Below are 115,343 nucleotides of genomic sequence, written 5' to 3'. Positions count from 1 at the left end.
TACCGCTGGTACACACTGAAGCTGAAATACACCAACGATAAGGATAAGGCTTCCAAATATCTGACGCAGGCTTTCTACTACTTCATCTCCCTGCAACCGGACAAGGCCGGAGAACTGATGGACGAATTAGAATAATAACACTATCTTCCTTGTCAACTGAAACCTTGTCAACTAATAACTAAAAAAAGAATAGGTATGAATAAATATAGCATAAAAAGATTACTCGGCGTATGCCTGTCCCTCGCATTGCTGGCAGCCTGCACCAACGGAGAACGGACAGAAACGTTACAGTCGCCCGACGGACAACTCAGCCTGACTACCGGGGTGAAGAACGGAAAGGCTTACTACTCGCTGGCGCGGGGCACCGAAGCACTTATCCATCCCTCAAACCTGGGATTCACTCTGAAAGACGGCCCCCTGAACGGAGACTTTCGTGTGAAGGATGTGAAACGGACGTCCTCCGATGAAACCTGGATGCAGCCCTGGGGTGAAGAGATTGAAGTACGCAACCACTACAACGAACTGACACTGAATCTGGAAGAACGCAGCGGACTCCGGCGCAACCTTTCCGTTGTCTTCCGCCTCTTCGATGACGGACTGGGTTTCCGTTATTTCTTCCCCGAACAGGAAAACCTGAAAGAGTTTGTCATCATGGACGAGGAGACGGAATACGCATTGCCCTGGGATGCCCGTACATGGAGTATTCCGACAAACGGCTCCAAGTATTACGAGGGTGTTTACACCGCCGCTCCCATCAGCCGGAAAGATACCGTCTCCACTCCCATCACCCTGGAAGTGAACGACAGTCTTTACATGACGCTGCATGAGGCGAATCTGACGGACTATGCCAGCCTGAATCTGACGCCGAAGGGAGAAGGGAAGCCTGCTGTAACCATTCGCACAGCCCTCACGCCGTGGAGTACCGGTGAAAAGGTATTCGCCACCGCCCCTTTCGTCACCCCCTGGCGCACGATTATCGTCGCGCGTAAACCCGGTGACCTGATCCTCTCCCGCCTGATGCTGAACCTGAATGAGCCGTGCCGGATAGAAGATACCTCCTGGATAGAACCGGGACGCTACATCGGCATCTGGTGGGGTATGCACATGGAGAAATATACCTGGGCACAAGGCCCCAAACACGGTGCCACCACTGCCAACACCATGCGCTACATCGACTTCGCCGCCCGTCATGGTTTCAGCGGAGTACTGGTAGAAGGCTGGAACTACGGCTGGGACGGTGACTGGACACGTGATGGCGACAAATTCAGTTTCACCCGTGCCTATCCCGACTACGACCTGAAAAAGCTGGCCGACTACGCCCGTCAGAAAGGCCTCCGCCTCATCGCTCACAACGAAACAGGCGGTGCCGCCACCAACTACGAACAACAGTTGGACAGTGCCTATACCCTCTACCGCTCACTCGGTATCAATGCCGTAAAGACGGGATACGTCAACTCCATGCTCGACCATAAAGAGTTGCAACACAGCCAGTACGGTATACGCCATTACCGCAAGGTCATTGAGACGGCCGCCCGCTACGGCATCATGGTCGATAACCACGAGCCCGCCATGCCCAGCGGCCTGCAACGCACCTACCCCAACCTGATGACCCAGGAAGGAGTACGCGGACAGGAATATGATGCCTGGTCCGCCGATGGCGGCAACCAACCCGAACATACCTGCATCATCCCCTTCACCCGCGGACTTGCCGGACCGATGGACTTCACACCGGGAACGTTCAACTTCACCAACCCTGTCTATCCGGGCACACGGGTACAGACCACGATTGCCAAACAACTGGCTCTAAGCGTAGTTCTGTTCAGCCCGTTGCAAATGGCATCGGATATGATAGAGAATTATGAAGGAAGACCGGAGTTCTCATTCATCACCTCCTGTCCCACCACCTGGGCAAAGACGGTGGTGCCCGACGCAAAGATAGGCGAATATGTAGTCATTGCCCGCAAAGACCGCAACAGCGAAAACTGGTTCGTGGGTTGTATCACCAATCGGGAATCACGGGAAATAAAGTTACCCTTGGATTTCCTTGATGCCGATGCGTCCTACAAGGCTACGCTCTACCGCGACAGCAAGGATGCGGACTACGAAAACAATCCTTATCCGGTAGTCATCAGTGAGCAGGAAGTAAATGCCGGCACAGTGCTGAATCTCCCTCTTGCACGGGGCGGAGGAGCCGCCATACGGATAGAGAAGATATAATCAATCTTACCATAAAAGATGGCATAAGGAGTTTTACCCTAAAATGGGTATAATAATCAGTAATCTGTATACAGCGTGCTAACGTCAGATGCCGTAACTTTGTAACCGGAAGAAGGAAACCACATCCCTTCCTCCGGTTAAGTCTTTTTTAATACCTCAAAGCAATACGGATATGAAGAAGTTAATACTCATTTTTATGACTGTGGCAATGACATTGCCCAACTATTACAACCCATTAAATGCACGGAAAAGAAATCTCCTGAACAAACAAGTGCATTTCCCACAGGTGACAAACTGCCGGAAATGTTTTCACTGTATTTCATAGGGCTCCGGAGTAAATATTTTGGCAAGGTCTTGCCACTACGATGGCAGAACATTGGCAATATATCAGCAAAAACAAGCTGATACTTCCGCTACAGGAACATTACTTCTTAGCCAATCTCTTCTCCCGCACTTCGAACGAATACTTTCCGGATTGCAGTTTCAGCAATATCTTTCCATTCTCCTCACCCATATATTCTATACCTCTGCGCATTTTACCGACAAACTTCCTGTTCTCCCTGATGTACTTCGCCGCCGTGGCAGGCAGATAAAGTAGAGCCGTCGTATTGCCGGGAATGGTAAAGTCATAATGAATCACCCCGTTCTCCACCTTCCAGCTACTTTCGATGCGCCCGTACATAGAGTCATAATAGCCTTTTGCAAACGTCATCCGCCCCGTCGGGTCTATCTCCGGTTTAAGCAGGAAATGCTTGAAGGCAGGAGTGTTTTCATCCCGCTGTATGCCCAGAGAATGGCCGTACATCCAGGCTCCCACCGCACCGAAGGAATAATGGTTGAAAGAGTTCATGCGATTGTTTCCCCCGAAGCCATCCGTATGGGTATAGGAGTTCAGACGCTCCCAAATGGTCGTGGCTCCCTGGTCTACGGAGTAGAGCCATGAGGGATAGCTGGTCTGTTGCAACAGCTTATAGGCCAAATCGGTGTATCCGTTATCGGACAACGCCTTGCTAATCCATGCCGTACCGATGAAGCCCGTCATTAAGGAATAGGCAGGGCATTGCCTGCCACTGTCGGTAGTATTCTCGCGGACAACTGTCTTTGCCAGATTCGTCACTACCTTACTCTTCTTTTCCCGGTCGATAATATCAAAGGCCAACGGCAGCACGTAGGAAGTCTGTATATCTACAAATGTCCCTTTCTTTTCGGGGATGAAGGCTGAGAAGACGGTTTTCCCTGTTTCAGGCTCTATATAAGTCTTGTTGAAGAAGTCCTTCCGCGCCGCATGCAGCTCTTTGAACCACTCGGCATCCACCGTATTTCCCAGCGCAGCCGCCATCTTGCTCATCAACTCCAAGTTATAGATGAAATAGGCTTCCCATACGAGCGACTTATCATTCTTTTCGTCTTCCAGGCCCAACCAGTCGCACAGGTCTCCCCATGCTCTGTTTTGCACAATCAGATTCGTTTCCGTCTCAATTGTGTTTTCGAGAATATAGAAGATATAGCGCTTCATGGCGTCGTAGTGCTCCGCCAGCAAAGCCTTGTCGCCGTATTGCTGATAACACTCCCAGGGCACCGTTATCCCCGCACTTCCCCACAACAGGCCGCCAAAGCCGATACCGAGAGGGGCAATGTTCGGGAAACGCCCGTCGGCATGCTGCGAGTCGCGTGCCGAGCGCAGATACCTCCTCAGGAATTGCGGCACATCCGCCAGATAGGTTGCCGTGCGGGAGAATACCGAAATATCCCCCATCCATCCCAGACGCTCATTGCGTTGCGGACAGTCGGTGGGGATGGAGACGAAGTTGCCATAGGAAGACCAGGTGATGTTCTCCCAGAGTTTGTTCACTTTCGCATTGGAGGTTTCGTAATGGGAAGCCAGGTGATGGATGGAGCTGAGCACCACACCTTTCACGGATTCCAGCGGCAAAGGCCGGTCAATGCCCGTTATCTCCAGGAAGCGATAACCGTGGTAAGTGAAGCGGGGGTGGATGGTTTCCTGTCCGCCCCGGGCTATATAAATGTCCTGTGCCATGGCCGCACGGATATTCTCAAGCATAATCATGCCGGTGTTTCCCGCATATTCGGGCAAATCAGGGTATTTCACTTCGGCAAAGCGAAGGTTAATCCTTGTTCCCGGCTTCACGCCCAAAAGACTAATCTTAGGCACACCCACCATGTTTTGTCCCATATCGTACACAAATACGCCGGGGCGGACTTCTTCAACCGAGATAGCTGTCAGTTCATCAATTTCTTTCACCGTCTGTCCGAACTGTCCGAGGAGTGCAAAGCCGGAGCAATCATTCACGCCGGGATATCCTTCCCGGCAGATATTGCTTTCCAGAGCAATCTCCTTAGCCGGTTTCCAGCCCGATGCACGATAACCGACGGTGCTCCAGCCTTCCACGTTGGTTTCTTTCAGGGCATCGTACACTTCGCCTTGGAAGAAACTGCCATAGGCCACAGGCCCGTTATTGAAGTATTGCCAAGTGGAGGGCTCGGTGACTATCACCTTTTCCTGTCCATCGGCATACGTGATGACCAGCTTTGCCAATAGTGACTGGCGGTCTCCGAAGAAATTCCAGTAGCCGCCCATAAAGGTGGAACCACCACTCCACCAGCCCTCCGCCAGTAAAGCACCAAGGGCATTCTTGCCGGAATGCAGATATTCCGTCACATCGAACGTCTGATATAAATGAGTTTTATTGTACTGGGTGATTCCGGGGTTGAAGTAATCGTCTCCCACCCGCTTGCCATTCAGATAGATTTCATAAATGCCGCGTGCGGTGACGTACAGACGCGCTTTGGCAACTTCCTCACCGGAAGAGGTAAAGACAGTACGAAGCATCGGAGTGGAGTTTCCTTTCGGGGTGAACGTTTCAAAAGCACCGGAAGCATCACCCACTACCCGATAGTCCCTGTCCTTCACCGTTGCTATCACATGCGCGGGGCTTCTGAGGTTGGCAATTTCCACTTTTGAGAAGGAAGCTGCTTGTCCGGCGGACACGGCAAAGCCGAGGTCTCCCACTACCGGGAAGGCGATGAAGTCGCCACCTTGCCCCAGAGGATTCAGATTTACGGAGCCGATTTCAGACTTTGCACTATCAGCCTCCGCCTTTGCCGGATTGCTCCCTGCCTCTGCATGGTTAGTCTCTCCTTTTGCACGATGGATATAGAATTTCGTAAATCCCAGGTCGGATGTAAGGCTTATCGCATGCCGGGCATATTGATTGCTTTTATTAATCAAGTGTTGCGGGACAGGGAAACTCTTGAAAGGAGTATCCCGTTTGTCGTCCGGATGATAGCCCACCCTGTAAATGTTCAGTAGGGCTTCCCTTCCCTCAGTCAGCGGAGCGATGTCCAGTTCTATCTTGATATAAGATTCATCCGGTTGGTTTTCCAGATGATACAGGTTCTTGTTCTTATCCATCAGGCGTTCGTCATTGGCACCGTAGATAAGAGCTGCACGGGTAGTTGCGGATGCCTCATCCAGTTGGAGGGAAAAGTTCAACTTAAACACCGGAAGATAATGCGAATACAGCACCATGTCCTCATCTCCCCCACCAATCCACTTGGCGCCGCTCCATCCCTGATAAGCGGAGTCGTTGCTCATCAGTCCGGTTTCAAACCAGGAGCTTGCCGAGGATTGTTCGCCTCTCTGGTTCCAGACGTTCACCCGCCAGGCATAGCGGGTGGCGGGTTGCAAAGGCTCACCGCCGTATTCAATGTTCAATGAAAGGTCACTCTTTATCTTTCCGCTATCCCACACCAGTTGCCCTCTCTCAGTGGCAACCAAAACCTGATAGTTCGTCTGGAAGTATCCCCTTTCATGGTCTGCCACTTCCATCTGCCAACTGAAGCGGGGTTTCTCCACATCTATTCCCAGAGGAGTTTCGGCATATTCCACTTTCAGCTTGCCGATGGAAACGGGGTTGCCTGCGGCATGCAACAAAGTGACACACGAAATACATACGAATAAGGCTGACAACAGGCGACTTTTATGGCTTTTCATATACAGTGTTTTTTATAAATTACGTTCCGGTCACTAATAACACTTAGTGTTCAGTCACAAAGATAAGCCATCCTGTTAATAATTAAGCCTAAAAAGAATGCAAAAGAAGGATAGTTTTGAATCAAAAGCCAAATAAAAGCACCCTAAACAACTATTACTTACGTTTTGAAGAATATATGGCCATACACCGACAATATAGTAAAAGCTGCCTTACACAGACAGCTTTTACATTTATTATCTAAACGAGGCTATTTACTCGCTCAGTTGATCCACTTATACTAATACCCCGGGTTCTGCTTTAAATTTGAGTTTGTAAGCATAGCCGTATTTGGAATCGGATATAGATTTTTTGAATCTACACTTGCATCATGTGAAAACCATGATTTTTGGGTAAATACCCCAAAACGAACCATATCCTGTCTGCGCCGGCCTTCTTGTGTAAACTCCCATCCCAACTCATCCAACATTCGTCCATACATGATATCAGCTCCCCCCTCATTAGTTGTTTGGTAAGTATCACGCCTTCCATAATCATACACACTACCCATTTTTAATTCATCATCCGTAACAATTGCTTTTTCCGGATTATTTTTAAAAGCCCTTTCACGTACCTTTGTGACCAAAGCACCTGCACCTGGCTGTCCGCTCCTTAATAACGCTTCTGCTTTCATCAATAAAACATCAGCATACCTAAACAAAGGCCAGTCATTACTCAAACGGTTGGTTATACCCAATGCGTATTCGAATTTTCCCCATCTGTAACCGTCCACCACATCAGACTGGTCGATACTAGGTACATCCTTTACATAAGCAAAAGGTTTGCCATTGTCACTTCTAGTTAGGATTTCCCCCGACGATTTATACTGTTGTCCGTAGATGAAATTCTCTTTTAAACGAATATCGTCCGGATCATAACTTTCTATAAATTGAGGTATTACACAAACTCCCCCCCAAGGCGTATTAGTAAAATTATAGGTAGCTTGGCTCTCCGAAGCCAAAGTATACATATGGAAGTCAAAAGCATTCCAGTCAGTTACATAAATTTCATCCATAGGCAGAGCAAAAATAATTTCTTTGGAGTTTTCGTTCTTTGTAACAAATATATCCTTCTGGTTTGTTTCCAAAGCATATTCACCTGTCCTTTCAGCAAATGCGATCACTTTGTCGCAAATATCTATACACTTTTGCCATTCTACAGAACCTGACCATACACCGGCATTAAGATACATTTTGGCAAGTAAAGTATAAGCCCCCCATTTGGTCAAACGACCATAATAGTATCCCCTTGGTGTTTCTGATAAAAGTGCAACATTATCAGAGATTTCTTTCACAATAAAGTCAAAAACTTCTTTTCGGGATGACTGTACTGGAAGAGACGTATCTTTAAAATCTGTAACGATAGGAACATTACCGAAAAAGTCAACTAAGATATAATAATAGGAAGCCCTCAATACTTTTAGTTCCGCTACAAGTTTATCTTTAGTCTCACCCACTACATTTATTACTCCATCTTCTATTTGAGAAAGCAACCGGTTACAGGTATTTATGCCCGTATAAGTTCGAGACCAAGGTTGTAAAACTGAGTCGTCATCAGTAGTCCATGCATGTTGATGCCATCTTTTATACACGCCGCCATCTACCCAGCCATTGCCGCGAGCAGGAATAACATCTTGGTCCGCACACAATTCTTGACCGCGCACCACACCATTCCAAAGTAACATCGTTTCGCGCCACGACACATACGCCGCATTTACCAGATAGCTTATATCAGCTTCTGTTTCAGGTTTATATTGTGAGGAAACAACATTACCATAACTGTCATCTTTCAGTTCTGTACAAGAGCATACCGTGCAAGATAAAAATAATATAATCAGCCCTTTATATATAATTGTTTTCATATCTTCGATTTTTTAATTAGAATTTAAATCCAACACCAAAAGTAAACGATCTGATACTGGGGTACTGATCTCGGCTATCATATCCCGGATTGAGTCCTGAGGTACTTACTTCCGGATCGACACCCTTATATCTCGTTATGGTCAAAGCATTTAATACGGAGCAATACAATCGTATGGATTTCACGTACCTTCCTACATTTTTCAGTGTATACCCAAGGGTTATATTATCTATTTTCCAATAATCCCCTTTTTCTACATAATAGCTGTTGAATTCCGGATCAACCTCCTTACTAAGCATAGTCTTCCCGAATATTTTATCATTTACTGACTTCAGACGGTTTTCAAGACGGCTATTCTTTGGATTCTCAAAATACATACGTGCTTCATTAATAATATCAAAATCGAACGCACCACGCATAGAAATACTCAAATCAAAATTCTTGTATCGTATATAATTATTCCAGCCAGCATATATCTGCGGCAAACCGTTACCAATCACTTTTTTCTCTTCAGGAGCACGGGAAAATTCATCATACGGTACAAAATTACCATCTTTGTCTTCATAAATCCACTTGCCTTTCTCATCTATGTCTACAATTTTAAATCCCCAGAAATTACCAATCTTCTCACCTACCTGTACGCGATGTGAAGAAGTCTTTACCGGTTCGGCCAACCATCCGGTATCAAAGTAATCATAATCTGTTTTAAAGACACTGCCATCCAAACTCTTTAATTCATTAGAGTTTTTGGAGAAAGTAAAGGTGGTATTCCACTCAAAATTCTTGGTTATGAATGGAATAACATTCACAAGAACTTCAACGCCTCTATTCTGCATCTTGCCTCCATTGGCTGTAGTGGTAGGATAAAAATTGGGAGGAGTAGGCACAGTATAGTTATAAATCAATCCTTCAACATCACGGCTATAGAAATCAATTGTACCAGAAAGGCGTCCTTTAAGCATGGTAAAATCAAGACCAATATTGGTTTCTCTTTTTTCTTCCCACTTCAAGTCCGGATTCGCGTTAGATGCGGGGGCGATGGTCTGCACCCAATTACCGTCTACATAAGCATACTTGTCATATTTCAACATAGCGATGCCCAGAAAAGGGTTGGCCGGTTGCGAACCGGTGACACCATAGCCTACGCGTAATTTCAAGTCATCAAACAAATTCTGTCCTTCCATAAAAGCCTCCTGAGTGATTCTCCATCCCACAGAAACCGATGGGAAAAGTCCCCATTCATTATCCGTACCCCATAACTGACTGGCGCCTTCATATCTCAAACTGGCCATCAATAAATATCGGTCTAAAAAGGAATAGGTGGCACGCCCAAAAAAACCAATCAAGTTAGTAGTTGATTTGGAAGAACTGGCATCAGCCTTACCCAACTTCAAAGCAGAGCCGATACCGATGTTATGCCAGCCACCAAAATAATTATCCTGAAAACCATAATTCGCAAAATACATATCTTCATAATCCGTCTCATTGTAACTATATCCTCCCAAGACAGAAAACTTATGATTCTTAACCGACTTGCTATACAGTGCTGTCAGTTCAAGAAGCTTCTCCATGCGTGTGTTGGCCCCAACCGACGACCATCCGTCATAACCATCCCTTAATGCAGAAATATGTTCAAGACTTTCAGAATATCCATGGTTTCTGTTTGAACGGACATATGACATCATGGCAGTCAGTTTCAAATCTTGAAATGGATTATAAATAATGTTACCCAGATACCGCATCTCTGTATTCTTCACATTACCCTCCGATTCTTCTAAACGGGCAACCGGATTTTCATATTCAAACTTATTCAGATTTTCATACCACGATCCATCTTCATTTTTCACAGGATCGGTGGGATTTCTCAAAATAGCCTGACGATAGGCATAACCATTAAAACTGCCTGAGCTACTGGTTGATGAGAATTGGTTTTTTCTGCCAATCATCCCGAACTTCAGTTGAAGTTTGCCATCAAACATCCTGTGCAAAACTTCTATACGCCCCTGGAAGCTCTCGATACCAGACTTTAGCATGATTCCCTGGCCGGACTTATAATTCAGATTAGCAATATAACTGGTTGTAGAATTTCCACCTTGCAAAGAAAGGTTGTGGACATGGGTAACCGGCGTACGGGTTATTTCTTCGAGCCAGTCCGTGTTAAATCCATGATCCTCGTCAGGATACATTGCTCTAAACTCGTCTGCGCTAAGCATATTCAGCTTTTTCACTATTTTCGAAGTACTGATGTAGCCATTATATTCTACGGAGTTTATCTGGGTACCTTTTGCTTGTTTGGTTGTAATCAGAATTACCCCATTAGTACCTCGGGTACCATAAATGGCCGCTGCAGAACCATCTTTCAAAACATCGACACTTTCAACGTCTTCGGGCGCAACCGTATTCAAAGCGCCGGGTACCCCATCAATCAATACAAGAGGATCTGTATTTGCCCCTCCAATAGTATTTGTTCCACGTAATTTTATCTGTGTGCCCGCAGTCGGGTCGCCACTCGGGTTTGTAATTGCTAATCCCGCCACTTTACCTTGAATCAACTGCCCGACGTCTTTTACCGCCCCTTTACTGAAATTTTCTGATTTAACGCTTGCAACAGAGCTTGTTATATCCCCTTTGCGTTGAGTTCCGTAGCCGATAACGACCACCTCGTCAAGAGTTTTAGTATCTTCTTGTAACACAATATCCAAAGGTTTTCCTTCAACAGCCTTTACCTCCAAAGGAATATATCCTATATAGGATATTTTTATCACCGCATCTTTTGAAACTATTAATGTGAAATTACCGGAAATATCGGTTATGGTACCGTTTGCCGTATTTTGTTCCACAATGCTTGCTCCGATTATCCCCTCCCCGAACACATCTTTCACAGTTCCAGTCACTTTTATTTTATCAGGAAGCAACTGATTTTCTTCCACCTTCTTCCGTGAAAGTATAATATGATTACCTTCCATTTGATACGTTATATCGAGGTTGGCAAGCAAACTATTCAGAAGTTGATATACAGGTTGGCTTTTTACCTTTACAGTCATTGTTTTTTCTACATCAACGCCATTAGTGTATAGAAACAGATAGTCCGTTTGATTTTCAATCTCAGTAAGAATGTCTTCGAGAGGCACCTGGACCTTATGAATTGATACTATAGCATTCTGAGAGCGGCTATTTTCTGCCATCAGGCTGAAAACAGAAAAGAATAGAAGGAATATTGATATTCGCATAATTCTAAATAATTGTTTTGATTGTGGATATTCAAGGCAATGAATATCCGACAAAGGAATGTTTTTCATATCTTTGCAGAATAAGTTATTAATACGATTTATAAAATAAGTTGTGTTAATCAAAGCCGGTGGATGGGGCAAACATCTATCGGCTCCTTTGTTTTTCATCAGTATTCCATCATAGGCTAATATTTTGTTTTAAGAGGTTAATACTCGCTTTTTTACTTTATATAAATGACGTCATTGTTTTTATCCCTTCTATAGGTGAAAGCTACATCCTTCCGCAACACACGTAAAGCATAGTCCAATCCGTCGGATATACGGAACTTTCCGGTTAATATCACGTTCGCTATGCTCTTCTTGTCTAACTGTATTTTCAAATCATAGTATTTCTCCAGGTCCTCCATAATCCGGGCAAAAGGCTTGTTCTTGAAACAATACAAACCTTCTTTCCAACGATATACATTGTAGTCGTCAATCTTACTCACTACCAGGCGTCTATCTATCAATGTTGTTTTATAATGAGGTAGAAGCACTACAGCCATCTTTTCATTATTGGGCGATTTCACTTTCACTCTTCCCTGCATTAGTGACGCCTCGAATATATTCCTCTTCGAGTAGGCCTCTACATTGAATTTGGTTCCCAGCACTTCCACATCCATGGCATGAGTGCGCACTATAAACGGGGACTTCGCGTTGTGTACCACTTCAAAGTAAGCCTCTCCGTCCAGTATCACTTCGCGTTTATCCTTCATGAAAGATATGGGATACTGCATTTTGGTTCCGGCATTCAGCCAAACGTTTGTACCATCAGGTAAATCGAGGTTCACCCGTTGGCCTGCCGGAACAGTAATGGTTTGCATAGCTACATTCACATCATCTTTATCTCTTCCTATCGAAAACAATGTAGCCGTTATGCCTACCGTTATCAAGACAGCAGAAGCTATTTTCAAGAATTCCCTGATGAAATAGTTCTTTTTCTTATACGAGATAGTTGACCTGTCCGCAGGTTCTACATGTCCGGCCAGAATCATGGCATTGAAGAGTTTCCGTTCCCGACGAAGCAGTTTGCCGTTCTCTTCGGAAGCTTCAGCCCATTCTTTCACCAATTTCATCTCCTCCACGGAAACGTCACCCTCGAAAAAGCGATATAATAAGTCTCTGTCCATAAATACTTTATTGGTGTATCTATAGCAATAGCGAACCATAGGAAAGAATCCCTAGCGAAAAAACAAACTTTTTTCAATTAAGATAGAAAAAGAGGAGGGCAACAGGCAGATAATCCCGTAGAGCCGTGCGTAATGCCTTGGTTGATTTGGAAATATGGAATTCTACTCCTTTAGGCGTTATGTTCAACAAGGAAGCGATTTCTTTATGAGACTTGTTCTCATAACGGCTCATAATAAAGATACGCCTAGTCTGTTCGGGCAGGCTTTCGAGAGTTTTCTCCACAATTTCCTGTATCTCCGCGGTGAAAATTTCATAGGGTTCGAATTCTTTTAGGGTAACGATCCTGTTGGATAACTCCCAAGCATGCACCCGAGCTATCTCATCCGAAACGTCTTGCCGGATTTGTTGATGGCGCAGGTGGTCTATACATTTATGCTTGATAGCAGTCAGCACGTAGGCGGGGATGTTTGTATCGACAGGCAGGCGGTCTTTATTTTCCCAATAATACATCATGGACTCAATGACAAAGTCTTCGGCAACGGCTTCATCGTGCACATAGGTACAAGCAAAGTGAACGAAGCGCTGCTGATAGTCAATAAAGAACTTATTAAAAAAATTCAGATCTATTGTCATTGACCGTCAAGTGTATTAAATTAAAAAAGGTACGGTAATGCAAATATAAGCCTTTTCTATTTATAAAAGAAATTAATTTTCCTGTTTGGAAATATCAATCCAGAAATGCCTCAGACTAATGTCATCGCCATAGATTCGATGCGAAACAGAAGAGTATATGGATAAAAGCGTCTTCTGATTGATAAATGCGAGCAAATCCGTTTCTCTCCAAATTAACTTATTGTTATTGCTTCTGCGTATCTGTTCTTCCACCCAACTATTCACCTTTTGAATCCAATATGTGGGCGAATCCGTTTGAATATAAGCTATAATTCCCGCATTAACTACATCCTTACCATGACGTCCATTCTTAAATCGTTCAATACCTCCTGAATTTTTCAAGCATTTACCATCCATATATTCACCACAAACATACTCTTTCTCTCGATGCTTTGGCAAGCTGGAATCCAACCTTTTTGCTTCAAACTTTATCAATGAAGGAGAATCGTCATCTTCAATATCATTATCCTGCGCAAATGCAAAAGTACCTAAGGCTGCAAAATCCGTTGATGTATTCTCTTTATCATCTTCTAAATTCTGATGATGAAAAAAGAAAGGATATTCTGAAGGCCTTTTGGAATTCAATGTCTTACAGAGCTTATTCGTTAGCGCGTTTTCATTTTCGTTTCTCTTGCCTTTAAAACCGGATAATATCAATGTCACGTAATCGTAAATATTATCAATAATGGTATTATCAGGAGCACTACTGAGTGCACCATAGGTGTTGTTCATTATTTCCTCCATTATTTTCCCTGCTTAAATAAATCGACAAAGGTTTCATCCGCATCCCGCACAGCGATGGAAGGAAGCCAATATCTTCTTTGATTGGGCTTGTACAAGAAGATAACATTCTTATGGTACACTTTTACAATTCGTTTAATCCACAAGTTATATCCTTGTCTATTATCTATAAGATTCTTCAATTTAGATTCAATATCTTCAATGGAAGAAGGAATATTGATTTGTGGAACATCTCCCAGCATGAATGGGTATGCGACAAACTCTTTTCCTACAATCGGAGACAAAGGTTTGAAATTCTTATATATTGAATTGAGGATACGACAATAATACTTCCCGAAAATCTCCAGGTCAGTATCATTCAAAGATTCCAGAACAATACTTTTCTCACCCGATTTTCTGAAATCTGAATAATAGTTGACTATATCATCCAGAAGTATCTCTTCTATTTCATCAAAGTGAACTCCCGGATATGGTAGATTCATGATATCGCCTTTCAAAGGCACTCCTTCCCTTGACGTCAAAACTTTACCACTTAACAACCACATGAGGGGGACACAATGTTTACTACCTATATAATCACCCAACTCCTGCAAGTCGGCACGCTGCTCCATAGGAGAATGTACGCCAAAAACCTGATCCTTGAAGGTCAGGTATCTCTCACTATAGACTACAGGTATTGACTTGCCTGTCACATTCTCCTTTATCAGAAGATGGGGAGGAACAAAAATTTCTTTGTTCTTCGCCCTAGGTCTAAGAAAATATTTATCAGTACAAATTCTCACTTTCGATATGCCTTCGTCTGTAAAGTCAGATGTCTCAACATACTCAAAACCAGTAATCCAATCCGCCTTATACTTTTCCTCTAACTTTATAAATTCCTGAACCTCATATTCATCCTTGTTTTCCTTCAAAGAGAGAAGTTTAACTCTTCTGACATCCTTTGAATCTGCCGATTCAATCCAACCTTCAGCAATCTTCCAGCCACAATTCTTCACTTTCTCATCCAAATATTCTCCTAAAGTCTGGCAATCTGATATTTTACTTACTAATTGGTGAAGTCTTCCTCCACCCATAAAATTAGCTTGCCATACTCTTGCATTCATTATAGCTGACTTATAGGAAACCTTGTGAATGTCATAATGATCTATTTCAAAATCAATTTTCTCTCCTGAAGCTTTCGTTCTCCTGAAAATATAATGGTAACAAGGTCTTTTCTCCGGAAAGTTCTTCTCTACAAGAACAGATACAACCGCAGGTTTGGCATTAGAACTACTTCCAATAAACAATTTGGTCCTCAATGGAGTAAAATCACAAATTTCTCTAAAATAATTCCGTTCAAACAGATATTTTCTGAAGTCATGAGTTTTAATATTATACAAGACAGGACCGGACGGCAATATTAAACAACAGCGACCTCCACTTTTCAGAAGTTTAAAAGACTGTTCCAGAAATAATAGCGCAATCTGATTATCAGGTATATCAGGGCGTTCCGGACAAACTCTCTTTTCTTCCTTATTTATGATATCAGCCCATTCTGTAAATTCTGAATTGAAAGGAGGATTGCCGATAATAAGGTCAAAATCAATATCCAGTTTTTCTTCATGCAAGGTCTTAAAGAAATCTCCTTGAAAAAGATTGTTTCCAATCAAATTGTTGAAATGCACATTCCGCCAAATTTCTTTCGGAGATAAAGAGTCCAACAGAGCAAGCCCAAGGCTGAAATAGGACAAGGTCACAGCTTCATCCTCCAAATCACAACCGAATATATTCTTTTGCAACAATCTCTTCAGCTCTTCAATATTTTCTTTTTTAGGCTTCTCCCAGTTGTTTCGGATTCTCCACCATTGAATCATTCTTTTAAATGCACCCACAAGGAAAATCCCTGAACCACAAGCCGGGTCCAGAATCTTGAAATCTTCTTTTGGCGCACTCAAGGGCATACATTGATCAATGAGAAATTGAACCAAAGAAGGTGGCGTATAAACCACACCTTTCTTTCTTTGTCCATTTTCATCCGCCAGAAAATCTTCATATATATGGCTGATCAATTCTATTGGAAGATAACTGAATTGATATAGTTTCCAAAAACTTATTTGTCCGATTCCTTGACTCTCTTTTGAAAAGAACGAAACATTTCCTTCTACAAAGTATCGAAACAGGGAGAGATCTATCCTTTCTCGAAGCGTTGATAATTCTTCCTCACTCAAATAAAAAACCTGTCCATTAAAATGCTTCTTGCCCGAAAGCTCTTTCAAAACGGCAATAAATAGTTCCACATGCTCCAAGACACCCTCCAGTGTAGGGTTTTGAGGATTATATGCTCCATAGAATTCGCCCGGATCCAATGCTCCCTTTCCTTCTTCATCCTTTCGTTCTTCAAGATACTTGAGAAGTATAAGCATCATAAGAATTCGTTTTACCAAAGCTGCATTTTCAGTACCGGCACGGGAAATAATGTTCGACTTAACATTTTTCAGCTGAGATAATAGCTGTTCGTAAGCACTCTCTTCATATTTAAAATGCTGACCTGCACTCGATTCCCAAAATAGCCCCGAATCAAACTGACGAACATTATAAAATTCCAATTTACTCTGAACGTCATTTAACAGTTCTATTAAATCATGCGGTGATATGATGAAGTTTTCTCCAGTTGTATCCCATTGAGGTTTCTTGCCACAATTATATACAAGTATTCGATCTGCTTCAAACAAAAAGCAGAAAGGAACAATACCCGCATTCCAAAGTTTATGATGAATATTGGCACCTTGTTTTTTTTCAGGAGTAATATCTGAATTATCATAGATATAAATTTGAGGTTTAGGAGGGCGTTTATCATTATAAAAACGGAAATAAACCGCAGTCGCTCAAAATCCATTCGCTTGCTCCAGTGCCCAATATATATCCACATCATTCTCTTCAAATCTCCGGGATACAAAGCGTAAACCTGAAGAAGCATCCTTGGACATTCCCAATTTGGCTAATGCCGCCGCAAATGTTATGCTGTCATAACTTTCCATCATCTAATTGATTCTATTGTTTCTACAAGCATGCTTTCAAACGCTTTTCACTATAACAATACAAATTAATGAAATAAAATCAGAATAACCAAAATCATTGGCAAAATTCAGAGCAACCATACCCAAAACATACTTGCTCCGTACCAAGCCACCTTCTCTTATCCTGTTCCTTCAGCGTCGATCAGTAAGGTGACGTTGAATGTATAGATACAACATATTGGATATATAGATGCTGCACGCCTGATAGCTAACCGTAATATTTATCCACAAGAAAGGACACTAAATAGATTTGATATACCACTGAGAATCAAAACAGTGCAAGAAGTTAATAATATAGGGCTTCATATGTCCAAAGGACACACGAAGCCCTATATTATTAACTTCTTGTAAACGAGAAATAGCGGTTCTTTCCGATTTATTTACAGGATATCAAGACATCATTTCGCTTTCACTCTCAATATAGTATATGAGAATGGCGGGAAGGTATAATCGAAGCTCTTTCCAAAGCCTTTGTATTCACTTTCCTTCGGAGAGATTTTCATTGGTTCTTCAAACGAGTTCTCGTCCATGTCACTGGCTGCGGTCAGAGAAATCACTTTACCGGTCTTCTCCACGTCGTCCACTCCATCCAGTTTAATCCGTAACGGATAGGACTGAGCCTCTGAGTTCACTACTTTCACGATCACCTCACCGGTTGCTTCATCATAACCGGAAGAGAAGAACTGAAGCGGAGTCGTCTCCGGGGCATGGGCCAATATCAATTTGCCATCCATAAAGAGTTCGCTCTTCTGGGGAGTAACCACCAGTTTCACATCGTACCATTTATCGGTTTCGAGGCTCTGAGATACCCGGTCGCCTGCCACACCGGAAGTGCGTCCACCCGTGACTTCTTCCACAGCCGTCGTTCCATTGTTCCATCCGGCAACGTTATACACAAAGCCTTTGTTACTGTCTTCCGACAAGCCGAAATAGAGGAAGAAACCTTCGTTACCGCCTTCTTTGCGAACCTTGAACTCCAGTGTAAACTGATTACTATTAAAGCCATCGACAATGTATTTCGCCGGTTCTCTCAGAGATGTTTGCTTCAACAAGCCGTTATCCAAACTCCATTCGCCTTCTTTCTTCACCGCATTATTAAGATCAAGACCAATGGGCGCTCCATCTGCTCCGGTCAGTTTCACGTCCTTGAATTCAACTTGTGTATGCCAGGAACCGAAGCCGAGACGTCCTTCATTGTATTCAAGAACCCGTGGAGCACTCATAATCATATTACTCTTCACATTGTACGTCGGACGGTTTTCAGCCGCCATCTGTTGTACATAGTAAGAACTGCGCCCCAATACCTGATCCGTATCCAGCCAAATGAGATTGACAACCCATGAACGGTCGTTCCGGTTCTCCAGAAGCGGGGCATACGAAGTCATCTTCACCAGATCGCCGTTGCGCTCCATACCGGAGATAAAGGCGGCTTCCGAGAGGGCGGCACGCATATTTCCACCGCCTACATTGGCGTTACAAGCATATTCACCTACATAGACATCGTATTTTCCACGCGGATGGTTATCAAAGACAGTCGTGTTCTGGAAGAAGAATTCCGGATTCACGTACCAGTGCGGGTCGATCATATCCGTTTTGGCAATCTTACCCGTTCCACCCAAACCGTGATTGGAAATCAGGATCAACTCGGGATATTTCGCTTTGATAGCTGTATAGAAGATATCGAAACGTTTGTCATACTCATCGCCCCAGTTCTCATTACCAATCTCTACGTATTGCAACGGGAAAGGTTCGGGATGGCCCTGTTCGGCACGCTTGGCCCCCCATTCGGTAGTCACGTCACCGATAGCATACTCTATGGCATCCATGCAATCGTCCAGATAGTAAGCTATCTTACTCTCCGGTGAAGCGTCTCCCATACGATACTGGCAACCCAGACCGACGTTGCAGACAAACATTGCCTTTGCGTCGATATCTTCGCAGAACTGCAACATTTCGTGATAGCCGAAACCGTACGAACAACGGTAGCCCCAGGTACTGTATTCTCCCGACCGTGCGGCAGGATCGCCCAAAGACTTCTTCCATTCGAAACGGTTCTCCAACGAGATACCTTCTACCACACAGCCACCGGGCCAGCGTACAAAGGCAGGGTGCAATCCTTCCAAGATTTCAGCTACATCTTTCCGCAGTCCATTCGGACGGTCGTGAAAAGTTTTTTCGGGGAAGAGGGAAACATAATCTACATAGACTGTACCCGGAGCGTCAAATTCCAAAGCAAGCTTTCCTTTGGCAGAAGTTGCCGTAGGTTGCATTGCCAGGCTCAAGTCGTTCCATTGTCCGGCAGCAGTTATATCAACAGGAGCGGAAGCCAGCACTTCACCTTGCTCAGACAGTAACAGGGCAGTCACTTTTCCCTTGTAATCGGAAGCAGGGCGGATAATGGTACGCAACTGATAAGAGTTGTCTTTCACCAGATTCATTCCCCAGTATCCTTCATTTATCAGGCGGATAGGAGTTGAAGCATTTTTAATGGTTACCTTCAGATTGTTCGGAGCCGTGGAGAACTTGAGTTGTTCCTTGGTCAGTTTCATTTCCGCAGCATCCTTTGTGCTCAGAGTCCAGCCCGGCACCGGTTCGGTAGTCCAGCGAAAACTTCCTTCCCGCACCTCACCCGACATGTGGTTACAAACTTTCTTCGGATGCAGTACATCTCCCTCGGCATAATATCCTTCGGGCATTTCCAACTCCTCAAAACTGCGGTTCTTTACCAGTTCGGCATACAAGCCGCCGTCGCCCGCATGGTTAATCTCTTCGAAGAAGATGCCATACATGGATGGCGCTACTTCAGCACCTTTCTCTTGTAGGTTGATCACAAGTTCTTCCTTCGGCGCAACGTCCTTGCAGGAACTCAACAAAAAGACAACCGTGGCGAAGGGTAAAAAAATCTTTTTCATAAGCCTGTTTATTTATCGGTATTAGATATATATAATGTTCCACATGCAAAAATAAACGATATCTTCCAAGAACAGGGTATATAAAAACATCAAATAGGTGGACATTTCAGTTCACAATCGCAATTTGTATCTCATCCTTTTCTATTTTACTGAATAAAAAAAGAGATAGTTCGTCTTTCTCTCTTTCGAGGGAAAAGAGTCCCTATCTCTCTTTCACTATTATTATAAATCAGTTATTGCAATCTGATTATTCCAAGCCATAGGCATAGACTTCTGACAAAGAGCAATATCCGTCTCTAAAGCTATCCGTCATCTTTATCTTAATGTAGCGTCCCTTTGTCGGAGTCACAGCAAAAGTCTGAGCTTCGAGTATCTGTTGCATATTGAATGCTCCTACCTTTGTCCAGTTCTCCTTATCAGAGCTAATGTAGAACTCACCGGCTTTCGTATCTCTGTTGCTATCATGCTGTCTTTGCATCAAGGCAAGCTGAGTGAAAGTATATTCCTTCTTAGTATCGATAATCAACTCATACGGGAGAGGAATTCTGTTACCGGTCTGCCAGGTAGAATGCCAGAAAGTGGAAAGATTATCATCCAGCACACATCCGGCCACACCGTTTCCGGCACCTTCACCCGTCAACTCTTCCGTGTCGGCTTCTGCCGTCCATCCGGCGCGACTCAGCTTATGACCCATGATACGGAATGCCAACGGAGTCACAGCCTTTGCTTCGGATATCTCAAACTGAGAAACTTTTACAATCTTAATGGGTAGCATATAGTCTCCCGTTGCCAACTGGTCGCCTTTAATGGTAACTTCCAGTTCCATATTCGTAGTGCCATTGAGAAGGGTTACCATCTCCGGAACAGTATAAGTTCCTTCAGGCAGAGCCTTGAAGCTTGTTCCATTATCTGCATTGTATTCTGCAATATATTCCTTATCAACTACAAATTTACACTCCAAATCCCATTTATTATCTGTATCAAGACCGAATTTTACTTTCTCCTTAAATGTAGAGACAGAACCATACTCCAATTGTTTCACTTCTACATCCGAATTGGCAAAGCCAATGGCAGGCGTAATCACTCCTGTCAGTTTCAGGAACAATTCATTCTTTTCGGCATTGATAGAGTCAGTTTCACTGGTAACCTGTAAAGGTAATACCCATACGGCTTCAGGATCAGTTTCCATGAATGCTTTTACACTCTGAGGTTTCAGGAAGATATTTACCAGTTTATACCGGTCGGCAGATGAAAAGTCCAACGTGGTTGCATCCAGCGAATAGCAGTTCTCACCTATCAGCTTATAGTTCGTTCCTTCCGGTTCGCTATATTCTTTGTCAAGTTCCGCTTGTGTCAGCACACTAACTTTGACACTGGCAGTCAGACTGGGATCACTCCCGGACTTAACTACGGAAAGAGTATACTTATTATCTTCATCCGTATCATACAACGTAAGATCCTGCTTACCGCCATTATTCACATACAGTATTTTATGGTACTCTTCCGGTACCAGTTGGTCCAAATCATATTTTGATTCGCTGCAGGCACCCAGTAGTACCAGGCCACCCATCAACAATATTGTTCTTATTTTCATAAAGCTTTGTTATTAGAGATTGATTAATATCCGGGGGCCTGTACTAACTGAGGGTTACTGTAAAGCTCATCCATGTCACTTCTTGACCAAACGGGCATCAAATACAGTTTGTCATCCCACTTGAACGGTTGGTTAACCAAGGTAGGTTTGTTGAATTCCTCAAAACTCGGATTCACACGAAGACCATCCAGACCGTAGCGCATACCGGCTTTCAACATCTGAGGAGCAATTGCCCAACGACGCAGATCATAGTAGCGATGTCCCTCCTCGAAGAGTTCAACGAACCGTTCATTGCGCACCCAGTCAGTCAGAGTCATGCTACCTGTTACATCACTTCCGGTCAGTTCGGAAATACCGGCACGGCGACGAATCTCATTCAGATTAGCAAGGGCTTCACCTTCATTATCCAACGCTGCATAGCATTCTGCCAGATTCAGGTAAAGTTCGGCCATACGAATCAACGGGCGACGGGGAGCTGTGTGCTGGCGGGTACCATCGGCACCAAAGTAGATATTGGGATCAATGAACTTCTTCGACAGATAACCGGTCCCTGCGCAGTTACGGGTATTACTTGTATTATATCCGTTTGTATTGGTATTCTTCAGGTTAATCCACAACGGATTGCCATTATTAATCTTCGAGCTATATTGAGTGCCGTCAAAGACGATCCACGCATAGAAACGGGCTTCACGCTTAGCGTGCATCTTGATGATGTCATTCTTCACATCTTCGCCGTCCAGATTATTGGTTGCCAGAGCAGGGCTTTGAGTGCCTTCATAGAAACGGGTATACCATTCTTCCTCAGGATAGAAATTGGGGTCTTGTGCCGGCAACTTACCGTTCTCAGTATAGAAGTGCTGTACAGAATACAACGTCGGTGCCATAGCTGCCCAACCTCCTACATAAACGCCGTTACTTCTCTTCACCACTTTGTTCGGTAAACGACAATCCGTACCTTCTCCACCATTCTGGGCATCCAGTTCAATACGTTGCGCCCAAATCAGTTCCTTGTTATTATCGCCTTCGTTGGCAGTAACCATATATTGGAACATGCGTACACGTTCTTTGAACTCACGGTTTTCCTCAGTGTCTTCTTCACGTCCCGGGATGAAAGGAAGAGCTATTCCGTCACGGTCAGCCTTCTTGTTTGCCGTTTCAATGTCAAAGAGTTGATAACCGGCTTCCTTAGCAGCGGTCAAGGCTTCCTGACAAGCAGTAAGAGCACGTGTCCATTTCTCACGGTCGTAACTGGAACTTACCAGTTCGTTACCATAACCGTCTGTCTCATAATTCTTATTCTTCCATTCCGGATTGGGGAACGAACCGTTCCACAACGGAGAAGCGGCATACAATAATATACGGGCTTTCAAGGCCTTAGCCATAGTAGAAGTGGCACGGCCCAATTCGTTGTTAGGACGTGTTGCAGGAAGTGCACGGGCTGCATCATCCAGTTTACCCACGATAAAATTCACACAGTAATCGAAGTGTGAACGTCCGGGAAGGTCTGAACTGGTAACATTCGGGTCTACTTTCTCAGGAATAATAGGGCAGGGACCGAAAGCTTGAAGCACACGGAAATGATAATAAGCCTCCAGGAAATAACATTCACCTTTGTACTCTTCTTTATCTTCTGCCGTAACTCCCACCGGTTGCAAGTCATCAATCAGGCTCAGGAAATGGTGTACATACCCCAACCAGTTATAACTGGGAATCCAAATATTCATATCATCACCTCCCCAACTGTTGGAATATGCCGGAGAAATAGTTCCCCACGCCACTTGTTGCTGCCAGTTGGAGTAAGCATAAGGCTGAATAATCTCATCGGCCGACTGCTCAAAAGCATGATAATGATAAGGAGTAGAACGCGGAGTACCGCCATAGCAAGTATACAAGAAAGACAATGTAGCTTCTTCATCTTTCATGGTGTCTTTAAAATCAGCCTGTGCAGGCGGAATGACATCCAGATAATTGCATGATACCAGACAGCAGGAAGCTATCAATACCTGCGCCATTCGGGATATTTTATATGTTAGTTTCATACTTCAATAATGTATTAGATTGTTTCTTAGAATGTAAATTGAACGCCCAGATTGAACGTGCGTGACAACGGATAAGCATTCCATGCCAGTTCAGGATCCCACAATTTGAAGGGGCTGAATACCGCCAGGTTATCGCCACTGAGATAGATACGGCAATAAGGCAAGCGATAGCCAATTTCCAACGTCTTGAAGCGAAGGAAGTTTCCATTGCGCAGCCAGAATGTACTGGACTGAATGTTATTGGTTACATCAGCTTTGGTCAAGCCCAAACGGGGATATGCCGCATTCGGATTCGGATTATCTACTGACCAATGGTCATCTGCAATCCACTGCATCAGATTTCGGGCCAGCGTTTCACCTTCTTCACCATCTCCACCGCCCGAAAGGAAGGGAGCGATTCCACTATTGATCATTATCTTACGTTTAGCCGAACCGTTGAAGAACACGCCTAAGTCAAAGTTCTTATAGACAATATTCAAACCGAAACCATACTGGATACGGGGATGCCAGTCATAAGACGAAATCATCACCTGATCTTCAGTAGTAATTTGTCCGTCACCGTTTATATCACGATATTTGATATCACCCGGCATGATGTTGGCACCCAGTTGTGATTGGTCCGGTGAGTTGGCAATTTCTTCTTCGCTTGCGAACAATCCCTCGGCAATATAACCTTTAACAGTGTTCAACGGTTTGCCGGTATTGGTTTGCCAAACATACGGATAACTGGGTTCATCCACATATTTATATTCATTCTGGTTGTAGGTAAAGTTACCGCGAAGGTCTAACGTCAGGTCTTTTCCAAACTGTTTCGTCCAGTTCAGGCTTAATTCGAAACCTTGGTTTTCTACTTCACCAATATTACTCCAAGGTTTTGATCCCCAATATCCCAACATAGAAGGCCAGGAAGCACGTGACATCAGGATACGCTCACGTTTGTCATGGAAATAGTCGAATGTAATATTCAGCTGGTTAAACAACATCATGTCGAAACCGATATCGAACTTCTTCACATGTTCCCAACCTGCATCCTGCACCGCTAATACATAGAATCCGGGACCTTTCTTACTGATTTCACTCGTAGGAAGTCCGGTCCAGAAGTTGTGTGCCGAACCAATGCCGATATTATTCTGATAGAGGAAGTGTGGAGCTCCACTGGCAAACGCGTCACTACCTACCAAACCGTAAGACCCTCTGATCTTAAAGTGATTGATATACTTACTTATCGGTTCCCAGAACTTTTCAGAACTTGCTACCCAACCTGCCGATACAGCCGGGAAGAACTCAAAACGATGACCGGCAGCCAAACGTTCGGAACCATTATAACCGAAGTTGAATTCAACCAGATATTTACTGGCGTAATCGTAAGTCACACGACCGGAATAACCTTGATTACGGTTCGGTAATACATCGCTACGATATTCACGCATCATATACATTGCCATTGCTGTCAAGTTGTGGTCACCGAAACTACGTTTCCAGTCCAGACGGGCATCGAAGTAGAAGGTCTGGTCTGAATTACGACCAATACCGGATTGACTCAGGAACTGGTCACCGGTTTGCAACAGTTGATAATCAAATTCGCCGGTTTCAGGATTATAGGAACCATCTTTCACTCTATATATATTAGACTTGATGCTACGGGTATATGAAGTTTCCGACCAGTTCTTAAAATTCACCAGTGCTTTCAGGCTCAATCCTTTGGTTATAACACTCAAATCCTGATTCAAAGCCAATGAAGTATTCAAAGTATTGAAGTTGACTTCCTTGAAAGAACTCATCATATATTCATACGGATTGATTCCCAAAACGCCAGGTTTAATCTCTCCACCGCCAAAACGGATGAAACCGTCATCACCCTCCTGCTGTGGGAAGTAAGCGGGAAATTCCACCGGATTTGCACGCATAACCCTCTTGTACAAGTCATTGCCTATATTATAGTTAGGACCTTGCAGATTACCGATCTGTGCCATCATGCGCAAATCAATGGTAGTGGTATTGGTCAGTTTATAGGAGATGTTGTTCTGAAAATTATATTGCCACTGGTTGATATTGGGATTATAGAAGTAATCCGGTGCATCGAGGAGACCCGTATCATGGTTAGCCTGGAGGCTCATATAGTAAGTTACACGCGAACCACCACCCGATACATTCACATTGGCACGTTGGTTATAATTACCCGAACGGAATATCTGGTCAAACCAGTCCACATCAGGATATACATAAGGATTAGTACCCAATTCCGTATTCAGGATCTGGTCTTCACTATATTTGGGAGAAGTGATCGGAGTCAGACTTCTGGCTTGTTCCGCCTCATTGTAAGTCCTCATATACGTGGCACCGTCAGCAAATTTCGGCACATTTATCGGACGGAAATAAGAGGCTTCCAATGAAACGTTGATGGTAGCTTTCGTATTCTCCTGTCCCTTCTTGGTAGTTACCAGCATTACACCATTTGCACCGCGGTTACCATAGATAGCGGTTGCCGAAGCATCCTTTAACAGAGAAAAGCTTTCAATGGACTCCGCCGGAATACGGTTCAGGTCGGCAGATGAAATTTCGATACCATCCAACAAAATCAACGGAGTAGCCACACCACCGAACGTATTGATACCACGGATATAAAATTCCGAAGTAGAACCCGGCTCACCACTGTTCACCATGGATACCACACCGGCAAGTTTACCGGCAAGTGAACTGGTCAATGAAGAGGAAGGTGCTTTTAACGTAGCTCCCTTCACTGTAGCAATGGCACCTGTCACAGATACTTTCTTCTGTGTGCCCTGACCTACAATCACTACTTCGTCCAACATTTCATTATCCGATGCAAGCTTCACGGTCATTACACCCAGGTCACCTACCATCAGTGTCTGTGTTTTGTAGCCGATATAAGAGAATATCAGCTCTGTTTTGCTGGTTACGGAAATCTGGAACTTACCATCAATGTCGGTAATGGTACCTCCATCTTCACTTTGCACTTTTACATTTACACCAATCAAAGTCTCTCCGGTAGAGGCGTCAACCACGGTTCCTACCAAAGTACGTTTCTGTGGCGTTGTACTTTGAGTCGTTATTTGCACTGAAGAATTATCCGATTCCGCAAAGGCAGAAGAGGGATAATTGCAAATAAAACCAGTGCAAACGAGCAGGCCGGCAAGGACTCTCCGATTGTTTCTTACTAATACTGATTTCATCATCTTACTAGATTAAAGTTAAAAAATTAAGTTAGCTTCTTTTATTATCTTTTTCGATATTTATCTTGTTTTATAGCGTGTGTATATAATAATATCTGCGGCAGAAAAAATCGCATAAACCCTGCAAAGATAGCATACAAAAAATGTATACCTAAGTACTTATTCAGGTTTATGCCAGTTTCTTCGCAAAACTTATCTTACTATCGCTTTTTAGTAGGTTGTTATTACTATGGAAGCATCTTCCAATCCTTTTGCAGAGACTTTCACTTGTATGTCGCCTTTTTCTCCATCAGGCTGAACAATGGCAATGGCCTTTCCCCGGAATGTATTGGGAGTAAGTGAACGGAAACTTTCCATATCGGCATAAGCAGCATTTCCACCTGCTATGATAGTTCCTTTGCCCGTACATTCGATTTTGACAGGCAGAGAAGTTTCGGGAACTACGTTTCCATCCTTGTCCACCAGTTCAATCTTGACGTAGGAAAGATCGTTCTTGCAAGCCTTTATTTTACTGCGGTCGGCAATCAAACGGATAGCCGCAGGTTCTCCGGCAGTCTTTAATACGAATTCCTCCTTACCTTTTGAATTCATCGCTTTCAAAGTTCCCGGTTCATAGGGTACATCGAAGGTAGCTGTGTAGTTCTCTTTACCCGTTTCTTTTTCTCCGATAAGCTTGTCGTTCAGATAGAGTTTCACTTTCGGAGAACGGCTGTATACGTTTACTTTCATCACTTTTCCTTCGCAACCCGTCCAATTCCAACTCACCAACTCATTGGGCCAGCCCCAACCGTTCACCACTTCTTTCTTGCCTTCGGGAACAGGCGCATGGACTGCCATAGTAATGGGACGCTCGCGCCACAACACATCACGATAATAAGATTGAGGCTTCTTGTCGCCACAAAGGTCGATATCACCGCACCAGCCATTATACCAAGGCCACCCCATAAACTGCGTATCACGCTCGCCATCGCCCAGATACAAGGCATGAGCCAATCCGGCTTCACCCAGATAGTCAATAGCGGTCCACACGAAATCACCTATTATATAAGAATGCTTTTCTACCAAATTCCAGTTCTGGGCAGCTTCTTTCGGATAAGACTCACTACCATAGATTACACGATCGGGATAGGCAGCATGATCGCTCTCATATTTCCACCAGATATAATTGTAGCCTGCCACATCCAGATTCTTGAAGATCCGGTAGGAATCTTTGTCCCAACTAAACTGGCGTCTGTCCCAGAAGTCATTGGAACCGATGGTTGTGAAACGGGATGTATCGTACTTGCGGACGGTATTCACCAGTCTTTTGGAAATCAAGTCTCCCTCAGGTTCATCAGCACGTTGCTCCACCTCGTTACCGATACTCCACATAATGATAGAGGGATGATTCCGGTCACGACGGACAGATGCAGCCAAATCCCAGTCGCTCCACTCATCGAAGAACTGATGATAGTCCTGCTCGCGTTTAGCTTTCTGCCACTGGTCGAAGGTTTCATGAATCACCAGCATACCCAATCTGTCGCAAGCGTCAAGGAAATGCTCGGACACTTGGTTGTGGGCACATCTGACAGCGTTATAGCCGTTAGCCTTCATCAATTCCACTTTCCGTTCTTCGGCACGGTCAATGGCAGCGGCTCCCAGAAGTCCGTTGTCGTGATGCACGCATCCCCCTTTCAGCTTCACCGACTTACCATTCAGCAGGAAGCCTTTCTCTGCAGAAAAAGAAAGGGTGCGGATACCAAAAGGAACAGATATCTTATCATACTCTTTTCCGTCTGAGGAAAGGGATACTTCCGCTGTATAAAGCACAGGGGTATCTACTGACCATAACTCAGGCTTTTTAAGAGAAAAAGACGTTGCCACCGGGGTTCCTTCAGAGAGTATCACGTCTTGTGAAGTAGAAAACACTTCGTTTCCGGCAGGCGAATATATTTTAATACCTATTTTACCTGATTGATTTTGCAGGCCCTCGTTATGTACAATAGTAGAGAACTGAATCACAGCTTCTTTTTTCTGAAGTTCGGAAGCATTGACGAAAGTATCCCATTTATCCAGATAGAGTTTATTTGTCTTGATCAGCCATACATGGCGGAAGATACCCGAACCGGCATACCAGCGACTGTTACGTCCGGCGTTCACCACTTTCATGGCAATCACGTTCGGAGTACCGGGAGCATTCAGATAAGGAGTGATGTCTACACGATAAGAGGTATATCCATAAACATTATAATTAGCTTTCTTGCCATTGATCCATAGCTCGGACTGATTGTATACTCCTTCAAAATAGAGAACAATACGTTTATCGGCATCGCTCCCTGAAAGAGTGAATTCTTTTCTGTACCAGCCTTCACCACCAACAGTCTGTCCCGTATCGATGTCACCTTCGCTCATGCGAGAGAAAGGACCGGTAGTAATGCCTTGTTTTTGAAAAGACAATGGTTCAACGCTCCAGTCATGGGGAAGATCAAGAACTCTCCAACGACTATCATTATATTCCGGTTGTTCGGCATTGGCTACGATGCCTAAATGAAATTTCCAGTTACTGTCAAAAAGAGTTTTCCGGTCGGATGCATGAAGCGCAGCATCCGGCAATAATGTGAATAACATCACACAAGAAAAAAATAATTTGCTTACTGTCCTCATAATATTAATATGATCTAAGTTTAATTATCCAAAGGCAAAGCAAGTGATATTTAATTAGAAGATAGGCACAAAAACAGGTTATCGAAGGGGCAAAATCCTTTCATGAAACGTTTTTATACCCTGATGAAAGGATTTTATACCCTACCACGCCATTCTTCCCAGACGATTTTTGTATTTACCATACTTCGGCTCGTCACCTGGTTGCCGCTGTTACGTTCCACTTCGGGGATAAAGCGGACACGTACCCCGTTGATTAGTGAAGCGTTTACCTCTGCGGCAGTCTTCACCCCTTTTTTAGTGGAGGAGGCCGTGTAGTAGAACGTTCCCACACCGTCAATCTTCACCGTACGTCCCTGTCCCATATAGTTGCTCAATACCCGCCCAAGATTTTCCATCACCGCGTACGTATCGCCGCGGGTCACGGTGGAAAGGACCGACAATTCGTCAGCCACTTCACGGGTTGTCACTGCCTTGCCCCATGTTACGGATTGGGGATACCACAAATTGTTAATTGCCTTTTTAGCTTTCTTAAAAAACATAGTCGTAAAATTTTAAATGATTAATAGATAATGTATACTCTTCTCAAATTTGATGTTGCAAAGTTAGGGCATGAGGCAAGGAAACGCAAGAAAACGGCATCTACCGCCGAATCCATTAAACAACTGATAATCAATGGAGAACAAAACAGACATCTCTACAATACATGATAAGGGGGGATAATCGGAAAATGAGCGATGCCGGGACCATCTCTACAGGGAGGCAGCATAAAGTACTGATAATGAACAGTGGCATCTTTCGGCATCTCTACCAAAAGATTTTGGCATTAAGCTGTGAAGCGTTTGGTTTTGTACGGATATTTCAACACCTATATTTTTCTCTCCGAATTTTCTCCAACCAGCAAAAATCCGATCCAGGACATCTTCTGAGAGGGGGGTGTCTCTGTATACGACAGTGATAGCCTCTATATACGACCAAGGGTATCTCTGTATACGACAGAGACACCCTCAGTATAGGAGGGTGACAATCCCGGTAAAAAAGCGCCTCCAAATCAGTAGCTTCTTACCTTATTTTGTCCGATAAAATTAAAAATGCATCATATTCAGAAGTTGGAAGGATTTTATCTCCCATCACCTCCATGTTTCTGAAGATATTCACTCGGCGTCACACCGAATTCATCCTTGAAGCACCGGGTGAAATATTTGGGGCTGTTAAAGCCTACAGCATAAGCCACTTCAGATATATTATACGAACCACTCAGCAACATCATGCAGGCACGCTTCATCTTTATATTCCGTATAAAGTCCAAAGGAGACATTCCCGTCATCGACTTTATCTTGCGGTAAAGGGTAGACTTGGACATACGCTTCTCCGCAGCCAACTGTTCCAGATCGAATTCAGACTCTTCAAAGTGCTGTTCGATGCTGTCGATGATAGATTGCATGAACTGCTTATCCGCCGAGGGATAGGCCAAGCTCTCCAAATTCAGGTTCTCTTCTTTGCGGAAGGCCGCCTGACGCATCTTCGAAGATCGGATAAGGTTATCCACCCGGGCAAAAAGTATCTTCAACTCAAAAGGCTTGGCTATATATCCGTCGGCGCCCGCTTCATAGCTGGCAACACGGTCCTCAATACCATTCTTAGCCGTAAGTATGATGACAGGTATATGATTGAAACGCAAATCACCCTTCATACGCGCACAAAGTTCCCAACCATTGGCATCGGGCAACATGACATCACAAATGACGACATCCACCTCATTATCCTTCAACTTATCCCAGGCTTGTTGCCCGTCTGCGGCTGTCAGTACAGTATATCGTTCCCTGAACATCTCTTTCATAACGAACAGCAATTCCGTATTGTCGTCAATCAACAAGATAGCCGGTTTATCCACCTCATCAGACGAAGCATAATCTTCCATGGGCACATCATCCGTACCGGTCTGCAACACCATCGTCTCGTCAAGCAATTCATCCGGAGAGTAGCTTTCTTTGTCAACAGGCAGCTTTACAGTGAAGCAGGAACCTTGTCCTAAAACGCTTTCCACGGTGATAAGGCCATGATGCAAGGTTATCAGATCTTTCGTTAGCGAGAGGCCGATTCCGTTCGACTCGATTCCCCGGTTCTTCTTACTGTTATAGAAACGGATGAATATCTGTTCCAGTTCTTTCTCAGAAATACCAATGCCCTCATCCTCCACTTTCAACACCAATATCCGATGTTCCGCTTCATTCACTACCCGTACATCAACAGTAATACGCCTGTTCTCAGGAGTATACTTCATGGCATTGGACAGCAAATTATGCAATATCTTATCCAGCTTATCAAAATCCACATAGCCATGTGCTTCCTCCGCTTCAAAACGAGTATCCAGCGTGATATTCTTCTTCAATGCAAGCGGTTGGAAGTTTACCTGGCAGATGTTCAGGACAAACTCACGGATATCTCCTTCCGAAACGTTCAGTTTCAGTTTCCCCACATCCATCTTGCGGAAATCAAGCACTTGCTGTATCAGTCGCTTCAACTTCTCCGCGTTAGCCTTGAGCATAACGGACTGTTGTCGCACGGCAGGAACCTTCTGATCCAGATAATCCGATATACAGGATATGACGGTAAGCGGTGTCAGCAACTCATGGGAAACATTGGTGAAGTAAGTCAACTTGGTGCGCGTCAGTTCTTCCTGCAATCTCACTTCACTCTTCAGTTTAATGCGACGCATATAAAGCCGGATTACCACATAGAAACACAATCCGATGAGAATGACATAAACAAGATATGCAAACCAGGTTTCATAGAATGCCGGCTCTTTCACAATGGTCAGCAACACTTCGCCTTCAGTCCACTTACCCCGCTCATATTCCAACTTCAAACGGAGTTTATACGTTCCCTTCGGCAGGTGGTTATAGAAGACGGAATTTCTGTTGTTATCCGAATAGATCCAATAATGATCCACCCCCTCCAACTGATACGCTATGCGACATCCCGCATTCAGCGAATACAAAAGCGAAGAAAAGAAAATCTCGATATTCCGGTCATCCGGACCAAGGAAAATCTTATGTATCGTATTCTCTCCCGAGGCTTCCGCATTACCGAAGAAGATACTTTTGTCTTCAACTTTGACATCTGTGATATGCAAGCTCGCAGGAGCCCTGTTCACCGTCGATGCATTACCGGGACGAATATGTATGAATCCGCGATGTCCGCCTACATAGAGTCCGCCCCAACCGTCCAGACTGATAGCCTTATACCTGAAAACATCTACCATAATGTTATCATCAACAGTAGAATAGTGCAGAAAAGTCTGCGAATCAATATTATATTGAAGTACTTTCTTATTGGTGATAATCCACACACTGTTCTTATCGGAAAGTAATCCTAATACAGTACAGTCATCTATCTCATTATCGAGCGATACATTTTCAAACTTATGCATCGTTTCGTCAGACCGCAGTATTCTTCCCAAAGTAGTGTTCAGCCACAGCCGTCCTTTCCGGTCAATGCAGACACTGTTCACTTCTTCCTTTTCCAGAAGAGAAGAAACACTGCCTTTCAGTTCACAGGTAATCCGCCCGTCGGCACAACTCAGCCGATAGATTTTGCTCTCGTGAGACAACCCTAAAATTTCTCCCTTTACATCATTGAACAGGGAAGTCATTACCGGAACGTCACTACCCGAAGCTACCAAGTCATCTTTATCAGGACGTTTCACGTTTATATCCGTCCACCGGGATATCCACAGATTGCCGACCTTATCCTCAAGTAGCCCTGTAACTCCGCCTATATTGATGTCTTCTTCTATCTGCACCTTCATGTTCCGTTGCGTCAGTCTCATCACATGGGGAGTCCGGCTTGAATTAACCCAGACACCGGGTTTATGAAGAGATCTGATAATGGCATTAATCTCGCCCACACCTGTACCGACAAACGCATCCCGTGAGAAATCGTACATGCACAATTCGTACCTGTCCTGCCTGAACCACATGATACTGTCACTTCCCTGACAGAGATTCATGACATTAGCATCCCATCCCATCTCTTCCTTCAATTGAGGAAGAAGGTAATTGTCTATGTTCGAATTATCAAAAAAGATGGTATACGCCATATCATACGAAGGTAGCCACAGATTACCCTCCCTGTCTTTGCATATCCGGGTGTACATCATGTGTGTATCAACCAGATGGTCTATATCCACCTTTTCCAGTGTCCCTGCATCCGTGTATTTAAACGCATGGAGCCCGGCATACGAAAGCATCCAAAGATAACCAAACGTATCATCCTGTTCTATACTGAAAAGAATGGATTCAACGTCGGTTTCTTTATTGTTTGAAGCAGCTATATTATGTTTCTTATAGTGTCCTCCTTTCTGTGCAGAGGGAAAGAATTGCCACAAACCTTCCCCCCACGTACCGATCCAGTAATTACCGGAATTATCCTGATGCATAATATATGCGGTATGTCCGTTACCCAATGGCGGATAACGGAAAAAAGAATCGGCTTCGGGCTCATATCTGAATATACCCCTTGATCCCACTGCCCAAAGTTGCTTTTGCTGGTCTGCGTAAATATTACTGATGGCATATCCCTCCTGAAGACCTCCAACCTCATACTCCTTTATAATATGCGCGGTAGAATCGCATCGGTATATCATTCCACCGGCGCTTACCCAAACATTCCCATCCTTGTCGACCGTTATGGCATCCACCACCTTGTTCAGAAGCCGTGCATCTGAGAAAGGAGTAATCCGACAGGTCTGCTTATTATACAGGTTCAGCCCTTTCCATGTACCGATCCATACATACAGATCATTATCATTGATAGCAGTAATTCCATTGTCAGTCAGCAGATTCTGATTTTTATAGTCTGTACGGAATGTATTTAACTGATAGCCGTCATAGCGTGCCAGACCATTCGTGGTACCTATCCAGAAGTACCCTTCCCTATCCTGATGAATACTGAAAATCTCATTGGAAGAGAGTTGGTTGAAGAATGGAAATTGTCTGGAGAACATGTGCTGTGCGCTTACGGACAGTTCTCCAATAAATAAAAGTATATAAAAGAACAGGTACCTCATAGCATTATGACTGGTTGTGAAAGCAAAGATATGAAAAAATATTATTCCAAGGGGTGGTTTACGTTAATAAATGATATACTCCACCCACCATTGCACGCACCACTCCCTTCATTTCCAGTTCAAAAAGCAGAGCTGTCATACGGTTCACCGGAATATTGGATTCCACTACCAATACGTTGATATGCAAGTCGCCCAAGCGTGTAAGGATGCCGACCACAAGTTCTTCTTCCTCCGTCAATTCAAGAAAGAGACTACGCTGAATGCCTTCATGTTTGGCGGGTTCCTCTTCTGTAGTCCAACCCATCGCCAGCATAAAGTCATCGGCAGACTGGATGAGAACGGCTTTATTATCACGTATCAGTTGGTTACAGCCCATAGACAAGGGATCGGTGGTACGACCGGGAACAGCGAAACAATCACGATGATAGTCTACAGCAAGGTCTGCCGTAATCAGCGAACCACCTTTGGAGGCGGATTCCACAACGATGGTTGCATCAGTCATACCAGCCACAATGCGGTTGCGACTGACAAAGTTATGCCGGTCGGGATTGGTTTCGGTGAGGAATTCGGTAAGGAGTCCACCATTCGCCAACATATCAATGGCAGTTTTACGATGAACATAAGGATAGATACGATCCAGTCCGTGAGCAAGGACAGCCACGGTGGAAAGGTTGTTGGCCAGGGCAGCGCGATGGGCATGGATATCGATGCCATAAGCCAGACCGCTGACTACCAGCACATCAGGATAATGAGAGGAAAGATCACGCAGGAAATCTACACAAAATTGCTTGCCATACTCTGTGGCATTACGAGTACCGACCATATTGATGACGCGAAGACGATTGAGATCGGTGTGGCCTTTAAAGAAGAGGACTATCGGAGCGTCTTCACACTCGCGCAAACGGGACGGATAAGCTTCATCTTTGAGAGTCAGACAAGTGAGGCGATTCTTCTCCACGAACTCCATTTCATGTTCGGCACGCAGGAAAGCGGCAGGATTATCAAGGGCAGTGACTATAGTAGGGCTCACACCAGGTAGCAATTCAGGCAGTTCTTTACGTTGAGAAAAGACTCCGGCGGCACTTCCAATACCGTCTATTAAACGTTTTGCCCCGATATGTCCTATACCGGGGCAAAGCGTGAGGGCTATACTGCAAATTCGTTCGTCGTTGTTCATGGTTATATTTTAGAGGTATGCCTCAAATATCTCATCAAAAAGCTTACTGTCACTCAGTCGTCCATTCACCAGACACACCGTTTCGACTGTCGCTTTTATGACTACTTTATCATCACTCTTCCGAAAAATATCCTGATAGAAAACATACTTGATGCCTTCTTTCTTCATGTAGAGTTTGGAAATAAACTCATCACCGCTCTTCAGAGGAGTTTTAAACGCCATGTTGATACGTGCCACTACGGGATCGACTCCCTGTTCGTGCAATTCCGCAAAACTGACACCGGTAGATAGCAGAAACTCATGACGGGTATGCTCCAAATAGTGCTGGTAATTTGCATTATTCACGATGCCTTGCAGATCACACTCGTAATCGCGCACCTTCATCTCTAACTCATAGATATACTTTTCCATATTCAATATAACTGTATCAAAAGTGTATCATCCACGTGTTTTCTCAATATCCAGTCCCTTGAACTTCTTCAGTTCTTCTGTAGAAACCAGCTTATAGAGTTTGTCACTAGGACGTATTTTATCCGCTTTCATCGAGAAATGCTGTCCTTTCTTCACGGTTTGCACCGGTTTCAGGTCTACACGGGCTTCATCAAGCGTAGTGAATACTGCTCCTGTAGTGGGACCTGTAATCAGCAACTTGTCTCCCACATTCAGTTCTGCAGCTTCTACCAGGAACTCGGCAACACCGATATTAGAAAAGTATCTGATACCCTTACCTACATATATCTTCCGTTCCGTAGCGGCCGATCCGTAGTTCTTCGTCCATTCTCCGAGGCGTTGTCCGAGGTAATACCCATCCCAGAAGCCACGGTTGAATACAGTCTTCAGACGTTCATCCCATGCGGCTATCTTTTCATCGGTGAAGGTGCCGTCCAGGTAAGAACGGATGGCTTCTTTGTAACATTCCGCTACCGTGCGTACATACTCCGGACCACGGGCACGTCCTTCTATCTTGAACACGCGCACGCCTGCATCCAGCATTTTATTCATAAAATGGATGGTTTTCAAGTCTTTCGGAGACATGATATATTGATTGTCCACATCCAGTTCCACATCCGTCTCCTTATCACGCACCGTATAAGAGCGACGGCACACCTGCATGCAGGCTCCCCGGTTGGCAGAGTGGTTCATCTCGTGCAAAGAAAGATAGCATTTTCCCGACACTGCCATGCAGAGAGCACCGTGACAGAACATTTCGATGCGGATAGGCTTTCCGCCGGGACCACAGATATTCTCCTCACAGATATGACGATAAATCTCCGCTACCTGTTCCAGATTCAATTCGCGTGCCAGCACCACAACATCGGCAAATTGCGCGTAGAAGCGCAGAGCCTCCACATTCGAGATATTCAGTTGCGTACTGAGGTGTACTTCCTGACCGATCTGCCGCGCATAGCTCATCACAGCTACGTCCGCCGCAATCACCGCAGAGATACCCGCCGACTTGGCCGCATCTACGATGGTGCGCATCAATGCCAGGTCCTGATCGTAAATAATAGTGTTAACGGTAAGATAACTCTTCATACCGTGCTCATCGCACGTCTGCGCTATTTCCCGAAGGTCTTCAATAGTGAAGGTATTAGCCGAACGGGCCCGCATATTCAGGTTTTCAATACCGAAATAGATGGAATCGGCACCTGCCTGGATGGCCGCCGCGAGTGATTCGCGCGAGCCGACAGGGGCCATGATTTCAAAATCTTTTAAATCCATAAATCAATCATATAGTTTATAACGGAAAAGAAATGAGGTAAATGATTTTAGCCTATGTATTCAATCTCTTAGACGCAGATGACACGGATTTAAAGGCTGCGCTGTCACATCAATAAATAAAAAATCTGCGTCATCCGTGTCATCCGCGTCTAAAAAATAAATCAGCACTTCATTCAAAACCGAAAAAGAATGAACTATCACCTTACTTTCCCTGTGCCTGCAATTCCTGTTGAAGTTCAGTGGCAATCTCCATTCCCAACTTTTGTCCTATTTGCATGCCCTCAGCCATCATGGCAGGAGTAGAAGCGCCCAGTTTCTTTCCGACAGGCGATTCATAGAAAGCAACAATTTTCTTCAAATCATCCAGTGTCAGATATTTCTGATAAACGGGAGCGTAAAGTTCTGCCAGCTTACTGCCAAACTTTCCTTCCCATTTCTTCTGAAAACCATCCCAGAAAGATGCCGATGCCGATGATTGTTGTTTCAACATAGAAATCATCTGTGGCACCATAGCCTTTGCCGACGCCATAGAACCGGATAGTTCCAGCATTTTTTCCAATGTAGCCTTGTACTCATCACTCGGTGCTTGTGCCGAAACCGAAGGTGCGGCAGCAAACAACATTGCTACACACATCACAACTAAAACCAAACCTTTTTTCATAATTCCATATTAGTTAAATAAATGAATGATACAAAGGTAGGCTTTTTTCCGTATTTTTGCAGCGAAATAATCATTTAGTTCAATCGATTCATGAAGATAGGCCACATAGACCTGGGCGAACGCCCCATATTTTTAGCTCCGATGGAGGATGTCACCGACCCTGCATTCCGGTTGATGTGCAAGAAGTTCGGTGCCGACATGGTGTACACGGAATTCGTATCTGCCGATGCCCTGATACGCTCCGTCAGCAAGACCGAACAGAAGCTGAATATCAGTGATGAAGAACGGCCGGTAGCCATACAGATATATGGCAAAGATACCGAAACCATGGTGGAAGCCGCCCGCATCGTAGAAGAGGCGCGTCCGGATATTCTCGATATTAACTTCGGTTGTCCCGTGAAGCGTGTAGCGGGCAAGGGAGCCGGTGCGGGTATGTTGCAGAATATTCCCAAGATGCTGGAAATTACCCGTGCCGTGGTAGATGCCGTGAAGATACCGGTGAGCGTAAAAACCCGCCTGGGCTGGGATGCGAACAGCAAGATTATCGTGGAACTGGCAGAGCAATTACAGGATTGCGGCATTGCCGCACTTACCATACACGGCCGTACCCGTGCGCAGATGTACACCGGTGAGGCGGACTGGACACTTATCGGCGAAGTAAAGAAAAATCCGCGTATGCATATCCCCATCATTGGTAACGGTGACGTCACCACTCCCCAAAGGGCAAAGGAGTGTTTCGATCTTTATGGAGTGGATGCCATCATGATAGGCCGTGCCAGCTTTGGCCGCCCATGGATATTCAAGGAGGTGAGGCATTATCTGGAAACGGGTGAGGAGTTGCCACCACTAAGTGCCGAGTGGAAACTGGATGTGTTACGCCAGGAGGTAGTGGACAGCGTCAATCTGCTGGATGAAAGAAGAGGAATCCTGCATGTACGTCGCCACCTTGCTGCAAGTCCGCTGTTCAAGGGGATACCCAATTTCCGGGAAACGCGTATTGCCATGCTGCGGGCAGAGACGAAAGAAGAATTGTTCCGTATATTCGACGATATTGCCCCCATACTTCATTCACCCGCATAACTCCTAAACGCCCTCCAATATCTATCCGGACCAGATACGGTTCGGGTACGGCCCGGATACAATTCAAAGAATACAATTACGAGTATCCCTTGACAGGCATAAAAAATAACTTACTGAAATGCTACTTTATAGAAAAAAGTTCCTACTTTTGCAAAGAATTGAAACAACATGAAAAGCAACAACATGAAAAGGAGCGCATTTATCATCGTTACATTCTTATTTATTGCCCTTGCCGCAAAAGGACAATCCATTGAAGAAATACAAACCAGCAAAGACTACATCTGGGGTACGGGAAACGCCGCTACCCTGAAAAAAGCCGATAATGAAGCACTTGCTGCGCTGATCAGCCAGATATCTACCAACGTATCTTCCAAGTTCGAACAACTGACCGAAGGCGGAATGAGCGGTGATCAAGCAACCGTGGACGAGACATTCAAGTCCGTCATTAACACCTACTCACGTGCCACGTTGAACAACACCCGCCGCATCGTGATACAAAACGAACCGGAAGCCGTTGTCATGCGCTACATTAAAGTGGCTGAAATACAACGCATCTTCGACGGACGCAAGACAAAGATACTCGACTTCGCCCAGGAAGCCATCCGCGCCGAGAAAAAAGCGCAAGTAGCCGACGCCCTGCGCTACTATTACTGGGCACTCGTCCTGCTCCAAAGCTATCCCGACGGCAACTTCCTCACCATGAAAGATGAGGAAGGCAAAGACCTTTTACTCACCACCTGGATTCCCAAACAGATGAACGACATCTTCTCCAATCTGAAAGTAAGCATGGAAAGCACCCATCTGGACGGTGATCTGAAAACAATCAACCTCAAAGTACTCTATAAAGGACAGCCCGCCCGCAACTACGATTACACTTATTTCGACGGTCGCGACTGGTCCAATATCTTCTCAGCCAAAGACGGCACAGGCATCGTGGAACTTCCCGTACTTGCCAACGCCCGCAATCTGCAACTGCGCACCGAGTATATGTTTGAAGGTGAGGCAAATATCGACAACGAGCTGTCCGAAGTGATGGGAACCGTCAACCCCATAGCCATGCGCAACTGCGCCTTGAAACTGGAAGGGGAAGAGCCGAAACCCGGCGAAGAGAAGACCGAGGAAGCCTTAATGGCAGAGTCAGACAGTGCCACCACCACAAACAGCGGTATGCATTATCTGTCCACCATGGAATCCGCAGCCTACGACGACACCATGAAGAAAGTGGAAAAAGCTATTCGCACACGAAATTTCACCGATATACAATCCTTATGTACCGAAAGCGGATACGATATGTTCAACCGTCTCATCAAATACGGACAAGGCAAAATCATCAACGAACCGGAATTCAGATTCTTAGAGTGCAATGGGGAAGTAACTTGCCGCAGTCTGCCCATGAGTTTCAAGTTCAGTAACCAGCGCACGTTTGTAGAAGATGTAGTGTTTACTCTGAACAAGGAAGGCAAGATAGATTGCCTCTCCTTCGGCCTCAACAAACCTGCCGTAGATGATATCATGAACCAGACTTCCTGGAACGATACCGTTCGCAACGTACTTATCAACTTCCTCGAAAGTTATAAGACGGCTTATGCTTTGAAGCGCTACGATTATATCAACAGCATTTTCTCTGATGATGCCTTGATTATCACCGGTTCAGTACTGAAACACACTGCCAGCAACGAAGGACAGGTCATGAGCAAGCAAGCCGTAAAGTATACCCGCCAGACAAAGTCGGAATACATGAAGAAATTACAGCACATTTTCCGTAGCTCGGAATTTATCAACCTCCGCTTTGCCGACAACCAAGTTCGCAAGTCGGGTGTAGGAGGCGAGATCTACGGCATTCAGATCAAGCAGGATTACTTCTCGTCCAGCTACGGAGATACGGGCTATCTGTTCCTGATGGTAGACCTGAACAACCCTAAAGAACCGGTGATCCACGTACGTACCTGGCAGCCGGAAAAGGATCCGAACTTCGGATTGATAGATTTAAGCCACTTCTGATTCTCTATTTCACCACAGAGTCCCACAGAGTTTTAGATTGATTTGAAATCAAAACTCTATGGGACTCTGTACTACTCTATGATGAACATACAATAAAATAGCCGAACAGCAACACTTTTGTCACGGTTTTCCGTTACAAATAAAATATTTTACTAACATCTTTTAATTATTGAGATAAAAAAAGAATAATGGGACAAAAATTATATATATATTTGTAACGAAGAATATTAAACAACATTTTACACACTTAATTTATGGGTCAACAATACGCATTTAGGCATGCGCACGTCGTTAGACATGTATGTATGCTATTGTTCTTGTTGCCGTTCATGATGGGTTGTGAAGAGGACAAAGAGCCTTCAGTCTATTCACCGACACTGACTACTAACAGTGTTACGGGTTTGAGCCGTTTTGGAGCTACTTTCCAAGGAACGGTGGTGAAGCATCCCGGCAGTACCGGAGAACTGAAAATAGGCTTCCTTTATTCCACATCAGCCAGCTTGAGCAACGCACAAGAAGCGAACGCTACCCCGGGAGACGGCAATAACTATACTGCCGCAGTCCAAGGACTGAAGCCCGGAGAAAAGTATTATTATTGCATCTTTGCCCGCAGCGGTAAATCCGTTGTCAAGGGAAAGACCAGTAGTTTCAACACCGAAGACGCCATTCCGCCTTCACTAAGCATTGCCGAAGCAACTGAGGTGACCGAAAACGGCGCCACACTCACTGCCACCATTACGGATAATGGCGGCTACGAACCTACGGTACGTGGGTTTGCCTATGCCATGTACGTGGAGAACGCCGGCGAGCCAACCCTCGACGATAACACCAAACTGGTGATTGGCGATAAGTTTGAAGTAACGTTATCGGATCTGGCAGCTAATACTACCTACATCGTCCGTCCTTATGCCACCAATGACGCAGGAACAGGCTACGGTGAGTCTGTCAGGTTCACTACCAGTCAACAGAAAATCCCAATGGTCATTGCCAACGGTTCGGGTAGCCTTGCCAATAAGCCAGTGGAAGTCGTTGCGTACGAGGCCGTCTGCATGGGTGCGGTCACTGAAGACCATGGTTTTACGGTTACAGAATATGGCTTCTGCTACAGTACCGAAAGCCGTCAGCCCACTATCGAAGGAAGCCAGTGCGTGCAAGCGCAAGACGGTGCCAAGGGATTCTCTGCTACCCTGAAGGAGTTGACAGCCAGTACCAAATACTATATGCGGGCGTATGCCAAAAGCGAGAAAGGCGTAGGCTACAGTGCAACAGTAGAGTTCACGACTGACAAAGAGCAGGTGGTATCACTTACACAAGCTACCGTCACGGCCCTGACTTCTTCTTCAGCTACTATTACCGCACAGATGGCGTACGAGTCCTTTAGCATAGTAACAGAAAAAGGTATCTGTTACGGTAAAGCGGCAAATCCTTCCACCGATGGAGACAAGGTTACGGACAGCAGTACAGAACATAAGGTGACCGCTACCGTCACCGGGCTGGCGGAAGGAGATACTTACCATGCCCGCGCGTATGCAATTACCCGCGACGGTACCTTCTATAGCGGTGATATCCAGTTCAATACTGAAACCACGTTTGCTCCTACACTTGGAAAACCTTCTGTATATGACAAGACGGAAACAGGTGCCAAAGTACGCGCAAGTATCGCTACCAATGGCGGACTGGAAGTGACGGAGAAAGGTATTTGCTACAGCAGCACGAAGCATGAACCGACAGTAGATGATCAGAAAATCACATCTACGGAAGCGGATAACAATATTCTCGTCAGCCTCAACGGTTTGCAGGGTGGTATCACTTACTACGTACGTGCGTACGCCATCAATGCCAAGGGCACAGGCTACAGTACAGTAGAGCAGTTTACGACTACAAAGCATACTGAACCTACACTGAATGGCCTGAACATATCCTCCATTAATGATGATAACGCGAAAGCCTCAGCCACCATTTCCAACCTGGGCGGTGAAGGAGAAACCATTACCGAACGCGGATTCGTGGTAGCTGCCGGACAGACTCCAAGCGTAGACGACGGATACTCGCTCAAGTTCGTATCAAAAGACACAAAGGAGGATTTCACCGCACAACTGACAGGGTTGAGCTATTCCACCTTATATAATATACGCGCATACGCGAAGAACAGCGTAGGAACAGGCTATAGCAGTATGCTTTCATTCGAGACGGGAAGCAGCACCACCGCCACCGTAAGCGAATTGAAGTGCACCAAGACGGAAGCCTACAGCCTGAGTTTCGAGTTTGAAGTCACCGCCACCGGAAATGCGGAGCTGACAGACTACGGATTCAAATGGCGGGCTGCCAATGGGGGCGAAGAAACCACCGCAAAGGGTACCCTCAACGGAAAGATGGTGACGGGAACGATTACCGGACTGACGGAAAACACGTCTTATCGAGTATACGGATATGCGACTAATAAGAATGGGACGACGGAGACTTACAGTTCACCCTTCACCACAGACAAGTTACCACCCGGAGCAGGAGACAATCCGCTTCCTGGTGACAATGACGGAATCAAACTTCCAAGTGTAAGTTATACCAATGTAAGCAATATTCACACGACCTATGTACGTATCAAGGCCCAAATAAATAATGATGGAGGAACTGCAATAACTGAGAAAGGTTTCTGTTGGTGCCTCGATACAGAAGGTATACCTACCATCGAAAGCAATGTGGTGCCGATTACTACTCAAGGTAATCAAATGAGCCATCTATTGGAAGGACTTACTGCAAAGACCTCTTATCGCGTTCGTGCATATGCCCGAAACAGTAAAGGTATCAGTTATGGAAACGAAGCTTACTTCACCACCGAAGATGACAGTAAGCCCGGACCGGGAGATGGTGATAACCCCACTCCAGATCCACTAAGCCGTAATAAAAGATAAACAACAATTATGAATAATAATAAAAACATATACGATTATGAAATTAAAGTATTTCTACACAAGCGTATGCATCATGCTAGCAGGCATATTCTGCGCCAATGCACAAACCGTAAAGAACGTTACACTGACAGAAGCAGGAACGCTCTCTACTAAAATCACAGAGTCAGAACAGGCTACACTGACCGAACTCACTGTAACTGGACCACTGAACGGAACAGACATTGCACTTATTCGTGGTGCAGCGCCCACACTGGAAAAACTCAACATGAAGAATGCAAGCATCGTAGAAGGGGGAAGTGCTTATTTTGTCTATGAAGGCAAAAGCTACACAACAACAAACAACGTAATCGGTAATTACATGTTTTTTGCCATGAGCAATCTAAAAACATTAATATTGCCAAGTAATGTGGAAGAAATAGGGGAATTCAAAAGTAAAAACTGGAGTAAATATGAATTTGCCAGTAGTTATTCAATAGCCCGCTGTTCCATGTTGGAGACTGTAGAGTTACCGTCAACTTTATATAGCATTGGTGGACACGCCTTTTCTGCCTGCGCCCGATTAGCTTCTATTACTATACCAGAGGGAGTAGAAATAATAGGTACATATGCTTTTGAGAATTGTAAGAATTTAAAAACAGTGAAGTTTCCCTCCACTTTTGGAATAAGAAACAAAACCTTTGAAGGAGCATATAATCCTGACAATGAATTTCAACAAGCATTAGCATATGGTGATTATGTTGGATATATTTTTACGAATTGTACAGCCCTAACCGATGTCAGCATTCCGGAAGGAGTGCCAAGCCTTACTTACGGAATGTTCAATGGTTGTGCAAAGCTTGCAACAGTTGCCTTGCCTTCTACTCTAAAAACTTTGAACGGCGCTTTTAACGGATGTACCGGTTTAGTAAATATTGATTTGCCTACTGGCTTAACTGGAGCAGGTAGTTTCAACGGCTGTGAGAAATTAACCAAGATTTCCATCCCTGATGGAGTTACAGAATGTCCATCTTTTGCAAATTGCACAGCCCTGACTGAAATCAAACTTCCTACTAATATAACAACGATTGGGTATAACGCATTTGCAGGATGTTCCTCACTAACAGAGATTTCAGTACCATCCGCTGTTACCTCCATCGAAACATCAGCTTTTGAAAATTGTACCTCTTTGGTAAAAGTTACGTTAAGTGCAGAACTTACCAGTATAGGAGAACATGCTTTTGGAGAATGTGACAAACTTCCTTCTATAACAATTCCTAACAAAGTTATATCTCTAGCAGACAGAGCATTCCGCTCTTGTGACGCCTTAGAAACTGTAGTTTTACCACGTGGTTTGAACTCGATGGGAAGAGAGTGTTTCTATTATTGCCAAAAACTTACAACGATTAATTTACCAGATAATCTCTTTGAAATAGGAAATAGCGCATTCGGTGAAGACATCGCTTTAGAAAGTATACAATTGCCCAATAATTTAACAGAAATACCATCAAACATGTTTGATGGATGTACCTCTCTCAAAAATGTAACATTACCCAATTCCCTTATTAAAATAGGTTATAGCGCATTCAGGAATTGTACTCCTCTATCTAAAATTACTATTCCCGGAAGTACACAATCAATCGGCAGCGAGGCTTTTGCAAATACTTCACTAACAGAAGTTGTTTTAAGTAACGGATTACTTTCTTTAGGAGATAATGCTTTTAGTGGTTGCGATAAACTAACTACTGTTACCTATCCCGAAACCATTGATATCATCAGCGGATTTAGTAATACCGGAGTATCTGTAGTTAAATTTGCCGAAGGCGCTACACCCACACAAATTGCAGATGGAGCTTTTGCCAATTGCCCGAATTTGAAAACATTTACGATACCGGAATCAGTCACCAGCATAAAAGATAACGCATTTTCACGCAGTGGTCTGGAAAGCATTAAATTTCCAGAGACAGTAACAGAATATGGTTCATCTATCCTGGCATATTGCAATAATTTAACCAAAATAGAGTTTCCACAAAACATGACTGTTGTCCCTTACAGAATTGCATTCGGATGTTCAAGTATAAAGCAAGTTATATTACCAAACAACATAACCATTATAGACGACCAAGCTTTTCAAGATTGCAAAAATTTAGAAGAAATCAATTTACCTGAAATATTAACAGAGATAAGACATTTAGCTTTTGGTTACTGTGAAAAACTTACTAAAATTACTATTCCTCAAAATGTAACCATTATCGGAAAAGAGGCATTCGACAGTAGTGGTCTAACTGATATAGAAATACCTACAAACACAAGTACAATAGAGGAGCATGCATTCGATAGATTATATAATCTCAATTCGGTTGTATGGAACCCAGCCACACCATTCCCTAATAATGTATTTGCTCATACCAAGTATTTATTCCTACCTGAAAGTGGTACTGTTACAAATAAAAATTGTGCCGACCATATATTCTATGGTGGAGTAACGGATTCACTACATATTGATGAATCCACCAGATACAGTAACCCTTCCTTTACTCTACCTCGTGCATTAAAAGCAAAAAAAGTGGCTTATGAACGCGACTTCAATGCTACCAGTGGATATGGAGAAGCTGCCGGTTGGCAGACTATTGTATTACCCTTCGATGTTACTGAAATCAGTTTTAAACGTGGATATGGCGAAGATGCGGAAATTATTCCACTTGCTCCCTTTGGAAACCAAGCTCTCGAAACTGCAGGAACATTACCTTTCTGGCTATATGAACTGGGAACGGATGGCAATTACAAAGCTGCCACGGCTATAAAAGCCAATCACCCTTACTTGATTTGCATGCCAAACAATGATAAATACCCAAGCAGCAGTAACATCTATGGAGAAGTGAAATTTGCCAACAACAATGAAGCCGGTGTATCACTTGTCGCTACGGAAGGAGCCTTGAAGCCCAGTGTAGGAACAAAATTCAACCTAGTCCCCACATACGATCGAGTAATGATGAGCGAAAACGTATACGCACTAAATGTACACAATTGGTATCAAAGCGATGAAAAGCAATATGCTCCCGGGAGCGTATTTGTAAGAAACTACAACGACGGTGGCTACACTGATGATCCCGCCGTTTATCCTTTCCGTGCCTATCTCACCACCAATGAAGGTCAGACAGCAACTTCTACCAGCGCCCCCATGCTCTACAGCATCGGCGGCGGTGACGGCACCATCACCGGCATCGAAGACGTTCCATTCGCCACTCCGGACAAAGCTACGAAAGCCTACAGCCGTGACGGCGTGCTCTACATCAACACCGATGCCGACCGTACTATCCGCATCTACGACGTCACCGGACGTACCGTACGCATCATCGAAGCCCGCGAAGGCGTGAACGAAGTGCACGGACTGGACAGTGGCATCTACCTGTTGGAAGGTCAGAAAGTGGCTGTCGGACGATAATCCAGAGAATCAGAAACGGAATAAGAAACGTGAATAAACGAACAATAGAATGAAATCAAACAAACTAAAATGCTGGTTGGCAGCGGTTGTGGTAGCAGTGATCTGCTGCCCCACCGCACTGGCGCAGCAAAGCAAAATAGCCGTCGCATCGTTCAATCGCATGGAAACGGACATCACGGCACGCGTAACCGCCCCGAAGAAAGACCAGAACGGCGAAATCTGTGCCCTGATCCGTATCGTAACCAACGTAAAGGATCTCATGTTCGAACCGGACGCGCTCGGCATCACGGCACGCGAAAACAAAACCGGAGAAATCTGGCTGTATGTCCCCCGTGGCGCACGCCGTATCTCCATTTTGCACGACCAACTGGGTATCCTGCGAAACTACTTCTATCCGGACATCATCGAAAAAGGTACCGTATACGAAATGGTGCTGAACACCGGTGACAGCGAAGACAAGCCCGTTGTGGAAAATAACATGCAGTTCTTCGTACTGCGCCCCGAGCCTGCCAACGCCAACGTATATGTAGACGATGAACAAGTGCCTATCGAAAACGGACTCTTCTCTGCAACCATGCCCAAGGGCGAACATACCTACCGCGTAGAAGCCCCCATGTATCAGCCGGATGCCGGAATCGTTACGCTGGGCAGCGAACAGGTAATAAAGAGCGTCACCCTGAAGCCCAAGTTCGGCTACATGGAAATCTTCTCCTTGCCCGAACAGGATGCCGACGTCTATATTGACAGCGTTCTGGTAGGAAAGACTCCCTATCGCAGCGACCGCATGGCCATCAAGGAATATAAGGTACGCATCGAGAAGCAGACCTACTTCCCTATCGACACCTTGCTGAACGTGACCGCCGGAGAAACCGTGCGCCCCACCTTCCACATGGAGTCCACCATCAAGCCTAAAGTACCGATGAACACCCTCGTCATGCTTCAAGCCGGATACAACCCCAACGGAACCACTTTTGGCGCCATGCTGGGCTTCGGCCGGAAAAATGGTTTCTATGTAGGTTTCCGCAGCGACTTCGGTTCGGCAAGCGGCGAACTGGAATGTAACGGAGACGGTATCGTAGAAGGTATCGATGCTACGACTCCGCCTTTCTATAAAGAAGGAGTGAAAAACAAATCGCGCATGTCCATCACAGGCGGTTATTTCCGCCAGCTGGGTAAGAAGTTCTACCTCTATGCCGGTGCCGGATACGGTACACGCACGCTGACTTACGAACTGGCTGCCCCCATGACCATAGGCGAAAAAGAATATGCCGAAGGCACACAGGTGAAAGATATGGATAATTCCGCCACAGGCGTGGCCGGTGAATTGGGCGGTATCCTGCGTTTCGGCAAGTTCTGCATTTCGGTAGGCTTCCACACCGTGAACTTCAAGTATCATGAAGTGACCGGCGGTCTGGGATTTGTATTCTAATCTACTAAACAAGCGAATCACAATGAAAATAAATCAGATAAAGAACGTGGTTCTCCCCTTGCTTCTTCTATTCTGCCTGATAGGTTGCAGCGAGGACAAAGAACCGCAAACATACCCGCCAACGCTGGTGACCAACAGTGCCGCAGACATGACCCGCTTCGAGGCTCTCCTGTCCGGTAGTGTTGTAGAGCACGCCAACAGCATTGCCAAGGTAGAAGTCTTCTTCCTTTTCGCCAAGGGAAATTCGCTGACGGACGCGGAAGAATTTGCAGCCACACCGGACAACACCACGGAGGGCAGATATACCTGCCTCATCGACGGATTAAGCCCGGGAAACGAATATTGTTATAGCATCTGCGCCCGCAGCGGAGGCAGTGTAGCCAAAGGAGAAGTCATTCAGTTTGCAACCCTCTCAAGTACCTCTCCCGTAGTGGCAACCACCGTTGCCACCAACGTCAACGAGAACGGCGCTTTGCTGAGCAGCAACATCACCGACAACGGTGGACAAAGTGTTACGCAGCGAGGATTTGCTTACAAGGTTTATCAGGAAGGCATGCCCGAACCTACTACTTACGACAAGACCCGGACAGTCAGTATAGAAGCTGAAAATTTCAGTGCTCAACTTTCCGAGTTGCAGCCTCTGACCAAATATATCGTCAGAGCCTATGCCATCAATAAAGCTGGAACCGGCTACGGCGAAGCGATAACCTTCACCACCGAAGAACTGAAAATCCCTCAACTGACCTGTACGATGGGAGACATCACGGCATTTGCCGCCACTCCTTCTGCGGTTATCAGTACAAACGGAGGGTTCAAGGTGACAGAGTATGGTTTCTGCTGGAGCACCGAAAACCAGGTGCCTACTATCGAAAACCTCAAAACCGTGACCGGAAAAGATGAAGCAACCCAATTCAGTGAAATCATCGAAGACTTGAACCCTGTGACGACTTACTACTTGCGTGCGTATGCCGTCAACGAAAAAGGGACGGGATACAGCAACATCCTCACGTTCAAGACTGAAGAAAAACAAGTCGCCACGCTCACGACTCCCGTAGCAAGCAACATCGAGGTTACTTCCGCCACATTAAGCAGTTCCATACAGATTCCTGCAGGCGTAGAAGTAACGGAGAAAGGTATCTGCTACAGCATCTTCTCCACCAAACCCGCAACGGATGGCCCGCATGTCACTGATACAAATCAAGGAAATACGATCAATGTAAACCTGGTAGATTTGAATGAAGGTGCATCATACTATGCCACTGCATACGCCGTGACACGCGACGGTACATTCTACAGCGAAGCTACTCTGTTCACGCTGGGACGTACTTACGAACCCACCGTCACCATCTCCGAAATAACCGGAATCGGCGAGACTGAAGCTACCGTGAAGGCCGGTATCACTACCGATGGCGGACGTAAGGTAACGGAGAAAGGTATCTGCTGGAGTAGCACTTCCTCCACTCCTACACTGGACGATAGTTGGATGAAAGACGAAAGTACCGGAAACAACATCAGTCTGAAACTGACTTCTCTGGAAAAGGGCCAAAAGTACTACGTACGTGCCTACGCCAAGAATGTGAACGGAACAGGCTATAGTCCTGCCTTTGAGTTCACCACGGCACTGACCAAAGCCCCCGAAGTAGTGAATATGGAGATGACTGCCATCCACGATGATCATTCTACCGCGCAAGCCGTAATTTCCGACAAAGGCGGACTTGAAATCACTGAAAGAGGATTTGTATACTCCACCACTGTCGTCAGCCCCACCATAGGTGCGGCAGGAGTCATCAAAGTTGCATCCGGCTCTAAAGATGATACGTTCACAGCAGAATTGAAAGGGTTAGCATATCGGACCCGTTATTATATCTGTGCATACGCCACCAACGCCAAAGGCACCTCTTATAGTTCGCCCACCAACTTCGTCACCTCTTACTCTTCTGTGCCAAACACTTTCGCCCAGATAGAGGAAAGTAGCATAGGCAGCACTACCGCCACCATGAGCGGCAAGATTACCAACGACGGTGGTGACGGAAGCGAGGCGCTTGAAATCGAGGAGGTAGGTTTCTGCTGGAGTGAAAACAATTCTGAACCGACCATAGAGAAGGATAGCCACATCAAGGTGACGCTGAATGCTGATAAGACATTCACCCTCAATGCTACCGGTCTGAAGGCATATACTTACTACTATGTACGTGCTTATGCCAAAAACAAGAATGGTATAGGATATAGTTATTACACGACTTTCCGTACGCTACGTACTACACCGGGAGGAGACGATAACATTCCACCGGGAAATACTACAAAAAGCGTCAAGTAAGCCTTTGTAATAGGTTACAAACTATTGCTATAAATTATTCAGCCCTTGCTTTATTCTCATAAAGCAAGGGCTGAATGTTTAAAAATAACTCATCCTTTTTCATCATAAGAGGTTAACTCTTAGTTGATAAGTCATAAATCTTTTCGAGCTTGGTGCAATGACAAATAGTCCGCAAATCGTTTGCCTCAAATCCGTACAGAAAAAAGCAAGTCAGCTATTGTCTTGATGATTGAACAAAAAACACCTATTTTTGTTCAATGAATAAAACAATATAGTATGTTAAAGAAAGAAACATTAAAAAAAATACTGCTTGAAAACAGGAAAGAGGTTAGCAAGCAGCAAGTGATTTCATGTCATTTCCAAATATAGCCGACAAACTGGTAGAACAGGAAACCAATCCAAAATATTATTTTGCCGACAATGGCATTTTAAGCTTACTACTTTTAGATGCAAATACCTCTTTGCTTGAAAATCTTGTAGCGGTCAGCCTGTTACGTAAATACAGTATAGACGATGCCGTGTTCTTTTATAACAAATTGAAGTCCTTCCTGTCTGGAAATGGTTACTCACTTGAACATCGGCTGTGCAAACCACCGCTTGAACATCCACGTCACCACCACATACAAACCGAAAGCAGAAACAAATCCTACAATCGAATCAATCAAATAGTGCGCCTGAATGTACACCGTGGCACAACAAAGCAGTACATAGAAGGGAAACAGACAGGCAAATAACCTGCGGCTACCACGCCACGCCATAATCATCAGGATAGTGGAAATTCCTACATGCGAACTGGGAAAAGCTGCTGTAGGGCGTTCACCGATTTGCTGAGAACCCTCTACCAGGTTGTAAAAGAATCCATGATCATATCCCGGTCCGGGCAGTAATTCCTGATTATGATTGAAGTAATCTCCGATGGAAGGAAACACACCCTGCGCCACATTATCATCACCGATAGCCGGGAAATAGAACTGCGGACCTGCCACCGGAACAAAGATATAAATCAGATAATAGATAAAGAAAGAGGTGACCAGCACGAACGACAACTTCTCGAAAAGTTCAAAACGATAAATAAAATACCACACTACCACAATCAAAATCATCGGATAATAGAAGAAATATCCCATATTGAACGGCTCGCTTACCCACATATGCGGGAAACGGAGGCAGAACCATACTGCCGGCTGCCCATTGAACATCCACTGCTCTACTGAAGCAAACACATGGTCCAGATTCGGAAATATCCGGTTGAACTCAAACGTATCGGGATACCAATAGGAAAGCAAGGACATCTGGATAGCAATACGCACAAAGGCGGAAAACTTACAGGGTGCCAGCCGGTAAAGATACATCAATAAAAACGTCATGCCCGCAATCATTGCGCGGTCAATCAACATCTGCACCGGATGATCCATTTCCTGAAAAAGAAACAAGATCAAAATCGAAGTCAACAAATTATATATAAGTGTTATCTTCTCAACTGCAAATAACCCTTTCCGGGTTTCTACCTTTTTAAATAAATCTAAAGCCATCCCTCGTTCTTATACCAGGCAATAGTCTCTCTTACACCTTGTTCCAGATTGTACTGGGGTGCAAATCCCAACTCTCTTACAGCCGGGCCGATGTCACATTGCCAATTGCGTTGTTTCATTATGTTATACTTATCAGAATTGAGAGTGCCGGGCTTCTTGCTACGCACCGCCCAGAATTCAGCGAGCAAAGATACAACTTTCAATATAATTAATGGGCATATCACCCGAATTACAAACGGATTACCCAATTCTTTTCGGATCAGATCGGAGAAAGCGCGGCTACGGTACACCTGTCCGTCTGCCAGGAAATAAGCACGCCGACATGCCTGTTTCTCAATGCCGAGGAATACAGCCTGCACAATATCTTTCACATAAACAAATGTCAGATCCTGCCGGCGAAAGCCAACGGCAAAGTCCATATGCTGCTTGATAGACTTCGCCATCAAGTAGTAATCCTTTTCACGCGGGCCGTACACTCCCGTGGGGCGATAGATGACATAAGGAAAACCGGGAATACTTTGCAAGTAAAGCTCCGCTTTAAGTTTACTCAACCCGTAAGCAGTATTGGGCATAGGGGAGTCTTCTTCGGTAATCGGCTGATAGGTTCTCTCATGAACAGGGCCAAACACACTCAACGTACTGATATAGATAAATTGCTTCGGTATCATATTCAGTTCACGAAGAGTATCGACAAAGTATTTCGTCTGCAAATAATTCACCCGGTCAAACTCCCGTTTGTCGGTACATTTGGTGACACCGGCACAATGGATGATATAATCGAATTTATTATATGTTCCCTTATGGCCGGAAAGCTGCGCACGCAATTCATTGGGGTGTGCAAAATCCAGTTCCAGGATGTGTATTTTACGGTTTCGCAGATATTCCCGGCTGCTGCTCGAACGGATACCCGCCCACACGCCGAACTTCCGCTTCAACGCCTCTTCCACGATGAAACTTCCGATAAATCCACTGGCTCCTGTTATTAATATACTTTCCATTACTTCTTGGGTTCTACATGAATATTAATCAGCGTACCTTCGCCAAGCATTGTTTTTAATTTATGTTCAATAGCCGTAGCCGTAGTATGAGCTTCTTCCAACGTAATCCCTCCGTCCATGCGCACATGTACCTCAATCGCACAATAACTACCGATACGCCTCGTGCGGAGATGATGCGGCTCACTAACTCCGGGAAAAGAGAGCAATGCTTGCTCAATATCTTTCTCCACTTCATCCGGCAAAGACTTTTCAAGCAACTCGTCAACACAAGGAATCAACAGTTGAATAGCTACCTTCATTATAAAGAAACTGACAATCACAGCAGCTATCGGATCGAGTACCCGCCAATGTTCGCCCAACAAGATTGCGCCTCCAATGCCTACAGCCGTTCCTATAGACGAAAAAGCGTCGCTCCGATGATGCCAGGCATTGGCCACTACCGCCTGTGAATTCAGGCTTTTCCCTTTAATAACAGTATATTGATACAGGATTTCCTTGCACACAATAGAGACAAGAGCGGCAACCAATGCTATCATTCCGGGCGCTCCCAGCTGTTCTCCTTTGATAAATGCGTAAATAGAAGAGACACCGTTCCACAAAATACCGAAACCGACAAATAACAGTAGTATTCCGATAATAGCCGTAGCCAACGTTTCATACTTCCCATGTCCATAATCATGTCCCTTGTCCTGAGGCTTATTGGATATGCGCACAAACACGATGACAATAACATCCGTCACAAAATCAGATAAAGAATGAACTGCATCAGCCAGCATAGCGGCACTATGCCCCAAGATACCTGCCACGAACTTCAGTACAACTAACACAAAATTAACGATACTACCGGCAATCGTCACTTTATATATCCCCTTCTCCCGGGAAGAAGCTGCTTCTGCACTCATTCAATACTTACTTATTAAGAAAAATCTGCCGCAAATATACTAAAATAAAAGCTATATTGCATTTCTCAATTATTATTTGTTTATTTGCACATCGATTTATTTACTATTCAATACTTTTACGTGTGAAAGATAAAACCGGCATTGATATTCTTTTCAAAGAATATTATCCTCAACTATATTATTATGCTTATCATTTGATAAACGATATAGAGGCTAGTAAAGACATTGTGAGCGATGCTTTCGAGTTTCTGTGGAATAACTATGACAAAGTGAACAAAGCAACGGTCAAGTCCTATTTATATACATACGTGCGCAACAAAAGTATTGATTATCTCCGACATCAAAATGTGCATCAGCAGTTCGTACAATTATATACTGACCTTACCCAAGACTATGTAGAAACCGATTATCAAGAATGGGACGAGAAAATGTTGGCCATTCAGAAAGCTATGCAAAAACTCACTCCACATACCAAACATATTTTAGAAGAATGCTATGTAGAAAAAAAGAAATATCAGGAAGTGGCCGAAGAATTGAATATCAGTGTAAGTGCAGTCAGGAAGCATATCGTGAAAGCACTGCAAGTGATACGTAAAGAATGTTTAATAAATCATAAAGAGGGTGTCTGATTGTAAGGCAAAAACGATATAAAATAATATACCAAAAACCAATGACACTATGAGTAAAGAAATTGATAACATAAAGTTGGAAGCCTCTATTGAGAAGGCAATTGATGCTATGGAGCCTTCTACAGATATCACAGACGAACAATTACAGGAGATGCTTCTGGACAAGGAAAGCAGACAGGCAGCCCAAGATATTCTAGATACCCAGTTTTTTCTGCATACCGAAAAAAAAGATATGCAACTGAATGTAGAAGCCGAACTTGCCCGCTTCAAAAAAAGACACCAAAAACAAAATATACATACTTTCTGGAAAACAAGTATCAGTATTGCTGCGTCCATTGCCCTTTGCATCGGGATTTATCACTACATCAGTCATCAGCGGGAGACAACAAACACAGCGCCCGTTATTGTATTCACTGCCGACAACTCACCCCAACAAGTGATTTTAGATAAAGGAGATGGAGAAAGAATTGTACTGGCAGAACATCAGGCCAATACTCCTCAAAAAGTACAATCCGCCTCTAAAGAACTTAGTTATCCTTCTAAAACGAAGGATGTAATATTGCACACGCATACCCTCACAGTGCCCAGAGGAGAAACCTTTAAAATTACTTTATGTGATGGTACTGAAGTCTGGTTAAATGCCAACACTCATTTCGTTTACCCTACCACCTTCGTAGGAAAAGAACGCACAGTAACCTTGAATGGAGAAGCATACTTTAAAGTTGCCAAAGACACAGAACGTCCATTCATCGTCAAAACGCCTCATATACAAACCCGGGTATTGGGAACAGAGTTCAATATACGAAGTTACTCGCCGGAAGACACCCATGTTGTTCTGATCAGCGGAAAGGTAGAAGTCAGCAATACAAAAAATAACGCCTATACACGTCTGATTCCCGGAGAAGATGCCCATCTGCAACCTGACGGAAATTTCATTATGACCGAGGTGGATTTAGACTCATATATCTATTGGAAAGACGGCTTTTTCTATTTCGATGATGTCACTTTGAAAGATATTATGGAAAATATCGGGCGATGGTACAACGTAAACATCGAATTCAGAAATCCGGATGCTATGAAATATAAAATGCATTTCGTTTCTGACCGGACAAAGCAATTGGAGCATACCTTAAAGTTACTTAATCAAATGAAAAAGGTAACAGCTACCATAAGAAACAATACAATAGTTATAGACTGAAAATACATATCATAAAAACATCCAATAAGACGATAATCAAACAAAATAATACTTTTTTCTAAGAAAATTCAGCAAAAGGGGTGTCCTTTTTTTATTCTCATACGAACTAATAATATAACGAAAGAGAATTTGTGTTATAAAATTAGAATATATGAGAAGAAAATGGTATTTATTTATCACTTGTATTGCATGTATTTGCCTCTTGTCACCCCAAGCAAATGCACAAACAACTACAACTAAAACGGAGATTACAATTGAGTTCAATAATGAACGTCTACCTTCTTTATTGAAACGTTTGGAAAAGGTATCGGGATATAAAATCCTGTTCACGTATGACGATGTCAAAAAGTACACTGTGTCCGGTTCTGCCAAGAACAAAGGAATTAAAGAAATACTGGAAATCATCCTGAACGATAAACCTTTGGAGTATCATATAGAAGATCAATTTATCACCATCACTTCCAAGAACTCCAAACAACCTAAAATTTTCGATGTCACAGGAACCGTTATTTCACAAGATGACGGATTGCCATTGATCGGTGCCACCATTCTGATTAAAGGAAGCAAAACGGGAGTTCTAACCGACATTGACGGACGGTTCCATATTGAAAAAGTAGCCAGCAATTCGATCCTGCAATTCTCTTATATCGGTATGGTGCCCCAAGAAGTAAAGGCCTCTCCTAAAATGGACATCACACTGGTATCTGACGTACAGACACTATCGGAAGTAGTAGTTACCGGTATGCAAAAGATGGATAAACGGTTATTTACGGGTGCCGCCACAAAACTCTCAGCAGAGAACATCAAGCTGGATGGTATACCCGAAATCAGCCGTGCACTGGAAGGGCGTGCAGCCGGCGTATCCGTCCAGAACGTATCAGGCACTTTCGGTACCGCCCCTAAAATCCGTGTACGCGGAGCAACTTCCATATACGGTAGTTCCAAGCCGTTATGGGTAGTGGATGGAGTCATTATGGAAGATGTAACCGAGGTAGATGCAGATAATTTGTCTTCGGGAGATGCCGTCACACTCATCAGCTCTGCCATTGCCGGATTAAATGCAGATGATATTGAGAGCTTCCAGATATTAAAAGACGGTTCTGCCACCTCTATTTATGGAGCCCGGGCTATGGCCGGAGTAATCGTTGTTACTACTAAGAAAGGAAAAGCCGGAAGCAGCAAAATCACCTATACCGGAGAATACACAATGAGATTAAAGCCCAACTACAGGCATTTCAATATCTTGAATTCGCAAGAACAGATGGGCGTTTATAAAGAGCTGGACAATGCGGGATATTTGAATCTTGCCGATATGTACCGGGCCTCAAACAGCGGTATATACGGAAAAATGTATCATCTGATCAACGATTACGATGCAAAGACTGATTCATACGGGTTGATGAATACGGAAGAAGCACGTAACCAGTACCTGCAGGAAGCAGAATTCAGAAATACAAACTGGTTTGACCTGCTGTTTAATAACAGCATCTCACAAAACCATGCCATCAGTTTTTCTACCGGTACTGAAAAAGCATCTTACTACACTTCATTAAGTATCATGAATGATCCGGGATGGACTAAAAAAAGCGAAGTAAAGCGTTATACTGCCAATGTAAACGCACTATACCATATCAGCAAAGCCTTATCACTCAATTTAATCAGCAATGCTTCTTACCGTAAGCAGAAAGCTCCGGGAACATTAAGTTCTTCCGTCGACCCTGTCAGTGGCGAAGTGAAGCGCGACTTTGACATCAACCCATACAGTTACGCCCTGAACACCTCACGTACACTGGACCCTGATGCCTACTATGTACGCAACTATGCGCCTTTCAACATTCTGCATGAACTGGATAACAACTACATCGACTTAAACGTAACCGATCTTAAATTTCAGGGAGAACTGAAATGGAAACCTATTAATAAAATCGAGTTATCCGCTTTGGGAGCCTACAAAACTTCCATGACTACACAGTCACACACCATCAAAGATTATTCAAATCAAGCATGGGCTTTCCGCGCTATGGACGACGCTACGATGCGCCAGGCAAATCCATGGCTTTATACCGATCCGGAAAATGCCAACACACTGCCTGTTTCTGTGCTGCCAGTGGGAGGATTTTACAGAGAGACAAAATATTCAATGGATAGCTATGATTTCCGTGGAACAGCCAGCTACAATGATGTATATAATGAAAACCATATCTTCAATTTCTTCGGAGGTATGGAAATCAATGCTGTAAACCGCCAAAGAACCTGGTTCAACGGAGTCGGTATGCAATATGAAATGGGAATGCTTCCGGCCTACGAATACCAGTACTTCAAACAAGGCAGTGAAGAAAACGCCCAATACTATACCGTAGAAAGAACCCGTCAGCGCGAAGTCTCATTCTTCGGTACAGCAACCTATTCTTACCAAGGCAAATACACCTTGAACGGTACGTTGCGATACGAAGGTTCCAATAAACTGGGTAAAAGCAGATCGGCACGCTGGCTTCCCACCTGGAACTTATCAGCCGCCTGGAATGCCCATGAAGAGAAATTCTGGCAACCTCTGCTCGACTACGTTTCAAATATGACCCTGAAAGCCTCCTACTCTCTGACTGCTGACCGTGGCCCGGCTTCGGCCAGTAACTCCCGGGCTATCATTCAAAGTTATAACACCTGGCGTCCGTTCACTTCCATCAAAGAGTCCGGTCTGAGAGTTGTAAATATAGAAAACCAGGAGCTTACTTACGAGAAAAAGCATGAGTTGAATATCGGAGCGGAAATAGGCTTTCTGAATAACCGCATTAATCTGGCTGTCGACTGGTACAAACGCGACAATTACGACCTGATAGGTATCATCAATACCAAAGGAACCGGCGGACAACTCACAAAACTGGCCAATGTAGCCAGCATGAAATCACATGGTATTGAGTTCACCTTATCTACACAGAACATCAGGAAGAAGGATTTCAGCTGGAATACGGATTTTATCTTCTCAAATACCAAGAATGAAGTAACCGATCTCCAATCCAATTCTTCGGTAATCGAGATGATCAGTGGAAGCGGATTTGCATTGGAAGGTTATCCTGTCCGCTCTCTGTTCTCCATGGATTTCCGCGGATTGAATGAGAGTGGCTATCCTACCTTCATTAACGAAGATGGAAACCTGACAGTGAGCAACATTAACTTCCAGGAACGGATTAAGAAGGGCCATCTTATTTACGAAGGTCCAACTGACCCGACTATCACCGGAAGTTTTGGAAACAGTTTCAAATATAAGAACTTCTTGCTGAACCTCTTCATCACATATTCCTTCGGCAATGTAATCAGACTGGATCCTGTATTCCACAACCAGTACAGTGACCTCGATGCTATGCCTAGAGAATTCATAAACCGCTGGACCAAAGGCGGAGACGAGAAGTATACCGATATCCCGGTAATTGCCGATAAACGCGCCAATCAGCAGGATCCCTATCTGAGCTATGCTTACAATGCCTACAACTATTCTACGGCCCGCATAGCCAAAGGAGACTTTATCCGGATGAAAGAAATTTCTCTAACCTACAATTTCCCTAAAAAACTGATAGTTAAAGCAGGAGTCAGTGATTTGTCCTTAAAACTTCAAGCTACGAATGCATTTCTCATCTATTCGGACAAGAAGCTGAACGGGCAAGATCCTGAGTTCTTCAATACCGGTGGTGTGGCATCTCCTGTTCCCCAACAGTTCACTTTGACATTAAGATTAGGTATTTAATTAAAAAACAACTCGATATGAATAATATAAGAACATATATATTACTGGCCGGTTCATTATTTGCATTGGCTTCTTGTAATGACTTTCTGGACACTATACCAGATGACAGAACAGAAATAGATTCCGAACAGAAAATCACCAATATACTGGTATCTGCTTATCCGGAAGTATCAACCATTCTCATCTCCGAACTTGCTTCCGACAATGCCAAGGACAACGGGGCACTGTATGACATATACGGACAGATACAACGGGATGCTTATTTATGGAATGATATGACTTCCGAGGATACTGACGCACCCAAATATATATGGGACGCACACTATAATGCCATCTGTTCGGCCAATCAAGCCCTACAGGCCATTGAGCTGATGGGAAACCCGGAAAACCTGAATCCACAGAAAGGTGAAGCGCTACTATGCCGTGCATACGCTCACTTCCAGCTTGCCAACCTATTTTGTATGCCCTATAACCCGCAGACTGCGGATCAGGAACTCGGGATACCTTACACCACAACACCCGAAACAGAAGTGATGCCCGACGGAATAGAACGGGGCACTCTAAGCCAGGTGTACGAAAACATCAACAAAGATATTGAAGAAGGGTTACCTTTGATTAACGATGAAGCATACTCTGTTCCTAAGTATCACTTCAACAAACGCGCTTCCTACGCTTTTGCAGCCCGTTTCAATCTTTATTATCTGAGATTTGACAAAGTAATAGAATATGCCAGCACCGTACTTGGCGACAACCCGGTAAATGATGTCCGTAACTGGAAAAGCTTCAGCGAACTTGCAACGGATTTCGAGCTCAGATGTAACAGCTACATCGCACATACCGAACCATGCAACCTGATGTTGGTCACCGCACAGTCTTCCTGGCCTTATGTACATGGCCCTTATGGGATAGGGCTACGTTATGGCAATGCCTATAACATCCTGCTTAATGAAATCTTACCCGGCCCGTGGGGCGCATACAACCAGCTTTTCATGTCAAATGGTATCTGGGGATTTGAGCAGAAATACTCTTTCCCGAAGGTGAACGGCTACTTTGAATATACCGATAAGACAGCCGGTATCGGCTTTCTCCATCTGGTAAATGTAGCTTTCTCCATTGACGAATTATTATTATGCCGCGCAGAAGCTTATTTATTGAAACAAGCACCGGAAGCTGATAAGGCCGTGGCAGACATTAATATACTGATGAACTCCATGACAGGCAAGACTTTCACAAAAGAACAACTGATTAATTATTACGCAGCAAGAAAGTATATGCCCCTGCACTTGAAGTCGGAAGACGATAGAACTATCAAGAAGAAAATCAACCCACAAGGATTTACAATCGCCGACAGTGATACGGAGAATCTGATTCAGTGCCTTCTTCACATGCGCCGTATCATCACTGTCCACGAAGGCCTTCGCTGGAATGATATAAAACGATACGGAATTGAAATTTCACACAACAGAGATGGACAAGCAGACGACGTATTACTGGTGAACGATCTGCGCCGCGCCATGCAAATCCCCCAAGAGGTTATTGCAGCAGGTCTGGAAGCCAATCCAAGAAACAACTAAAATAAGGAGGAAACATGAAAAAATATATCTATACTTTATTGTTTGCCGCTTCCATTGTTTTGGGAGCATGCAGCGAAGACAAATTAGACAGTCACAGTATTTTCGATACAGAATCTCCTGAACGGAATGCATTCGATACTTGGTTATTACTCAACTATGTCGTTCCGTACAACATTCAGTTCAACTATAAATATATCGATAAGGAGTCAGACAATACGTACAATCTGATTCCTGCCGAATACGACAAATGTGTTGCCATGGCCAAACTGACCAAGTATCTTTGGATAGATTCCTACAACGAATTACTCGGAGAGACATTCATCAAGACCTATTGTCCGCGAATGATTCAGTTAATCGGTTCAAAAGCATACAACAGCCAAGGTTCAGTGGTACTGGGAACGGCTGAAGGTGGTTTGAAAATCACTTTGTACAATGTAAACGAACTGAATGCCAATAGTCCGGATATTGATTTTCTGAACACCTGGTTCTTTAAAACCATGCACCATGAGTTTGCACATATCTTACATCAAACAAAGAATTATTCTACAGACTTCAACCTGATTTCAACCGATTACCAGGGACCAAGTTGGTTAAACCTGGAGAGTGACGAGGTTGCCAACACAATGGGATTCATAACCCGTTACGCAAGTTTCTCACCCGATGAAGATTTCGTGGAAATCATTTCCAATTATATAACCCACGATGCCGGTTATTGGGAAAACGTGCTGAATAACGGCGGAGCCCTCGGCAAAATAAAACTGCAGAAAAAGTTTGATATCGTGAGAAAATATCTGAAAGACAGTTGGAGCATTGACATTGACAAGTTGCGCGACATCGTACAACGCCGCTCCGGCTCATTGTCTGAAGTTGATTTAGAAAACCTTTAATAATGAATTAAGTATGAAACTGACACATTATATATTATCAATTCTCGCCGCCGGGTTGTTCTTTTCATGTACGCCCAAGATAGATCCGATTTTTGACGATACTTCCGCCAACCGTATTGAGGAAGAAATAGAAACAGTACAAGAAATTCTGCTCAGTTCACCCAACGGCTGGTTAATGGAGTATTATCCCTCTTCTACGCAAAGTTACGGAGGCTTCAACGTATTGCTTAACTTCCAGCCAGGTTACCGGGTAACTGTAGCCAGTGAAACCGCAGGCGCAGACAAAACAGCAGTCAGCACCTATACCCTGAAACAAAGTGCAGGATGCGTACTTTCTTTTGACACCTATAACGAAATACTCCACTTTTTCTCCGACCCCTCCAACAGCCAAGGGATGGGAGACGGTTACGGATTGGAAGGGGATTTTGAATTCACCATACTGCAAGCCGACGAACAAATCATCCGACTGAAAGGGAAAAAGAGTGGTTCGTACATGACGATGACCCCCATGTCCGCCGCCTTGAAATGGAGCGACTACCTGAAAGACATCAAGCAAAAAGATAAAGAATTCGCCGAATATTACCGGTTACTCTATCAGGATGAAGAACAGTCTATAGAAACGCGCCTGACAGGACATACGCTTTGTATCTACCGGAAGAAAGGGGAAGAAACCATCACCGAGTATCAACCGTTCATCATCACCCTGACAGGATGTAAATTCTACCAACCCGTACAATTGGGCAATAATGTCATCGAAGGCCTGATCTTAAATCCGGACTTAGGAGAAGATGGTACATTCATCCCCTCCAATGATGCTACGGGCATGTTCATCCCCACATATCCTTCTGTCAACGAAATGCTGTTCAGCCGCAACTGGTTCTTTACCTACAGCGGATTTAGTCCTTACGGTCAGGCTTTATGGGATATATCCCGCGAAGCACTCGAAGCCAACAATGATGATATAACTTATTGCTATTTAGGCAGTGAGATTAATATTCTGGGTACTTACTATGCCTTCCAATTCATCTGTGCCCAGGGACATGGTTATCTGGCTTTCGATTACGAACTGATTGGAGAAAACAAGATTTCCCTGAAATTCTCCGAAGAAGGCTCAACCGTCGGAAAGACTTACTATACAGACTTTAAATTCAACGCATTGATCACACCGTTCGGCAATGATATCCAACGCACCTTTACATTGACGTCTGATGACAAAAAATCACCTAACTGGATTAAATTCACCGATGTCGATCATCCGGAAAACTATTTCACAGCATACAGAGCTGTACAATATTACCCAATGGCCAATTAACTACGATACAAATAACTATAGTATTAATCAAAATTTCACAAAGTATGAAAGTTTATCATTTGCTCAACACATGCCTGGCATTGATTGCCGGTTGCATAATGTTCACTTCATGTAGTGATGACGACGATCCGCTAAAAGGCGGCATCGCACTCAGTACCCAAAACATTACTTCCCCCGAAGGGGCGACTGTGACTCAAAATGCACTTACCGTAGATGGCAAGGGAGGTACTTTCTCCATTCCATTAACCTGCGGTCTGGAAGATTACGACCTTGACATTACTTATACAGTTGTAGTTCCTGCCAAAGATGCCACATGGTGTAAAGCTACTATTACCGGCAATAAACTGAACATTGAAGTCAGTGTTTCCAAAGATGCGCAAAGTCGCTCCACCACTGCAACGCTGACAGCAGTAGCTACCGGTGCCGAGATCGCTCCACTGGAACTGACAATCAACCAGGGTGCCAAGATTACTCCAAAAGGAGAAGTGATTTTGAAAACAGATCAGATGACTGCACCTGCCAACGTTAAACTGGAAGGAGGACTACTCGACATTTCTTATGTCGGTGGTGATGTGACAATACCGGTAGGCACTACTTTGGAGGATCAGACCATTGATGTGGAATATGCGCTAACCGTTCCTGAAGATGCCAAATGGTTCATCGCTGACTTAACCGGAGGAACACTGAACATCCGGATATCTCCCACAGCTGCCAAATCAGATAATACTGCAGATATCACCATCGCCGCAGCAGGTAAAACGGAAGAAACAGAAATCTCCTCCCTGCGACTGAGTGTAAAGCAAGCCAAACTGAACAGTAGCATGGACATGGTAGTAGTGGAAGGAGGAACCTTTAAGTTCGGAGAAGGAAAAGACTATACCCAAAGTTACACACACGACGTCACCGTGAGCAGTTTCTATATCGCTACGACTGAAATTACGCAAAAACTGTATAATGAGATTATGGGTGAGAATCCTTCAGATAAGAAATTCAGAGGAGACAATTATCCCGTAAATAAAGTAGACTGGGCCAAAGCCTGCGAATTCTGTAACAAACTGAGTGAAAAAGAAGGACTGACTCCCGCTTACAAACAAGAAGGTACCATCAGAATAGAGGACATTTGGTTCGGAGGAGTCACAGAAATTCCAAACTACATCTATGATCCGGCCACTGTGTCCAACGGTTACAGAATTCCGACTTCAGCCGAATGGGAATTCGCCGCTAAGGGAGGTAATGAAGGTTGCAAGAATCTAACAGTCTTTTCCGGCAGTGATAACTATAGTGAAGTAGGTTGGTGGCAAGATAACTCAGCTGTCGGCGGTAGTGCTTCGCTGCACGAAGTTGGCAAGCTAAAAGCCAATCAATTAAGAATTTATGATATGAGCGGAAATGTCGGTGAGTGGTGCTACGACTATGGTGTGCCTTACGGTTATGAATATTCCCTGGAACCGGAAACGGATCCGATTGGTCCTGCCGAAAACCTCAATGATACAAAAATCTACAGGGGTGGCTATTTCTCTACATACGACACTAAAGGAAAAGTATATTACACTGACAAGATGGATCCTACAGCAACATATGACACCATCGGTTTCCGCGTAGTAAGAACCATTAAATAACAACTAAAATATACACTTTATGAACTTGAACAAATTTTATTACCTTATTGTCGCGCTATTGTGCAGCATTTCATTTACCGCCTGTTCCGATGATGACGACAAACAAGCCGTTCCTCACATTGAGTTAGTAGCTTCGATGTCTTCTTTCAACGAAGGGATCTTGTCTTTCGATGAAGAAAACGGCATTCTGTCAGTATCTAAAGAAGGTACCCTCACCAGCAGCATTACCCTGGGTGACGCCGCCGGAGCAGATATGGACGGCATCACCCTGAAAGCTACCGTCCCGGCTGCCGACAAAATGTGGTGTTTGGCTAATTGCAGCAAAAACCGCCTCTCTTTATCTGTAGCCAAAAACAATGCAGAAAATGTACGCCAGACCACAGTAGAAATATCCGCTCTTTTCGGCGACCAAGTACTGGACACATATATGCTCATCATCACCCAGAAAGGTGTGGAAAAAGATGAAGAACCCGCTGCGGCAGACATCACAGCCTTCATCATTCCAGGACAGATATCTTCTAAAATAGATTATCCTGTCATTACAGTTACTATGCCGGCCGGTACGGATGTCACCGCACTGAAACCCGTTGTAGTACCTTCGGAAGGAGCTACTGTAACTCCCGCCAGCGGTACGGTTCAAGACTTCACTGATGCTGTAGAGTATAGAGTTATTTCTTCTGACCAGAAGAATGTTAAGACATACATTGCTATTGTTACGCTGCAATCCGGTGGTGTCAATCCGCCCAGTGGAGGAGGCGATGAGGATAATCCCAACTATACCACATTTGAGATGGTAACCGTAGGAGCGGGTTCATTTATCATCGGACGTGACTTAAGCGGTACGTACGCAGATAAGGAAAATGCACATAAAGTAAATATCTCAGCTTTTGAAATAGGACGTTATGAAGTGACACAACGTGAGTTTCAGGATGTCATGGGCTATAACCCGTCAGTCAACAAGAAAAAAGACCTGTTGCCCGTACACACCGTGACACTATACGAAGCCATGCTTTACTGCAACAAGCTGAGCGAACGCAAGGGCTACAAACCGGTTTATACATTCAAGAATGAATTATGGGATCCTACCAACACTGAACTATATGAGGCTGACGTAATCCGCGATAAAACAGCCAACGGTTATCGCCTGCCTACCAGCGCCGAATGGGAATACGCAGCCAAAGGTGGTCCCGACAACGAAAACCAACCTTATTACTATGCAGGTAGCAACGACCTCGATGAAGTAGGCTGGTATAGAGAAAACTCTATAGTAGGAGAAGAGCCCGAACTCCATGTGGTAGGATTAAAGAAGCCCAACTCATTGGGAATCTATGATATGGCAGGAAACGTTGAAGAATATACCGGAGAATGGCTCCTTCAGTTAGGCTATATCAGTGATGCTGAGGAAACTGATCCATGGGGTCCTGAGAAACCCAGAGATGAGGAGCGCCTGGTTTTCTCACGCGGAGGTTGTTTCTCAACTTACGATACGAACTGTTCTAACACCAATATGCGACTTTTGGGTGCTCACATCAAAACAGATATGGGTTACCCCGGAGGTGACATATGGTTTGGTCAGATCGGTTTCCGTGTCGTACGTTCTTTAAAATGAAAAGGTTCTTTGCTCAATTATTAACTAAATTCTCTCTCTAACAAACAAAAGAGGATATGTCTTTCATGAAGTGCACTCAAAGCCCGACAAAAGCTTTGAAGTGCACTTTATTTTTAATATCTACGGCAGAACATTCTTAATCTCGTAATGAATCCATCAGAATTCGAATGATTTTCAACCAATCTAACCGATTATTTGTTTACTTTGCAAATACATTCATAAAGAAAGAGAACTTATGGCTAAGAATAAAGAAAAGAAAGCCGGCAAGCGCATGAAAAAGAAAGAGCTTGTGAGCGCACTGATGGATTTTTTCCATTCGAAACCCGACGAAGTACTGTCCCTGAAATACATATTCGAACAACTCCACCTTACCACGCATCCTCTGAAGATGCTGTGTAAGGATATCCTAAGCGATATGCTACTGGATGATTACATCACCGAAGTAGAGAAAAGCAAATATAAACTGAACAATCATGGTGTGGAAATGACAGGCACTTTCCAGCGCAAGAGTAATGGAAAGAATTCCTTCATTCCCGAAGGTGGAGGCGACCCGATATTCGTGGCCGAGCGTAATTCGGCACACGCCATGAACAATGATAAAGTCCGCATCTCCTTCTACGCCAAACGCCGTGGGTGCGAAGCCGAAGGAGAAGTGATAGAAGTGTTGGAGCGTGCCAACGACACCTTCGTAGGTACACTGGAAGTAGGCAGTTCATACGCCTTCCTGGTGACGGAAAACCGTACGCTTGCCAATGACATCTTCATTCCCAAAGAAAAGCTGAAAGGCGGAAAGACGGGAGACAAAGCTATCGTGAAAGTAGTGGAATGGCCTGACAAGGCGAAAAACCCCATCGGACAAGTCATCGACATCCTGGGCAAAGCGGGCGACAACACCACAGAGATGCACGCCATCCTTGCTGAATTCGGCCTGCCCTACGTCTACCCCTCTTCTGTAGAAAAAGCTGCGGATAAAATCCCCGCCGAAATATCCGATGAAGAAATTGCCAAACGCGAGGACTTCCGGAATGTAACCACCTTCACCATCGACCCAAAGGATGCCAAAGACTTTGATGATGCTCTCTCCATCCGCAAACTGAAAGACGGCTTGTGGGAAGTAGGCGTACACATTGCAGACGTTACCCACTACGTAACCGAAGGCAGCATCATTGACAAGGAAGCCGAAAAACGCGCTACATCCGTGTATCTTGTAGACCGTACTATCCCGATGCTTCCCGAACGTCTTTGTAACTTCATCTGCTCCCTGCGTCCCGACGAAGAAAAGCTGGCATACTCCGTTATCTTCAACATCAACGAAAAGGGAGACGTGAAAGACTCGCGCGTAGTACATACGGTAATCAAGTCCGACCGCCGCTTTACTTACGAAGAAGCACAGCAAGTAATCGAAACGAAAGAAGGAGACTTCAAAGAAGAAATCCTCATGCTGGACACCATCGCCAAGGCGCTGCGTCAGAAGCGTTTCGTAGCCGGAGCCATCAACTTTGACCGTTACGAAGTGAAGTTTGAGATAGACGAAAAAGGGAAACCTGTCAGCGTTTTCTTCAAAGTTTCCAAAGATGCCAACAAGTTGGTGGAAGAATTCATGTTGCTTGCCAACCGCACCGTAGCGGAAAAAATCGGTCGCGTACCGAAAAACAAGAAGGCCAAGGTATTCCCTTACCGTATCCACGACCTTCCGGACCCGGAGAAACTGGATAACCTGGCACAATTCATCGCCCGCTTCGGCTACAAGATACGTACCGGCGGAACCAAGACAGATGTTTCCAAATCCATCAACCACCTGTTGGACGACATTCAGGGCAAGAAGGAAGAGAATCTTATTGAGACCGTATCCATCCGTGCCATGCAGAAAGCACGTTACTCCACGCACAACATCGGGCATTACGGATTGGCATTCGAATACTATACGCATTTCACCTCACCCATCCGCCGTTTCCCCGACATGATGGTACACCGCTTGCTGACGAAATATCTGAATGGCGGACGCAGTGTTTCCGAGACTAAATATGAAGACCTCTGCGACCACTCCAGCAATATGGAACAAATTGCAGCCAACGCTGAACGTGCTTCCATCAAATACAAGCAAGTAGAATTCATGACGGAGCGTCTGGGACAAGTGTTCGATGGTGTAATTTCCGGTGTTACGGAATGGGGACTGTACGTTGAGCTGAACGAAAACAAATGCGAAGGTATGATACCTATCCGCGACCTTGACGATGACTATTACGAGTTCGACGAGAAGAACTACTGTCTGCGCGGGCGCCGTAAGCACCGTACCTACAGTCTGGGCGACGCAATCACGATTAAGGTGGCACGGGCCAATCTAGAAAAGAAACAGTTGGACTTCGCACTGGTAGAATAAAAAGCGCGGATTACGCGGAATACACGGATCAAGGGTTGTTGATTAATGAAAGAAATCCGTGTAATCCGCGTAATCCGTGCCTGAATTTTCGTTCTCCTATACACCATAATTCTCCCTGTAAGCCGTGGGCGACATTCCTGTATGATGCTTGAAGTATCTCCCCAGATAGGATTGATCAGGGAAATTAAACTGATTAGCTATCTCCTGTATGGAAAGTGCTGTAGAGTGAAGTGTCACTTTAAGCTCAAGTATCACGTAATCGTCTATCCATTCTTTCGCTGTGCATCCCACCGTTTGCTGAATCGTCTTACTCAGATGCCGCGTAGTGACACAAAGTTTATCCGCATAATAATCTACCGAACGCTGTTCCCTGAACGACTCTATCACTAACGCAATAAAGCGGTCCTTCAACCGCCAACGCAAATAATTCGGCTTCTTTTGCCGATAAAGACGCTCCGACTGATTACAGATCTCATAAAACAACATCCGACAACAGTAAATCACCAGCTCACGCTGATATATATTATCACTGTCCACAGATTTCTGTTGCAGAAGTTTAAGATAATGATTGCATATCCCATCCCACTCTTCGTCTCGGAATGAACTATAATTATGCTCACGCATGAAGGATACCTTATCCGAAGGCAACGAATAGAAAATCTCATGTCGAAACTGTGCGGAAAAAGCAAAAACGGCCAGTTCAAGATCATCTGTAGCATCTTTATAAAACGTAATCTGTTCAGGGAAAACAAGTATTACACTTCCGGCAACTAAAGCATACTTCTGCTGGTTAATGTAAAGCTGTACTCCTCCTTGCAGACAAAACAGCAATTCTCCTCTCTCCATCCGATAAGGATAAGAAAACAAGTCGAATTTCTGCCGGGTATGAAACAGGTATTCCTCACTCATAAAGTTCTATTTTTGAAGTACAAATATACTCTTAAAGTAGCTTATGAACAAAATAATCCCACTTTTTGAACAATTCGCTTCGATTTTTGAACCGTGAGACAGGCAATAGAAGCCGTAACTTTGCAGCGGTTAATAATTTCGGTTATTTGCTCATCAAAGATTGGATATATAAGTATTAGTTACGAGCTACCGGCTACAAGCTACAAGTAGCTGCGCTATATTCCGAAAGGCACTTGTAGCTCGTAGTCTGTAGCTGATTTATAACCCGTCTGTTGTGAACTTAAGAAAAAAGATTGTAATATGGCAAAAAGAGAATTAACAACCCGGTATCTGTTTTTCATCGCGGGCTTATTTGTAAATGCGTTCGGTATTAGTTTAATTATTAAAGCAAATCTGGGTTCCTCGCCTATATCGAGCCTTCCTTACACACTGAGTTTAAAATTTCCCGTCACACTGGGACAATTCACGCTTCTGCTGAATGCCGTGCTGATAGCCGGACAAATATGGCTTCTGAAAAGGAACTTCAGAAAAGAGCAGTTTCTACAAATTCCCGTAGCAATACTCTTCAGTTTCTTCATAGATTGCTCGATGGCTTTGCTGGAAGGATTCACTCCTGCGGGCTATGCCTCGCAGATTCTATCACTGATAGCTGGCTGTGCGATACTTGGCCTGGGAGTAAGTATGGAGGTAATTGCCAATGTAGTAATGCTATCCGGAGAAGCCTTTGTGAAAGCCATCACTCTGCGCACAGGGAAAGAGTTCGGAATCACAAAAATCGGCTTTGATACAACGTTGGCACTCCTGGCTTGTGCCGCATCGCTCCTATTAGCAGGCACCATAGAAGGTGTACGCGAAGGTACAATCATTGCCGCATTGATCGTAGGACTTTTCGCACGCTTCTTCAACAGACGGCTGGGGTTTGTCAATAAAATGATTACCTTTGCACCGAATAAAACACCCATTCAGCCCTATGAAGACAATTGCAATCACCGAACTGACGGAAATTGAAGCAATCATTCGCAAATGCCCCTACTGCATGGTTGGCATCACCGACCTAAAGGGGAATCCCTACGTAATTCCCATGAACTTCGCTTACCGGGATGGAGTAATCTACCTGCACTCCGGCCCCGAAGGCGGCAAAGTGGCAATGGTGAAACGGCATCCGCAAGTCTGTATCACTTTCTGCGAAGGACACGAACTGGTGTATATGCACCGGCAGGTGGCATGCAGCTACAGCATGAAGTCGCGCAGCGTGATGTGCCACGGAAACGTCCGTTTCATCGAAGATATGGACGAAAAAAGAGAAGTGCTTGATATAATCATGCGGCAATATACAAGCGATGAATTCAAATACAGCGAACCTGCCGTGCGCAACGTAAAGGTTTGGGAAGTAAAAATAGACAAAATGACTTGCAGATCCTTCGGACTACGACCCAGCGAGGCCACCTCAGAGTAGTTATAAAGCCATTTCAGGATGGCTACACCCTTTCCCCCGGATAGCTACACCCTTTACTACAAATAGCTACACCCTTTCGCTAAAAGGGTGTAGCCCTAAAAAAACAAAGAAACCACACCTCCCCTCAGTAATATATCATCAAATGCAACTCTAATTATGTCCCTCTCACTATATCTATGTAAATGAGAGGATTATCGCAAACGGTTGCGGAGAAAAACTTGCAGATTCTACTCATTTACTAATAATGCTAATCTATATTGTACTTAGATTTGGGGCGTCTAATAACAACTATACATTATGTATTATGAGAAAAACCACTTTTAAAACCTTTGTCCTTTTTAGTGCAACCCTGTGGATGACAAGTTGCGTAGATGATGTGTACAACCCTAACAGCGGGAAGAACAGTACAAAAACAGCAGAAGAGTACTTTGATTTCACTACACGTGCGGATGTAGACCTGAATGTAGACCTCGGCTCGCTGGGAGCCTATGCATTGATTGAAATCTACACTGAGTTTCCGTATGAAGTATCGGAGAACGGCTCTTATACGAAGCGTGATATTGAAGCTAAATTCAAAATTTATGCAGATAAATCCGGACGTCAAAGCTGCAAAATGACTTTACCTAAAGATGCCACAACCTTGTATCTCTGCCCCAACAACTGGGGGCTCCCCATCTGTGAAACCCTAAAAGTGGAGAATGGAAGCGTCAACTATACTTACACGGAAACCCGAGGAATCACAGCACTTGGAACCCGTTCGGTAAGTTCAGGTAAGGGTCCTGTCTACGTGGTAGATCAAGGACAAAAGATGTATTCGCTTTGCCAATGGGGTGAACATAGTTGCATTACAGCTCCAACGGATTATTTACTGAACGCCGGGCTGGATGCAAGCTGGATTAAGAAAATACAACGCACCTTCTGGAACGGACAAGATGAACGTCCCAATAACACCACAATGGATAATAGTAAATTCATTACAGATGTGACACACATAAATACTACCATTGCACAATATGCCAAGAATGAAAATGGAACGACTTCTACCATTACAGAAGCAGCTATCTATTTCACTTTCATGGAAGAAAATGCCTGGAATCAGAATACCATCGGATATTATTATTACCCACAGGGAGAAGTACCCATATCCCCGGACGCTATCAAGAAGTTCATCATTTTTCCGAACGCATCAACTGCAGGAAATGTACCTTTCGTCATGCTGAACAATGAGAATGAAAAATATGCTTCGCCAGCCGCAAACACCAGCCCACAGTGGCTCTACAGAAGACTGGACGCACCTCTGGCATTAGGAAACAAAGTAAAGTTACTGTTTGAAAAAGAAGACGGAACAATTACGGATAAGTTTCCAGCCGGTTATACAATCGGATATTTCCTGATATCCAATGGCTATGGCAACGGTTATGGCAAAGATCATACCCCGAACGATGTGAACCTGACACCGGGATACATGAGCAATCTGGGGTATATTTACTCTAATCAGGCATGGAACAGCAATGGAAAATCCAGTTTTGTCGCCATTACGGACTCCGAAACCGAGCGCGTAATATACGGTATAGAGGACGGAACAGATAAGAGTTACGAAGATATGCTATTCTACATTGAAGCAGATCCCAAAGGATCTATCTACGATCCCGAACGCCCTGTGATTCCGCCTGTTGACGATAAGCCAGTTACCGAACTTCACGCAGGAACCTTACTTTTTGAAGACATCTGGCCCAGCGGCGGAGATTATGACATGAATGATGTAATTATTGAATATTCCCGTACTGTGACCTTCGACAAAAACAACGTCGTGACAGAAATAAAAGATACATTTACTCCTGTATGGGATGGCGCCCAATTCCTGAATGCCTTTGCATATCAAATTAATGCCGCCCAGGTTGGACAATTAGCATTACCTGAGGGCGCTGTATATGAACCAGAAATACAGTCCATTGTAGTGTTCCCGAATGCCAAAGAGGTACAAAAGCAAAAATTCATAGTAACCCGCACTTTTAGCGGCAGCCTGAACAAACAGGACCTCAAAGCCTATAATCCGTATATCATAGTACACTACAAGCCGGGAGCAAACAACCGTCAGGAAGTGCATCTGCCTAAGCAAATGCCCACAGACTATGCCGACAAGAGTCTGAACTACACACATGACGACGCCTACTACATCCATCGTGACGGGAAATATCCGTTTGCTATGGATATCCCGATACACAACTTCGTTCCGGTAACAGAAACAAAAACAATCGGTTCGGAAGGAGAATATCCGGGATTCACCAAATGGGTAAAAGGAGAAACCGGATATGAAGACTGGTACAATCACAAGGAATGATATGTTTATTTCTATACGGTTTTGAATGAAGTGCTGATTTATTTTTTAGACGCGGATGACACGGATGACGCAGATTTTTTATTTATTGATGTGACAGCGCAGCCTTTAAATCCGTGTCATCTGCGTCTAAGAGATTGAATACATAGGCTAAAATCATTTACCTCATTTCTATACCGATATGCATTATATAGGAGTAAACTGAAGAACATAACTTCCTGTGTGATAGTGTACTTGGTGTCCCACTAAGATTAGCCGTAGTGGGACACCAGTTCAGTCCTAATGGGAATATAGCTCAACTGCACAGGAATGAACATATTTCTGCCTGCGAACCTTAAATTAAGTTATATTCTACAGCGGGTATTCATCAAATGCATATAGCAACGTTGAGAGATACCGTTCGCCTGTATCCGGCAATAATGCAACAATTGTTTTCCCCTCATTCTCCGGAAGAAGTGCCAGACGAGTGGCTGCACTGACTGCCGCCCCGGAAGATATACCTACCAGCAGGCCTTCTTTCTGAGCCAACTCGCGTCCTGTACGGATAGCATCGTCATTTGTTACCTGCAATATTCCATCAACCACTGCTGGATTGTAGTTCTTGGGAACAAAACCGGCACCGATACCTTGTATCTTATGTGCTCCCGGAGCACCTCCCGAAAGTACAGGAGAGTCGGTCGGCTCTACCGCTACCACCTTTACATCCGGATTATGTTTTTTCAAGGCGACACCTACTCCACTTACCGTTCCGCCAGTCCCTACACCAGCTACAAAAATATCAACATGACCTTCCGTATCCCGCCAGATCTCCTGTCCTGTAGTACGTTCGTGCATGGCAGGATTTGCGGGGTTGTCAAACTGCTGAAGAATCACCGCACCGGGTGTAGCAGCTTTCAGTTCTTCAGCACGGGCAATAGCCCCTTTCATACCATTGGCACCGGGCGTAAGTACCAATTCGGCACCCAGGGCTTTCAGTAAGTTGCGACGCTCAACGCTCATGGTATCGGGCATAGTGAGAATCAACTTATAACCTTTTGAAGCGGCTACAAATGCAAGTCCTATTCCGGTGTTTCCACTGGTAGGTTCTATGATAGTCGCTCCGGGTTTCAACAAACCGGAAGTCTCGGCATCTTCAATCATTGCCAGTGCCACACGATCTTTCACGCTTCCGGCAGGATTAAATGACTCCAGTTTCACGATCAGACGGGCTTTCAGCCCCTTTGATTTATTGTAATTACTCAGTTCCATCAGGGGAGTGTTGCCCACCAGATCCGTGAGCTGTTTTGCTATCTTTTTCATAACATATTGGGTTTTAAATTATACTCTTCTTTCTAAATGACAAAGATAGAGGGTTAACGGTTCATAGGAAATACCATATTTGTGGGATTTTCATACTATAAATGAGGGATTTTCGCTGAGAATAATTACCTTTGTACCCACCTTATTATAAAAAGGATATCCCAATGAGTCCATTGAACTTTACTCACATTTTGACACAGGCAGTCGATGAACTATCGGAAAGCTCATCTTACAAAGGACTGTTTCATCAGCACACGGACGGCACTCCATTGCCTTCGGCTAGGGCACTGCAAGATATTGTAGAGCTATCGCGTGCCATCCTCTTCCCCGGTTATTTTGGTAACTCCACAGTCAACAGCCGCACCATCAAATATCACATCGGCGTAAACATCGAACGCTTGTTCGACTTGCTGACCGGTCAGGTGCTTGCAGGTCTTTGCTTCACCGGAAACGGAGAATGTACCTGCTGCACTGAACTTCAGCGTGAAGAAGCGGCACTGATTGCCGCTAAATTCATCAGCAATTTGCCGGGAATGCGCCGTGTACTGGCCACTGATGTGGCAGCCGCCTACAATGGAGATCCGGCAGCACACAGTTTCGGAGAAGTAATCAGTTGTTATCCCGCCATACGTGCCATCAGCAATTACCGCATTGCGCATGAGTTACTGAAACTCGATGTGCCCCTTATTCCGCGTATCATCACTGAAATGGCCCACAGCGAAACAGGAATCGATATTCACCCGGGTGCCGCCATCGGTAGCCACTTCACCATAGACCACGGAACGGGTGTTGTAATTGGGGAGACGTGCGTCATCGGAAATAACGTGAAGTTGTATCAAGGCGTAACTCTGGGTGCCAAGAGCTTTCCATTGGATGCGGACGGTAAACCGATCAAGGGCATCCCACGCCACCCGATACTGGAAGACAATGTCATCGTCTATTCCAATGCCACCATTTTAGGACGTATCACTATCGGACAGGGCGCCACGGTAGGCGGTAATATCTGGGTGACGGAAGACGTTCCGGCTGGAGCAAGAATTGTACAGACTAAAGCCAAAAAGTAACCGGCAGTCAGCAAGCAAGCGCCCCGGTTGAGGGACACAAGCGTTCCGGCTGAGCAACACAAGTGTTTCGGAAGAGAGACACAAGCGTTACATCCGAGAAGTACAAGTGTTCCGTAAAAGGGATATTAAGAGAATAGTAATCATCAATAGAAACAATAGATACAGAAGAAGTTACAGCAGCTTCAACCGTAAAATTGTAAATCGTAAAATCAATAATAAACAGATGGAATCCTTTCAAATGATTGCCAAGACCTTTCAAGGTCTGGAAGAAGTATTAGCACAAGAACTGACTGCATTAGGGGCAAACGACATAGAAATAGGCCGACGCATGGTGTCTTTCAGTGGAGACAAGGAAATGATGTACAAGGCAAACTTCTGCTTGCGCACAGCAATCCGTATCCTGAAACCGATCAAGAACTTCACTGCCAAAGATGCTGATGAAGTCTATGAACAAATCAAAGCTATCAGCTGGGAAAACATCCTGAATGTGGAGAAAACATTTGCTGTAGATGCCGTTGTGTTCAGCGAAGAATTCCGTCACTCTAAGTTTGTATCTTATAAAGTAAAAGATGCCATTGTAGATTATTTCCGCGAGAAATTCAACAAACGTCCGTCCGTACGAATCAACCGCCCGGATGTACTGCTGAATATACACATTGCACAAACCACGTGTACGCTTTCGCTCGACTCATCGGGTGAGTCACTACACCGCCGCGGTTATCGCCAGGAAGCGGTAGAGGCTCCGTTGAACGAAGTTCTGGCTGCCGGAATGATCCTCATGACGGGCTGGAAAGGAGAATGTGACTTGATTGATCCGATGTGTGGTTCGGGTACCATCCCCATTGAGGCGGCACTGATTGCACGTAACATTGCTCCGGGAGTATTCCGTAAGGAATTTGCTTTTGAGAAGTGGAATGATTTCGACCAGGATTTATTCGATACGATTTACAACGACGACAGTCAGGAATGTGAGTTTACACATAAGATATACGGATACGACAATAATCCGCAGGCCAACGAAATAGCAACGCACAACATCAAGGCAGCAGGTGTATCGAAAGACATTGTCTTGAAGTTGCAGCCCTTCCAGCAGTTTGAACAGCCAGCGGAAAAGTCCATGATTATCACCAACCCGCCTTATGGGGAACGTATTTCTACCAATAATCTGCTGGGACTGTACCAGATGATAGGCGAGCGTCTGAAACACGCTTTCACCGGAAACACGGCATGGGTGCTCTCTTATCGTGAAGAGTGCTTCGACCAGATAGGACTGAAACCGACTGCCAAAATACCTCTGTTCAACGGTGCACTGGAATGTGAATTCCGTAAATACGAGATTTTCGACGGTAAATATAAGGAATTCAAGAAACAGGAAGGTGAGGACGAAGAAGGAGAAGACAGAAAAGAATCCGGCTTCAAGTCAAGAGAATCGAGAGAATTTAAACCGAGAGAAGGACGGGATTTCAAACCGAGAGAACCGCGCAAACCGGGTGAGTTCAAATCGAGAGATGACAGACCGAGGGAGTTCAGACCAAGAGACAGCAAACCCCGTGAGTTCGGTTCGAGAGAAGATAAGCCCAGAGGTGAGTTCAAGCCGAGAGAATTCCGCAAGGATGGAGACAGAGAACGGAAACCGTTTGACAGGGAACGCCGTCCGGGAGGAAGCGGTGAGTTTAAGCCGAAGAGAGAGTTCAAGCCGAGAAAAAGGGAAGAGGAATAAAAGAAGTATGGAACTTATCGCAATTTGCGACAGGTTAATAGGAAATATGGTTCTAAATATTGACTTCTACGTCAAGACACAGAAGCTAACTTATTGAAAAACAGTTTGAGGTCACAAATTGTGACCTCAAACTGACAAGACATAAAAGAGATTAGTTACAAGTATCAGCTTGATATTCCAAATCAGGGGTTCAGGTCAGGGAAGTAGAAGATAGCCTATTGAAAGACAGTATAAGGTTCCAAATTGGCACCTTAAAAACATATACTCAAATGAACGATTTAGTCATCATAGAGAATAAGATATACGAAATCAGAGGACAGAAAGTGATGCTGGACTTTGATTTGGCGGAGATGTATGAGATAGAAACGAGGCGTCGCCATGCTTTCCGGCATCCTCCGGAGCCCCAAAGCCATCGAAGTCAACATCAACATCATGCGTGCCTTCATCCACATGCGGCAATATCTTCTCTCTCATGCTCCGAAGCAAGAGCTTGAAGAACTAAGAAAACGTATTGAATACCTGGAAGAAGACATCACTTCCGACAGAGACAGTTACGAGAAACAATTCGATGATCTTTTCTCTGCTTTCGCAAAATTGAGTGCTGCGGTACAAGTGAAAAGCTCTCCTTGGGGCAGAGTAGAAGTAAAAGGATTCAGAAAAGAGAATGAATAATAAATGACTATGAACATGAAGATAATCGGTAAATGGATGGGAATAGCACTACTGGCATTACCCACTCTCTTTGCAACAAACATTATGGCACAAGATTCAAAGAAACCGACGCTGGAAGATTTGCTTCCCGGCGGAGAAACCTATCGCTTTGCTGAAAACCTCTATGGAGTGCAATGGTGGGGAGACACGTGCATCAAGCCCGGAATAGACTCCTTGCTGGCAATAAACCCCAAAAACGGAAAAGAAACTCTGCTCGTGACGCGCGAGAAAATCAACCGGGCTCTGGAACAGGAAAAGCTGGGCAAACTGAGACATCTGAGTCAAGTAAGCCTGCCTTGGGCGGACAAAACGCAGATACTCATCAGTCTGCCCGGAAGCTACGCCGTCTACGACTGGGAAACGGACAAGATTATCAGCCAACGGGATTTCCCGAAAGAGAGCGCCAACAAAGATTACCATATCGCAAGTGGTAACGTGGCCTACACCATCAAAAATAACCTTTTCGTGAACGGCACCGTCGTAACCAGCGAACCCGACGGTATCGTATGCGGACAAAGCGTACACCGCAACGAGTTCGGCATCAGCAAAGGAACTTACTGGAGCCCGAAAGGTGACCTGCTCGCCTTCTACCGGATGGACGAAAGCATGGTGACGCAATATCCGTTGGTAGACATCACCGCACGGGTAGGCGAACTGAACAACGTCCGCTACCCGATGGCAGGCATGACGAGCCACAAGGTAACCATAGGCATCTACAACCCCGAAACGCAGAAGACCATCTATCTGAATGCGGGCGACCCCACGGATCGTTACTTCACCAATATCAGTTGGGCACCGGATGCCCAAAGCCTCTACCTTATTGAGTTGAACCGCGACCAGAACCATGCCCAACTTTGGCAGTACAACGCCGAGACAGGCGAACGAATATGTTGCTGCTACGAAGAAGAACATCCCAAGTATGTGGAGCCTCAGCATCCCATTATCTTCCTGCCCTGGGACAATGGCAAGTTCATTTACCAAAGCCAGCGCGACGGATACAATCATCTGTACCTATTTGATATAGATGTCAAATCAGATGTCTACAAAAAAAACACTACGGCAGGAAGTACCTATACGGAACGTACCTGGATGAAACAACTCACTTCCGGCAACTGGCTTGTGCAAGATGTGCTCGGCTTTGATGAGAAGAAGAAAGAAATCATCTTCACCGCCACCAAAGAGTCGCCCCTGCAAAGCAACCTATACAAAGTGAACGTGAACAACGGAAAGATTACCCCGCTGGACAACAGCAAGGGCGTACATCGCGGGACACTGAGTGCCAGCGGCAGCTACCTCATCGACACCTGGTCCAGCCCCGAAGTGCCGCGTAGCATCAACCTCATGTCCACTCAAAACGGCAAAAGCATCAACCTGCTGACAGCCAAAGACCCATTCGAAGGCTTCACCATGCCCAGCATCGAAACAGGCACCATCAAGGCAGCCGACGGCGTGACCGACCTTTACTACCGCCTCGTGAAACCCGCAGACTTCGACCCGGCAAAGAAATATCCCGCCATCATCTACGTCTACGGAGGTCCGCACGCACAGATGGTCACCAACGGCTGGCAGAACAGCGCCCGCGGATGGGACATCTACATGGCAGGCAAAGGTTATATCATGTTCACCCTCGACAATCGCGGCAGCGAAAACCGCGGACTGGAATTTGAGAATGTCACCTTCCGCAACCTCGGCATCGAAGAGGGAAAAGACCAGGTGAAAGGCGCCGAATTCCTGAAAGCCCTGCCTTATGTGGACGCTGACCGCATCGGCGTACACGGCTGGAGTTTCGGCGGACATATGACCACGGCACTGATGCTCCGCTACCCGGAGATATTCAAGGTAGGCGTTGCAGGCGGCCCGGTCATCGACTGGAGCTATTATGAAATCATGTATGGAGAAAGATATATGGATACGCCGCAGAGCAATCCGGAAGGTTATAAGAATGGTAATCTGAAAAACCTTGCCGGCAACCTGAAAGGACATCTTCTGTTGATTCACGACGACCATGACGATACCTGTGTGCCGCAACACACGCTCTCGTTCATAAAGGCCTGTGTAGATGCCCGCACGTATCCCGACCTGTTCATCTATCCCGGCCATAAGCACAACGTCCTGGGACGTGACCGCGTGCATCTGCATGAGAAGATAACACGGTATTTTGAAGATAACTTAATGAGGAATGAAGAATGAAGAATGAAGAATTACCTTGCGGCATGCTTGCATAGCGCAGCCAAATTCTTCATTCCTCATTCTTCATTAAATTATTGCTTAGCAAACAAAATAGAAATAGTAATTAATAAGAAATAGTAAAGATGAAAATATTATTATTAGGAAGCGGCGGTCGCGAGCACGCCCTGGCATGGAAGATTGCCCAAAGCCCGAAAGTAGAGAAACTTTTTATCGCCCCCGGTAATGCCGGTACCAGTGCGGTAGGCGAGAACGTAGCCATCAAGGCAACCGATTTCCCCGCCTTGAAGTCCTTCGCCTTGGAACAAAACATAGACATGATTGTGGTAGGTCCCGAAGACCCGTTGGTAGAAGGTATCTACGACAGCTTCACCGAAGACGCCCCCACACAACATATCGCCATCATCGGTCCCACCGCCAAAGGTGCCCAACTGGAAGGCAGCAAAGAGTTTGCCAAAGGATTCATGGAACGTCACGGCATCCCCACCGCCCGCTACAAGAGCATCACTGCCGATAACCTCGAAGAAGGCCTCGCCTTCCTCGAAAGCCTCGAAGCCCCCTACGTGCTGAAAGCCGACGGCCTCTGTGCCGGAAAAGGCGTGCTCATCCTCCCCACCCTCGAAGAGGCCAAGAAGGAACTGAAAGAAATGCTTGGCGGCATGTTCGGCCAGGCCAGTGCCACGGTGGTTATCGAAGAATTCCTTAGCGGCATCGAGTGCTCCGTGTTCGTGCTGACAGACAGTAAGCACTACAAAGTGCTGCCCGTAGCCAAGGATTACAAGCGCATCGGCGAAGGCGACAAAGGCCTGAACACCGGCGGCATGGGAAGCGTCACCCCCGTTCCTTTTGCTGACGAAGAGTTCATGGAAAAAGTACGCACCCGCATCATCGAGCCCACCATCAACGGACTGCAAGAAGAAAGAATCCTCTACAAAGGCTTCATCTTCCTCGGACTCATCCGGGTGAAAGGCGAACCGATGGTGATAGAATACAACGTCCGCATGGGCGACCCGGAAACAGAAAGCGTCATGCTGCGCATACAAAGCGACTTCGCCGAACTGCTGGAAGGTGTACGCGACGTGAACCTCGACACCAAGACTCTGGTGATGGACCCGCGCACAGCCGCCTGCGTCATGCTCGTCAGCGGCGGTTATCCCGAAGCTTACGAAAAAGGCAAGGTAATGACCGGTTTTGAAGCTGCTGCAGCCACGGACAGCATCCTCTTCCACGCCGGAACCGCAATGAAGGACGGAAACATAGTGACCGCCGGTGGCCGTGTGATAGCCGTATGTTCTTATGGTGCGACCAAGGAAGAAGCCCTTGCCAAGAGCTACAAAGTAGCGGATATGATTGACTTCGACAAGAAGTACTTCCGCCGCGACATCGGATTTGATCTCTAAGTTTAATGAAGAATGATGAATGAAGAATCTCCCTGCGGCATACCGCGCAGCCTAATTCTTCATTCTTCATTCTCAATTCTTCATTTATATGATACGAAGTAAACGATTACAGAACCGGATTACAGCGGGGCGCTTCACCCTCCCCGCTGCTATCTTTCTATCACTGTTCTGCTGGGTACTGACTTCCATCTTATTACCCGAGATTCCAGTGATGAAAAGCAATTACCCATTGTGGGAAACCAACTACAACGATTGGATTCCGACATGGGCAAGTGCGCCCCTAAGCTTTCTGCTTTACGGTATAATCGGTTACTTCCTGATAGAGCTAAACAACACCTTCGCCATTATCCGTATGCGGGCATCCGTACAGACAGCCATTTACTTCCTGCTGATATCTGTCTGTCCTGTCATGCACCAGTTATATGCCGGAGACATTGCCTCGATAGCGTTTCTGATATCTTTGTTCTTCCTGTTCAAGGGCTATCAACATCCACGTCCGGCGGGCACTATGTTCTACTCGCTCCTGTTTATCGGGGCGGGCAGTCTGTTCTTCCCGCAACTGACATTGTTCATTCCCCTTTTCTGGATCAGCGCATACAGTTTCCAGGCACTCACTCCTAAGAGCTTTTTCGGAGGTCTGATCGGTTGGACGTTACCCTATTGGTTCTTGTTTGGACATGCCTACTTCTATGGTGAAATAGAATTATTCTATCAGCCGTTCATCGAACTGGTGACGTTCCATCCCATTACTTTATGGAACTTCCCATTATGGGAAATCGCTACATTGGGCTATTTGTTCCTGTTGTTCATAATAAGCTCCGTTCACTGCCTAGTGGCAGGTTACGAAGATAAGATACGTACCCGCAGCTATCTGCATTTCCTTATTTTCCTAACGTTCTGCATCTTCGTTTATATCCTGTTGCAACCGGCACAAACGTTTCACCTCCTACCCTTGCTGCTGATAGGCGTCAGCATCCTGACAGGACATTTCGTGGTACTGACGAACAGTCGGGCTTCTAATGTGTTTTTCATTTGTGCCCTTGTCGGGCTTATACTCTTATTCGGATTTAACGTATGGATGCTTTTGTAGACTCATTGGTTCAACTCTTGATAGACTGGGGCTATCTCGGTTTATTTATCTCCGCCTTACTGGCAGGAAGCATCGTTCCGTTCAGTTCGGAACTGGTGATGATAGCACTGGTAAAGGTAGGGCTCAGTCCGGTGATGTGTGTATTCTTCGCCACGTTGGGTAATACGATTGGCGGTATGACGTGCTACTACATGGGGCGCCTGGGTAACGTAGTCTGGATAGAGAAATATTTCAAAGTAAAAAAAGAAAAAGTAGACAAGATGCAGACTTTCCTTCAAGGTAAAGGAGCATTGATGGGCTTTTTCGCATTCCTGCCCTTTGTGGGCGAAGTAATTGCCATTGCATTGGGTTTCATGCGCAGCAATGTATGGCTGACTACTTCGTCCATGTTTGCCGGAAAGCTGATACGGTATGCCGTGATGCTGCTGGCATTGCAGGGAGTAATATCTATGTTTTAAGTTATGAAACGAATTATAGAACGTACGGAAGATGGAAGCGCAACACTGTTTGTGCCCGAACTGGATGAACATTATCATTCGGTGAAAGGGGCGCGTACAGAATCGCAGCATATCTTTATCGACATGGGTCTGAAAGCCTCTGCCGCACCGCAACCGCACGTTCTTGAGATAGGCTTCGGCACCGGACTGAATGCCTTGCTCACACTGGAAGCTGCCGAACAGGATGCGCGTCCCGTACATTATATCGGTATCGAGCTCTATCCCCTTGCGTGGGAAGAAGTCAATGCACTAGGATATAGCAATAACCCGCTATTCGAGCAGCTACACACCGCCCCGTGGGAAGAAGACGTAAAAATATCCCCGCACTTCACTCTGCGGAAGATAAAAGGAGATGCGAATACAGTGATTAATTCTTCATTTTCCCCCTCCGTCGTTTACTTCGATGCTTTCGCCCCTGAAAAGCAACCAGAAATGTGGAACGAGCAATTATTTCGCTCTCTTTACGTTTATATGAATACAGGGGGAATATTGACGACGTATTGCGCCAAAGGTGTCATCCGCCGTATGTTGCAAGCAGTGGGCTTCCGTGTGGAGCGCCTTCCGGGACCTCCGGGGGGAAAGCGGGAGATACTGAGAGCAACGAAAGAGAAACCATAAAGAGTAATCAATTATAAAAACCATAAATATAATAATGAAACGAACATTCCTGTACATCCTCGCTGCCTTGCTCGCCGCATCCTGCAAGAATAGCAACGTCCAGAATAATAAGAGTGAAGGCGATAAACCCGTCATCACCGTCACTATTGAGCCATTACGCTATTTCACCGAAGCCATTGCAGGCGATAACTTCAACGTTATCAGCATGGTTCCCAAAGGGAGTAGTCCGGAAACCTACGATCCTACCCCCCAGCAACTCGTAGATCTTGCCAAGAGCAAAGCCTACTTCCGGATCGGCTACATCGGTTTTGAACAAACCTGGATGGACAAGCTGACGGATAACGCTCCGCACCTGCAATTCTTCGATACTTCCCGCGGCATCGACCTGATTTATGATTCCTCACACGCCCATCATCATCACGATGCCGATGAACCTCATGCCCACGATTCCATCCAAGACGATGAGCATCAGCATCTTTTGGGTGTGGAACCGCACATCTGGAGTTCTGCCTATAATGCACAGATTATTGCCGGAAATATCGTAAATGCACTGTGCGCCATCGACAAAAGCAATGAAGAAGTCTATATGGAGCGTTACAAAAGTCTCTGCAACCAGATTGAACATACCGATAGCCTTATTTGTCACATGCTGTCGACTCCCAATGCGGACCGTGCTTTCATGATTTATCATCCGGCATTGTCCTACTTTGCCCGCGACTACGGCCTGCATCAGATTTCTATCGAAGAAAATGGTAAAGAGCCTTCTCCCTCCCACCTCAAAAGTCTGATAGACACTTGTAAAAAAGAGAAAGTCCGCGTTATCTTCGTCCAACCTGAATTTGACCGTCGCAATGCGGAGATTATTGCCAAACAGACGGGAACGAAGGTAATCCCTATCAATCCGCTTTCTTACGATTGGGAAGAAGAAATATTGAATATCGCCAAGGAATTGGTCGTTAAGAACTAAAGACATCGTCAAGCAGTAAACAAATGGGTACGCCTCTTATTGAAATAAAGAATCTCAGTGCCGGCTATGACAGCCGCACGGTATTACGCAACGTAAACCTCACCGTTTACGACCGAGACTTTCTGGGCATCATCGGCCCCAATGGCGGCGGAAAAACAACTCTCATCAAATGTATACTCGGTCTGTTGAAACCTACGGGAGGGGAAATATTATACAGTGACAAACGGTTAGTGATGAGTGATAACCGCTCATCACTGAAGATGGGCTACCTGCCGCAGTACAACAGCATCGACCGCAAATTCCCCATCACAGTGGAAGAAGTAATCCTTTCCGGTCTCAGTTCACAGAAGTCACTTATTTCCCGCTTCACCGCATCACATCGGGAGAAAGCCCGCCAAGTGATTACCCGCATGGGATTGGAAGGATTGGAAGAACGTGCCATCGGTGCACTAAGCGGCGGACAATTGCAACGTGCTTTACTGGGACGTGCCATCATCTCCGACCCTCAACTCGTTGTCCTCGACGAACCCAGTACATATATTGACAAGCGTTTCGAAGCCCGCCTTTACGAACTTCTGGCAGAGATTAACCACGACTGCGCCATCATTCTTGTCAGCCATGACATCGGCACAGTACTACAACAAGTGAAGTCCATCGCCTGCGTGAATGAAACACTGGATTATCATCCCGACACGGGTGTAAGTGAAGAATGGCTGGAACGGAACTTCAATTGTCCGATAGAGTTATTAGGGCACGGAGCACTGCCCCACCGCATACTGGCAAAGCATAAACATGGCGAGGGATGCGGATGCTGCAATTGCGAAGAATGAAATGAATGAATTCTATGTTAAATCAAAGGCATTATTTGCTTTAATGCCATAAAGTCATTCTCTTTACATAAGAATCATCACCCAAAGGGTGAAGGATATGGCGAGAGACTTGTTCTTCCAACCGCATTGCCTAAAGTTGCGTACCTCACCTGCGAAGTGAGTTTTTTTTATTTTGATATGCTTCATACTCACTCTTAAACCGCCCTTCCTCTGTAGCATCTACACAATATCCAGATTATACCTTCCGAAGACAATCACCGTCCATTCCCCAATGTAACCTTTTTGAATTAAGTAAAGCATCAAGTTCGCCGATACTCCTCAATCCCACATTCCTCATTTTCGCTATATCTTCCCGTTCAAACTCAACAAGTACGCCAAGAGTTTTGATATCCATACGTTTTAAAGCACCATAAGTACGCCTAGAAAGATTCAAATCCTCAATTCTGGTAGCAAGGACCATATCTATAGGTTCTGAATCATTATGATCCAAATGATATTCTTCCACCTTATATTCCAACAACCTTTTTTGTGTTGTAAGTCTCTTGTTCTCGTGCCTCAACCTTCGGTTTTCAGCAGCCATTAATTGATACTCCCGTATATACACCAATCGGCTAATACCTTTTTTAATAGCATTACATGCCTTTGCAACCGAAACCCCTTGCTTGGCTGCAATCTCTTTCAGGCTTACTCCCGACAGGAATCCGTTAACAAGATCAAAGGTCGTCTCATCATTTCCACGCCAAAGCGCACGATAGGCCTTTACAAATATCAATCTGACTGTATCTTTATACCGCAGCGCATAGTCATATAACTCCATAGTATCCCTAAAATCCTCATACGCCTGTTTGTACTCCTTCTCCAAATGTTCTAGCTCTGTCCGATATGCGCCCACTCTTTTCTCCATATCTACAACATCACTAAATTCAGATTGAAGCTTTTCAATAGATTGAACATCTACCAATGTACATGTACATGAAACCTTTCCACTTAAGACACCCCTATCCAACCAATTCTTTATAGTTTGGGGGTGTACACCAAAGATTTCCGCAGCATCCCTGCGTGACAAGTATCTCTTACTACTCATATCTGCCTGGTTAGAAAATCCATCAGATACATCAGATACATTAGAATCACTATCCATCTTCAACAATTTAATTTATACTACATAAAAAGATACAAAAGTAGGCATTATATGCAAGATATCTTATAACCTATCCTAATAAATACACTTCGCCGCCATAGTTTTAGCGGTTAAATCACTATATTTGCGCCCGTATACGCTAAAATACAGAGTTATAACTTAAAAAACATAACGAATTATTTCCGAATGAAACAGTACAGAACCGTAAACAACCTCGTGGGTTGGATTACTTTCATCATTGCAGCCACGGTCTACTGCATAACCATAGAACCGACTGCAAGTTTTTGGGACTGCCCGGAGTTCATCACTACCGGCTATAAATTGGAAGTAGGACACCCGCCCGGAGCACCTTTCTTCATGCTGGTGGCAAACCTGTTCTCACAATTCGCCTCAGACCCCAGCACAGTAGCCAAAATGGTAAACTATATGAGTGCACTGATGAGTGGCGCTTGTATCCTGTTCCTGTTCTGGAGCATCACGCACCTGGTGCGCAAACTTGTTGTTACAGATGAAAATAATATTACCCGCGGACAACTGATTACCATCATGGGTAGCGGTCTGGTGGGTGCGCTGGCATATACATTCAGTGACACCTTCTGGTTCAGTGCCGTCGAAGGTGAAGTTTACGCATTCTCTTCCCTGTTCACCGCCGTTGTATTCTGGCTGATACTGAAATGGGAAGACGTGGCGGACGAACCGCACAGCGACCGTTGGCTCATCCTCATCGCTTACCTCACGGGACTCAGTATCGGTGTCCACTTGCTGAACTTGCTTTGTCTGCCCGCCATCGTGCTGGTTTACTATTATAAAAAGGTGCCCAATGCAAATGCAAAAGGTTCATTGCTGGCATTGCTGGCTTCCGGTATTCTGGTGGCTGTCGTGCTCTACGGCATGGTTCCGGGTATCGTGAAAGTAGGCGGCTGGTTCGAACTGTTCTTCGTGAACACACTGGGAATGGCTTTCAACAGCGGTGTAATGGTATACATCATTGTATTGGCAGCCTCCATCATCTGGGGGGTATACGAAAGCTACACGGAAAAGAACAAGATGCGCATGTCCATCTCCTTCGTACTGACAATTGCTTTGCTGGGTATCCCCTTCTACGGACACGGAACGAGCGCTGTAATTATAGGTATTATTGTCATTGCTTTCCTGTTCTTCTACCTCAGCCCGAAGATGCAGACAAGCATGAAAGAGAAATACCGTGTTTCCGCACGTACGCTCAACACATCGCTGTTGTGTACCATGATGATTGTCATCGGATATTCTTCCTATGCCATTATCGTGATCCGCTCTACAGCCAATACACCCATGGATCAGAACTCACCCGAAGACATCTTCACGCTGGGTGAGTACCTAGGTCGTGAGCAATACGGAACCCGCCCGCTGTTCTACGGACAGGCATTCTCTTCCAAAGTAGCCCTTGATGTAAAAGATGGCTATTGCGAACCGCGTATCTCGTACAACGGAACCAAATTTATCCGCAAGGAGAAAGCCACTCCCGATGAAAAGGACAGCTATATCGAAATCCCCGGACGTATCGAATACGAATACGCACAGAATATGCTTTTCCCGCGTATGTACAGCAGTCAGCACGCCAGGGAATATCAAGCCTGGGTAGATATTAAGGGGGAAGACGTTCCCTATGATCAGTGCGGACAAATGGTGATGGTGAACATGCCCACACAATGGGAAAACATCAAGTTCTTCTTCACCTACCAGCTCAACTGGATGTACTGGCGCTACTTCATGTGGAACTTCGCCGGACGCCAGAACGACCTGCAAGGCAGTGGAGAAATAGAACATGGTAACTGGATCACAGGTATCCCGTTCATTGACAACTTCCTGGTGGGCGACCAGAGCCTGTTGCCGCAGGAGCTGCAAAACAACAAGGGACACAACGTCTTCTACTGTCTGCCCCTGTTGCTCGGCATCATCGGCCTCTTATGGCAGGCATACCGCGGACAGAAAGGTATTCAGCAGTTCTGGATAGTATTCTTCCTGTTCTTCATGACGGGTATCGCCATTGTACTCTACCTGAACCAGACACCGAGCCAGCCGCGTGAACGTGACTATGCTTACGCCGGATCATTCTACGCCTTTGCCATTTGGATAGGTATGGGTGTGGCAGGCATTATCCGCCTGTTGCAACACTACGCCAAGATGAAAGAACTTCCGGCCGCAACACTGGCATCCGTTGTCTGCCTGTTCGTTCCCATACAAATGGCAAGCCAGACATGGGATGACCACGACCGTAGCGACCGTTACCTGGCACGTGACTTCGGCCAGAACTATCTGATGTCTCTGCAAGAAACCGGTAATCCGATTATCTTCACCAACGGTGATAATGATACATTCCCCTTGTGGTACAACCAGGAAACAGAAGGATTCCGTACGGATGCACGTACTTGTAACCTCAGTTACTTGCAGACGGATTGGTATATCGATCAGATGAAGCGTCCTGCCTACGATTCTCCATCATTGCCCATCACTTGGGATCGTATGGATTACGTGGAAGGAACCAATGAATATATTCCTGTACAGCCCGATTACAAGAAGAGCATCGACGCCCTCTATGCCGAAGCTGAAAAACAGGCACTGAACGGCAACCCGGAAGCTCTGGTGAATGTGAAAAAAGAGTTCGGTGAAAACCCGTACGAATTGCAGAACATCCTGAAATATTGGGTACGCAGCAAAAACGAAGATCTCAAAGTAATTCCTACGGACAGCATTGTGATGAAGGTAGATAAGGAAGCTGTACGCCGTAGCGGCATGATGATACCGGGCGACAGTATACCCGATTACATGCACATCTCACTGAAAGGCAAACGCGCCCTCTATAAGAGCGAGCTGATGATGCTTGAAATGCTGGCAGAAGCCAATTGGGAACGTCCTATCTACATGGCAGTCAGCGTAGGTACGGAAAACCACCTCGGCATGGGCAATCACTTCATACAGGAAGGTCTCACCTATCGCTTCACTCCGTTCGATACCGACAAGACAGGCGTCAAACTGGATAGCGAAAAGATGTATGACAACCTGATGAACAAGTTCAAGTTCGGTGGCATCGATAAGGAAGGCATCTATATTGATGAAAACGCCATGCGTATGTGCTATTCTCACCGGCGTATCTTCTCACAACTCGTAGGTCAGTTGATACGTGAAGGCAAGAATGACAAGGCCAAGAAAGCATTGGACTATGCAGAGAAAATGATTCCTGCCTACAACGTGCCTTACGACTGGCAGAACGGCGCCGTGCAAATGGCGGAAGCTTACTATCAACTGGGCGAAACAGAGAAAGCCGACAACATCATGAAGGCACTTGCTGACAAGGCTGTGGAATACCTCACCTGGTATCTGAGCCTGGACGAGCAACGTTTTGCCATGTCCAGCCGTGAAATCGTCGACTATCATCTGCCTATCCTCAGTTCAGAAGTGAAGCTCATGCAGAAGTATAATTCCGAACTGGCTCCGGTATACGATGGCAAGCTGAACGAATTGTATCAGATGTGTGTTGACCGTATGAAATAAGAAATAGCGATTAGCGGTTAGTGATAAGTGATTAACGGCTGTGCCGTAACATCGCACACCAACCGCTAATCATTTATCACTAACCGCTAACTACTAATCACTTATCACTAATCGTTAATCACTAATAACCGTGTTTATAGAACAGCCTCCCGAGTTTGTCCGAAAGCTATATCCCGGTGCCATCTGGCGAATGGATCCGAACGAGAAATCCGTCTACCTGACTTTTGATGATGGTCCCATCCCCGAAGTAACCCCATGGGTACTTGAATTATTGGATAAACATGACATCAAAGCCACCTTCTTCATGGTGGGAGACAATATACGCAAGCATCCCGACGTATTCCAAATGGTAGTAGATGGCGGCCACCGCATCGGCAACCATACGTTCAATCATATTCGCGGGTTCGAATATCTGTCCGACAATTATCTTGCCAATACGGACAAGGCGAATGAACTGATGAAAACAGATCTCTTCCGTCCACCGCACGGTCACATGCGCTGGGGACAGTATTTCACTTTGAAACGGCATTATAAGATAGTGATGTGGGATTTGGTGACGCGTGACTACAGTAAGAAACTGCGTGGGCCGCAAGTACTTGCCAATGTGATGAGGTATGCACGGAACGGGTCTATTATCACTTTCCACGACTCGCTAAAGTCCTGGAATAACGGCAACCTACAATATGCACTGCCGCGGGCATTGGATTTTTTGGAAGAGGAGGGATACGAGTTTAAACTATTGTAATCCTAATCAAATAATTATAGAATAAAAATACCCTCCGAATATTTTTGTATTCGGAGGGTATTTTTATTCTATAACAGCATCAATTACTTAACCGTCACCGTCAACGGGTTGCGTACCTTCTGAGCATAGTTTGCCATGTATGCATTCCATGCTTCCGGAGTCTTGATGTCAGCCTTGTCCCAGGCAGCACCCCAGTAGTAAACATACTCTGAACCCGGTTCGTAATCGCTGATAGCCAATACATGACCATCGGCACCACCACGCAGTTCGTTCTTCTCCTTTTCAGGGAAGAGCAATGATTTAGCTTCCTTTACCGTAGTCGGGAAAGCAGCACCCACGAATATCTTACCATTGTTATTATTCACATTGTCCGTAGGATCCACATAAGTGATATAGCCGGCAGCAGCATCAGCTACAACAGCACCATCCGGTTCGTGCAACACGATACCTGTAGCCACGGGAGTAGTCTCTTTCAGGTTATCAAAAGAAACTGCAGTCTTATTCAAGTGAGAGCCTGCATCCAGCGTGATAACACGTGTTTCAACCACTGTTGAGTCGCCCTTGATAGTCAGCGGATTGTAAACCAGCTTCACAGTGAAACGCAACGGACCGTTGTCCAGGATATCCTGTGTAGCATAGCAATACGGATAAACGATTTCACCGTCAGGCATCAAAGCAGCAGTACCGCCACCCAACGTAGGACCTACTTTATAGCAGTCCAAACCGTTTCCATGGTCTACATGATAAGAAACTGATTTATATAATTCCTGTGCAGCTTTCGGATCTGTCTTCTTCAGTTCAGCAATCTTAGCTTTGGTCTCCGGGTTCAATTCGCTTGCATAACGAGCTTCTACAACCGGCTCAGTAGTATTGTACTTCGTCCAGACATCATAACCGAAAGCACGTTCGCCGGTCTTTTGCAAAGCCGGACCATAAGCACGGAAAGCAACCAGGTCATTTTCCCAGGCAACATCGTCCACACGTTCAGGATAATATTTACCGCAAGCCTTTACTGCAAAAGCTTCAGGCGTACCTGCCTGAATGGTATAAACAGCCGTACCGTTAGCTGCTACGCTTGCAGGGAAAATCACTTTTTCATCATAAGTAATCTGATAGGGGACTTGTTGTCCGTCAGCATTCAGAACCACAATCTGTGCTGTGTCAGCCAGTTTCAGTTGGTTGGCGATGTCGCTCATAGCCACCTCAACCATTTCATTGGAACGCTCCATTGCCAAAGGATTGCTTACCGTTACGGTAACTACATCCTTAGTGTTGGTGCAGGCAAAACATACGAATACTGTTGCCAATAAAAGGAATAACTTTTTCATATTGCTTAATCAATTGATAATTGAAAAACGGATAATGATTATGAAGATACAGAAAATGGGAAAAATGGATAACTGACAGCATCAATTATCCATTTCCCATTATCTGTTAATATACTTATTTAGGCTGTTTACCGATGTAAGCCAGAATACCACCGTCAACGTAGAGTACGTGACCGTTTACGAAGTCAGAAGCGTCGGAAGCCAGGAATACGGCAGGACCCATCAAATCTTCAGGAGTACCCCAACGTGCAGCCGGAGTCTTAGCAACAATAAATGCATCGAACGGGTGACGTGAACCGTCAGCTTGCTTTTCGCGAAGCGGTGCAGTCTGCGGAGTAGCGATGTAACCCGGGCCGATACCATTACACTGGATGTTGTATTCACCGTACTCGGAAGCGATGTTACGAGTCAGCATCTTCAATCCGCCCTTGGCAGCAGCATAAGCAGATACGGTCTCACGGCCCAACTCACTCATCATAGAGCAGATGTTGATAATCTTGCCGTGACCTTTCTTAATCATAGAAGGAATAACAGCCTTGGATACGATAAACGGAGCGTTCAAGTCTACGTCGATCACTTGACGGAATTCAGAAGCTTTCATTTCGTGCATCGGGATACGTTTGATGATACCTGCATTATTCACCAGAATATCAATCACGCCCACTTCTTTCTCAATCTGGGCAACCATGGCGTTCACCTGTTCTTCATTTGTCACGTCGCATACATAACCTTTAGCATCAATGCCTTCAGCTTTGTAAGCAGCCAAGCCTTTGTCTACTAATTCTTGTTTGATGTCGTTGAACACGATTTTTGCACCGGCTTGTGCATAGGCAGTTGCCAGAGCGAAGCCAATTCCGTAAGAAGCACCGGTTACGAGTGCCACTTTGCCTTCTAATGAAAAGTTTACCATAATTTATTTACTTAGGTTTGTTAATAACTTGTTTCTAATTACGATTCAAAGTCTCGGTTTACTCAATTTATTACTTCAGGTCGGTAATCAAAGAGAAGTCCTGATCTCCATAGTCCAGGTTTTCACCACCCATACCCCAGATAAAGGTATAATTATGAGTAGCCGCAGCAGAGTGGATAGACCATTCGGGAGACAATACAGCCTGGTCGCCCTTCATCCATACGTGGCGGGTTTCGTCAACTTCGCCCATGAAGTGGCAAACTGCATGTTCTTCGGGTACCTCAAAATAGAAGTAAGCTTCCATACGACGGCTGTGCACATGTGCCGGCATCGTATTCCATACGCTACCCGGAGCAAGTTCCGTCATCCCCATCTGCAACTGGCAGGTAGGCAATACCTGATTCACCAACATCTTATTTATATTACGGTGGTTGGAACCTTCCAGGCTACCCATTTCAGCAACTACGGCATCAGCCTTCGTCACTTTCTTATCAGGATAGTTGCGATGAGCAGTCAGTGAGTTGAAGTAGAACTTGGCGGGATTCTTTTCATCCTTGCTTTCGAAAGTTACTTCACGATCGCCCGAACCCAGATAAAGAGCTTCCTTATAATCCAATTCGAATACAGCGTTACCGGCTTTTACCACACCGGGACCGCCTACATTAAAGATACCCATTTCGCGACGAGTCAGGAAGAAAGGAGCCTTCAACGGATCAATAGCTTCCAGTTTCAACACTTCGCCCACAGGCATTGCACCACCTACAACCATACGGTCGTACATGGAATATACCATATTTACTTCGTTAGCAGAGAAGACTTTTTCGATTAGAAAATCACGACGGATACGCTTGGTATCATAACTTTTCGCGTCTTCGGGATGCGCTGCATAGCGAATTTCATAGTTCGTTTTCATAATTCTATTACGTTTTAAAGTTGATAATAATCGGTTATTGGCATACTTCGTTTACGTACACGATGCAAATGTAGCAAAAGAAAATGGAGAAACATTGTGTTTTTGTACCAATTATATAGTAATATTGTTCAAATGGAAGAAAATAGAAGTTCTTTAACAGAAAATAATACAGAAAAAAGATCTATCAGGACGATTATATTAAGAAGAAAGCCTTGAAAGATTTCTCTTCCAAGGCTTTCTTTGAGTTGGACTACCAAGATTCGAACTTGGACAAACAGAACCAAAACCTGTTGTGCTACCATTACACCATAGTCCAAACTTATGCGCTTTCTGTTAAAAAGCGGTGCAAAGATAGAAGTATGCCCCGAAATATCCAAATATTTCGGGGCATTTTTTCTTATTTACCCCTAATTAGCCTTTTATTTAGCTATAATCAGGTAGTAATTCTTCTTTCCGCGCTGCACAAGCAGATATTTTTCATCCAAAAGGTCAGCAGAAGTAATCACTTGGTCGAAGGCTTCCAGCTTCTCTTTATTGAGAGAAACGCCGCCACCTTGCACCAATTTACGCATCTCACCTTTGGAAGCAAATACGGCTGCATTGTCTGTGAACAGATCAACAGCCTTCACACCGGCAGACACAGCATCCTTGGAAACCTCAAACAGAGGAACGCCTTCGAATACGGCCAGAAGGGTATCTTCATCCAACTTCTTCAAAGCTTCGGAAGTTGCATTGCCGAACAGGATATTAGATGCATCCACCGCTGCATTATAGTCTTCTTCGGAATGAACCATAATAGTCACCTCTTTTGCCAGACGTTTCTGAAGAACACGCAAGTGCGGTGCAGCCTCATGCTCAGCCGTCAGGGCTTCGATTTCCTCTCTTGACAGGGAAGTGAATATCTTGATGTAGCGTGCTGCATCAGCATCACTCACGTTCAACCAGAACTGATAGAATTTATACGGAGAAGTATATCGGGGATCAAGCCAGATATTGCCGGATTCGGTCTTGCCAAATTTACCACCGTCAGCCTTCGTTATCAGCGGACTGGTCAGCGCAAAAACCTCGCCACCATTTGTACGACGAATCAATTCGGCACCTGTCGTGATGTTACCCCATTGGTCGGAACCACCCATTTGCAGTTTGCAACCTTTGGTTTCATACAGATGCAGGAAGTCGTAGCCTTGCAACAGCTGATAAGTGAATTCCGTGAAAGACAGACCGTCACGAGCTTCACCGTTCAGACGCTTCTTTACAGAATCTTTCGCCATCATGTAGTTCACAGTAATATGCTTACCTACTTCACGGGCAAAGTCAAGGAAAGTGAAGTTCTTCATCCAGTCATAGTTATTCACCAATTCTGCACGGTTAGGAGCATCGGATTCGAAATCCAGAAACTTGCTCAACTGCTTCTTCATACCATCCAGATTGCGTTGCAGAATTTCTTCTGTAAGCAGATTACGCTCTGCCGACTTGCCGGAAGGGTCACCAATCATACCCGTAGCACCACCGATCAGTGCCATCGGCTTGTGTCCGCAACGTTGGAAATGACGCAGTATCATTACACTGCAAAGATGTCCAATGTGCAATGAATCCGCCGTAGGGTCAAAACCTATGTATGCGGTCACTTGTTCCTTAGCCAGAAGTTCTTCCGTACCAGGCATCATATCGTGGAGCATGCCACGCCATCTCAATTCTTCTACAAAATTCATCGAATGATTAACTATTTAAATATTTGATATACTTTGTAATTGCAAAAGTACGACTCTTTATCTGAACTAACAACTCTTATCGCCTAAAAAAGATTTCGCTCACATTCTTACGAATCGTTCTTCTGAGCTCTTCAAGAGGAGTTTTACGGAGAATAGCCGCCCGTTCATAAAGCACATCGACAGATGTCGTGCTTTCATCCGTCTCGATAAACAACCGTTCAGACGGCATTATGCACAACGCTTCCTCCTGATATTTCTCCCCGAAAGAAAGATAGAAACCATGTCGGAGATATTCTTCTGCAAGAGCCGCTTTTCCACGAAAACCGTGAATAATCCACGGTTTCACCGGTCGTATCTTCTGTTTCAATTTCAGAAGTTCATCTACCGCTTTCACCAGATGAATAATTAACGGCTTATCCGCCTCTTCGGCCAGGCGCGCCTGATATTCAAACACTTCTATCTGCAAAGCTAAAGGTGCTTCAGTCAATTTATCCAATCCGGCCTCACCCACAGCCAACACCTGAGGATGGTCCAGTAATTCTTCAAAACGGGCCTTACTGTCATTTAGGGAAGCTACGAAAGAAGCGATATACCATGGATGTATTCCCACAGAATACCAGCCTTTCGTTTGCGGAACAAACGATTCAGGGAAACAGTTCACAATAGCCGTTCCGGGCACTTGTGGCCGCCTATGTGTATGTATATCAACAGGAATTATCATACGAATAGTACAGGAAATAGTTTTTATGGAACGGGATCATATCCGGAACCTCCCCAGGGGTGGCAGCGCAAAATACGCCGGATTGCCAGATACAACCCTTTGAATGGTCCATATTTCTTTATCGCTTCAACGGCATATTGTGAACAGGTAGGAGTGAAACGACATGAAGGGGAAGTCAGAGGCGAAATACACTTCTGATAGAAATAGATGGGAAGCAACAGCAAGTATGAAAGCAGCTTTTTCATGACTGCCCCGCACTACCGGTTTTCTCAGCAGACGCAGCATTTTCTCCGGCTTTCTGAACGGCAACATCCGCCAATACCTTCTCCGTGATACGTGCCAGCGCAACCTTCATCCTTTCCTCTATCTCCACCGAATCGACTAACCGGTCGGAAAGATAAATGAAAGCCACAGCAAGTTGCCGTCCTTCATCCTGAAGCGTCTGCGATAATCCATGCTTATTTTTCCGGTACGCCTCACGTATCTGGCGTTTTACACGGTTACGCTTTACCGCACGTTTAAAACGACGCTTTGATACACTGACAAGTATGGAAACAGGCGCTTCCAACTCCTCTACCGGCAGATATACCACACGCAAAGGAAAGACGGAAAACGAACGTGCGCCGCCTGAAAACATCTTGTCGATGACTTTCTTCTTATCCAGTCTTTCGGACTTGTGCAGGGTATTAAGCATTCTTAGTTATGAGTTACAAGCTACGAGCTACAAGTAGTTCGCAGTAAATAAGTTACGAGCTACAAGTTTAAGCTGTAAATGGCATACTGCTTCCGCATGACACTTGTAGCCCGTAGCTTGTAGCTCGTAACTCTAAAATTATTTTCCTTTGTTATTCTCCTTGATGAACATATCCAGCGCAGCCGTCATAGAAGGCGCCTGTACACTGGGAGCTTCCAAGTCGAGGCGGAGTCCGGCATCACGTATGGCCTGCGCGGTAGTAGAGCCAAAGGTACCAATTTTAATATCGCCTTGTTGGAAGTTCGGGAAGTTCTTCTTCAAAGAAGTCACTCCAGCAGGGCTAAAGAACACCAACATATCATAATCAAACTCTTCTTCTGAAGTAAAATCATTACTTACAGTGCGATACATGACAGCTTCCGCGTTCTGTATCTTGTTTTTATCCAAGAGATTCTTAATCTCATCCGTATGTACATCCGACATCGGAACCAGATACTTTTCGGTCTTGTGCTTAACAATAGAAGGCAACAAGTCTTCAAACTTTCCGGTATTTCCAAAGAAGATCTTACGTTTGCGGTATTGCACATACTTTTGGATGTACAATGCAACAGCTTCTGTCACACAGAAATACTTCATAGTTTCCGGTATGGTTACACGCAATTCTGTACACAGGTGGAAGAAATGGTCAATAGCATGACGCGATGTGAAGATAACTGCTGTGTAATCCAGGATAGACACTTTCTGCTGTCTGAATTCTTTAGCAGATACACTTTCCACCTTAATAAACGGGCGAAAATCAATTTTCACACCGTACTTCTGGGCGATGTCGTAGTAAGGAGATTTCTCTGATGCCGGTTTCGGCTGCGACACAAGTACTTTCTTAATTTTCAACGTCCTAAAAATTTATTATCAAATAATCATTTAGTTGTAACACACCTCGATACATGATAAAACAAGGTATGATTTCAAGGGCACAAAAGTACAAAATTAAAAGCAAAATGCCATATAAATTGCCACAAAAAAGCTTTATCCACTTATATAACATCAATATTTTAGTAAAAAAGACCAAAAATAAACCGATTATCACAGTTGCCTGAAGACTTAAATCGAAGTAAACAAGGAACAAAGCAAACGGGAAAAAGGTAAATCCAAGGTAGTAAAGTAGAGTAGAATAGGACTCCATCCAAAGACCGGTACGACTCGCGTCAAAAAAAATCCAGCCCAGAAAAGAGTAAGTCACCCACTTCCAGAAAAGATAAAGCAAAGCCAGTGCGAGATATGCCCCGAGCAAAACGTAAGGAGAGACGTGTTCGCCCAACTCTGGCCTGACATCAACAAAATAGTTGAAAGTACAGACAGAAGCCAACACACAAGTCTGTAGAATCAGCAACAACATATAGCGCATATCCGTAGCGGTGGTAGCGGCAAAGATGCTGGTTCGTTCACGATTAAGGAGGAAGTCCTTCACCAACTGCACCAGGAACTTGCGACTACGGGACAATACATAGGCTGACATGAAAAAGCAGCACAACAGGAGCACTGTGATCCCATCGTCCAACTTAGGAGAATAAGGAATGGGCATCCCCTCAAACCCCGCTATCCATGTCAACAAGAGCCCGATCATATTGCCGCAAACTTACGTATAGAACTATCCCAGGCAGGTATGGTATGAATCAGTTCGACGGCTTCCTGCGGAGTGCTTGCTACGTGCCAGATTGCACCGTGCTGCTGCCTCATAAAGTTTTCGTCCATAGCACGCTGCAACATAGCCAGGAGGGGATCGAAAAAGCCGTTAGTGTTTAAGATGACAACAGGATTCAGGTAGAGGCCCAGTTGTTTCCAAGTGATAATTTCCAGTAATTCTTCCAAAGTGCCGCATCCACCGGGCAATGCGATGACAGCATCACTCAGATCCGCCATTTTTTGCTTGCGCTGGTGCATGTTTTCCACTTCTATCATCTCCGTAAGCCTCTTGTGTTGCCAGCCTTGTTCCACCATAAAGTGAGGAATGACACCGGTCACCTCTCCGCCTGCCGCCAGCACTGCGTCGGCCGTAGCACTCATCAGTCCGATGCCTCCCGCACCATTTATCAGACGGATGTGGCGCTGTCCCAACAAAGTGCCCAATTCACGGGCTGCTTCAAAATAAGCGGAATCAATCTTGGTGCTCGAAGCACAATATACGCATACGGAAGTTATCTTATTCATGGAAATTGCTCTACCTTATATTATTAATGCGCACAAAGGTATGGATTTTCAGCGATATCTTAAAAATATCACTAATTTTGTGAGCACAAAGCATTACTTTAAGAAGAAACCGGAATTCTCAGAGTTCCGAATAACAATCAACCCAATTTACCATCACCTATAAAAACGATAAATAATTATGATTAAACAAGATTACCTGATACGAATGATTCAAGAGATCATTTCTTTGATTGTGAACGCCCTGCTCAAGAAAAAGAAGTATCGCTGGAATGAATGGACCGAATATGACGGTCTGATCCGGCAGATATTAGGTTTCCCTACCGATGAGTTATTAGGCATGGATACACAAGAACTGATAGACCAGTATAAAGGCGATCTCAATGAAATGGGGAAAATAGAACTTGCCGCCATGACTATGCTGAAGATATCTGATGATATGGAAGCAGACGACTTGCTGCGGAAATCCAAGCTTCATCAGGATGGGCTTGAATTATTGAAGTATGTACAAAAAGAGAGTAATAGTTTCTCTATCCAGCGGGTACAACTGATTAATATGCTGGAGACATCGCAAGCGTAAGGCATAAAGTTAAGGTGACTTTGTTGTACTAAATCCCTTCCATATAAGGCAAAAGACGGGTTATAATCCCCTTCCTATTCAATATCAGGAAGGGGATTTTTCTTTCTATCCGGTGGATTAATCTTATCCTCCTAAAAAAATCCTCCCCGAAAACAAAATAGTAATCCAGCACAAAGTATTAGCAGAGTAATTTTACGCTCAACATCCACTGAATAGATAAATTCACTGAATCATTAATTTTATATCTAATTTATTCTAATGCTTATGAAAAATGTATTGAAACTTATTTTTTCTTCTTTGTTAGCGCTCCCATTCACAATGAATGCCCAGCAACAAGATTTTCCGGCAGGAACCACTCCCAATGAGCATAACATCAATGGGGCTGACTATCCCCGCATAGGCGAGGACAGACGTGTACATTTTAGAATACACGCTCCCAACGCCCAGAAAGTAGAAATCAGTTTCCGAGGTGAAATGACCAAAGAGGCGGACGGATATTGGTCGCTTATATCAAAAGAACCTGAAGTAGTAGGCTTCCACTACTATCAGGTTATAATAGACGGAGTAAGTGCCGCCGATCCCAATGGAAAACCATTCTTCGGTATGGGCAAATGGGTAAGCGGTATTGAAATCCCGGAGAAAGGTGTGGACTACTATTCCATCAAGAACGTACCTCACGGACTGATCAGCCAAAGCTGGTACTACTCTGATATCCGCAAAGAATGGCGCAGATGTATCGTCTATACTCCGGCGGAATATGACAAGAACCCTACCAAGAAGTATCCGGTGCTCTACCTGCAACATGGTATGGGAGAAAACGAAACGAGTTGGGCAAACCAGGGCAAGATGAATTTCATTATGGATAACCTGATTGCTGAAGGTAAAGCCAAACCAATGATCGTAGTCATGGACAATGGTAATATCGAGGTATTCAAGACCAATCCGGGTGAAACTCCTGAGGGGGCGAGAAAAAGATTCGGTGCAGAGTTTCCTGCTATCTTAGTGAATGAAATCATTCCTCATATCGACTCCAATTTCCGGACACTGACCGATAGGGACAACCGTGCCATGGCCGGACTTTCCTGGGGCGGACTTCTTACTTTCAATACCACCTTGAACAATCTGGATAAATTTGCCTATATCGGCGGATTCAGCGGAGCGGGCAGCATAGATCTGAAGCAACTCGATACCGTGTACGGCGGTGTATTCAAAAATCGTAAAGCATTCAACGATAAAGTACACGTCTTCTTCCTGGGCATCGGTTCGGAAGAACATCCTGAAAGAACCAAAAACCTCAGTGACGGTTTACAGGCCGCAGGGATCAATACGATCTATTATGAATCCCCAGGCACTGCCCACGAGTTCCTGACCTGGCGCAGATGTCTGAAAGAGTTTGCTCCCCTATTATTTAAAACGAAATAATGTATTACTAATAAAATAAACTATAACGATGAATATCTTCCATCGAAAATCATTGTTGGCAGCTTGTATCGCGGCTATGATGGGTTTACATGGCTATGCTCAAAAAAGTGAAGCGTCCCCCCGGTTGTCAGACTACTTTTCTCCGGTAACCACGAGTACGATGTCACCGGACAGTGAGGGCTTTATCCAGCGCTGGCTATTGCTGGAACCCATCGACAAGCCCAACCGTTCCAACACGGTCTTTACCGACAGTTACATTCGCAAAGCATTTGCAACCGAATATTTCCCCAATCAATTCACCGTCCTGCCCAAAAACGGAGATAAAGTGAAAGTAGGCAAACAAAAGCTAACCTGGCATGCGCTCGACAGCAAGCTGTTTAACGTGAAGCTCTTCCGTTTTGCCTCCGGTCTGAAGAAACAAGTGTACGGCGTGCTGTTCTGGGCAGTCACAGTCATAGAATGTCCCGAAGACATGGAGAACATCCGGATGTCAGTAGGTTCCAACTCCGCATCCATGTGGTGGCTGAACGGTGAGGAAGCCGTAATTCTTTCGGGCGACCGACGTATGGTCAAGGATGACTGTCTCTCACGCCGGCTGACTTTAAAGAAGGGCAAGAACATCATTCGCGGAGCCATCATCAACGGTCCCGGAATGAGTGATTTCTGTGTTCGCTTCCTCAATGAGAATGGAACACCCGTTAAAAACATTACTATCAGCTATAAATGATCATGAAAACAAAAGCTATACTTCTGGGCACGGCAGCCCTGATGTTTATATTGACATCTGAAAAAGCAATTGCACAAATCGGCACTCCATACATCCACGACCCGTCCACTATCATGGAATGCGATGGTAAATATTATACTTTCGGCACAGGTGGAGGCGGATTGATATCTGAAGACGGCTGGACATGGAACGGCGGTGGAGTAAGACCCGGCGGAGGCGCCGCGCCCGATGCCGTGAAAATTGGCGACCGTTACCTGATTGCTTACAGTGCCACAGGAGGAGGGCTCGGTGGAGGACACAGCGGTAAAGTATTAACCATGTGGAATAAAACCTTAGACCCCAATTCCCCGGATTTTAAATATACGGAGCCCATAGAAGTGGCCTCCTCAGTGAATGATGAAGATTGCGATGCCATTGATGCCGGACTTCTGCTCGACCCGACAGACGGACGCTTGTGGTTGTCTTACGGCACGTATTTCGGCTTTATCAGGCTTGTAGAACTCGACCCTACAACCGGTAAACGGATGGAGGGCAATAAAGAAATCGACATCGCCATTGACTGTGAAGCAACCGATCTGATCTATCGTGATGGCTGGTATTATCTTCTGGGAACACACGGCACTTGCTGCGATGGCCCGAACTCCACCTACAATATTGTTGTCGGCCGCTCGCGTAAAGTGACAGGGCCGTATGTCGATAATATGGGAAGAAAAATGCTGGAAGGCGGTGGCAAAATGGTGATTGCCGCAGGCAACCGCCAAACCGGTCCGGGACACTTCGGGCTTTTCAAAGTGGCCGATGGAGTGGAGAAGATGTCATGCCACTTTGAGGCCGATTTCGACCGAGGTGGTCGCAGTGTGCTAGGCATACGCCCGCTTTTATGGAAGAACGGTTGGCCCGTTGCCGGTGAAGTCTTCAAAGAGGGAACGTATGAAATTGAATCCGAGCGTAGAGGGTATGCCCTTGAACTTGCCGTCGATTTTGTACGTATGGAATATACCAGACACCGCTTTTGGGAAAAAGATGACACGCCCGTCGTACCTTTGAAATCGCAGACGTTGGAAGATGTGATCGGCACTTGGCCACAAGGAAAAATCAACGTAAGAATCGGCGATTATATGTTCCGTCCTCATCAGAAGTGGACCATTACTGCCGTGCCCGATGGGGGCGGATACCTGGGTGGCCCTTATTACAAGATTGTGATTGAAGGAACCAATCGTGCACTGGCTGCTACAGCAGATGCGGAAGTCGTGACTGTTCCTGAATTTACAGGAGCCCCCGAACAATTGTGGCGAATCGACCAGTTGACAGACGGCACCTATCGGATCATGCCCAAAGAAGTGCCGGGAACTAACAAAGAACTGGTCCTGGTATCCGTAGGCGACAGCACTCCCTCTCTCGGCAAATTCGATATGAACAGCGACAATTCCAAGTGGAACTTCCGCAATCATTAGGAACAAGTGCTATTATTCTAAAGTACTATTACCGGGTAATTCCACTCAAAAATAACGAATCGGCTCAGATAACCAGTTTGAATTAATAATGCGACTCAGCAGTTGTCTTGCCGATTCAGAGTTAAAAAATGAATTGCCTTTCTGTTATATTAATCTTAAATAATTGAAAACTATGAAATGTATGTATGATGATGGCTAGAGAACTATTGTAGCGGTAGCTAATGATGAATGAAAAACGCAATTATTAATTCTTAAACTAATTATGATGAAAAATGTAGTCCAGAAAATTCAGAAGATTCCTTTTCTGTTTATGCTTGTGCTTGTGTTTTTTACGTGCATATCAGCATCAGCACAAATCCAAGTTAAAGGTACTGTTGTCTCAGCCAATGATTCTGAGCCGATGATTGGTGTAGCCATCCTTGAAGCAGGAACTAGCAACGGTCGTATTACCGATCTCAATGGAAATTATTCTATTCAGGTAAGTAACAGTAATGCTACCCTTACCGTTTCTTTTATAGGCTATAAAACGCAGACTGTTAAAGTCAATGGCCGTAGCGTAATCAACTTTCGTTTGGAAGAAGATACACAAGTGCTTGATGAAGTTGTGGTTGTAGGGTATGGCGTTCAGCGCAAGAGTGACCTGACAGGTGCTGTAGCCTCTGTAAACTCTAAAGACCTTAAAGGCCTGGCAACAACCGATGCTGCCGCTGCCCTTCAAGGTAAAGCCGCAGGTATTCAAATATTGAATTCATCAGGCGCTCCGGGTAACGGTGCTGAGATCCGTGTACGCGGTTATTCCTCCAATTCCGGAAATATTGGTCCTCTCTTGATTGTAGATGGTTTGAAGGTTTCAAGTATCCAGTATCTTGATCCGAGCTTGATCGAGTCTATGGAAGTATTGAAAGACGCCGCATCCGCAGCAATCTATGGTTCTGAAGCAGGTAACGGTGTAGTACTTATCACGACCAAGAATGGAGGAGGAAAAGGTACCGGCAAGATTACATATAATATACGTTATACTATGAACCAACTTGGACATGTTCCGCAATTGCTGAATGCAGAAGAATTCAAGGACTGGATGAGCATGCAAGGACATAACGTCGAAGCTGCCATATCGGATGCTGTTCGTGACTATAACTGGAATCAAAATACAGATACAAACTGGTTGGACGAATTTATGGGAACTTCTTGGAGCAAACAGCACTCTCTTTCATTTCAGGGTAGCAACGACAAAGGGCAATATTTCGCAAACCTCACATACGTTAATCAAGACGGTATCGTAAAAGGTAAGAACGACTACTACGAACGTTTGACCGTCCAGCTTAATGCTGATTATAAAATAAAACCTTGGTTACAGGTAGGTACCAATACTTCCATAGAGAAATGGCGTAGAGGCAGCGTATCGGAATATGGTTATGGCTCTGCTTTTGAAATGCTTCTTGTAATGGATCCTCTTACGCCTACACACTGGACAGATCGCAGCCAATATCTTGCTGCTACAGGTTCTGTTTATGACGCAGTTCAGAATGGAACTTCTGATACAAACTATCGTTTCTACGGTGATGAGAAGGGTATGTATGCTACTTCATACTTCAATACGGAACTTGCCGGTGGTACTCCATTTGCGCAGCGCGATAAGAATGCCAATAATAAAAATGAAGGCATCAATGTACATAGTACATTCTTTGCAAACCTGACTCCTTTCAAGGGTTTTACATTTACTTCCCGTTTCGGTGCCCGCATTGTCCAGGGCAATACTTACAGCTATGCGGAACCTTACTATATTACCGGGCGTGTAAGTGATACCAGGTACTCTCTCAATCAGACTACGAGCACTGGTCTGTACTATCAGTGGGAAAACTTTGCCAACTACATGACTTCAATCGGCAAGCACAACATCTCGGCAATGGCAGGTATGTCATACATCCAAAACGAAGACAAAAAAACGACAGCCGGTGCGTCAGGTGAAGAATTGCTTTCTTCATACGCACCAAATTTCCGTTACTTGGATTGTGTACTTGTATCAGATAAAGTTTCCCGTACATTCAGCGGAACACCGGGTAAGTCTTCAAGTATTTCATACTTCGGCCGTTTAGGATATACTTATGACGACCGCTATAGTCTGCAAGGCAATTTCCGTGCTGACGCATTCGACACTTCAAAACTTCCGGCAGATAAACGTTGGGGTTACTTCCCGTCAGTATCAGCAGGTTGGACAATCAGCAACGAAAAATTCTTCAAGAATTTAGTCCCTGATAACATTGTTTCATTTGCCAAGCTGCGTGCATCTTGGGGACGTAACGGTAATATCAACGTACTTAGCGGCTATAAATATTCTTCTTCTATTGCAACCGGTGGCCAGTGGTATCAATACGGTAACAGTTCGACTGTCACAAACGGTTCTATGCCAAGCGGTTTGGCTAATCCTAATCTTACTTGGGAAACATCCGATCAGTTGGACTTCGGTCTTGACTTACGTTTATTCAACGATGCTTTGACAATCAGCATGGACTACTACAAGAAAACTACCAAGGACCTTCTTGTAGACGCCCCGTGTTTGCCTGAGACAGGTGTATCTTCGCAGATGATTAATGCAGGTGAGGTACAAAACAAAGGTTTTGAATTTGAAGCAACTTATAAAGGCAACATAGGTAAACTGAATTACTCAGTATCAGGTAACTTTGCAACATTGAAGAATGAAGTGACTTACCTTGATGACCGTATCACACGTATCTCGGGTGGAAGCATATCAGGTGCAAACAGTACTATATACACCAACTTCGAGCAAGGTATGCCGGTATGGTATATGCGTGGTTACAAATATATAGGTAAGAACTCAGAAGGACAGGCTCTTTATCTCGACAAAGAAGGCAATGAGACGTTAACTCCGGGTGACGAAGATCAATTCAATATCGGTAAAGGTATTCCTGATCTTACCTACGGTATTACAATCAATCTTGAGTACAAGGGTTTCGATTTCTCAGCATTTGGAACAGGTACAGTAGGAAACGATGTCTACTATGGTATGTATCGTACAGGTTACAACAATATCTCCAAGCATTTCTATGATGAAGCCAAGAAAGGTAATATGCCTAATCTCAACACAATTGCAGGTGATAAGATTTACTGGTCATCTTCTGCTCTTGTGTTTGACGGATCATACTTTAAGATCAAGCAATTGCAGTTAGGATACACATTACCGAAGTCCATCACGAAAAAAGTATTTATTGAGAACCTTCGCGCTTACGTGTCACTTGACGACTTCTTCACATTTACATCTTATCCGGGTCTTGATCCTGAAATTGCTTCAAGAAATGGTAATAATGTAGGTCTTGATGCGGGTGCATATCCTACAATGCGCAAGGTGACATTTGGTCTTAATGTAACATTCTAATAACTATTAATACTGACAAAAATGAAAAAATATATATATTCGTTTACGGTATGTGCCGCACTGTTCTGCGCATCTTGCGATGAAACTCGTTTGGACATTGAACAGAAGGCTGTTAGCTCTACTGAAACTTTCTATAAAACCGATCAAGATGCTATTGATGCCATGACTGCCGCTTATGCGCAATTCCTTGATAATGTATGTTCGTCTGTCGGAATCTATCAGCCGCAGTTCACTTTGCTCAATTATTCGGCAGATGATGTTTTCTCTGCGGGTACAGATCATACTGACCATATGGATATGCGTATATTCGATGAGTTCCGCTATGATACAGGTAGCGCAGGGGTAAAAGAGCTATATCAACGTTACTATAAGGCTATTTATGCATGTAATCTTGTGATAACATATGTAGACCCGGCTGCAAGTACGGTTATGGCTCGTTGTGTTGCGGAAGCTCGCGTTTTACGTGCTTATTGCCACATGATGGCGGCCCTTACATTCCAGTGCCCTCCAAAAGTCGATAAATTGCTTGGTGCTGATGACAAACCTACAAATGTAGAAAGCCAAAAATCTTTGCTTGAATGGTGTGCTTCGGAGTGTGAAGAAGTTGTAGATGCTCTTGATGCTCGCAAAGGTCAAGATGATGTAGAAGGGGCATATAAAGTTACAAAAGGTTTTGCATATTTCGTAGCGGGCAAATCTGCCGTATTCGCCGGTGATATGGCTCGTGCAGTGAAAAATCTTAAACCGTTGGTTGAATCTCCCAACTATGCACTTGTTCCGGGAAATCGTTTCCGTGACCTATTCCATGTAGAGGGTAACGGTTGCGAAGAAAAGATCTTTGAGGCTAACCGTTTTGGTAACGCAGATAAAGGTTTTTGGAGTAATATCTTCCGTGGAGGTTGGATGGTCAACAACGTATTGAACTGGCGTTATGACCGTTTAGGTTCTCGTGCATCTATTTGCGGTGCTAATGATGGTTGGGGCGGTGGTGCCATCAACTGGAAGTTCGCTGAAAAAATGTATGAAAATGATGGTGACGGTCCACGTCGCAAAGCTACATTCCTTACTCCAGACGAGTTCTTATACGACTCTGAACTCTGTGGTTGGGAAACGGATTTCGATGCTAACGGAAATGAAATGTCTCTTGCTGATAAGAAAAAAGACCCCAAACGCGGTATCAAAAGTACAGATGGTCTGTTTTCACATGGTATATATATGGAAGTCAAGAATATAGAATCTCCTAACGATCGTAATATGGCTATTAGCGATGTTCATAATTCTGCATCATTCCGTATCGCCAGATTGGGAGAAGCATATCTGCTTTATGCAGAGGCTTGTCTTGAAACTGGTAATATACCTGAAGGCAAAAAATACCTGAATGCCATTCAGAAACGTGCAGAAGCTCCTGAAACAGAACTCACAATTCAGACTCTCCGTGATGAAAAGCAGTACGAACTTTGGTTTGAGACTTGCCGTTTCCACGATATCGTTCGTTGGGGCATTGCTAAGGAATGTCAGGATGCAGTGGTAGACCAGGTTCCACAACTGTATGACGATTTCTTCATTGAAGGTACACCATACTTTGGAAAAGAGCATCATCTGCGTGCTGTGTTGACTCATCCTTTATCAGTAATTCAAAATTTACCTGCAAACTCTTATGGCTTTGTAAAGGGTAAACATGAATACTTCCCATTTCCAAAAGATGTTATAGACTTAAACAAAGAACTTCATCAACTTAACGGATGGGCAACAAAATAATATCGGCAAGCCAACTGCTGATTCACATTAATAATTAAGTAAACCGACTACGAAAATGAATAGTATGAAAATAATCAGCAACCTATACAATGCTACCTTCGATGATTCCAAAATCAGGGAGCGAGAATGAGTATGTAATAGGTCTGGCAGCAAGAAAAATCCTCCTCAAAAACAGTTTTGTACTCCTACTTGAGGGGGATTACTTTTACTTTTGCAACTTTACATTAATATTCGAATAGTTTTCTTGAAAAGTATAAAAAGACGAACCATGAAAAGAAAGAAATTATCAAGAGTAATTATCAGGACGGGAAGCGCAATAATATTCTGTTCCATTATCACAGGAACGATGTGGGCGCAGGGAATACCATCGGTTACCAATATTCCAAATGCCCAATATCCCATGGTGAACCCCGACCGGACTGTGACCTTCAAGGTAAAAGCTCCCGATGCAAAGAGCGTGCAAATCGTTCTCGACCGTCCCTACGAAATGCAAAAAGGACAGGACGGAACATGGGAACTCACATCTTCTCCGCAAGTGCCCGGTTTCCACTACTACTCGGTACAAATAGGGGACCTGCAGGTTACTGACGCCTCAACCTATTCCTACTTCGGGATGAGCCGCCAGGCAAGCGCCTTCGAAGTGCCCGAGGAAAAAGTAGACTTCTACTTACCGCAGAAAGGTGTACCGCAAGGGGCACTCCGTTCCCGCAATTTCTACTCGAAAGTATGTGATGAATGGCGCAGAATGTATGTATACACCCCTGCCGAATATGAGAAAAATCCGGATAAGCGTTACCCCGTCCTGTATTTGCAGCATGGAGGTGGTGAAGATGAAAGAGGTTGGCCCAATCAGGGATGTATCGGCGCCATCCTCGACAACCTGATAGCCAGTGGAAAAGCCGAACCGATGATCGTAGTGATGAACTGCGGATATGCCGTATATGCGGGAAACAAATATCCCGAACAACAACCGAATACCCGCTCATCAGTAGAAGCATTCGTTGCCTTTGAAGACATGATGGTGAAAGACGTAATTCCACTTGTCGACTCGACTTACCGTACATTGACGGACAAAAAGAACCGTGCCATGGCAGGCTTGTCATGGGGAGGCAAGCAAACCCTGGAGACCACTTTGCACCACCGGGATTTATTCTCTTACATCGGATCATTCAGCGGAGCATTACCCATAGACAAGAATACGGATATAGATGCACTGTACGGAGGCGCTTTCAAAGATCCCGCCGCATTCAATAAAGATTTCAAGTTCATCTGGCTGGGAATCGGTGAAGAAGAAGGTCCCAACGCCGAACTGCTGCATGCAGCACTGAGTAAGAAAGGAATCAACAGCCTATTCTACCAGTCACCCGGCACAGCCCACGAATGGCTCACCTGGCGACGCTGCCTCTATCAATTTACACCTCTTATCTTTAAATAATCAGACTATGAAACTGAAATCCATCTTATATACAACTCTGATCGCTTCCCTGATTGCCGGATGTGCACAGAAACCCAAAGAAAAAGAAGCAACTGCACCGGTATCGGCATCTACCAATATCCTCGGTATCAGTTATCCGGTGGTAAATCCGGATTTATCAGTAACCGTCAGGGTAAATGCCCCCGATGCAGACTCAGTAAAACTGGACTTAATGAAAAAATATCCCATGACCAAAAACGCAGACGGTATTTGGGAAGTAACCTCCGAACCACAAGTACCCGGTTTCCACTATTATTTTCTGGAGATAGACGGGTGTTCCGTAGCCGATCCTTCCAGTGAATTGTTCTACGGATGCGGCCGGATGTCAAGCGGCATTGAAATTCCGGAGGAAGGAGTAGATTACTATTTGCCTCAGCACGTTCCACACGGTGAAGTCCGCACACAGATGTACTACTCCGACATCACGCAAGCATGGAGAAAGTGCCTCGTATATACTCCGGCAGGTTATGACGAGAACAACACTCAGAGGTATCCCGTACTATATCTTCAACATGGTAGCGGAGAAGACGAAACCGGATGGTCGAACCAGGGAAAGGCGGACAACATTCTGGATAACCTGATTGCCAGCCAAAAAGCCGTTCCCATGCTGGTAGTCATGGACAGAGGATATGCTACAGATCCCAAAGAAAAAGGAACGGGGCCAAAAGGCAGATTCAACTTCAATACTTTTGAATGGGTGGTTGTCAATGAACTGGTACCCATGATTGATAAAAACTACCGTACTTTGCCCGACAGGGAACATCGTGCCATAGCCGGCTTGTCAATGGGAGGTTTCCAGGCTGTAAGCATCGGGCTGGCCCATTTAGATAAATTTGCCCATATCGGCGGATTCAGCGGTGGAGGAAGGATGAACAGCAATGAACTGAATACAGCCTACAACGGCGTTTTTGCTGATGCAGAGGCTTTCAATCAAAAAGTGAAAACACTGTATATCAGCTTGGGAACTGAAGAAGCCGCACGCTTTAAAAATGTAACGGAGTTCCATGATGCACTGACTAAAGCAAACATCAACCATACCTATTACGAATCTCTCGGTACAGCCCACGAATGGCTCACCTGGCGGCGTTCATTGCATCAATTTGCAGGCTTAATATTCAAATGATGCTTCAAATAATACAGATGTAGTTTTAATAATACTTGCAACTATGAAGATACTGTTTCATTTCACAATAACTCTGTTCGTTCTTAGTCTGGTTGCCTGTAACCAGATTAAGAGCCCGGAACCGGTAAAGCAATATGCATTTATCGGCGGCAAGGAAGGAGATAAGATAGACACCACTTGCTTTGACTCTTTGCAGCTAAGCGATCCTTTTATCCTGGCCGATGAAGAAACACAAATGTATTATCTGGTTGGAAGTGGCGGTAGTTTATGGAAAAGCACGAATCTAAAGATGTGGACAGGCCCCTATCAATACATTACTGTAGATACAACCTCCTGGATTGGGACCGCTCCAAGAATATGGGCCCCGGAGCTCCATAAATATAAAGGCAAATACTATTGTTTTGTCACCTTTACCAATCCCAAGATCATAGTAGACACTGTACCTAACAGATACAATGTACAACGCCGTGCTACCCATATCCTTACATCCGACAAAGTAGCAGGCCCCTACCACCCCATCAGCGACAAGAACTACCTGCCGGAAGGCTGGTCTACACTCGACGGTAGTTTCTGGGAAGAAGACGGAGTGCCCTATATGGTATTTTGTCACGAATGGATGCAAACCGTAAACGGTATAATCAACTACATCCAACTTGCTCCGGATCTATCAGAATCAATGGGAACCTCTACCACCCTTTTCAGAGCATCCGATGCTCCATGGCCAAGAGAAATGAAATCGATAGGTGAGCTCACTTTCGGTATGGCGCTAGAAGGCTACGTGGCAGACGGCCCATTCCTATTCCGGACGGGTACGGGACGTTTAGGTATGCTATGGTCCAGTTGGAACAACAACCGTTGTGCGCAGGGAGTAGCTTACTCCAAGTCGGATAAACTTGCCGGTCCCTGGGTTCAGTGCAATACTCCTCTGATATCCAATAACTCAGGGCACGGTATGTTGTTCCGTACATTCGACGGAAAGTTGCTGATGTGTCTGCATCACCAAAGCCTCGACTCCGAGAACCCGGGGCCACGAAAACCAACATTGTTCGAGGTCGATATTTCGGGAGACGAAATTAAAATACTGGAGAAATATCATCCTTAGATAAAAACATAATTTTATACCATGAAAATAACATCATTATGAAAAAGGTATTAGTAACCTGTGGTTTGTTATTCTCCCTATCGGGGTGGGGACAAACATTGCCGTATCAGAATCCTGAACTAAGTCCGGCAGAAAGAGCGAAGGATTTAGTGAAACGCTTGACTTTAGAAGAGAAAGCTCTCTTGATGTGTGATGATTCGGAAGCCATTCCACGCCTGGGAATAAAGAAATTCAATTGGTGGAGTGAAGCCCTTCACGGGGTAGCCAATCAAGGAAATGTAACCGTCTTCCCCGAACCTGTAGGAATGGCCGCTTCATTCAATGACAAACTGGTATTCGAAATCTTCAATGCAGTCTCCGATGAAATGCGTGCCAAACACAACGAGCGCGTACGCAATGGATTGGAAGACGTCCGTTTCCACAGTCTCTCCGTCTGGACTCCCAATGTAAACATCTTCCGTGATCCCCGCTGGGGACGTGGTCAGGAAACCTACGGGGAAGATCCTTACCTGACTTCTCAAATGGGCATTGCAGTAGTAAAAGGATTGCAGGGACCTGAAAATGAGAAGTACCGCAAACTACTTGCATGCGCCAAGCATTACGCCGTACACAGTGGTCCGGAATGGAGCCGTCATACAGCCAATCTGAACAACGTCAGTCCCCGCGACCTGTGGGAAACCTACCTGCCTGCGTTCAAGGCATTGGTACAGAAAGCCGATGTACGCGAAGTGATGTGTGCCTACCAGCGTCTGGACGATGATCCTTGTTGTGGAAACACCCGTCTGCTTCAACAAATACTCCGTGATGAATGGGGATTCAAATATCTCGTAGTCTCCGATTGTGGAGCCATCGCCGACTTCTGGACTTCCCACAAAAGTTCCTCCGATGCCGTGCATGCAGCCGTTAAAGGAACCATGGCAGGTACAGATGTGGAATGTGGATACGGATATGCCTATCAGAAACTGCCGGAAGCCGTATCCAGAGGATTGATAACGGAAGAAGAAGTGGACAAACATGTGCTCCGCCTGATGGAAGGACGCTTTGAACTCGGAGAAATGGATGACCCGTCATTAGTGAACTGGACAAAAATACCGATGTCGGTAGTCAACTGTAAGGCACACAAAGATTTGTCACTGAATATGTCACGCCAGACAATGACACTCTTACAGAACAAGAACAATGTATTGCCTTTAAGTAAATCCATCCGCAAGATTGCGGTTATCGGTCCTAATGCCGATGACAAACCTATGCTGTGGGGCAACTACAACGGAACTCCGAATCAGACCATTACCATCCTGGACGGCTTCAAAAGTAAACTGAAAAAGAATCAGATCGTCTACATGAAAGGCTGTGATCTGGTGAACGACCAAACATTGGAGTCCTATCTTGACCAATGCAGCATAGATGGAAAGCCCGGCATAAAAGCTACATTCTGGAACAATCCGGAACGCCAGGGAGAGCCTGTCTCTTCACTCCGTACCACCCAGCCTATCAACGTGACTACATACGGATTACATACTTTCGGCCCGGGAGTGAACCTTGAAAAGTTCTCAGCCAAATACGAAACCGTATTAACCCCGAAAGAATCAGGCGAAATTCTCCTCAATCTCGAAGGTTGCAGTTACTTTGAATTATTGGTAAACGGCAAGTCAATGACTAAACGTCGCACTTGGAGAACCACCGATACCCGCACCATGCTACAAGTGGAAAAAGGGAAAGAGTATAAGATAGAAATACTCTATGCACAAGTAGAAAACTGGGCTGCAAACCTGAAGTTCA

Annotated in this window: 76 protein-coding genes, 1 tRNA gene and 2 pseudogenes (2 of these 79 cut by a window edge); 43 read left to right on the top strand and 36 right to left on the bottom strand. The window is 44.9% G+C overall.

The window, feature by feature from the left end; translation table 11 throughout:
- Positions 1-135: the 3' end of a glycoside hydrolase family 99 protein gene (locus tag VYM24_RS06335; protein ID WP_330941774.1), read on the top strand. The gene continues 1,095 nt to the left of window position 1, outside the view; only the last 135 of its 1,230 coding nucleotides appear in the window; the start codon falls outside the window, past its left edge; it ends in the stop codon at positions 133-135.
- Positions 136-195: 60 nt separating this feature from the next.
- Positions 196-2,217, top strand: a complete 2,022-nt coding sequence (locus VYM24_RS06330; protein WP_330941773.1) for a glycoside hydrolase family 97 protein — start codon at positions 196-198, stop codon at positions 2,215-2,217.
- Positions 2,218-2,641: 424 nt separating this feature from the next.
- Here VYM24_RS06330 and VYM24_RS06325 read toward each other — a convergent pair whose 3' ends face one another.
- The 19 genes from VYM24_RS06325 to VYM24_RS06235 all read right to left on the bottom strand — a co-directional run bounded on the left by VYM24_RS06325 (position 2,642) and on the right by VYM24_RS06235 (position 38,008).
- Positions 2,642-6,232: an alpha-L-rhamnosidase gene (locus VYM24_RS06325; protein WP_330941772.1), complete on the bottom strand. Its 3,591-nt coding sequence runs from the start codon at positions 6,230-6,232 to the stop codon at positions 2,642-2,644.
- 278 nt (positions 6,233-6,510) lie between these two features.
- Positions 6,511-8,130 (bottom strand): RagB/SusD family nutrient uptake outer membrane protein, encoded by a 1,620-nt coding sequence (locus VYM24_RS06320; RefSeq protein ID WP_291550460.1) that lies wholly within the window; start codon positions 8,128-8,130, stop codon positions 6,511-6,513.
- A 16-nt stretch (positions 8,131-8,146) separates the two neighbouring features.
- Positions 8,147-11,359, bottom strand: coding sequence for a SusC/RagA family TonB-linked outer membrane protein (locus tag VYM24_RS06315; protein WP_299094318.1), 3,213 nt, complete (start codon positions 11,357-11,359; stop codon positions 8,147-8,149).
- Between the two features lie 221 nt (positions 11,360-11,580).
- A complete protein-coding gene (locus tag VYM24_RS06310) occupies positions 11,581-12,528 on the bottom strand; it encodes a FecR family protein (protein WP_291550463.1) in 948 nt (315 codons plus the stop codon).
- 73 nt (positions 12,529-12,601) lie between these two features.
- Positions 12,602-13,162 (bottom strand): RNA polymerase sigma-70 factor, encoded by a 561-nt coding sequence (locus VYM24_RS06305; protein ID WP_291550464.1) that lies wholly within the window; start codon positions 13,160-13,162, stop codon positions 12,602-12,604.
- A gap of 72 nt (positions 13,163-13,234) precedes the next feature.
- A complete protein-coding gene (locus VYM24_RS06300; RefSeq protein ID WP_291550465.1) occupies positions 13,235-13,933 on the bottom strand; it encodes a hypothetical protein in 699 nt (232 codons plus the stop codon).
- 11 nt (positions 13,934-13,944) lie between these two features.
- Positions 13,945-16,347: an HsdM family class I SAM-dependent methyltransferase gene (locus tag VYM24_RS06295; protein WP_330941771.1), complete on the bottom strand. Its 2,403-nt coding sequence runs from the start codon at positions 16,345-16,347 to the stop codon at positions 13,945-13,947.
- 459 nt (positions 16,348-16,806) lie between these two features.
- A complete protein-coding gene (locus VYM24_RS06290; protein ID WP_330941770.1) occupies positions 16,807-16,962 on the bottom strand; it encodes a hypothetical protein in 156 nt (51 codons plus the stop codon).
- 434 nt (positions 16,963-17,396) lie between these two features.
- Positions 17,397-19,910, bottom strand: a complete 2,514-nt coding sequence (locus VYM24_RS06285) for an alpha-L-arabinofuranosidase C-terminal domain-containing protein (protein WP_330941769.1) — start codon at positions 19,908-19,910, stop codon at positions 17,397-17,399.
- A 247-nt stretch (positions 19,911-20,157) separates the two neighbouring features.
- Positions 20,158-21,504, bottom strand: coding sequence for a BT_3987 domain-containing protein (locus tag VYM24_RS06280; protein ID WP_291553350.1), 1,347 nt, complete (start codon positions 21,502-21,504; stop codon positions 20,158-20,160).
- A gap of 23 nt (positions 21,505-21,527) precedes the next feature.
- Positions 21,528-23,543 (bottom strand): RagB/SusD family nutrient uptake outer membrane protein, encoded by a 2,016-nt coding sequence (locus VYM24_RS06275; protein ID WP_291553353.1) that lies wholly within the window; start codon positions 23,541-23,543, stop codon positions 21,528-21,530.
- Positions 23,544-23,569: 26 nt separating this feature from the next.
- Positions 23,570-26,737: a SusC/RagA family TonB-linked outer membrane protein gene (locus VYM24_RS06270; protein ID WP_330942219.1), complete on the bottom strand. Its 3,168-nt coding sequence runs from the start codon at positions 26,735-26,737 to the stop codon at positions 23,570-23,572.
- Positions 26,738-26,947: 210 nt separating this feature from the next.
- Entirely contained in the window at positions 26,948-29,380 is a 2,433-nt protein-coding gene (locus VYM24_RS06265) for a glycoside hydrolase family 2 TIM barrel-domain containing protein (RefSeq protein ID WP_299094326.1), read from the bottom strand.
- Positions 29,381-29,514: 134 nt separating this feature from the next.
- Positions 29,515-29,919: an HU family DNA-binding protein gene (locus VYM24_RS06260; protein ID WP_291553356.1), complete on the bottom strand. Its 405-nt coding sequence runs from the start codon at positions 29,917-29,919 to the stop codon at positions 29,515-29,517.
- A gap of 578 nt (positions 29,920-30,497) precedes the next feature.
- A complete protein-coding gene (locus VYM24_RS06255; protein WP_330941768.1) occupies positions 30,498-34,448 on the bottom strand; it encodes a response regulator in 3,951 nt (1,316 codons plus the stop codon).
- A gap of 58 nt (positions 34,449-34,506) precedes the next feature.
- Entirely contained in the window at positions 34,507-35,625 is a 1,119-nt protein-coding gene (gene dprA / locus VYM24_RS06250) for a DNA-processing protein DprA (RefSeq protein WP_330941767.1), read from the bottom strand.
- 9 nt (positions 35,626-35,634) lie between these two features.
- Positions 35,635-36,036 (bottom strand): acyl-CoA thioesterase, encoded by a 402-nt coding sequence (locus tag VYM24_RS06245; protein WP_330941766.1) that lies wholly within the window; start codon positions 36,034-36,036, stop codon positions 35,635-35,637.
- Positions 36,037-36,063: 27 nt separating this feature from the next.
- Positions 36,064-37,347, bottom strand: a complete 1,284-nt coding sequence (locus VYM24_RS06240) for a peptidase U32 family protein (RefSeq protein ID WP_007218776.1) — start codon at positions 37,345-37,347, stop codon at positions 36,064-36,066.
- 202 nt (positions 37,348-37,549) lie between these two features.
- Positions 37,550-38,008 (bottom strand): DUF2059 domain-containing protein, encoded by a 459-nt coding sequence (locus VYM24_RS06235; RefSeq protein ID WP_291553364.1) that lies wholly within the window; start codon positions 38,006-38,008, stop codon positions 37,550-37,552.
- Between the two features lie 90 nt (positions 38,009-38,098).
- Between VYM24_RS06235 and dusB the strand changes: the two genes are divergently transcribed.
- The 7 genes and pseudogenes from dusB to VYM24_RS06200 all read left to right on the top strand — a co-directional run.
- The gene (dusB, locus tag VYM24_RS06230; RefSeq protein WP_330941765.1) at positions 38,099-39,088 is read left to right on the top strand and encodes a tRNA dihydrouridine synthase DusB; all 990 of its coding nucleotides are present in this window, start codon (positions 38,099-38,101) and stop codon (positions 39,086-39,088) included.
- A gap of 168 nt (positions 39,089-39,256) precedes the next feature.
- Entirely contained in the window at positions 39,257-41,089 is a 1,833-nt protein-coding gene (locus VYM24_RS06225; RefSeq protein WP_425286639.1) for an LPP20 family lipoprotein, read from the top strand.
- 305 nt (positions 41,090-41,394) lie between these two features.
- Positions 41,395-43,998, top strand: coding sequence for a fibronectin type III domain-containing protein (locus tag VYM24_RS06220; RefSeq protein WP_330941764.1), 2,604 nt, complete (start codon positions 41,395-41,397; stop codon positions 43,996-43,998).
- 37 nt (positions 43,999-44,035) lie between these two features.
- A complete protein-coding gene (locus VYM24_RS06215) occupies positions 44,036-47,419 on the top strand; it encodes a leucine-rich repeat domain-containing protein (protein WP_330941763.1) in 3,384 nt (1,127 codons plus the stop codon).
- Between the two features lie 49 nt (positions 47,420-47,468).
- Complete coding sequence (locus VYM24_RS06210) at positions 47,469-48,848, top strand: PEGA domain-containing protein (RefSeq protein WP_330941762.1); 1,380 nt, start codon at positions 47,469-47,471, stop codon at positions 48,846-48,848.
- A 22-nt stretch (positions 48,849-48,870) separates the two neighbouring features.
- A complete protein-coding gene (locus VYM24_RS06205) occupies positions 48,871-51,165 on the top strand; it encodes a hypothetical protein (RefSeq protein ID WP_330941761.1) in 2,295 nt (764 codons plus the stop codon).
- Between the two features lie 362 nt (positions 51,166-51,527).
- Positions 51,528-51,701 (top strand): annotated as a pseudogene (locus VYM24_RS06200) (ATP-binding protein); the annotation flags it as partial.
- Positions 51,702-51,731: 30 nt separating this feature from the next.
- Here VYM24_RS06200 and VYM24_RS06195 read toward each other — a convergent pair.
- From VYM24_RS06195 to VYM24_RS06185, 3 genes are read right to left on the bottom strand one after another with little or no spacing between them, the layout of a single operon-like run.
- Positions 51,732-52,697 (bottom strand): phosphatase PAP2 family protein, encoded by a 966-nt coding sequence (locus tag VYM24_RS06195; protein WP_291553378.1) that lies wholly within the window; start codon positions 52,695-52,697, stop codon positions 51,732-51,734.
- Positions 52,688-53,695, bottom strand: coding sequence for an NAD-dependent epimerase/dehydratase family protein (locus tag VYM24_RS06190; protein ID WP_330941760.1), 1,008 nt, complete (start codon positions 53,693-53,695; stop codon positions 52,688-52,690). The genes VYM24_RS06195 and VYM24_RS06190 overlap by 10 nt, the downstream gene beginning before the upstream one ends.
- Positions 53,695-54,597, bottom strand: coding sequence for a cation diffusion facilitator family transporter (locus VYM24_RS06185; RefSeq protein ID WP_291553382.1), 903 nt, complete (start codon positions 54,595-54,597; stop codon positions 53,695-53,697). Before VYM24_RS06185 ends, VYM24_RS06190 begins: the two co-directional genes overlap by 1 nt.
- Before the next feature lie 68 nt (positions 54,598-54,665).
- On the opposite strand from VYM24_RS06185, the gene VYM24_RS06180 reads away from it, so the two are divergent.
- The 9 genes from VYM24_RS06180 to rnr all read left to right on the top strand — a co-directional run bounded on the left by VYM24_RS06180 (position 54,666) and on the right by rnr (position 69,544).
- Positions 54,666-55,226, top strand: a complete 561-nt coding sequence (locus VYM24_RS06180) for an RNA polymerase sigma-70 factor (protein WP_243462226.1) — start codon at positions 54,666-54,668, stop codon at positions 55,224-55,226.
- 49 nt (positions 55,227-55,275) lie between these two features.
- Positions 55,276-56,424, top strand: coding sequence for a FecR family protein (locus VYM24_RS06175; RefSeq protein WP_291553384.1), 1,149 nt, complete (start codon positions 55,276-55,278; stop codon positions 56,422-56,424).
- A 151-nt stretch (positions 56,425-56,575) separates the two neighbouring features.
- Positions 56,576-60,163, top strand: coding sequence for a SusC/RagA family TonB-linked outer membrane protein (locus tag VYM24_RS06170; RefSeq protein ID WP_330941759.1), 3,588 nt, complete (start codon positions 56,576-56,578; stop codon positions 60,161-60,163).
- A 17-nt stretch (positions 60,164-60,180) separates the two neighbouring features.
- Positions 60,181-61,737 carry a RagB/SusD family nutrient uptake outer membrane protein gene (locus VYM24_RS06165; RefSeq protein WP_052574733.1) on the top strand — a complete coding sequence of 519 codons (1,557 nt, stop codon included), beginning with the start codon at positions 60,181-60,183 and terminating at the stop codon, positions 61,735-61,737.
- A 14-nt stretch (positions 61,738-61,751) separates the two neighbouring features.
- Positions 61,752-62,624, top strand: coding sequence for a zinc-binding metallopeptidase (locus VYM24_RS06160; protein WP_138291343.1), 873 nt, complete (start codon positions 61,752-61,754; stop codon positions 62,622-62,624).
- Positions 62,625-62,637: 13 nt separating this feature from the next.
- On the top strand, positions 62,638-63,936 hold the full coding sequence (locus tag VYM24_RS06155) for a DUF4302 domain-containing protein (RefSeq protein WP_330941758.1): 1,299 nt from the start codon (positions 62,638-62,640) through the stop codon (positions 63,934-63,936).
- A 44-nt stretch (positions 63,937-63,980) separates the two neighbouring features.
- The gene (locus tag VYM24_RS06150; RefSeq protein ID WP_330941757.1) at positions 63,981-65,555 is read left to right on the top strand and encodes a formylglycine-generating enzyme family protein; all 1,575 of its coding nucleotides are present in this window, start codon (positions 63,981-63,983) and stop codon (positions 65,553-65,555) included.
- A 19-nt stretch (positions 65,556-65,574) separates the two neighbouring features.
- Positions 65,575-67,164: an SUMF1/EgtB/PvdO family nonheme iron enzyme gene (locus VYM24_RS06145; RefSeq protein WP_291553393.1), complete on the top strand. Its 1,590-nt coding sequence runs from the start codon at positions 65,575-65,577 to the stop codon at positions 67,162-67,164.
- Between the two features lie 235 nt (positions 67,165-67,399).
- A complete protein-coding gene (rnr, locus tag VYM24_RS06140; protein WP_330941756.1) occupies positions 67,400-69,544 on the top strand; it encodes a ribonuclease R in 2,145 nt (714 codons plus the stop codon).
- Between the two features lie 96 nt (positions 69,545-69,640).
- Here the strand turns inward: rnr and VYM24_RS06135 are convergent, their stop codons facing one another.
- Positions 69,641-70,453: an AraC family transcriptional regulator gene (locus VYM24_RS06135; protein ID WP_044532943.1), complete on the bottom strand. Its 813-nt coding sequence runs from the start codon at positions 70,451-70,453 to the stop codon at positions 69,641-69,643.
- Positions 70,454-70,753: 300 nt separating this feature from the next.
- Here VYM24_RS06135 and VYM24_RS06130 point away from each other — a divergent pair, with 300 nt between their 5' ends.
- The 3 genes from VYM24_RS06130 to VYM24_RS06120 all read left to right on the top strand — a co-directional run bounded on the left by VYM24_RS06130 (position 70,754) and on the right by VYM24_RS06120 (position 74,250).
- Positions 70,754-71,461, top strand: coding sequence for a YczE/YyaS/YitT family protein (locus tag VYM24_RS06130; protein WP_044532944.1), 708 nt, complete (start codon positions 70,754-70,756; stop codon positions 71,459-71,461).
- Positions 71,424-71,909 (top strand): pyridoxamine 5'-phosphate oxidase family protein, encoded by a 486-nt coding sequence (locus VYM24_RS06125; RefSeq protein ID WP_330941755.1) that lies wholly within the window; start codon positions 71,424-71,426, stop codon positions 71,907-71,909. The genes VYM24_RS06130 and VYM24_RS06125 overlap by 38 nt, the downstream gene beginning before the upstream one ends.
- Positions 71,910-72,213: 304 nt before the next feature.
- Entirely contained in the window at positions 72,214-74,250 is a 2,037-nt protein-coding gene (locus tag VYM24_RS06120; protein ID WP_330941754.1) for an LruC domain-containing protein, read from the top strand.
- Between the two features lie 348 nt (positions 74,251-74,598).
- Here VYM24_RS06120 and cysK read toward each other — a convergent pair whose 3' ends face one another.
- Entirely contained in the window at positions 74,599-75,546 is a 948-nt protein-coding gene (gene cysK, locus VYM24_RS06115) for a cysteine synthase A (protein ID WP_217714860.1), read from the bottom strand.
- Between the two features lie 164 nt (positions 75,547-75,710).
- Between cysK and epsC the strand changes: the two genes are divergently transcribed.
- The 10 genes and pseudogenes from epsC (at position 75,711) to VYM24_RS06065 (ending at position 86,630) form a co-directional block, all read left to right on the top strand.
- Complete coding sequence (gene epsC / locus VYM24_RS06110) at positions 75,711-76,610, top strand: serine O-acetyltransferase EpsC (protein WP_224321278.1); 900 nt, start codon at positions 75,711-75,713, stop codon at positions 76,608-76,610.
- A gap of 223 nt (positions 76,611-76,833) precedes the next feature.
- Positions 76,834-78,330 (top strand): THUMP domain-containing class I SAM-dependent RNA methyltransferase, encoded by a 1,497-nt coding sequence (locus tag VYM24_RS06105; RefSeq protein WP_224321277.1) that lies wholly within the window; start codon positions 76,834-76,836, stop codon positions 78,328-78,330.
- Positions 78,331-78,599: 269 nt separating this feature from the next.
- Positions 78,600-79,002 (top strand): annotated as a pseudogene (locus tag VYM24_RS06100) (ORF6N domain-containing protein).
- Positions 79,003-79,017: 15 nt separating this feature from the next.
- On the top strand, positions 79,018-81,231 hold the full coding sequence (locus tag VYM24_RS06095; RefSeq protein WP_425286652.1) for a S9 family peptidase: 2,214 nt from the start codon (positions 79,018-79,020) through the stop codon (positions 81,229-81,231).
- Between the two features lie 122 nt (positions 81,232-81,353).
- Positions 81,354-82,628, top strand: a complete 1,275-nt coding sequence (purD, locus tag VYM24_RS06090) for a phosphoribosylamine--glycine ligase (RefSeq protein ID WP_330941752.1) — start codon at positions 81,354-81,356, stop codon at positions 82,626-82,628.
- Positions 82,629-82,716: 88 nt separating this feature from the next.
- Positions 82,717-83,718 carry a hypothetical protein gene (locus VYM24_RS06085; RefSeq protein ID WP_330941751.1) on the top strand — a complete coding sequence of 334 codons (1,002 nt, stop codon included), beginning with the start codon at positions 82,717-82,719 and terminating at the stop codon, positions 83,716-83,718.
- Positions 83,703-84,176, top strand: coding sequence for a YqaA family protein (locus tag VYM24_RS06080; protein ID WP_044262986.1), 474 nt, complete (start codon positions 83,703-83,705; stop codon positions 84,174-84,176). The genes VYM24_RS06085 and VYM24_RS06080 overlap by 16 nt, the downstream gene beginning before the upstream one ends.
- 3 nt (positions 84,177-84,179) lie before the next feature.
- Positions 84,180-84,833, top strand: coding sequence for a tRNA (5-methylaminomethyl-2-thiouridine)(34)-methyltransferase MnmC2 (mnmC2, locus tag VYM24_RS06075; RefSeq protein WP_330941750.1), 654 nt, complete (start codon positions 84,180-84,182; stop codon positions 84,831-84,833).
- A 34-nt stretch (positions 84,834-84,867) separates the two neighbouring features.
- Positions 84,868-85,800 (top strand): metal ABC transporter solute-binding protein, Zn/Mn family, encoded by a 933-nt coding sequence (locus VYM24_RS06070; protein WP_330941749.1) that lies wholly within the window; start codon positions 84,868-84,870, stop codon positions 85,798-85,800.
- 23 nt (positions 85,801-85,823) lie between these two features.
- Positions 85,824-86,630 carry a metal ABC transporter ATP-binding protein gene (locus VYM24_RS06065; protein WP_291553415.1) on the top strand — a complete coding sequence of 269 codons (807 nt, stop codon included), beginning with the start codon at positions 85,824-85,826 and terminating at the stop codon, positions 86,628-86,630.
- Positions 86,631-86,865: 235 nt separating this feature from the next.
- On the opposite strand, the gene VYM24_RS06060 is transcribed toward VYM24_RS06065, so the two are convergent.
- On the bottom strand, positions 86,866-87,714 hold the full coding sequence (locus tag VYM24_RS06060) for a DNA-directed RNA polymerase subunit alpha C-terminal domain-containing protein (RefSeq protein ID WP_299094361.1): 849 nt from the start codon (positions 87,712-87,714) through the stop codon (positions 86,866-86,868).
- Between the two features lie 243 nt (positions 87,715-87,957).
- Here VYM24_RS06060 and VYM24_RS06055 point away from each other — a divergent pair, with 243 nt between their 5' ends.
- Together VYM24_RS06055 and VYM24_RS06050 are read left to right on the top strand one after the other, a co-directional pair.
- Positions 87,958-91,302 (top strand): DUF2723 domain-containing protein, encoded by a 3,345-nt coding sequence (locus tag VYM24_RS06055; RefSeq protein ID WP_330941748.1) that lies wholly within the window; start codon positions 87,958-87,960, stop codon positions 91,300-91,302.
- Between the two features lie 130 nt (positions 91,303-91,432).
- A complete protein-coding gene (locus tag VYM24_RS06050; protein WP_007211542.1) occupies positions 91,433-92,047 on the top strand; it encodes a polysaccharide deacetylase family protein in 615 nt (204 codons plus the stop codon).
- Between the two features lie 83 nt (positions 92,048-92,130).
- Here VYM24_RS06050 and VYM24_RS06045 read toward each other — a convergent pair whose 3' ends face one another.
- From VYM24_RS06045 to VYM24_RS05995, 11 genes are all read right to left on the bottom strand, one after another.
- Positions 92,131-93,375: a DUF4861 domain-containing protein gene (locus tag VYM24_RS06045; protein ID WP_330941747.1), complete on the bottom strand. Its 1,245-nt coding sequence runs from the start codon at positions 93,373-93,375 to the stop codon at positions 92,131-92,133.
- A 115-nt stretch (positions 93,376-93,490) separates the two neighbouring features.
- On the bottom strand, positions 93,491-94,285 hold the full coding sequence (locus VYM24_RS06040) for a gluconate 5-dehydrogenase (protein ID WP_330941746.1): 795 nt from the start codon (positions 94,283-94,285) through the stop codon (positions 93,491-93,493).
- Positions 94,286-94,355: 70 nt separating this feature from the next.
- On the bottom strand, positions 94,356-95,198 hold the full coding sequence (gene kduI, locus VYM24_RS06035; RefSeq protein WP_007219103.1) for a 5-dehydro-4-deoxy-D-glucuronate isomerase: 843 nt from the start codon (positions 95,196-95,198) through the stop codon (positions 94,356-94,358).
- Positions 95,199-95,443: 245 nt separating this feature from the next.
- Positions 95,444-95,514 (bottom strand) — tRNA-Gln (locus tag VYM24_RS06030).
- Positions 95,515-95,617: 103 nt separating this feature from the next.
- On the bottom strand, positions 95,618-96,910 hold the full coding sequence (gene tyrS, locus VYM24_RS06025) for a tyrosine--tRNA ligase (protein ID WP_330941745.1): 1,293 nt from the start codon (positions 96,908-96,910) through the stop codon (positions 95,618-95,620).
- Between the two features lie 76 nt (positions 96,911-96,986).
- Positions 96,987-97,631, bottom strand: coding sequence for a TatD family hydrolase (locus VYM24_RS06020; protein ID WP_330941744.1), 645 nt, complete (start codon positions 97,629-97,631; stop codon positions 96,987-96,989).
- A gap of 23 nt (positions 97,632-97,654) precedes the next feature.
- Positions 97,655-97,876 (bottom strand): membrane protein insertion efficiency factor YidD, encoded by a 222-nt coding sequence (yidD, locus tag VYM24_RS06015; protein WP_044262940.1) that lies wholly within the window; start codon positions 97,874-97,876, stop codon positions 97,655-97,657.
- Positions 97,873-98,325 (bottom strand): ribonuclease P protein component, encoded by a 453-nt coding sequence (gene rnpA / locus VYM24_RS06010; RefSeq protein WP_044262938.1) that lies wholly within the window; start codon positions 98,323-98,325, stop codon positions 97,873-97,875. The genes yidD and rnpA overlap by 4 nt, the downstream gene beginning before the upstream one ends.
- 138 nt (positions 98,326-98,463) lie before the next feature.
- The gene (locus VYM24_RS06005) at positions 98,464-99,216 is read right to left on the bottom strand and encodes a uroporphyrinogen-III synthase (RefSeq protein WP_044262936.1); all 753 of its coding nucleotides are present in this window, start codon (positions 99,214-99,216) and stop codon (positions 98,464-98,466) included.
- A 4-nt stretch (positions 99,217-99,220) separates the two neighbouring features.
- Complete coding sequence (locus VYM24_RS06000; RefSeq protein WP_044262934.1) at positions 99,221-99,949, bottom strand: DUF4271 domain-containing protein; 729 nt, start codon at positions 99,947-99,949, stop codon at positions 99,221-99,223.
- Complete coding sequence (locus VYM24_RS05995; protein ID WP_291553429.1) at positions 99,946-100,533, bottom strand: LOG family protein; 588 nt, start codon at positions 100,531-100,533, stop codon at positions 99,946-99,948. The genes VYM24_RS06000 and VYM24_RS05995 overlap by 4 nt, the downstream gene beginning before the upstream one ends.
- 178 nt (positions 100,534-100,711) lie before the next feature.
- Between VYM24_RS05995 and VYM24_RS05990 the strand changes: the two genes are divergently transcribed.
- The 10 genes from VYM24_RS05990 to xyl3A all read left to right on the top strand — a co-directional run.
- Positions 100,712-101,110 carry a hypothetical protein gene (locus VYM24_RS05990; protein ID WP_330941743.1) on the top strand — a complete coding sequence of 133 codons (399 nt, stop codon included), beginning with the start codon at positions 100,712-100,714 and terminating at the stop codon, positions 101,108-101,110.
- 264 nt (positions 101,111-101,374) lie between these two features.
- Positions 101,375-102,532, top strand: a complete 1,158-nt coding sequence (locus tag VYM24_RS05985) for an alpha/beta hydrolase-fold protein (RefSeq protein ID WP_291549970.1) — start codon at positions 101,375-101,377, stop codon at positions 102,530-102,532.
- 28 nt (positions 102,533-102,560) lie between these two features.
- Positions 102,561-103,259 carry an acetylxylan esterase gene (locus tag VYM24_RS05980; RefSeq protein WP_330941742.1) on the top strand — a complete coding sequence of 233 codons (699 nt, stop codon included), beginning with the start codon at positions 102,561-102,563 and terminating at the stop codon, positions 103,257-103,259.
- Between the two features lie 2 nt (positions 103,260-103,261).
- On the top strand, positions 103,262-104,713 hold the full coding sequence (locus VYM24_RS05975) for a family 43 glycosylhydrolase (RefSeq protein WP_291549967.1): 1,452 nt from the start codon (positions 103,262-103,264) through the stop codon (positions 104,711-104,713).
- A 262-nt stretch (positions 104,714-104,975) separates the two neighbouring features.
- Complete coding sequence (locus VYM24_RS05970; protein ID WP_330941741.1) at positions 104,976-108,107, top strand: SusC/RagA family TonB-linked outer membrane protein; 3,132 nt, start codon at positions 104,976-104,978, stop codon at positions 108,105-108,107.
- A gap of 21 nt (positions 108,108-108,128) precedes the next feature.
- Positions 108,129-109,865 carry a RagB/SusD family nutrient uptake outer membrane protein gene (locus VYM24_RS05965; protein ID WP_330941740.1) on the top strand — a complete coding sequence of 579 codons (1,737 nt, stop codon included), beginning with the start codon at positions 108,129-108,131 and terminating at the stop codon, positions 109,863-109,865.
- A gap of 268 nt (positions 109,866-110,133) precedes the next feature.
- The gene (locus tag VYM24_RS05960; protein WP_330941739.1) at positions 110,134-111,300 is read left to right on the top strand and encodes an alpha/beta hydrolase-fold protein; all 1,167 of its coding nucleotides are present in this window, start codon (positions 110,134-110,136) and stop codon (positions 111,298-111,300) included.
- A gap of 7 nt (positions 111,301-111,307) precedes the next feature.
- Positions 111,308-112,462: an alpha/beta hydrolase-fold protein gene (locus tag VYM24_RS05955; protein ID WP_330941738.1), complete on the top strand. Its 1,155-nt coding sequence runs from the start codon at positions 111,308-111,310 to the stop codon at positions 112,460-112,462.
- 43 nt (positions 112,463-112,505) lie between these two features.
- Positions 112,506-113,564, top strand: coding sequence for a glycoside hydrolase family 43 protein (locus VYM24_RS05950; RefSeq protein WP_330941737.1), 1,059 nt, complete (start codon positions 112,506-112,508; stop codon positions 113,562-113,564).
- A gap of 38 nt (positions 113,565-113,602) precedes the next feature.
- On the top strand, positions 113,603-115,343 hold the 5' portion of the coding sequence (xyl3A, locus tag VYM24_RS05945) for a xylan 1,4-beta-xylosidase (protein WP_299094389.1). It continues 848 nt past the right edge of the window; 1,741 of the gene's 2,589 nt are visible here — the first part of the coding sequence; it begins with the start codon at positions 113,603-113,605; the stop codon falls past the right edge of the window.

Origin of the sequence: Bacteroides sp. MSB163, assembly GCF_036416795.1 — a bacterium.
GTDB classification, from domain to species: Bacteria; Bacteroidota; Bacteroidia; order Bacteroidales; family Bacteroidaceae; genus Bacteroides; species Bacteroides maternus.
This window is presented reverse-complemented; position numbering and strand designations above follow the sequence as displayed.

What these genes read in the sequence shown, in the direction of transcription:
- VYM24_RS06330 (WP_330941773.1), top strand. Translation starts at nt 196, where the DNA reads ATGAATAAATATAGCATAAAAAGATTACTCGGCGTATGCCTGTCCCTC.
- VYM24_RS06325 (WP_330941772.1), bottom strand. Translation starts at nt 6,232, where the DNA reads ATGAAAAGCCATAAAAGTCGCCTGTTGTCAGCCTTATTCGTATGTATT.
- VYM24_RS06320 (WP_291550460.1), bottom strand. Translation starts at nt 8,130, where the DNA reads ATGAAAACAATTATATATAAAGGGCTGATTATATTATTTTTATCTTGC.
- VYM24_RS06315 (WP_299094318.1), bottom strand. Translation starts at nt 11,359, where the DNA reads ATGCGAATATCAATATTCCTTCTATTCTTTTCTGTTTTCAGCCTGATG.
- VYM24_RS06310 (WP_291550463.1), bottom strand. Translation starts at nt 12,528, where the DNA reads ATGGACAGAGACTTATTATATCGCTTTTTCGAGGGTGACGTTTCCGTG.
- VYM24_RS06305 (WP_291550464.1), bottom strand. Translation starts at nt 13,162, where the DNA reads ATGACAATAGATCTGAATTTTTTTAATAAGTTCTTTATTGACTATCAG.
- VYM24_RS06300 (WP_291550465.1), bottom strand. Translation starts at nt 13,933, where the DNA reads ATGAACAACACCTATGGTGCACTCAGTAGTGCTCCTGATAATACCATT.
- VYM24_RS06295 (WP_330941771.1), bottom strand. Translation starts at nt 16,347, where the DNA reads ATGATGCTTATACTTCTCAAGTATCTTGAAGAACGAAAGGATGAAGAA.
- VYM24_RS06290 (WP_330941770.1), bottom strand. Translation starts at nt 16,962, where the DNA reads ATGATGGAAAGTTATGACAGCATAACATTTGCGGCGGCATTAGCCAAA.
- VYM24_RS06285 (WP_330941769.1), bottom strand. Translation starts at nt 19,910, where the DNA reads ATGAAAAAGATTTTTTTACCCTTCGCCACGGTTGTCTTTTTGTTGAGT.
- VYM24_RS06280 (WP_291553350.1), bottom strand. Translation starts at nt 21,504, where the DNA reads ATGAAAATAAGAACAATATTGTTGATGGGTGGCCTGGTACTACTGGGT.
- VYM24_RS06275 (WP_291553353.1), bottom strand. Translation starts at nt 23,543, where the DNA reads ATGAAACTAACATATAAAATATCCCGAATGGCGCAGGTATTGATAGCT.
- VYM24_RS06270 (WP_330942219.1), bottom strand. Translation starts at nt 26,737, where the DNA reads ATGAAATCAGTATTAGTAAGAAACAATCGGAGAGTCCTTGCCGGCCTG.
- VYM24_RS06265 (WP_299094326.1), bottom strand. Translation starts at nt 29,380, where the DNA reads ATGAGGACAGTAAGCAAATTATTTTTTTCTTGTGTGATGTTATTCACA.
- VYM24_RS06260 (WP_291553356.1), bottom strand. Translation starts at nt 29,919, where the DNA reads ATGTTTTTTAAGAAAGCTAAAAAGGCAATTAACAATTTGTGGTATCCC.
- VYM24_RS06255 (WP_330941768.1), bottom strand. Translation starts at nt 34,448, where the DNA reads ATGAGGTACCTGTTCTTTTATATACTTTTATTTATTGGAGAACTGTCC.
- dprA (WP_330941767.1), bottom strand. Translation starts at nt 35,625, where the DNA reads ATGAACAACGACGAACGAATTTGCAGTATAGCCCTCACGCTTTGCCCC.
- VYM24_RS06245 (WP_330941766.1), bottom strand. Translation starts at nt 36,036, where the DNA reads ATGGAAAAGTATATCTATGAGTTAGAGATGAAGGTGCGCGATTACGAG.
- VYM24_RS06240 (WP_007218776.1), bottom strand. Translation starts at nt 37,347, where the DNA reads ATGGATTTAAAAGATTTTGAAATCATGGCCCCTGTCGGCTCGCGCGAA.
- VYM24_RS06235 (WP_291553364.1), bottom strand. Translation starts at nt 38,008, where the DNA reads ATGAAAAAAGGTTTGGTTTTAGTTGTGATGTGTGTAGCAATGTTGTTT.
- dusB (WP_330941765.1), top strand. Translation starts at nt 38,099, where the DNA reads ATGAAGATAGGCCACATAGACCTGGGCGAACGCCCCATATTTTTAGCT.
- VYM24_RS06225 (WP_425286639.1), top strand. Translation starts at nt 39,257, where the DNA reads ATGAAAAGCAACAACATGAAAAGGAGCGCATTTATCATCGTTACATTC.
- VYM24_RS06220 (WP_330941764.1), top strand. Translation starts at nt 41,395, where the DNA reads ATGCTATTGTTCTTGTTGCCGTTCATGATGGGTTGTGAAGAGGACAAA.
- VYM24_RS06215 (WP_330941763.1), top strand. Translation starts at nt 44,036, where the DNA reads ATGAAATTAAAGTATTTCTACACAAGCGTATGCATCATGCTAGCAGGC.
- VYM24_RS06210 (WP_330941762.1), top strand. Translation starts at nt 47,469, where the DNA reads ATGAAATCAAACAAACTAAAATGCTGGTTGGCAGCGGTTGTGGTAGCA.
- VYM24_RS06205 (WP_330941761.1), top strand. Translation starts at nt 48,871, where the DNA reads ATGAAAATAAATCAGATAAAGAACGTGGTTCTCCCCTTGCTTCTTCTA.
- VYM24_RS06195 (WP_291553378.1), bottom strand. Translation starts at nt 52,697, where the DNA reads ATGGCTTTAGATTTATTTAAAAAGGTAGAAACCCGGAAAGGGTTATTT.
- VYM24_RS06190 (WP_330941760.1), bottom strand. Translation starts at nt 53,695, where the DNA reads ATGGAAAGTATATTAATAACAGGAGCCAGTGGATTTATCGGAAGTTTC.
- VYM24_RS06185 (WP_291553382.1), bottom strand. Translation starts at nt 54,597, where the DNA reads ATGAGTGCAGAAGCAGCTTCTTCCCGGGAGAAGGGGATATATAAAGTG.
- VYM24_RS06175 (WP_291553384.1), top strand. Translation starts at nt 55,276, where the DNA reads ATGAGTAAAGAAATTGATAACATAAAGTTGGAAGCCTCTATTGAGAAG.
- VYM24_RS06170 (WP_330941759.1), top strand. Translation starts at nt 56,576, where the DNA reads ATGAGAAGAAAATGGTATTTATTTATCACTTGTATTGCATGTATTTGC.
- VYM24_RS06165 (WP_052574733.1), top strand. Translation starts at nt 60,181, where the DNA reads ATGAATAATATAAGAACATATATATTACTGGCCGGTTCATTATTTGCA.
- VYM24_RS06160 (WP_138291343.1), top strand. Translation starts at nt 61,752, where the DNA reads ATGAAAAAATATATCTATACTTTATTGTTTGCCGCTTCCATTGTTTTG.
- VYM24_RS06155 (WP_330941758.1), top strand. Translation starts at nt 62,638, where the DNA reads ATGAAACTGACACATTATATATTATCAATTCTCGCCGCCGGGTTGTTC.
- VYM24_RS06150 (WP_330941757.1), top strand. Translation starts at nt 63,981, where the DNA reads ATGAAAGTTTATCATTTGCTCAACACATGCCTGGCATTGATTGCCGGT.
- VYM24_RS06145 (WP_291553393.1), top strand. Translation starts at nt 65,575, where the DNA reads ATGAACTTGAACAAATTTTATTACCTTATTGTCGCGCTATTGTGCAGC.
- rnr (WP_330941756.1), top strand. Translation starts at nt 67,400, where the DNA reads ATGGCTAAGAATAAAGAAAAGAAAGCCGGCAAGCGCATGAAAAAGAAA.
- VYM24_RS06135 (WP_044532943.1), bottom strand. Translation starts at nt 70,453, where the DNA reads ATGAGTGAGGAATACCTGTTTCATACCCGGCAGAAATTCGACTTGTTT.
- VYM24_RS06130 (WP_044532944.1), top strand. Translation starts at nt 70,754, where the DNA reads ATGGCAAAAAGAGAATTAACAACCCGGTATCTGTTTTTCATCGCGGGC.
- VYM24_RS06125 (WP_330941755.1), top strand. Translation starts at nt 71,424, where the DNA reads ATGAAGACAATTGCAATCACCGAACTGACGGAAATTGAAGCAATCATT.
- VYM24_RS06120 (WP_330941754.1), top strand. Translation starts at nt 72,214, where the DNA reads ATGAGAAAAACCACTTTTAAAACCTTTGTCCTTTTTAGTGCAACCCTG.
- cysK (WP_217714860.1), bottom strand. Translation starts at nt 75,546, where the DNA reads ATGAAAAAGATAGCAAAACAGCTCACGGATCTGGTGGGCAACACTCCC.
- epsC (WP_224321278.1), top strand. Translation starts at nt 75,711, where the DNA reads ATGAGTCCATTGAACTTTACTCACATTTTGACACAGGCAGTCGATGAA.
- VYM24_RS06105 (WP_224321277.1), top strand. Translation starts at nt 76,834, where the DNA reads ATGGAATCCTTTCAAATGATTGCCAAGACCTTTCAAGGTCTGGAAGAA.
- VYM24_RS06095 (WP_425286652.1), top strand. Translation starts at nt 79,018, where the DNA reads ATGAAGATAATCGGTAAATGGATGGGAATAGCACTACTGGCATTACCC.
- purD (WP_330941752.1), top strand. Translation starts at nt 81,354, where the DNA reads ATGAAAATATTATTATTAGGAAGCGGCGGTCGCGAGCACGCCCTGGCA.
- VYM24_RS06085 (WP_330941751.1), top strand. Translation starts at nt 82,717, where the DNA reads ATGATACGAAGTAAACGATTACAGAACCGGATTACAGCGGGGCGCTTC.
- VYM24_RS06080 (WP_044262986.1), top strand. Translation starts at nt 83,703, where the DNA reads ATGGATGCTTTTGTAGACTCATTGGTTCAACTCTTGATAGACTGGGGC.
- mnmC2 (WP_330941750.1), top strand. Translation starts at nt 84,180, where the DNA reads ATGAAACGAATTATAGAACGTACGGAAGATGGAAGCGCAACACTGTTT.
- VYM24_RS06070 (WP_330941749.1), top strand. Translation starts at nt 84,868, where the DNA reads ATGAAACGAACATTCCTGTACATCCTCGCTGCCTTGCTCGCCGCATCC.
- VYM24_RS06065 (WP_291553415.1), top strand. Translation starts at nt 85,824, where the DNA reads ATGGGTACGCCTCTTATTGAAATAAAGAATCTCAGTGCCGGCTATGAC.
- VYM24_RS06060 (WP_299094361.1), bottom strand. Translation starts at nt 87,714, where the DNA reads ATGAGTAGTAAGAGATACTTGTCACGCAGGGATGCTGCGGAAATCTTT.
- VYM24_RS06055 (WP_330941748.1), top strand. Translation starts at nt 87,958, where the DNA reads ATGAAACAGTACAGAACCGTAAACAACCTCGTGGGTTGGATTACTTTC.
- VYM24_RS06045 (WP_330941747.1), bottom strand. Translation starts at nt 93,375, where the DNA reads ATGAAAAAGTTATTCCTTTTATTGGCAACAGTATTCGTATGTTTTGCC.
- VYM24_RS06040 (WP_330941746.1), bottom strand. Translation starts at nt 94,285, where the DNA reads ATGGTAAACTTTTCATTAGAAGGCAAAGTGGCACTCGTAACCGGTGCT.
- kduI (WP_007219103.1), bottom strand. Translation starts at nt 95,198, where the DNA reads ATGAAAACGAACTATGAAATTCGCTATGCAGCGCATCCCGAAGACGCG.
- tyrS (WP_330941745.1), bottom strand. Translation starts at nt 96,910, where the DNA reads ATGAATTTTGTAGAAGAATTGAGATGGCGTGGCATGCTCCACGATATG.
- VYM24_RS06020 (WP_330941744.1), bottom strand. Translation starts at nt 97,631, where the DNA reads ATGATAATTCCTGTTGATATACATACACATAGGCGGCCACAAGTGCCC.
- yidD (WP_044262940.1), bottom strand. Translation starts at nt 97,876, where the DNA reads ATGAAAAAGCTGCTTTCATACTTGCTGTTGCTTCCCATCTATTTCTAT.
- rnpA (WP_044262938.1), bottom strand. Translation starts at nt 98,325, where the DNA reads ATGCTTAATACCCTGCACAAGTCCGAAAGACTGGATAAGAAGAAAGTC.
- VYM24_RS06000 (WP_044262934.1), bottom strand. Translation starts at nt 99,949, where the DNA reads ATGATCGGGCTCTTGTTGACATGGATAGCGGGGTTTGAGGGGATGCCC.
- VYM24_RS05995 (WP_291553429.1), bottom strand. Translation starts at nt 100,533, where the DNA reads ATGAATAAGATAACTTCCGTATGCGTATATTGTGCTTCGAGCACCAAG.
- VYM24_RS05990 (WP_330941743.1), top strand. Translation starts at nt 100,712, where the DNA reads ATGATTAAACAAGATTACCTGATACGAATGATTCAAGAGATCATTTCT.
- VYM24_RS05985 (WP_291549970.1), top strand. Translation starts at nt 101,375, where the DNA reads ATGAAAAATGTATTGAAACTTATTTTTTCTTCTTTGTTAGCGCTCCCA.
- VYM24_RS05980 (WP_330941742.1), top strand. Translation starts at nt 102,561, where the DNA reads ATGAATATCTTCCATCGAAAATCATTGTTGGCAGCTTGTATCGCGGCT.
- VYM24_RS05975 (WP_291549967.1), top strand. Translation starts at nt 103,262, where the DNA reads ATGAAAACAAAAGCTATACTTCTGGGCACGGCAGCCCTGATGTTTATA.
- VYM24_RS05970 (WP_330941741.1), top strand. Translation starts at nt 104,976, where the DNA reads ATGATGAAAAATGTAGTCCAGAAAATTCAGAAGATTCCTTTTCTGTTT.
- VYM24_RS05965 (WP_330941740.1), top strand. Translation starts at nt 108,129, where the DNA reads ATGAAAAAATATATATATTCGTTTACGGTATGTGCCGCACTGTTCTGC.
- VYM24_RS05960 (WP_330941739.1), top strand. Translation starts at nt 110,134, where the DNA reads ATGAAAAGAAAGAAATTATCAAGAGTAATTATCAGGACGGGAAGCGCA.
- VYM24_RS05955 (WP_330941738.1), top strand. Translation starts at nt 111,308, where the DNA reads ATGAAACTGAAATCCATCTTATATACAACTCTGATCGCTTCCCTGATT.
- VYM24_RS05950 (WP_330941737.1), top strand. Translation starts at nt 112,506, where the DNA reads ATGAAGATACTGTTTCATTTCACAATAACTCTGTTCGTTCTTAGTCTG.